Below are 113,898 nucleotides of genomic sequence, written 5' to 3' on the forward strand. Positions count from 1 at the left end.
CTAGCTGCGTGTTCCCGGAGGCTGGCATGCAAAGGGGATATGCTACAATCCGCGTGCGAGTGCATCGCATGACAAGCGCGGGACTCAGGCACGGGCGACCGATCAGAGCGATCAGTGATCGCACACCAGAAAGCCGTCTGACTGGGGAAGGACTGGTCCCTTGGTCGGCTTGGATTGACCGGCGGCGGCTTGTCGATGGCGTGCTTCGCCGCCCGAACATTATTGGGCAACCAGTTCTGTGAACCTCAAGATTGGAATGGAGACGCGGCGGGTGCGCGCGACGATGCGCAGCAGCGCATATGGGGCGATTGCACACCAGCGCCATCCCCATGTTGGCTTTAGGCCGCGTCACGAAGATCGACCGGCTTCGGCGAGCGCCGCCCACCAGCCATGGAACACATAGAGGTCGGTTCCGGCTGGGGCGGAATGACACTCTAGGCGTTTGCTCCCGAAGGCCAAAGATATTCGCCGGTCAGCAGGATGTGCGCCCAGCCCAGAGCAGAGATGTGGGCTAGAAGTTCGGGTGGCACATCGAGGCCTTCGTTTCGCCGTTCGGCGACGGCGTGGCCGAGGTGGACGGTATTCCAGAGATGATGATCGCCGTCAGCAGATTCAGCCCTGCGATCCGGTAATGCTGCCCCTCGGTGGTTCGATCACGGATTTCACCTTGACGGCCGATGCGCAGGGCACTCTTGAGGGCATGGTGGGCTTTGCCCTTGTTGAGGCCAATCTGGGCGCGGCGCTGCATAACGGTATCGAGGATCCACTCGATGATTATGTGGAATAGAATTGGTCAACCTGCTTGCGGCGGCTTTGAGGCAATTTCACGCGGCGTGGATCCCGCAGGCGTGTCGATAGTCCGCAATGCGTCAAACCTTGCCTCTCCGAGGCGGGTGCATTTGGTATGAAGCCACTCGATATGCAAAGGGAACTGGTTCAAGATGTGGGGAACACTTGTAGCTGTCTCCCGCTACCAACCCCCGACGAGCAGAGAGTGTTTCCCATTTTCAGGTCGCAGCCGCAGATTACAGCCCGAGCCGAACGCAGGCCTTCACTGCACCAGGAGAGTCCGCCTACGTGTAAGGCATGTTGCATTCATGGCCTTACAGAAAGGCGAAGCCGTGAGGCGATACTCGCCCACGCCTCGACCAGTCACGGCACAGCGGATTGAACGAGCGCTCGACCGCGTCGCGGAGATCATCGTGGCACGAGGCGACCATGGTGAGGCATGGCTCCCGCTCTACGAGCACTTGGAACGCGCTCTGCAAGATCACCGAGCGAAGGAAGAACGCCTCGTCGCAGTGCGTCAGCGCGTCATACGATCCCAGGATCGAACGGCAACACGATCTTCATAAGTTCCTCTTGCCACATCTTCATGTCGCCGCCCTCGCCGTATTTCGGACGGTCTATCGTGTGGCCCATCAGCATGCGCCGAAGCTCCTCGTCCAGCCTACCGTTCTTCATGCGGTCTTCGAATGAATGGCGCAGTGAATAGACGGTGTGATTGTCAGTCGGGAACAAATTGTAGCTCTTGAAGTGCTTGTTGAGCAGGGCTGACAGCGACGCCTCGCGATCCTTGTACCGTGGGAAGCCCTTGGGATGCTTTTTGAACACCTCAAGCGCCACGCCGACCAGCGGCACCTTGCGCACCGACGAGGCGGTCTTGATCTCTCGTGGATCGTCGGGATCGTCGCGCGGCTCGACTGAAATGTGCGGCACCTCGTGGTCAACATGAATGACACCGGCATGCAGGTTCGCCAGTTCGCTCGGCCGGGCTCCTGTCTCAGCGAAGGCAAGCACGATTCCCCGCGCCTCATCATTGAGTGCCGCAAGCGCGCCAGGCGCAAATATCTTGTCGCGAATCCAATCGGTCGGGAATGGCGGTCGACTGCGTTTCGACTTGTCGGCGAATGACAGATCGGCGAACGGGTTCTTCTGTTCGGGGAAACCGAGATGGCGAAAGTAGTCGGCGTAGAGGGTTCGAAGGTTGCCCATGTTTCGGTTGCCTGTCGACGCTGAACGGTCCGGTCGCCCTTTGTCAGGCGCTACACGGTCTAGCCAATATTTATGCACCGCTCGCGCGTCGTCGCGCGTGATCTCGCTCATTGGCTTGTCGGCGACCAGGCCGATGAAGACATCGACGCTCATTTCGCGCTTTGCCTTCCAGCGCTTCTTCTGGTCAGGGCTTTTTGTGCGGATTTCGTCGCGGGCAATCTCGTTGAAGTATAGCTTCAGCGCTTCCGATATCTTGTCGTCGGGGCGGGCGACCGCGCCGCCGACCGCATCGACAGATGGTGATTTGGCAGGCTCGCCTATTGTGCTCTCTACCCGCTGCAGGATCGTATCGAGGGGCTCGGCGACCAGGATCTCGGCGAGCGGTCGATAGACGAATCCCAGAGACTCTGCGCGCTTGATGGCTTGGCGGTATCGGATACGCGCCGCCTGTGGATTTTCGCCCAGCATCAACGACGCCCACAAGGCATTGTCAGCAGCCTCGTGGAGATCTCTGGCGGTGCGCGCCTTTATACGGTCAGTAGTGTCGAGGGAGCGGCGAACGAACACGCCACGCTCGTCGAGATCCCTGACCTCTCTGGGCACCCTGCGGTAGTAGTGGAAATGATCCCCCCTCAGTTGCAGGAAGCGGTCAGGATCATGCTCTTCGCGTCGTCTTCCCATACCTCTGATACACCATTTGTATCACAATAAGTAACACAATAGGTAACACAAAGTACGAGACAGTCGCAAGGTTCATCGTTTGCGGACGAAAATTCTATAATAAATCCAATGCTTTATGGGAAAAGCCTATGGTACCGTTGGCTGGGATCGAACCAGCGACCTCCGGATCCACAATCCGGCGCTCTAACCATCTGAGCTACAACGGCACATTCGCCTGAGCCAGATCGTGGTGAAAAAGTCATTCTCCGAGATCCGCTCTGTCGTTCGGCGATGCGTCCAATACGGTCTATCAGAGTCTAATTCAAGGCCTTTGATAAGGCAAAGCCCGGTTCCTCGAACGGGCACCGCTTTTCAGCGGGCAAAAGAAAAGGCCGGCGGGAGGAGGTGCCGGCCTTTTCCTGTTACGAGCCAGCGGGAGGAGGTGCTGGCTGGTCACCCCGGCGAGCAGAGGGAGGAGGTTCCACTCGCCGGGTATTCACTGAACAACTCTATCGCACATCTATTTGTCTGACGAAATGCGACGTTTTGATGCATCGTAGAGTTGTGCGCAATTATTAGGCGGCCTTGATGTCCTTCAGGGCCTTCTCGAAAGCGGTCTTGACCGGCTTGGAGACGTCTTCGGCAGCCTTGGAAGCAACGGCCTGGAAGTCTTTGGCCTGCTCGACGGTGGTCTCGACGCGCTTGCGAAGGAAGGCGGTCTGCAGCTCGACGACTTCCGACAGCGACTTGGCGCCGATCAAGGCTTCGAGGTGCGAGAAGCCGGCTTCGGCATTGGCGCGCAGAGCAGCGATCGTCTTGAGCGACAGGTCGCTGGAAACGGCCTTGGCGGTCTCGAAGGTCGATTCCAGAACTTTCTGGGTCTCTTCGGCGCCGGTCTTCAGCTTGGTGTAGGCTTCCTTCGACTGCTCAACGCCCTTTTCGGCGAAAGCGCGGATCTGGTCGGTCGCCTTGGAGGCGTCGAAGCTCGGGAATTCAACGTTTTCGATGGTCTCAGCGGTCTTGGCCTTGGTCATTATCCATCCTTTCGGGGTAGCGGCTTTGACAAAAAGCCGTCTCGTTCATGTATGATGGCAATATAGCGGTTTTTTTGTGCGATGCAACATCTTTGTTGCAGTGCACCATAAATTTCTTCCCATACGTTACCCCCAGGCATTACCCAAGGGCCGTTAACCAAGAGGCCAGAGATTCCATCTGCTTTCCGCCATGGCTTGTGGACCTTCGCCGCGCGGGCTTTTATTAATAAAGCGTTAACTGCAAATTGCCCGCCTTGTAGGTTCGCCAAGAGGTTTTACCGAAAGGGTCCGCCAAGCGCATGCCTTCCGAGAACTACTCTTTCCTCGATGTCGCCGTGCTCGACGCGGTCCGCCAGCGCTTTGCCGCCGGCGACGCGATCGCAATCCTGTCGGCTGACCTCGAACAGGTGATCTGGGCCAACGGACCGGGCGCGGCGGTGTTCGGCTATCCTGATATCGAAACCATCATCGGCGCTTCGGCGCAGCTGCCCCTGATCGCCAGGCGGCAGATCATGGCGACCGCCGGCTTCCCGAAGATCGGCAGCGACCGCGCCATCACGGTGCGGCTGGCAACCGGCATGACCAGCCGCGCCGCCGGCTTCCTGGCCAGCGCGGTGACGATGCCGGACGGCGAAAGCGCTATCATGCTGGCGGTGCCGGCGGCGCAGACCGGCTCGCGCAATGCCGCCGAGATTGCGGCCCGCGCCATCAGCGGCTTTACCGAAGACGGCCATTTCATCGCCTTCGTCGACGCCGCCGGCACGGTCGAGGCGGCTTCGGATGGTTTTGCCGCGCTCGCCATCCGGCCCGAGACGCTGGCTGCCCTTGTCGCCGACGTGGCGAGCCAGGACGACCGCATCGTCAAGCGGCTGGTCCCCGGCGGCACCAATTCCTATCCGGCCGGCTTCGCCCGCCTGACCGATACCAGGCATTTGTTGGTGGTCATCGACGAGGATCAGCTCGGTGAGGAAAATCCCGTCGGTGAACTGGATGCCGAGCCTGTTGCAGCGCGGCAGGACGCGGGCCCGACGCAAGCCGCCCCAGCGGACGCAGTCACGGCGGATGCGGTAGCTGACCAACCCACAGCAAGCGGGAATCAGGTCGCATCAGTCACAGCCGCGCCGGACGTGGTGGAGACAGTTCCGGCTGCGACCGAACATGATGCTTCGACGTCAACCGGTACAAAGGCAGACGATCGCGAGCAGACGACCGGCCGCGAGAAGGCGGCCAATGACAGCGCGCCAGCGCAACATGATCATTGGTACTTCCATGCCCGCGAAGAGCCGCAGGCAAGCGAGCCGGACAGCCCTGGACAAGCCGGGGCGGAATCGGTGGTCCCGGCCGAGAATGCGCAGACAGACAGCGCTGCTGCCGCCTCGTCCGCCCTGCCCGCTAACGCGGCCCCAACGACCGAGCCTCCTGCCGCCCGCGAGATCGACCGTTCGGCGCCGCCGCTGCGTTTCGTATGGCGCACCGACGCTGACGGCAAATTCAGCGCGCTGTCGCCAGAATTCGCCGACATTGTCGGCAAGCCCGCCGCCGATGTGATCGGCCGCCGCTTCAAGGACGTTGCAACGACGTTCGGCCTCGATGCCTCGGGCGAGATCGCCAGCCTGCTCGAACGGCGCGACACCTGGTCGGGCCGCTCGGTGCTGTGGCCGGTTGCCGGCACCGACCTGAAGATCCCGGTCGATCTGGCCGCACTCCCCGTCTACGGCCGCAGCCGTGCCTTCGAAGGGTTTCGCGGTTTCGGCGTCGCCCGCGCCAGCGATGCCGTGGTCGACCCGGAAGCGCTCGGCATGGCGTTGGTACCCAATGGCGCGCCACCGGCAGCAGCCGGGCCAGCCCCGGAAGAGACCGTGGCGGAAGCTCCCAAGGCGGCCGATCCGTTCGAGGGCGAAGTGCCCGCACTGACCATCGTGCCGAAGCAGGAACGGCGTTTTGCCGACAAGGTCATCCGGCTGGCTGAGCATCGGCAGCCCGCCAATGATAAGGGGCTGTCGACGCTGGAGCGCAGCGCTTTCCGCGAGATCGGCGAGCGGCTGAAGAAGGACAATCCCCCGCCGGAACAGCCGGAGACCACCAAGCAGGCCGAACCTGCCAAGCCAGGTCAGGTCGCGCCGAACCAGGCCGGGCCGGACCACGCCATGGCAGATCAGCCCAAGCCGGATCATGTCGAGGTGGACCAGGCTGAAACGGCCGCGCCAGCCCAGCAACCCGCCGAGGCCTCCAGCCCGGACGAAGCCGCCCCGGCCGCCGCGGCTGAACCATCGGCAACCGCAACCGAAAGCGAAACGGCTGAGGCCGAGCCGCCGGAAAGCGATGCCGAGGACCAAAAGGATCTGGCGCGGCTCGACGGCGCGCGGCTGGGCGACGTCATTGCGGGCAGCGAAGCACGCAAGCCGAAGGCGCCGATAGTCTCGCGCTCGCTGCTCGACTATGCCGATCCCGAACCAGGCTCCGTCACCGGAGAAAGTCCCGAAGCGACGTCTTCCAACGGTGAACCGGCGCCGGTTTCCGAACCGGATGGGACGAAAGCTCAGGAGATCGTCCAAGCCGTAGAGCCACAGCCGGCTGTTGCCGAGACGCCGGCCGATGCCGGTGAAGACGACAGCATGACGTCGGCCGATTTCCGCGATGCCGAGGACAATGAGGATTGGGCCTCGGCCGACGAGACGACCGGTTCGGCTGCGGAGGACGGGGGCAAGGCCGGCGATGCGGGCCCAGCGCCGGCAGAACCGCCGCGCCTGAAGGTGCCACCGCTGAAACTTGAGGGGTTCGTGCCTTCAGCATTTTCGGCCGGAGACGAACACAAAGCGCCGGACACGTCGATCCTCGGCAAGCTGCCGGTGCCGTTGCTTATCCATTCGGGCGACGAGCTTCACTACGCCAATGAGGAATTCCTCGGCCTGACCGGTTATGACACGCTTGAGGACTTGAGCGACGCCGGCGGCCTCGGCGCCCTGTTTGCCGACCCTTACTCCGAGGCGGCCGATGAAAGCGACCACGCGCTGCGGCTGAAGACGCGCGAGGGCCAGGAATTTCCGATCGAGGCCATTTTGCGTTCGGTGCCGTGGCGGGCCGGCAAGGCGCTGATGCTGGTGGTGCGGCGCACCGGCGAGGACGAGGCGCCGATGGTCGCGCCTATGGCAGGCGAGGAACACACGCAGCCCGACGTTTCCGAGCTCAAATCGCGCATCGCCGAAATGCGCACCATCATCGACACCGCGACCGATGGCGTGGTGCTGATCGGCCGCGACGGCGACATCCGCTCGATCAGCCGGCCGGCCGAGGCGCTGTTCGGCTTCGACAGCGACGAGGTGACCGGCAAGCCGTTCGCCTCGCTGTTTGCCATCGAAAGCCAGCGCGCGGCGCGCGACTATCTCAACGGCCTGTCCGAACCCGGCGTGGCGAGCGTGATGAATGACGGCCGTGAGGTGATCGGGCGGGAGGCACAAGGGCGCTTCATCCCGCTGTTCATGACCATTGGCCGGCTGCCCAACGACAGCGGCTTCTGCGCCGTGGTGCGCGACATCACGCAGTGGAAGCGGGCCGAGGAGGATCTGACCCAGGCGCGAGCCGTGGCCGAGCGTGCCTCCTCGCAGAAGACAGATTTCCTCGCCCGCATCAGCCACGAGATCCGCACCCCGCTCAACGCCATTATCGGTTTTTCCGAGCTGATGGTGGACGAGAAGTTCGGCCCGGTCGCCAATGACCGCTACCGCGACTACCTGCGCGACATCAACCGCTCGGGCAACCACGTGCTCGATCTCGTCAACGATTTGCTCGACATCTCGAAGATCGAGGCCGGCCAGCAAGAGATGGACTACGAGGCGGTGTCGCTCAACGATACGCTGGCCGAGACGGTGGCGATGATGCAGCCGCAGGCCAATCGCGAACGTGTCATCATCCGCTCCAGCTTCGCTTCGCGTCTGCCGGAAGTGGTCGCCGACCTCAGAAGCGTGCGCCAGATCGCGCTCAACATCCTGTCCAACGCCATCCGCTATACGCAGGCCGGCGGCCAGGTGATCGTGTCGACCGCCTATGAAACCTCCGGCGATGTCGTCATGCGGGTGCGCGACACCGGCATCGGCATGAGCCATGCCGAGATCGAGCAGGCGCTGAAGCCGTTCAAGCAGATCAACGCGCTGAAGCGCGGACGCGGTGACGGCACAGGTCTCGGCTTGCCGCTGACCAAGGCGATGGTGGAGGCCAACCGCGCACGCTTCACCATCACCTCGACGCCGGGCGAAGGCACACTGGTCGAGGTGGCCTTCCCGTCGACGCGGGTGCTGGCCGAATAGGGTCGCTCCATCCTGAATCGGGACAAAGAAAAGGCGTCCAACAGGACGCCTTAAAGGGATTTTGCTGTCACAACGGGGGCTTGAGCGAATCTGGTCCTCAGGGGACGAGGAACGGGATTTCTCCCTCAAGTTACGTGCGACTATCGACGCCGGGCCTTAACAACTCCTTACCGGCCGCCCAAAAAATTTACGAATGTGTACCACTCGTGAAATCTAGGTAAATTCGACCGACATATCTCGTTAACCATAGCGGCAGCGGTCACTCCGCCAGCTGCGGTAAATCCTTGAACAACTCCAGCGCTTCCGGATTGGCCAGCGCTTCCTTGTTCTTGATGGCGCGACCGTGCACGACGTCGCGGACCGCAAGCTCGGTGATCTTGCCGGATTTGGTGCGCGGAATGTCGGTGACGGCAACGATTTTTGCCGGCACGTGACGCGGGCTAGCGCCGGTGCGGATTTTGGCCCGGATACGCTTTTCCAGGTCCTCGTCCAGCGTCACGCCGGCGGCCAGCCGCACGAACAGCACGACGCGTACGTCATTGTCGAAATCCTGGCCGATGCACAGCGCTTCCAGGATTTCCGGCATCTGCTCGACCTGGTTGTATATCTCCGCCGTGCCGATGCGCACGCCGCCCGGATTGAGCGTCGCGTCGGAGCGACCATGGATGATCATGCCGCCATGCGCCGTCCATTCGGCGAAGTCGCCATGGCACCAGACATTGTCGAAGCGCTCGAAATAGGCCGCCTGGTATTTCTTGCCCTCGGGATCGTTCCAGAAGCCGATCGGCATCGACGGAAACGCCTTGGTGCAGACCAGTTCGCCCTTCTCACCGCGGATCGGCCTGCCGTCATCATCCCAGACATCGACGGCAAGGCCGAGGCCGGGCCCTTGGATCTCGCCGGTCCAGACAGCTTGCGTCGGCACGCCGAGCACGAAGCAGGAGACGATGTCGGTGCCGCCCGAGACCGAGACCAGATGGACGTCGCTCTTGATGCCCTCATAGACAAAGCGGAAATCCTCAGGCGATAGCGGCGAGCCGGTGGAGGAAATCGCCCGTACGCTCGACAGATCGTGGCTGCGGATCGGCTTCAGCCCGGCCTTGCGCACTGAATCGATGAATTTTGCCGAGGTGCCGAGGAAAGTCATCTTCTCGGCATCGGCCAAGGTGAAGAGCACATTGCCGTCGGGGTAAAAGGGCGAGCCGTCATAAAGCAGCAGCGTCGTTCCCGAAGCCAGGCCCGACACCAGCCAGTTCCACATCATCCAGCCGCAGGTGGTGAAGTAGAAGAAGCGGTCGCCTTCGAGCAATCCGGCATGCAGCCGGTGTTCCTTGACATGCTGGATCAGCGTTCCGCCGGCCGAATGGACGATGCATTTGGGGATGCCGGTGGTGCCTGACGAAAACAGGATATACAGGGGATGAGAGAACGGCAGCCGCTCGAAGGTGACAGGCTTGGCAACGAAAGGTGACAGCGCCTCTTCGAGCGCAACGGCCTTGTCGATGATCCCTGCGATGTCGCGCGACGTGCCGAGATAATCGACGATCAGCACCTTGCTGACGGTTTCGAGTTTCCCGGCAACGGCAGCAATCTTGTCGGCGACCTCGATTGCCTTGCCATTGTACCAGTAGCCGTCCGGCGCGATGAAGATGACCGGTTCGATCTGGCCGAAACGGTCAAGCACGCCCTGTTCGCCAAAATCAGGAGAGCAGGACGACCAGACTGCGCCGATCGAGGCAGCCGCCAGCATGGCGGCAACGGTCTCCGGCATATTGGGCATCATCGCCGCGATGCGGTCGCCTTTCTTCACCTTGAGCGACAGGAAAAGCTGCTGCAAGCGCGAGGTCAGCTGGTGCAGTTCGTTCCACGACAGCCGCCGCTCGATCTTGTCCTCGCCGCGAAAGACGATGGCGTCACCTGAACTGGTCTTTTTCAGCAGATTCTCGGCGAAATTCAGCGTCGCATCGGGGAAGAAGGTGGCGCCGGGCATCTTGTCGCCGTCGGCCAGCAGCCGTTCTCCCTTGTCGCCAACGATGCCACAGAAATCCCAGACGAGGCTCCAGAAACCTTCGCGATCCTCGACCGACCAGCGGTGCAATTCGGCGTAGGAGGCGAAGGATGTGCCGGCTTTGGCTGACGCCGCCTTCATGAAGGCGGTCAGCGGTGCTGCATCAATCTGGTCTTGCGTCGGGGTCCAGAGCGGTGCTTCGGCAGCCATGATCGATCCTCCTTGAAGCCCGTCGCGTCGCAAGACTGATATGCTTTAGCCCCAGCTTTACAGGCGCCGCTGTCCCAAAAACGCCGCGCCTCGTAGCAGCTGAAGCTGCATCGCTTATGCCTATCGCCCTGCGGCAGAGCAAGATTTTGTTCAGCTAAACTCGGTCAGATGTGCGCAATTGCCATCGCCGAGCCATAAAGACTTGAAATGCGTCAGCGCTGGGTTACACCCGTCGGACGATTTTTGGCGGAATGAAAGCATACGGGGCGATATGCCATCACCTTTGATCCGGCGCGGAATATGGGCGATCGGCGTTGCCGTGCTCGTCGTCGCGCTGGTCGTCGCCGCTCTGCCGCTGATTGCCTCGACCCGGATCGTGCGCGACCGCATCGCCTGGGAGATGAGCGCGTGGAGCGGTTTCAGGGTCACCATTGACGGTTCGCCGCGCATCGAGGTGTGGCCGAAGTTCCGCGCCATTTTGAGCGACGTCACGCTGTCTCAGTGGACAGAGACCGACGCGCCGCCAGTGATCGAAGCCGAACGGGTCGAGGTCGAGCTTTCAGCCATGCCGGCGCTGCAGGGCGATGTGGTGTTTTCGACGGCGCGGCTAGTGCGGCCGACGATCCGGGTTCAGCGCACGGCAAACGGCATGTTTCTGCCCGCCGTACCGACGGGAGGGCGCATCACGCGCTCCATCGACACGGCGCGCGGCGTAGTCGGTGCGGACCCGTCCAAGCCCGATCTGACCAAGCTGCCGACCGATCCGTTCGGTACGGTGGAGTTCAGGGACGGCCGCATGGTCGCCTCCATCGGCGGCAAGGACGTCGAATTGCTGACAAGCCTGTCCGGCCAGGCGAACTGGGCGGCGATGAACAGCAACGCGACCTTATCGGCGACAGGCATCTGGCGCGGCGAGAGTGTCACCGTCGATGCGTCTTCCGCCAAGCCGCTGGTTTTGTTTGCCGGCGGTGCTGCGCCAATCACCTTTTCGTTCAAGGCTGCGCCGGCCAGCTTCTCGTTCGACGGCACGGCCGGCATGTCGCAAAACGCCTATTTCGACGGCCAGGCGAAATTCGCCGCGCCCTCGCTCAGGCGCGTGCTGGAGTGGTTGCAGGCTGGAATTGCCCCTGGTACCGCGATCGGTTCCGTCTCGATTTCGAGCAAGATCACGGCGACCTCCGGCCGCGTGAAATTCGAAAACACCGCGGTTGCGCTCGACAACAACCCGGGAATGGGTGCGCTGGACTTCTCGTTCGGCGACGCCCTGCCGGTGATGTCGGGCACGCTCGCCTTCGACACGCTCGATCTCAGGTCGCTGTTCTCGGCCTTCACGCCGCTGGCGCCGACCGGCGAAACGGGGCCCGGCGAGATCGACACCAGCTTTGCCGACCGCGTAAATCTCGATCTGAGGCTATCGGCGGCGCATGCCTCGGCCGGCGCGATCCAGCTCGCTGACGTCGCCGCCACCGCGCAGGTCAAGAACGGTCTTGCCGTCTTCGATATCTCCGATGCGTCGGCCTTTGGTGGCAACATCCAGGGCAGCCTGCGTTTCGACCGCAAGCCAGAGGGTTCGCAGGTCGAGATGCGGCTGCTCGCCTCCGATATAGACGGCGGCGCTTTTGGCAGCGCGGCCGGAATGACACGGCTGGTGCCGGCCAGCACCGGCACGGTCTCGGTCATTCTCAAAGGGCCTGGCAAATCCTGGGACTCGATCTTCGAGAACGCCGACGGCTCGGTCTCGGCTACGTTCGGGCCGGGCGCGCTGAGCGGGCTCAATTTGCCGGCGTTTCTGAAGCACACCGAACAGGGCGGCTTCTTCGCGCTCGACGATGTCTCGGACGGGAAGCTGCCTATCGACGGCGCCGAGCTCAAGGCCACCATCTCGAAGGGCGTGGCGCGGCTGGACAAGGCCGAGGCAAATTCGGCGAAATACAAGATCTGGCTGTCCGGCATCGCGTCCTATGGCGGACGCGGGCTGGCTCTGTCGGGCGGCGTTACCCAGGCCGATCCGGCGGCAGCACCCGCCAATGGCCAGCAGGGGCCCAACCAGTCGTCCTTCTTCGTCGGCGGCACCTGGAGCACGCCGTTCATCTCGCCGATCAGCCGCGGCATTTCAGGCGAATAGACAGCCCCTCCCCTGGGCTGCCGTGCTCTGTTTGTTTGACGCAACTCCGAACGGAATTGCTCTGGATCAACCGCGCTGCGCGGCCTGCTCGTCGAGCTGACGCTGCACCTCGCGCCGCTTGTTGGCGACCGAGGCGATGATGACGCCTACCGCCACGACGGCGATCAGGATGGTGCAGGCGGCATTGATTTCCGGCGTCACGCCGAGACGAACCTGGCTGTAGATCTTCATCGGCAGCGTGGTGGCGCCGGGGCCAGAGGTGAAACTGGCGATGACCAGATCGTCGAGCGACAGCGTAAAGGCCAGCATCCAGCCGGACACGATGGCCGGCATGATGACCGGCAGCGTGATCTGGAAGAAGGTCTTCACCGGCGTTGCGCCGAGATCCATCGCGGCTTCTTCCAGCGACCGGTCGAAAGAGACCAGGCGCGACTGCACGACGACGGCAACGAAGCACATGGTCAGCGTGATGTGGGCAAGCGTCACGGTGAGGAAGCCGCGGTCGAGACCGACGGCAACGAAGAGCAAAAGCAGCGACAGGCCGGTGATGACTTCCGGCATGACCAGCGGCGCAAACACCATGCCGGAAAACAGGATGCGACCGCGGAAGCGGGTGTAGCGGGTCAAGGTGAGGGCCGCCAGCGTGCCGAGCACGGTCGCTACCGTCGCCGAAATGACACCGACACGCGCGGTCACCCAGGTGGCGTCCATCAGGCCCTGATTGTGGAACAGCGAGACATACCATTTGGTCGAGAAGCCACCCCAGACGGTGACCAGCTTGGATTCATTGAACGAGAAGACGACGAGCAACACGATCGGCAGATAGAGGAAGGCAAAGCCCAGCACGACCGAGGTGACGTTGAAGCGGCTCCAGGTGGCGTTCATTTGTCCTGCTCCTGGGCGCGTGCCTGGGCCTGCTGGAAGAGCATGATCGGCACGATCAAGAGCAGCAGCAGGATAACGGCGACGGCTGACGACACTGGCCAGTCACGGTTGGCGAAAAACTCGTTCCACAAGGTCTTGCCGATCATCAGCGTCTGCGAGCCGCCGAGCAGGTCGGGAATGACGAACTCGCCGACCGCCGGGATGAACACCAGCAGGCAGCCGGCAATGACGCCTGGCAGCGACAGCGGGAAGGTGATCTTCCAGAAGGCGGCGGTCGGTGGGCAGCCAAGATCCTTGGCCGCCTCGATCAGCGAATAATCCATCTTTTCCAGCGACGAATAGAGCGGCAGCACCATGAATGGCAGGTAGGAATAGACGATGCCGATGAAGATCGCCGTGTAGGTGTTGAGGATAATCAGCGGCTGATTGATGATGTGCAGCGACAGCAGCAGCTGATTGAGCAGCCCCTCGGGCTTGAGGATGCCGATCCAGGCATAGACGCGGATCAGGAACGAGGTCCAGAACGGCAGGATCACCAGCATCAGCAAGGTCGGGCGGATCGTCGCCGGCGCGCGCGCCATGCCGTAGGCGATGGGGAAGCCGACGATCAAGGTCAGGACCGTCGAGATCGCCGCGATAATGACGCTGGTCACGTAGGCTTTGAAGTAAAGCGCGTCCTGCGTCAGCCAGACATAATTGTCGAAGCTGAGTTCGTGGAAGCCGGCGAAGAAACCGGAAATGCCGTCCGTGAAGTCGAGCACCGGCGTGTAGGGCGGCATGGCGATCTCCGACTGCGACAGCGAAATCTTGAAGACGATGATGAACGGGATGAGGAAGAAGAACAGCAGCCAGAGATAGGGAACGATGATGACGAGCCGGCTGAGGAAGCCGGCGCCGAGCCGCGTCAGCAATGGTTTGGCCGCTGTCGATGGGCCGGCGTCGGTGATGGCGATGTTGGACATAGCCGCCACCTACCGCGTCAGGACAACGCCGGCGTCGGGCCGGAAGGAGACCCAGGCGCGGTCGTTCCAGGTCAGCGGATCCTCGGTGACGCGCGCCGCATTGAGTGCGCTTGCCCTGATGATCTGCCCGTCATCCAGCCTGACGTGGTAGACGGTCATGTCGCCGAGATAGGCGACGTCGTAGACTTCGCCCTCCAGCGCATTGACGGCGTCCGCCGGCTTCTTCGACGTTACCTTGATCTTCTCCGGCCTGATGGCGAAGACGATGTCGGAACCGGCCTTTGAATCGGTGCTGTTTTCGACGACGATCTGGGCGCCTGTCGCGCCGGTGATACGCGTGGTGTTTGCCGCCCGCTCGGCGACCTTGCCTTCGAACATGTTCACATTGCCAACAAAGTGCGCGACGAAGCGCGAGCTAGGCGCCTCATAGACTTCGGCGGGCGTGGCGACCTGCATCACCTCGCCCTTTTCAAGGATGGCGATGCGGTCGGCCATGGTCATGGCCTCCTCCTGGTCGTGGGTAACGACGACAAAGGTGAGCCCCAGCGTCTGCTGCATATCCATCAGCTCGAACTGCGTTTCCTCGCGCAGCTTCTTGTCGAGCGCGCCGAGCGGCTCGTCGAGCAGCAACACTTTCGGCCGCTTGGCAACCGAGCGGGCGAGCGCGACGCGCTGGCGCTGGCCGCCGGACAATTGGTGCGGCTTGCGCTTGGCGAACTGCTCGAGCTTGACTAGCTTCAGCATCTCGGCGACGCGCTTTTCGATATCCGGCGCCGGCATGCCTTCCTGCTTGAGGCCGAAGGCAATGTTCTTCTCCACCGTCATATGCGGGAACAGCGCATAGGATTGGAACATCATGTTGACGGGGCGCCGATAGGGCGGGATGCCGCGCAGGTCCTGGCCGTCGAGAAGGATGCGGCCGGCGGTTGGCTCCTCGAAGCCGGCAAGCATCCGCAGCAGCGTCGACTTTCCGCAGCCCGACGCGCCGAGCAGGGCGAAGAACTCGCGCTCGAAGATGGTCAGCGACAGATTGTTGACGGCGGTGAAGTCACCGAACTTCTTGGTGACGTTGTCGAATTGAATATATGGCTTGGCCTTCGGGTCGTTCCATGGCGCGAAATCCCTGCGGATGCTGCCAAGCGATTTCATGTCCCACTCCGTCCTGTTTTTTGCTTCTTGCCCCAGAGAAGAATGGCCCCGGCAGGTGACTGCCGGGGCCATGTCGCATTGCTTACTGGCCGGTGACGATCTTGGTCCAGCTGCGCGTGATCAGACGCTGCGTCTTGGGATCGTAGGGCTGGACCGTATAGAGTTTTTTCAAGGTTTCGGCGTCCGGATAGACCGCCGGATCCTCCAGCAGCGCCTTGTCGACGAACTGCTGCGAAGCCTTGTTGCCGTTGGCGTAGAGCACATAGTTCGACGATTTGGCGATCACTTCCGGCTTCATCATGTAGTTGAGGAATTCGAGCGCTTCGGCGACATGCGGCGCATCGGCGGGGATCGCCATCTGATCGAACCACATCTGGGCGCCTTCCTTGGGCACCGAATAGCCGATCTCGACGCCCTGCTTGGCCTCGACGGCGCGGTTGCGCGCCTGGAAGACGTCACCCGACCAGCCGACCGCCAGGCAGATATCGCCATTGGCGAGCGCGTTGATGTATTCGGACGAATGGAATTTGCGGATATATGGCCGCACCTTCAGCAAGGTTTCCTCGGCCTTGGCGATGTCGTCGGGCGAGGTGCTGTTGGGGTCGAGGCCGAGATATTTCAGTGCCGCCGGGATGATGTCGGCCGGCGAGTCCAGCACATAGACGCCGCAGTCCTTCAGCTTGGCCAGGCTGTCGGGATTGAAGAACACGTCCCAGCTGTCGATCTTGTCGGTGCCGAGTGCCGCCTGCACTTTCTTGAGATTGTAGCCGATGCCGACCGTGCCCCACATGTAGTTGACCGAATATTCATTGCCCGGATCGTATTTGGCGGTCCGCTCAGAAACCGTGTCCCACATGTTGGAAATGTTCGGAAGCTTCGACTTGTCGAGCTTCTGGAACACGCCGGCCTGGATCTGGCGCGCGAGGAAGTTGCCGCTGGGCACGACGACGTCATAGCCGCTGCCGCCAGCAAGCAGCTTGGTCTCGAGGATCTCGTTGGAATCGAAGGTGTCGTAGACGACCTTGATGCCGGTTTCCTTGGTGAAGTCGTCGATGATCGAGCTGTCGATGTAATCCGACCAGTTGAAGACATTGACGACGCGGTCCTCGGCATGGCCACCGACGGTGAAAAGCGTCAGAAATGCCGAGGTTGCCGAAAGCCAGAGCGCTTTGCGGATCATGCTGTTCTCCTTTGATGAGTGTTCCTTCGCCAATTCGTCGCAGGCTCAGCGCGATTGGGCATTTGCTTCAGAGTATTGAGCTTTCCGGACAGCCACAAGCGCGAACTGCCGACGCCATTCGGGCGGTTCGACAAGCGGCAGATGATGGCTCTGTGTTCCCGCCTGGCGGGCGCGCCGACACCGTCAGAGGCTGTCGCCGTGGCGCGGGCAGAGATACGACGATGTGATCCGGTCTTGGTCCGACCGGCGGGGACACTTGGCAAGATACGCCTGTCTTGTTGTTGCCGTGCCCCCAGCCTGCCCGCCCGGTAGCAAGGTTGTCAATGGCCCGCGCGGGGGAAGCCCGTTCAATATGGCCTGGCCGCGTCAATTAGGGGACGGCAGTCCGGTGACGCCGGGCCGCGCCGGCCTGGCCTGGCGCTTGAATTCGAGCCCGATATGGACGAGCAGTGCGGCAACCACCACGGCGCCGCCGATGATGGTGCGCACCGAGGGCACTTCGCCATGGACGAGCCAGACCCAGATCGGGCCAAGGATCGGCTCGAACGTGCCGAGCAATGCCGCGATCGCCGCAGGGACCAGCCGAGCGCCGGTGGCGAAGAAGGCAAGGCCAAGGCCGAGATTGATGACGCCGAAGGCAAACAGGAAAGCCATGTCGTGGCTGGACACGGCGAACTGCGTGGCCTGCGACGCCGCGAACGCTGCCGCCAGCATCGTGCCGAGGCAGGTCGCCGGCGTCATCCGCACGTGGGCGAAGCGCCGGGTGATGACGGTGGCGATGGAGAACATGACGGCGATCAACAGTGCCAAGCCGTCGCCGATCGGCGATACGGCGCCGTCGAGCGATTCCGACACCATGATGGCGACGCCGGCGATGACGGCGGCGATCGCCACCCAGGTCGCGACGGCGACGCGTTCGCGAAACAGCACCCAGGCAAGCAAGGCTGCCAGCAGCGGCACGCCGGCCTGCATCAACAGGATGTTGGCGACAGTGGTGTAGGCCAATGCGACGACGAAGCACGTCGACGCGGTGGCAAAACAGGCCGCCACGGCGAGGCCGGGCAGGCCCATGTCGCGAAACAATCTGAGCATGCCGCGCCAGCCGTCGCGCCAGGCCATGAAGCAAATCAGGAACGCGGCTGCCCACACCGAGCGCCAGAACACCACCGTCCAGCTGTCAGCGGTGTCGATGAAACGGGCGATGGTGCCGCCAAAGCTCCACATCAGCGCCGACAGGAAGACCAGCAGGAAGCCGACGCGCTCGTCGCGTGGCGAAGCGATCTGCGAAATGGTTGTCGGAGAAGATGCGGTATCGGTCATGGGGTGCGACTGTCGGCTATCTCGGGACGGCATGATGCACAATGGACGACAGAAACGTGCCGCATTCGCATAGCGCAAAGGCAAAGGCCGGAAGGTGATCCAGCCCGGCTTTCCCGTTGGCGCACCACCTGCCGGTCGGCGGCAATGCCACCAAACGGGGGCCTATGACGTGGTCTTGTTGCCGCGGATGAAGCGCCAGAGACCGGCAAGCGGAACCAGCAGCAGAATGCCGAATTTCTTCAAAGCGATAAGCGCCACCGCAATGAGGCCCGCCTTTGCCGCCAGCTTTCCGGCAATCAGGCCGCCAATGCCGACAGCGGCGACCGTGTCGGTGCCGGGCAGGAAGTCGGTGTATTTCTTGCCGGTGTTGAAGTCCGCCAGGCCCAGCACTTCATCCAGGCTCTGCTTGATCTCCGGCAATTGTTCCACCGTGGCGATGTAGCTCATCACAAAGACGCCTTCCCGGCCAAGGAAACGCACGTCGTAGTTGAGCGTATGGACGGCATCCTCGCCGAATTGCAGCTCCTTTGCCCAGTGCAGCCGCTTGTGGACGAAATCATAGACAGGGGGCGAAGCCCAGCCGACCAGCTTGATCGGCTGATAGCCGTCCTTCACCCGCTGATCGTTGGCCGACAATGTGTCCGCCTGCATGCTGCTCAGCAGTTCGGTGTAGTCGATGGATGCGGCATCGGCGTCATCGACATAGCCGATCTTTTCATAGCGCAGCTCGATGCCCCAACCGTTGCCGGCGATGGGTTCATAATTGACCGGAAAGATCATGCCGAGGGCTTCGTTCGCGGTATCAGGCGGATTGCCCCAAGCCTCGGTCAGGACAGACGTGGCGTCCTTCTTGTCCAAAAAATAGAACTTGTCCTTGAGATCGAGATGGATGCCTTCGGGAAGGTCGACCACGCCGGTCTTCGGCTCGATCTTGTCCAGGAATGCCTTCCCGTCGTCACTATACTGTTGATAGTTCTTGAAGAATTCCGAGGATTTTTCCGCCCCGGCCGGCCCTGCCGAAAGGGCAAGCGCCACGCCAAGCCACAAAGCTTTCCTGTCCATATGCCATCCCCCCTTGGCTGCCGTGCAGCTCACATTTCGATACCGCAGCGCCGATGCTTAATCAATATTTCGATCGCCTTGGTTCGGACAGGGGCTATATTGCTCATCGCTAATGTGCGAACGCCGCTTCAAGGGCCGGCGAACCTCAACAAGCATCACTGAAAGTCGAAAGCGCTCAAGCCGGTCACCATCTCGTCGAGGCCGAGCGGGCGGGTCACCGGCGGCTCGGCGCGGGCAAGGCACCCGACGCGTTCGCAGAGCCGGCAAGCGGGACCGATCGCCGTGGCGGCACCCTGTCCGGTCTTTGCCGACGCCGGTAGCCCCGCGCCATAGACGATCTCGTCGCGAAAGCCGATGTCGCAGCCCAACAGCAGCGCGGTACGGCGCGGGCGCTCCGAGAACGAGCCCTGCGGCCCCTCGAGTGTGCGGGCGATGCAGAGGAACTCGGCGCCGTCAGGCATTTCTACCGCCTCGACCAGGATCTGGCCAGGCAGTGCGAAGGCAGCATGGACCGGCAGCTTCGGACAGCCGCCGCCAAAGCGGCTCTGCGGAAAGCCCTGGCCGCCTGCCTTGCGGAAGCGGTTGCCGGCATTGTCGACCTCGAGCATGAAGAACGGCACGCCGGACACGCCGGGACGCTGCAGCATGGTCAGCCGGTTTGCCGCCTGTTCGAAGGAGACGCCGAAACGCGAGCGCAACACGTCAATGTCGTAGCGGGCCCGAACGGCAGCGGCATGGAAGGCCTGGTAGGGCATCATCAGGGCATGGGCGGCGTAGCGGCCAAGCTCGAAGCGGGCGAGCCGGCGGGCTTCGTCCGTACCGAGCTTCAGCGCCTGGATTTCGCCGGCGACCGCGACCGTCATGCGGATCAGGCAGGCTTCCATGGCGACCTCACGCAACTGGTCGAATGGCGACAGCCGCTCCGACAGAAAAAGACGCTGCGAATGACGGTCATAGCGACGCCGCCAGTTCGGCATGGTGGCGACCGGCAGCACCTTGACGACGATACCGTATTCACGCTTCAGCCAGGCTTTCAGCGCACCGAACAGATCGTCGCCCGGGTCAAGCACCGAGGTGAAGGCCTCGGCCTCTTCCTCGAGTGCTGCAAAATGGTTCGGCCGGCGTTCGAAAATTTCGTGCACCTCGTCGATCGGCAGCCGCGCGCCGGAAAGTGCGGTGGCCCGGCCCTCGCGCGCCAGCAGCTCGTTGAGGTCGGACAGCCGCTCGGCCTGTTCGCGATAGGCGCGAAACAGTTTAATCATCGCCGCCGACGCGTTTGGGGCGGCTTCCGCAAGCTCAATCAGCTCCTGGTCGCCCGGCAATTCGCCTGAAAGCAGCGGGTCGCCGAACACCTCCTTCAAAGCCGAGATCGATCCCCTCGCCTCGCCCTGCAGCTCATGCGGGTCGACCTTGTAGACCGACGCCAGTTTCAGGATCAGCTGCACCGTCAAAGGCCGCTGGTTGCGCTCGATAAGGTTGAGATAGGAGGGCGAGATGCCGAGGCCTTCCGCCATCGCCGTCTGGGTTAGTCCCTTGGCGATACGGATACGGCGGATGCGCGGCCCGGCGAAAATTTTCTGATCGGCCATCGGGGACCATCCTTGACAGGATTTTACATGACCTGCGCGCGACGAGGGGCGCACCGGCCTTTTACAATCTTGACAACTTTACAGGGCCAGCCAGTCAAACACAACACAGATTTTCTTTAATTTTCGACCCATAATGGTGGTTTTCCTCGCACTCTTCGCGGCGCAATGTAAATAATGTCACACACAGGCGACGCAAAAACCTAATGGCACGGCGTTGCAAGACCATGACATTAATTAATCTGGAGTGACCAATGACCGATTTTTACAATCTCGTTCCCTCGGCCCCTGAAGGCCGCTTCGACGGCATCGAACGGCCCTATTCGCCGGACGACGTGAAGCGGCTGCGCGGCTCGGTCCAGATCCGCCAGAGCCTTGCCGAAATGGGCGCCAACCGGCTGTGGAAGCTCATCCATGATGAAGACTTCGTCAACGCGCTCGGCGCCATGTCGGGCAACCAGGCGATGCAGCAGGTGCGCGCCGGGTTGAAGGCGATCTACCTCTCGGGCTGGCAGGTCGCCGCCGACGCCAACACCGCATCGGCCATGTATCCGGACCAGTCGCTCTATCCCGCCAATGCGGCGCCGGAACTGGTCAAGCGCATCAACCGCACGCTGCAGCGCGCCGACCAGATCGAGACTTCGGAAGGCAACGGCCTGTCGGTCGACACCTGGTTCGCGCCGATCGTCGCCGATGCCGAAGCCGGCTTCGGCGGACCGCTCAACGCCTTTGAGATCATGAAGGCGTTCATCGAGGCGGGCGCCGCCGGCGTCCACTATGAGGATCAGCTGGCCTCGGAAAAGAAGTGCGGCCATCTCGGCGGCAAGGTGCTGATCCCGACCGCTGCGCATATCCGCAACCTCAACGCAGCGCGCCTTGCAGCCGACGTGATGGGCACGCCGACGCTGGTCGTGGCGCGCACCGACGCGGAAGCGGCGAAGCTTTTGACCTCGGACATTGACGAGCGCGACCAGCCCTTTGTCGACTATGACGCCGGCCGCACGGTCGAGGGCTTCTACCAGGTGAGGAACGGCATCGAGCCCTGCATCGCGCGCGCCGTTGCCTATGCGCCGCATGCCGACCTGATCTGGTGCGAAACCTCCAAGCCCGATCTGGCGCAGGCCAAGAAGTTCGCCGAGGGCGTTCGCAGGCATCACCCGGGCAAGCTGCTCGCCTATAATTGCTCGCCGTCGTTCAATTGGAAGAAAAACCTCGACGACGCGACGATCGCCAAGTTCCAGCGCGAACTCGGCGCCATGGGCTACAAGTTCCAGTTCATCACGCTGGCCGGTTTCCACCAGCTCAATTTCGGCATGTTCGAGCTGGCGCGCGGCTACAAGGCACGGCAGATGGCGGCCTATTCCGAGCTGCAGGAAGCCGAGTTCGCGGCCGAAGCGCACGGCTACACCGCGACCAAGCACCAGCGCGAGGTCGGCACCGGCTATTTTGACGCCGTCTCGATGGCAATCAGCGGCGGCCAGTCTTCGACAACCGCCATGCATGAATCGACCGAGCACGCCCAGTTCAAGCCGGCGGCGGAATAACCGGACCAGCATTACCGACAGAGGAAACGCCCAGAACGGGCAAGGGATATAGGAGAAGAAAAATGGCATCGATAAGCCGCGTCAAGGAACGTGCAGAAGAGCAGTCCACCACGATGAGCGTCGACCAGCAGGCGACCATCCGGATGCTGGCCAACGACCTGCACCGGCTCAATCAATCGGTGATGAAGGCAGTCGAGGCGGGCGTCTCGGTGGAACTGGTGCGCTCGGCCCGGCACCATGGCGGCGACGGCAATTGGGGCGACCTGCTGATCCCGGTCATCGTCACGCAGCAGAGTCACGGTTGATCTTCCCTTACGGAAGCTTTGTGCTTGCGGAATCTTCTGACACGGCCGTGCACTGGCTGGTTTCAACGTCACCCGCGCGTTTTCAGCGCGGGTGACTTTCGCTTTTGCGCATGCATTTAACTACAGTTTAAAAACAGACCTTGGCATCGAGTTTAATATTTCTGGCTATATTTCCCAAGTCCGCCATTTCAGCTTGACATGGCGCGCGATCTCGCGCCATTTGACTCTTGTATTTCAACCCTGCATTGAAGCAGCGCCGAGTGCCCGCCCCGCCCATGTGTCCTGTGAATCGCGAGACCGACACCGCCAGACATCTGAATTCGAAAAGCGAGGATGCGAATTCCGAAATGCTCACGGATTTCTCCCAGGTGCTGGTGGTCGGAAAATCGCCGATCAACCGGGTGGTGGTGTCGAAGATCGTGGAGAAGTCGGGGCTGAAGCCTATCTCTGAGCCGCCTGAGATGGCGACCAAGACGTTGCGAACGGTCATTCCGGGCGCCATCGTTCTCGACGGCGGCGCCGACAACAAGGACTGCGACGCGCTGATGTCGGCCATCGACGCCTTGCGGCGAGCGTCGCGGCGGTCGCTGCCCTCGGTGATCCTGCTTTCGACCAGAACCGGCACGCCCGAAAGCCTCGGCCTGTCCAGCGTCATCGATGTGGTGGTGACCAAGCCGATTACCACCGAAAGGCTGCAACCGGTGATCGACCGGCTGATCGGTTTCGGGCGCGGCTGATCGCAGTCCGCCACCGCGGCGTTCCGGTCAACCTTTCCTGTCGATGCTTTCGATCAAAGCCGGCAGTTCACCAAGATCGGCAATCGAGCGGAAGCGGGGAGCTTCGACCGGCGGCTCGACGTGCTCCAGCACCCAGGTCAGTTCGTGCGGCACGTGGACGCCCCAGCTGCCGGCCTCGATGGCCGGCACAACGTCGGACTTGAGCGAATTGCCGACCATCATGCTGTTCTGCGGGCTGCCGCCATGGCGACTGAATATCCGGGCATAGGTGGCGGAGCTCTTGTCGCTGACGATCTCGACGGCATCGAACAGGTCGCCAAGGCCGGAGGCCGCCAGCTTGCGCTCCTGGTCGAACAGATCGCCCTTGGTGATCAGCACCAGATGATAGGCGCCGGCGAGCCTTTCCACGGTCTCGCGCGCATGCGGCAGCGCCTCGACAGGGTGGCCGAGCATGTCGCGGCCGGCGGCAAGGATTTCGGCGATGGTCGAGGCCGGCACACGGCCCTCGGTCACCTCGACAGCCGTCTCGATCATCGACAAGGTGAATCCCTTGATGCCGAAGCCGTAGATGGCAAGGTTGCGTTTCTCAGCTTCGAGCAGACGCGCCGAGATGTGCTCGGCCTCGCCATGGTCGGCGAGCAAGGCCGCAAAGCGCTTTTCAGTCAGGCGGAAGAACTGCTCGTTCTGCCACAGCGTGTCGTCGGCATCGAAGCCGATGGTTGTCAAATGTTTGAGAGGTTGCATGGTCGACTGCCCGTTTGGGTGAATGTCGTGATGTAGACGTTGTCGCCGGGCACTGCTAGCTAAGGCAAGAGTCATGGGTGGGGCAATATGACGGAGCCGAGCGTCTGGAAGGATAGGCTGGAGCGGATTCTGGCGTCATTACAAGGTCATAATCCAACCGAACTCATCAATGCCATTCGAGATCTCGGTATCGCCATGGGGCACGACGCGGGCGAGGAACTGCTTGACGCCCACCCGGAACTGTTCTCGCACCGGCCGGCGCTTACCGCCGCATTCGGCAAGATGGTGCAGGCGCAGGACACCGCCGAGATCAGGCAGATGCTGGATCAGGATCTGGATGGTCCGGCATCGTTCGGACGGATCGCGGCGGGGAAAACAAGCATAGGCGTGCTGTCGTCAAAGGATGCCTATAACCGCCTCGACGAGGTCTTCGATCATGTCGATTTCGATAATTGCCGCCGCGCCGTCATGGTCGGCTGCGGCGGGCGGCCATTCACCATGTTCCGTATTCACGACCAGACAACGGTCCCTGAGATCATCGGCCTCGACATAGTTCCCGAAGCCGTCGAAACGGCAAACAGGCTCGCGGCCAAGCTCGGCTATGCGCGCATGCGGGCCGAGCTTTGCAACGGGTCTGAGTACGACTACGGCGAAGCGCAGGTGGTCTATGTCGCGAGCATGGTTTCGCCCAAGGCAGCCGTCGTGTCCCGCATCGCCGATACCGCGCCCGACAATGTGCAGATCGTTTTGTGGGAACCTGTTTCGCTAGGCAGGCTTTGGGCTGAAAATGCGGAACGCACACTTGACCCGCGGCTTGAGGTCATCGGCCGCACGAGCATTTCGCGAAACATGACCAGAGATGTGTTCGTAACCCGACGAGGCGGTTCATCATCGACCCGGCAGATGGGCTGATCGTGTCGGCTCTGGGAACGAGCGATCGAGTGATCCTCGCCCTGGCGCGGGCATGGTGCCTGGTGCGCCACCCCATCATTTGCAAACGCACATTCGACCATAGCGGGGTGCTGCCAGATCCGGCGAGACCCGCTTCCTATGCGGACAAGTTCCTGTGGCGAAAGCTTTTCGATCACAATCCGTTTTTCACGACGGCTTGCGACAAGCTCGCCTCGAAAACCTACGCTTTGTCCACCTGTCCAGAACTCAAGACTGCCGAAGTCCTGTGGTCCGGGGACGACGCAACAAAGATTCCGGCGGAGTTGCTCGCCGGCAATGTCGTGGTGAAGGCCAATCATGGCTGCCGCTGGAACATGATGATTCACAACGGTCGGGTGGACAAAGCCACGCTGCGCCGGCGTACAGCTCGCTGGATGCGCCGTCGCTATGGCAGCAAATTCGGCGAATGGGGCTACAGGGACGCCATCAGGCGCATCCTTGTGGAGGAGATGCTGCTCGAGAACGGTGAGCCGATCCGCCTGGAGTACAAGTTCCACGTCTCCAACGGGACGACAGCCTATGTCTACGCGGCACGTCGCGACGAGCTCGGCAACGAACAAAAATGCCATTTCGACCGTGAGGGCAACTACGCGCCACCGCCGCCTGGAAGCGGTCCGCAATGGGTGAAGATTGATCTGCCACCATCTTTCCCGCGCATGCTTGAAATCGCGGAGAAACTGACAACGCCGTTCGATCACATGCGTTGCGATTTCTACGAGCTTGACGGCGCCATCTACTTTTCCGAATTCTCGGTCTACCCGCTGTCGGGCAAAGGCATCATCAACACCCGGCTCAGAGACCTGTGCGCAGACAGTTGGGATTTGCGCAAATCCTGGTTTCTGACTGCGCCGCAGACGGGATGGCGCAAGATCTATGCCGGCGCTTTGCATCGATGGCTGGATACGAACGCGCTGCCCGGCAAACCCTTTTAGCCGAAGTCTGTCCCGTTGCTGGCACAACCTATCGGGCGGGCTCCCCTTCCCTTCCATCGCCGGCCACGGCTATACTCCGAAATCCGCAACCCAAACTGGTGAATGATGCCGCCTGCGAAAAAGGAAGTCCGTCCGTCGAACCGCGGAGGACGCGTCCGCACGCCTGCCTTCGTGAAAAATCAACGCGGCGTGAAGAACTGGAAGGAAGTCAGCGCCTGGCTGGAATGGCGCGGCATCGAAGACATAGAATGCATCACACCCGACCAGGCGGGTGTTGCCCGCGGCAAGATGATGCCGTCGAAGAAATTCACCTCCAATACCTCGCTGGCGCTGCCTTCGGCCGTGTTCATGACGACGATTTCGGGAGGCTATCCCGAGGATGGCAACGGTTTCCACTATCCGGAGGACGATGGCGACCTGAAGCTGATGCCGGATCTGTCGACCCTGACCGTGGTGCCATGGGAAGAGGACCCGACGGCAGCCGTCATCTGCGATCTCGTCCACCAGGATGGCCGCTCGGTGGAGTTTACGCCGCGCAATGTGCTGAAGCGCGTGCTGGCTGCCTATGATAAGCGTGGGCTGAAGCCTGTGGTGGCGCCCGAGATCGAATTCTACCTGGTGCGCAAGAACCCCGATCCTGACTACCCGCTGACGCCACCGGTTGGGCGTTCGGGGCGGGCGATCGGCGGCGGCGCCGGCTATTCGATCGCCGGCGTCAACGAGTTCGACGAACTGATCGACGACATCTACCATTTCTCCGAAAGCCAGGGCCTGGAGATCGACACGCTGATCCACGAGGAGGGCGCCGGCCAGCTCGAGATCAATTTGCGCCACGGCGATCCGATCGAGCTTGCCGACCAGGTGTTCATGTTCAAGCGCACCATCCGCGAGGCAGCGCTCAAGCACGAAATCTATGCCACCTTCATGGCCAAGCCGATCCAGGGCCAGCCTGGCTCGGCCATGCACATCCACCAGTCGATCATCGACAAGAAGACCGGACAGAACATCTTTTCGGCCGAAGACGGGTCGGAAACCGACGACTTCTTCCACTTCATCGGCGGCATGCAGAAGCATGTGCCGAATGCGCTGGTGATGTTTGCGCCCTACGTCAATTCCTACCGCCGGCTGACGCAATCGGCCTCGGCTCCGGTCAACAACAAATGGGGCTATGACAACCGCACCACGGCGTTCCGCGTGCCGCGCTCGGACCCGGCGGCGCGGCGTGTCGAAAACCGCATCCCGTCTTCCGACGCCAATCCCTATCTGGCGCTGGCGGCGTCGCTTGCCTGCGGGCTGATCGGCATGACCAGCAAGGTCAAAGCCGAGCCTCCGGTGCTGACCACCGCCAACGCAGACGAGATCGACCTGCCGCGGGGTCTGCTCGAGGCCGTCGACCTGTTCGAAGGAGACGAGGAACTCTGCGCCCTGCTGGGCAAGTCCTTCGCCGCCACCTATGCGGCGATCAAGCGGGCGGAGTTCGAGACCTTCATGGAAGTGATCAGCCCATGGGAGCGGGAGTACCTGCTGCTCAATGTGTGAGTGGCGACTTCGTCGCGAGAATGGTCAATAGTGAATAGTGAATGGTGAGTAGTTTCATACTGGATGGATAACGAGCGGGATCGTGCGTGTTCGCACGGCCATTCACCATTCACTATTCACCATTCACTGGCATCCCCATGCTTTACCAATCCCCAATCTCCCCCGGCCGCTCCTGGTACGAAGACACAGCGGGGCCACGCCCTGAATACCCGGCCCTCGACGGTGATCGGTCTTGCGACGTTGTCATCGTCGGCGGCGGCTTCACCGGTCTTTCAGCGGCGGCGCATCTGGCCAAGGCCGGCGTAGACGTCGTTCTGATCGAGGCACACCGCTTCGGCGACGGCGCTTCCGGGCGCAATGGCGGCCAGCTCGGCACCGGCCAGCGCGCCTGGGCCGAGGAGATGGAGGCCGAATACGGCTTCTCCCGCGCCAAGGCGTTGTTCGATCTCGCCGAAGAAGCCAAGGCGCATCTGCTGGAATTCGCGGCCGTCAACCAGATCGATATTGACTACATGCCGGGCCAGCTGTCGGTGGCGCACAAGCCGCGCTATGTCGACGACTACAAGGAGCACGCCGAGATCATGGCGGGCCGCTTCAACTATCCGCACATCGCCTTCATGGATGCCAGGGAAACGGCCGAGCGGCTGGGTTCCACGCGCTACTTCGGCGGCACTCGCGACACCGGCACCGGGCACATACACCCGATGAAACTGGTGATCGGCACGGCAAAGGTGGCTGCCGCGGCCGGCGCCCAACTGTTCGAACAGACGCCGTCGACCGGCATCACGTCCATTGGCAGCAAGGTCAGGGTCACGACGCCGATAGGTACCATCACCGCGCAGAAATGCCTGATCGGCGTCAACGCCTATGGCGGCACCCTCGAGCCGGTGAGTGCCGCGCACATCATGCCGATAGGGTCGTTCATTGGTGCCACCGTTCCACTCGGGGCGGCCTCGAAAGTGCTGCCGGGCGGCGAGGCGGTCGACGATTCGCGTTTCGTCGTGCGCTATTTTCGCAAATCCAGGGATGGAAGGCTGCTGTTCGGCGGGCGCGAGATCTATGGCGTCAACGACCCGAAGGACATCCACATTCATATCCGCCGGCAGATCTCCGAACTTTATCCCGACTTGAAGGATGTCGAAATCACGCATGGCTGGGGCGGCTATGTCGGCATCACCGTGCCGCGCAAACCATTCGTGCGAGAGGTAATGCCCAATGTGATCTCGGCCGGCGGCTATTCCGGTCACGGCGTCATGCTGTCGAACTTCTTCGGCAAACTCTATGCCGAAACCGTCGCCGGCAACCGCGATCGGCTCAAGCTGATCGAGGATTTGAACATCCCGGCCTTCCCCGGCGGCCGACGCTTTCGCACGCCGCTGCTGTTCCTGGCGCTCAACTGGTTTGCGCTGCGCGATCGAATCTAGGGTAACAAGCGATTCCGTCTGTAATATTCGTTGCTTGAGCGACACATTGCAGAATCCTCAACAAGGGTGCAGAATCCACGGTTGGGGCGCACTGATGCCACAATCGCGGGTAAAAGGTGCCGGTTCTGGGTGATTGAACGGGGACTTTTGCGGGCCTGCCCGCTTGTTTTTGGGACCGATGCCGATCGAATGCCGGCCATCCGGCGCTGATCGAAAGAACATCGGCCGCATGTTGGAGGTGGCAAACGTGAACGAGCCCTTCAGTTTCGGTGCGCCGGAACGACGGCGCTTTGCCATGCAGTTCGGTTATGACATGCGGCCCTCCTTCTGGCAGGGGGTGCGCACGAATTCGCATCTGGTGATCGCCGCGGTCGGTACCGCAGCGCTGCTTGGCGTGGCGGGTATCGCGCTTTGGCTGGCGTTGCCGGCCAACGATCGGCAGGCGAGCGCCAGCACACAGCCTCTTTCGCAGCAGAGCGTTCCAACCGTCCCGGTCAAGACAACCAAGATCGCCCCGGTCACCCCTGCGGCCACAGTTGCCGCGGCAGCGGCGCCGCAGGCCGCACGCAAGGGCGATGCGGTTTCGCCGACGGTGGCTGCTGCGGCGGCCGCTATACCGGCGCTGGCGGCCAACGATCCGCGCTGGACTGCGCCGCAATCGAACAGCGACGCTGAAGCCACGCCGTCAGATCAGGCCGCGACCGAGCAGGCAGCCGCCAAACCATCAGACGCGGCAGCTTATGAGGAACCGTCGGCGCAGAGCGATGCCACGACGCAGCTGTCCAAGGTCGCTGCACCGGACGCCGCTGCGAAGGACGGTCACACCGACGGCGCGGAAACCGCCGCCATCCCGACGCCGAAACCACAACTGGCGGATGCGCAATCTTCCACGGCAGCGGATGATGATGCCCAGGCTACGGACAAACCGCAGAAGGTGGCTGCCGCCGATGCCACCGGACGCATACTCAGGACAGTGACAATGCGCACCGGTCCGAAGAAGAATGCCGCTGCCATGGGAACCGTGCCCGCCAAGTCATCGGTGCAGGTGGTGAGCTGCAAGAAATGGTGCCAGATCGTCTACAACGGCAAGCGCGGCTGGATTTACAAGAGCTACATCAAGACCGGGGCCTGAAGGCACGGTTGCGGCTCACCGGCCGATGAGCCGCAACAAACGCCGTCGCCGTCTGGCATGCTTTGCCTGCCTGACATGGTCGCGATGCTCCTCGAACGGCACTTCGAACAGGCCGCACTGCCTGCATCCCTCGTTCTTGCCGCAGTCCGGTATCCAGCATTTAACATCGTGGGTCCAAGCCAGCGCGATACGCTCCAGGTGAAGCTTGGGCGAACTTTTCAAAAGTATCAGTTCCCCCGGCACAGCCGTCTGCCTGACGTGGTCCGAGACTTCTTTCGGCGTACGCAGTTCGGCAAACCGGCCGCTGTCACGATCGTTCTCACTGGCTCTCGAGCGATGGGCATTGTCCCCGGTGTAGATCACCTGATCGGCGATTTCCCGCGCCATTTTGTAGGCACTGGCGTATTTTCGGGTCGAGCCCGCGTAGTCTGAGATCTGACCGAGGACGATACGTTTGCGCGCTACCTTGGCCCTGGCCATCATGTCGATGGCAAGATTGACCGAGTGCCAAGGCGACTTTGCGCTGTCGACGATGAATTGCGGGCCATCTTCGGCAACCACGACATCGCAGCGATTCGCCAACGGGTGGAACGTCGCTACCCTTGCCGCCACCTTCTCCGGCGGAACGCCGAGTTCGAGGGCCGTGACGACGGCGGCAGTTGCCGGCAACCAGAAATGGTCGCCCGGGAATAGCGTTTCGAGATCCAGAACGCCGCCACCCCAGCGGAGCGAGAATCGCAGCAGTTCCGGATAGGCAGCATGGATGTTCGTGACGCGATAGTCCGCGGCTTCCGATGTGCCGAATGTGACGACGCGGCCCGCGCCGGACGCCATTGCGAGCACATGCGGATCGTCGGCGTTGAGAATGGCAAGCCCACTCGGCTCCAGCGCCTCGATCAGCGCCCGCTTTTCGCTGGCAACGTTCTCCAGGGTGCGGAAACTCGCAACATGCTCGAGCCGGACCATCGTAACGACAGCCACATGGGGGCGCAGCAATTCGGCCATCGGCCGGATCGAACCGACATTGAAGGCGCCAGCTTCAAAGACAACATAGTCGACATCGCCTGCTCGATTCAGTCGCTTATAGAGCGTGTTGACCAGCGCCTTCATCGTGTTGAACAGAACCTGCGCATGGACCGTGCCATGGCTGGCCAGGATGTGTCCCAGCAGGCTCGCCGATGTCGACTTGCCGGAACTGCCGGTGATGCCGATGAAAGTGGCCTTGCTTCTGGCGCGCCCGCGCTTGGCCAAGTACATCCTGAGGCGCCGCCCCAGATCTTCGCCGATTTTGCGCAGTTTCGCGTCCATTGCGCTGCCAAATCCCGAGCCAAGGCGCTTTATGCCTTCCCGCGGATGGTCAAGTCAAACCGCAGCCATGCAGGCCGGGAACGGGACCCTCAGATACAGCGGCCGCCGTCGACCTCCAAAGCCACGCCGGTGATGAAGGCGGCTTCGTCCGAAGCAAGCCAGAGCGCGGCATTGGCGATATCAAGCGGCGTCGACAGGCGGCCGAGCGGGATCGAGGCGCGGAACTTCTCGCGGACTTCGGGCGTGTCGGCGCCCATGAATTTCTCCAGCATGGCGGTCTCGCCGGCGACTGGGCAGAGGCAGTTGACGCGGATGTTCTTGGGCGCGAGTTCGACCGCCATCGACTTGGTCGCGGTGATTGCCCAGCCTTTCGATGCATTGTACCAGGTAAGGCCCGGCCGCGGCCGCAGACCCGCGGTCGAAGCCGTGGTCAGGATGACGCCGCCGCCCTGCCGCTCCATGATCGGCACCACAGCAAGTGCGGCATGGTAGATCGCCTTCATGTTGACTGATGTGATCAGGTCGAAGGTCGCCTCGTCGACCTCGAGCATGTCACCGTTGCGATGGGTGTAGCCGGCATTGTTGACCATGATGTCGATGCGGCCGAAGGCGCTTTTTGCGGCATAGACCATCTCGTCGAATTCGGAACGCTGCGACACGTCGGTCTGGGTCCAGATCGCGGCCTCCCCGATCTCGGCAGCCACACGCTCCGCGCCCTTGGCGTTGAGGTCGGCGACGACCACCTTTGCACCCTCTTCGGCAAAGCGCCTGGCCATGCCTTCGCCGAAACCCGCTGCCGCACCGGTGATGACGGCGACCTTGTTTTCCAGACGCATGCTCTTCCCGCTCCTTGAGACCATCCCGCAACGTGTACAGGGCGGCGGCCAACGCCACGCCCCATGCCGCGACGGATTTCTCCCTTAGCTTTCGTCACATTCACGTTCTATGCTGCAGCTGCGAAAGCCTCCGGGAGCCGTTGCCTATCGACAAGCCTCCGGCCGGCGCCAGTGTCAAGGCACATTTGGACCGACTCAATATCCAGTGATTGGTCCGTGATGTGACACCATGGCACTGGATAATTTAAATCGATTAGATTATACCCAGCCGCGTCACAGTGTGCGGCGTCAAAGCGGACAGACCATGACCAGCCAGATCATCCCCGTCGATCCTTTCGACTTCATCATTTTCGGCGGCACCGGCGATCTGTCGGAACGCAAGCTGCTGCCATCGCTCTACCATCGGCAGCGCGACCATCAGTTTTCCGAACCGACCCGGATCATCGGCACCTCGCGTTCGAAGATGACCGATGCGGAGTTCCAGGCTTTCGCCAAACAGGCGATTTCCGACCACGTCAAGCCCGACGATATCGACGCCAAGGAATTGAAGACCTTCCTTGCCCGGCTGTCCTACGTGTCCGCCGACGCGACCACGGGCGCCGGCTTCGACAAGCTGAAAAAGGCGATCGGCGACAGCGACCGCATCCGCGCTTTCTATCTGGCGGTGGCGCCGGCGCTGTTCGGCGACATCTCGCACCAGCTGAAAGCGCACAATCTGATCACGCCGAATTCACGCATCGTGCTGGAGAAGCCGATTGGCCGCGACCTCGATTCGGCGCGCAAGCTCAACGATCTGGTCGGCGACGACTTCCACGAAAGTCAGATCTTCCGCATCGACCACTATCTGGGCAAGGAGACGGTACAGAACCTGATGGCGCTGCGCTTTGCCAATGCGCTCTACGAGCCGTTGTGGAACTCGGCCCATATCGACCATGTGCAGATCACGGTGGCCGAGACTGTCGGCCTGGAAGACCGCGTCACCTATTACGACAAGGCTGGCGCGCTGCGCGACATGGTGCAGAACCACATACTGCAGCTTTTGTGCCTCGTCGCGATGGAGGCTCCATCGTCGATGGATGCGGACGCAGTGCGCGACGAAAAGCTGAAGGTGTTGCGCGCGCTGAAGCGTATCAACGGCAATGAGGCGCCCAAGCATACGGTGCGCGGCCAGTATCGCGCCGGCGCCTCGTCCGGCGGCGCCGTCAAAGGGTATGTCGAGGAGCTCGGCAAGGACAGCAACACCGAGACCTTCGTCGCCATCAAGGCCGAGATCGGCAACTGGCGCTGGGCCGGCGTGCCGTTTTACCTCCGAACTGGCAAGCGCCTGGCGACTCGGGTCTCTGAAATCGTCATCGAGTTCAAGCCGATCCCGCATTCGATCTTCGGCGACAGCGCAGGGCCGATCTTCGCCAACCAGCTGGTCATCCGGCTGCAGCCCGACGAAGGCGTCAAGCAGTTCATCATGATCAAGGATCCGGGTCCGGGCGGCATGCGGCTGCGCCAGATTCCTCTCGACATGAGCTTCGCAACTTCCTTCGACGGTCGCGCGCCCGATGCGTATGAGCGGCTGATCATGGATGTCGTGCGCGGCAACCAGACGCTGTTCATGCGCCGCGACGAAGTCGAGGCGGCATGGAAGTGGATCGACCCGATCCAGAACGCCTGGGAAAGCGCCAGGCAAGAGGCGCAAGGTTATACGGCCGGCACATGGGGCCCCTCGGCCTCGATTGCGCTGATCGAACGCGACGGGCGGACATGGCACGAGAGCAATTGAGCGAGCCCACCTACAACTGGAACGGCTTTGCCGGACGCCAGGATCTGGCGGCAGCCCTTGCTAGCAATGTCGCGGCGCGCCTGACCAGGGCTATCGACGAGCGCGGCACGGCCCTCATCGCCGTTTCCGGCGGCACCACGCCGGCGAAGTTCTTTGCAGCACTTTCGGCCATTCCGATCGCCTGGAACAAGGTCACGGTGACACTGGTCGACGAACGGTTCGTGCCGGCCTCCTCGCCGCGCTCGAATGCCGGGCTGGTTGCCGCCAACCTGCTCCAGAACGCGGCCGCCGCCGCGCACTTCGTGCCGATGTATCATGAGGCCGCGAGCATCGAGACCGCCGCGGCGTCCGACGACACGGCACTCCAGGCACTGGCCTGGCCGCTCGACGTCGTGGTGCTCGGCATGGGCGGCGACGGCCACACCGCTTCGTTCTTTCCCGATGCCGACAATCTCCCCACCTTGCTCGATCCCGCCTCGCCGAGGATCGTGCTGCCGGTGCATGCACCAAGCGGCGGCGAGCCGCGGCTGACCCTATCGATGGCGCGCATCATCGCCGCCGGCTTCATCGCGCTGCATATCGAAGGCGAGGACAAGCGCACCGCCTTCGAGAATGCGATGGGACCGGGTGCGAAGAAGCCCATTCGCAAAGTGCTCGAAGCAGCACCCAAACCAGTAGAGGTGTTCTGGGCACCCTGATTTTAACGAAAGCAGTCCCGGCAAACAGTGGGAGGACGTTCTCCGGGGCTTGAAAGGACCGACCATGACAGCCAGACGCGACATTGAAGCCATCACGGAACGCATCCGCCAGCGCTCGAAAGCCGGCCGCGAGCGCTATCTCGGCCGTATCGCCGAAGCCTCGAACCGCACCGCCAACCGTTCGGTGTTGTCCTGCGGTAACCTCGCGCATGGCTTTGCCGTCTGCAGCCCGTCTGAAAAGCTGGCGCTTGGCGCCGACAAGGTGCCGAACCTCGGCATCATCACCTCCTACAATGACATGCTGTCGGCGCATCAGCCCTTCGAGACGTTCCCGGCGATGATCAAGGATGCCGCGCGGGAAGTTGGTGGCATCGCGCAAGTGGCCGGCGGCGTGCCGGCCATGTGCGACGGCGTGACCCAGGGACAGCCCGGCATGGAGCTGTCGCTGTTTTCGCGCGACGTGATTGCCATGGCCGCGGCAGTCGGCCTGTCGCACAACATGTTCGACGCCGCCGTCTATCTTGGCGTCTGCGACAAGATCGTGCCGGGGTTGGTGATCGCGGCCCTCACCTTCGGCCATCTGCCGGCCGTCTTCGTGCCGGCTGGGCCGATGACGACGGGCCTGCCAAACGACGAGAAGGCCAAGGTTCGCCAACTCTATGCCGAAGGCAAAGCCGGTCGGGCCGAACTGCTCGAGGCCGAGTCCAAATCCTACCATGGGCCGGGCACCTGCACCTTCTACGGCACAGCCAATTCCAACCAGATGCTGATGGAGATCATGGGCCTGCACACGCCGGGCGCCTCGTTCGTCAATCCGGGCACGCCGCTGCGCGACGCGCTGACGCGTGAGGCGACGAAACGGGCGCTGGCGATCACCGCACTCGGCAACGCCTACACGCCGGTCGGCCGGATGATCGACGAACGTTCGTTCGTCAACGGAGTCGTCGGCCTGCACGCCACCGGCGGCTCGACCAACCACACCATCCATCTCATCGCCATGGCTGCGGCGGCCGGCATCATGCTGACCTGGCAGGACATTTCCGACCTGTCGGAAGCCGTGCCGCTGCTTGCCCGTGTCTATCCGAACGGGCTCGCCGACGTGAACCATTTCCATGCCGCCGGCGGGCTCGGCTTCCTGATCCGCGAACTGCTCGATGAAGGCGTCCTGCATGAGGACGTACAGACGGTGTGGGGCGACGGTCTCCGGCCCTACGCGGTCGAGGCTAAACTCGGCGAAGACGGCAGCGTGGTGCGCGAAGCCTCGCCGCTGCAGAGCGGCGACGAGAAGGTGTTGGCGCCGTTCGCCAAGGCCTTCCAGCCGACCGGCGGCCTGAAGGTGCTTGCCGGCAATCTCGGCCACGCCGTCATCAAGACCTCGGCGGTGAAGCCGGAACGGCGCGTCATCGAGGCGCCAGCCAAGGTGTTCGACAGCCAGCAAGGCCTGAACGAAGCCTTCAAAGCCGGCACGCTCACCGGTGACTTCATCGCTGTCATCCGTTTCCAGGGCCCGAAGGCCAACGGCATGCCGGAACTGCACAAGCTCACCACCGTGCTCGGCATCCTCCAGGACCGCGGCCAGCGCGTCGCGCTGGTCACCGACGGGCGCATGTCGGGCGCTTCCGGCAAGGTGCCGGCGGCGATCCATGTGACACCGGAAGCGGTCGAGGAAGGACCTATCGCCAGGATCCACGACGGCGATATCATCCGCCTCGACGCCGACGCCGGCACGCTGGAAGTGCTGGTGCCAGGCGCCGAGCTTGCACTGCGCCGCACGGCCGACATAGACCTCATCGGCAACGAGTTCGGCTTCGGCCGCGAGCTGTTCGCCGGTTTCCGCCAGTTGGTCGGGCGTGCGGACCATGGCGCCAGCGCTTTCGGTACCGCCTGAGCCATCATTTCGACGAGATATAAAAAGGGCGGCTCAAGGCTGCCCTTTTTCGTTTGCGATGAAACGCCAATTACGGCTGCACCGTAATCTCGCTCCGTTCGCCGGCCTTGACCGTGACCGGCATTTCCTTGTCATGACCTTCATCGGACATGTGGCGAACGACGACATAGTCGCCGGCCGGAATGGTCTGCTGCCAGGTGTCGCCATAGCTCAGGCCAAGCGCCTTGCGATTGCCCTGGATGTCCTTCTTCGACGACAGCACCTCGATCGAATAGGCGCCCGGCGCCGACATGGCCAGCACGCCGGCATCGAGCGTCACCTTGACATCCTTGACGTCGCCAGCCTTGACGCTGAACGGCTGCTCGACGGTCGCGAGGTCGAGCGCGGTGACCGCGACATAGTCATCCGGCGGTAGCCAGAACTTGCTGTCCGGGCCATAGGAATGGGCGACATCTTCGCGCGAGCCGTTGATCTTTTTCTTGGCCTTGACGATCTGGATGCTGATGCCCGACGAGTCGGCCTTGTCGCCGCCTGCGGTGTAGTAGGCGTTGACGACGGCATGACCGACGCCGACGACGATGTCCTTTTCGACCGTCTGACCTGCGGCGAGCTGGATGGTCTCGGTCACCGAGCCGCTGCCGATCGCCACCGTGACCTTCTGTTCGCCGGCCGGCACGATGATCTTGGTGTCGCCATAATGGGTCGTGCTGCCGCCCGGGAAGGCAAAGTCGACATGGGCCTCGTCGCTGATATCGGCACCCTGGTAAGCCCTGGGATGGATGAGCATGGTGCCGGCGTTCAAGGTGAAGAGCGGCTTGTAGACCTGGCCGGCCTCGATCTTGACCTTCTGTTCCACCTGGGCTTCGTCGGCGCGCGCGACGACGATATAGTCGCCCGGCTCGAGATTGGCCTCGTAGCTGTTGTACTGTGTGGTGACGGACTCGCCGCGCGTGCCATCGGGCTTGGCCTTGTAGACCTCCCAGGCATTGCCATCGGTGATCGGATCGCCGCCTTCGGCCATGACTACGCTCGGGATGAAATTGAATTCGGGCTTTGCCGGTTCGGGCGCTGGGGCAGGCGCCGGTGCGGGTTCCGGCGCGGGTGCCGGGGCCGGCGCGGCGACGGTTTCGACCAACGCTTCCTGCAGCGCCTTCTCGTCCGAAGCCTGGATATATTTGCCGCCGGTGTTGTCGGCGAGGCAGGCGATCTGCTTGCCCTCGTCGGCGGTCAGGCCGAAGCCGACGACGTCGGCGGTGAAGTCGACGCCTGACGCTTCCAGTTCCTTGCCCAGCGCGCAAGGGTCGCCGCCGCAGGTCTCAAGCCCGTCGGTGATGAGGACTACGGTCGCCTTGTCCTCGGTGTATTTCAAGGCTTCGGCCGCCTGCTTGACGGCAGCTGTCAGCGGCGTCTTGCCGAGGAATTTCATGCTGTCGGCGGCGGCCGAAATGGCGCTTGCCGAGCCGGCCTGCGGCGGCACGATCAGCTCGATGTCCTCGCAGCTGCCTTTCTCGCGGTGGCCATAGGCCATGAAGCCGATCTCGTCGTCGGCGGGGACCGACTGCAGCACGGTCCTGAGCGACTCGCGCGCGATTTCGAGCTTCGGCTTGCCGTCGATCTGGGCCCACATCGAGCCTGAGGCGTCAAGAATGATGATGACCTTGTTCGCGGCAAAGCCGAGCGAAGTCATCGACAAAAGGAGCAGCGCCGCAGCGACGCTCCGCAAAAGTCCCGCCATTGGAAATCTCCTTGAGGCCGCCCTCTGATCCGCGCCGGACGCTATTTGACAGCGCGTTCGGACACAAGCCTAGAGCGGTCACGAACGGTTGCAGTGTAACAGGATCGGCGCTGGCCAAGGCCGGTTCCGAAGCTGGCTAAGCACCGCATCAATAGGTGGTGCGCCGCTCCTCCGAGGGCGGACGGCCGAACTGCAGCCGGTAGCTCTGCGCGAAATAGGAGTGCGAGGTGAAGCCGGTGGCAATGGCCACATCGAGGATCGGCATGTTGGTCTGGCGCAGCAATTCGCGCGCCCGCTCGAGCCTGAGCCGCATGTAGTAGCGGCCGGGCGTGACGCTCAAATGGCGCAGGAACAGGCGCTCGACCTGGCGCACCGAAAGGCCCGCCGATTTGGCGAGCTGCACCGCCGACAGGGGCTCGTCGAGATGGTCGGCCATTAGCTCGACGATGCGTCTAAGCTTCTCCGACTTGCCGGTGAGGTCGCGCTCCGGCCCGACGCGCTGGCGATCGCCGGCGGAGCGGATGCGTTCATGCTGGAACTGGTTGGCGACGCCGTTGGCGAGATTCGAGCCGAAATCGCCGCGCACGATCTCCAGCATCAGGTCGATAGAGGTGGTGCCGCCGGCACAGGTGTAGCGCTTGCGGTCGATCTCGAAGACGTTGCCGGTGCAGTTGATGTCGGGGAAGCGCTCGACGAAGCCGGCGCGGTTTTCCCAATGGATGGTGCAACGATAGCCTTCGAGCTGGCCCGCTTCGGCCAGCAGATAGGAGCCTACCGACAGCGCGCCGAGCGCATTGCCGCGCCGGCCCCAGCTGCGCAGCGCCGCCAGCACCTTGCTCTTGCCGGGGAATTCAGTGGTCAGTCCGACCGACACGAACAGGATGTCGACCGGCGGCAGGTCGGCGACGGCATAGTCGATCTTGAGCGGCAGGCCGTTGGAGGCCATGACGGAGTCGCCGTCGGCCGAAACCGTCGTCCAGCCATAGAAATCACGGCCGAGCAGGCGGTTGGCCGAGCGGAAAGTGTCGATCGCCGCTGCCAGCGAAAACATCGAAAACTTGTCGACCAGCAGGAACGCGAATTGCCGGCCGCCCTGAACGGGATCATCCATGACCGGCCGTTCAGAGGGAATACTGGGGTTCGGCAAAGAAGCTGCTTTCTGGGTCAGAAGGAAGGCCGCTTCAAGCCGGCCGCAAGGTAGGCTGAGGCTAACGTATTGGCCATCAGCATGGCAATGGTCATCGGGCCGACACCGCCCGGCACAGGGGTGATGGCGCCGGCGGCCTGCGACGCCTCGGCATAGGCGACGTCGCCGACGAGGCGGCTCTTGCCCTCGCCCTTCTCGGGTGCGGCGATGCGGTTGATCCCGACATCGATTACGGTGGCACCCGGCTTGACCCAGTCGCCTTTGACCATTTCGGGCCGGCCGACGGCAGCCACCAGAATATCGGCGGTGCGGGCCAGCGCCGGCAGGTCCTTGGTGCGGCTATGGGCAATGGTGACGGTGCAGTTGGCGGCAAGCAGCAAATTGGCCATCGGCTTGCCGACAATGTTGGAGCGGCCGACGACGACCGCATTGAGGCCGGAAAGATCCTTGCCGCGCACGCGTTCGATCAGCAGCATGGAACCCGCCGGCGTGCAGGGTACGAAGGCGGTTTCGAGTTCGCCGGTGCCGAGCTTGCCGACATTGATGAAGTGGAAGCCGTCGACATCCTTTTGCGGCGCGATGGCCTGGATGATCTTGCCGGCATCGATATGGGCGGGAAGCGGCAGCTGAACCAGGATGCCGTTGACGGCATGATCGGCATTGAGTTCGCCGATGATCTTGAGCAGCGCCTCCTCGGACGTGTCGGCCGGCAGCGTGTGCTGCAGCGAATGAAAGCCGCATTCCTTGGCGGTGCGCGACTTGGAGGCGACATAGACCTGGCTTGCCGGGTCCTCGCCGACGATAACCACCGCCAGGCCGGGCTTGACGTTGCCCTTGGCGATCAGGTCCGCGGTCAAGGCCTTGACCTTCTGAACCACATCTCCGGCGACGCTCTTTCCGTCAATCACTTCGGCCATGAACCATCCTCGACATCATTCGAGCCAAGGCGCGGCGCGCCCTGAACGTTGTTTCGTGCATGTCGTTGTTTCAAACGTCGCGCCCATTCGGGTCAAGCCCGACGGCAGCGCTTTTGGAGCGCCATGCTGCGCGGCATTTTCACGAAATTTGGTCCAAGCAATCCCGTCAAAGCGCCGTCAGATGCCGTAAACTCGAAACCGGCAGCTTTTATTCCGTGCTGACGGGCTCAGAAATAGCGGCGGCGCGAACGGTTTTCGGTGAGTTCGCGCACCGCCTCACGAAATTCGCGCAGACCGGCGCGGATATCGTCGATTTGCGCCTGCTGGTCGTCCGACGTCGCCTCGGCCGGCTGCGGAGAAGACCACCTCTCGGGCGCTGCCGGCATCGGCTGCTGCGAATAGAGGTAGTCGGCCGGTCGACCGGGCTGCGTGTAGCCGGCACGCTGCCCATAGGGATAGGCGTCCGGAACCTCTTGCCGGAAGTCCGGCTGAAGATCGCCGGCAGGCTCCTGCACCGGCCTTGCATATTCGGCGGCCGGTTGGGCGCGGTACGTCTGGACGGGCTGTTCTCCTGACGTCCCACTGCCTGGTGTGGCTTTGCGCATCGCCGAGAACAGGCCGCCGAACAGACCTGGGCCGCGGGCGGGAGTGGCCTCGACCGGCAACACCGGAGGTGCTGCAGGCGGCGGAGACACAGGCCGCGGCGCGCGATAGACCTTGTCTTCGACGGGAGGCCGGCGTTCGTCCATCCTGCCACGCGAACGCGAGCCAGCGGCATCGCGCAGGCTTGCAAAGGCGCCGCGCATCGCACCGAGACCGACGCCGGAAGCAAGGCCGAGCAGCAGGCCGGCCAGCGCAATTACGGCCCGCGACGGTCCGTTGGGTTCGAGTGGCGGTTGCGCGGGGGTCATCAGATTGATGTTGGTGGTGTTGATGTTTTGCTGTTCGCCGGTCTCCTTGGCGCGCAGAAGGTATTGTTCATAGACGTTGCGCTTGGCGGTGGCATCGCGCTCCAGTTCGCGCAGGCTGACCAGGTCGCTGTTGACGTCGCCGCTCTGGACCTTTGCCTGCGCCAGGCGGGAAGCGAGATCCTGCTCGAGTTGAACCGAGCGCTTCAAGTCGACCTGTAGCGACGACGCGATGCGGCGCAGTTCGCCTGCGATGCGCTCGCGTGATCCGACGAGCTGGGCGTTGAGCGCCTGGTATTCGGGATGACGCGGCCCCAGCCGCACGGCGGCGCGGTCGGCCTCCTGCTTCAACGCTGCATATTGCGCGCGCAGTTCGCTCATCGTGTTGGAATTGATTTCTTCCGGCAAAGTGCCGTTGATGACCGAATTGACGTCCAGCGAACGCGCCGACGCCGCCCGGGCGTTGAGTTCCAGCGTGCGGGCACGGGCGACGGAGAGCTGCTCGTTGAGCTTCAGCATCTGGTCGTCGCTGATCAGATGGCCCTGCGCGTCGACGAGATCATGCGTGGCCCTGAAATCCTCGACCTTGCGCTCGGCCGTCTCGACATCCTTGCGCAGGTCATCGAGCTTGGCCGTCAGCTGGTCCGTCGCGCGTCCGGCCATCCCGAACTGGTATTGGGCCGCCTCCTGCTGGAAGACGTCCCTCGTCGTGTTGGCGATCTCCGCCGACTTGTCGGCACTTTGGGTGGTGGCGCTGATGGAAACGACAAAGCTCTTGCCGCTGCGCTCGACCGACAGGCTCTTGGCCAGATTGCCGACCGCCAGTGCCTGGCGGCGCACGTCACCGGCACCGCCAGGTCCATCCTGGCGCGACACGATCGAGCGGATCAGCGACATGACGCCGAGGCCGCCGGAGCCCTGTCCGTTGAACTCTGGATCGTCGACAAGATTTAGATCGGCGACGACCTTGTCGAGGACTTTGCCTGATGTCACCATCTTGATACGGGTTTCGACGACGGCCAGCGCCGCGTCGGGCTGCCCGACCGGTTGGGTGAGATCGTTGTCGGACAGCTTCAGGTCGCCTGGCTCGATGACTATTTGCGTTGTGGCTTCGTATTTCTTCGGCGTCGAAACGGCAACAGCAACGCCAAGCACCGTTCCCAGTAACGTCGTCGAGACGATCAGCAGCTTGGATCGGGTGATGCCGCGGACGACCTGTAGCGGATCGATCAGCGGCTTCCATTCCTGATCGTCGCCATCCCGCCGCTGCTCGTCGGCATAACGGGTCTCGTAGGCGGCGCGAGAGCCATCGAAACCCCGGGCAGGCTCCTGACGCCGAACAGGCTCCTCGGCCGCATCGGCTCTCGGATAGCGGACAGCTTCGTCTGCTAGAGACCATGTGCTGGCCGCCGAAACGGATTCGCCGGCGGCCTGGAACTGCGGCGGCCCGGGCGGTGACGCTGGCGCGGGATTCGACTGCGCCTCGCGTTGCGAGCGAGCGATCCGGTGACGCGTTGCGGCGTCCTCGCGCCATGACGGATCGGCCCGGTCGCCGATGGAGACCGGCGACGCATCCGCCGCCTCGTCGCCGCGCACAGCTCTGCCGAGCGCCAGGAGGGAGCGCTCACGCCTCCAGTCTTCACGGTTTTCCCTGTCGACCATTGTCTCGAAACTTTACCCTTGGCGGCTTGGGAGCGGCGGTCGGCCAATCGTTAAGCCACGCTAAACAGGCATGGGAAACAAAAGGTTAATTTCCTTGATCCGAAGCCGAAGTTTCTGGCTTCTGCCGCACATTGTCGAGGGCGTAAAAGGGTGGCCAGAACGGCACGTTAAACTTTCCGGCCTATGGCTTTCCGCGACATGATGCAGGCTAGCGACACACCGCAAAGGCGGACACTCGCCCGGATCGGTACCTTCGTGGCCGAACGACGGGGGCTGGTCCGCGACTATCTCTCGGCGATCAGCGGCGCAGGCGGGCGGCTGGTGTTCTCGCTCGCCTATTTCATCGCACTCGCCAACACGCTTTCGATCGCCGAATTCGGCATGTTCGCCACCGCCTCGGCGGCCGGCGTCATGCTGTCGCGGATCCTCGCCTTCGGCTTCATCTCGGCGCTCTACCGCACTGCCGCGATCCGTCCCAACCTTATCGGCACCTTCACCGCCGGCTTCCTGCTGCTTGGCGCCTTGTCCTTGCCGTTGCTGGCGGCGGCCTCCTACGGCGTCTACCTGATCTTCTTCGCCAGCACCGTGCCGCTGGCCGTCTTTGCCGCAATCGTCTTTGCCGAAGCACTTTTGTGGCGGCCGGTCGAGGTGGTGCTGATCGTCAACAACGGGCTGGGCAAATTCGGTCGCGCCGCCGTGCTGTCGATCGTGACCACGGCGTTCCGCGCGCTCGGCGCGGTGCTGTTCATGCTGTCGGGGCAGCACAGCGTCTGGATCTGGTCGTTGTTCTACATCGGCGCCAACGCCGCCTCGCTGCTGCTTGCCTTCGGCTTCTACTATCCACGCCAGCGGCTCAGGCTGCGCACCGAGCTCTATCTCAGGCGGCTTGCCGATTCGATCTATGTCGCCGGCGCCGAAGTGCTGTTCTACCTGCAGTCGGAATTCGACAAGCTGCTCGTGCTGGCGATCGGTGGGCCGCATCTGGCCGGCATCTATGCCATCATCATGCGGCTGGTCGACCTGACGGCAATCCCGATCCGCACCTTCTCGATGATGCTGGTGCAGCGGATGATGCGAGCGCCGGAATTGTTGGCGCGGCTGCGGGTCAAAGGCGGCATTGAAGCCGGCGTGTTCCTGGTGTCGACTTTGGCGCTGGCGGCACTCGGCATCGTGCTGCATTTCTTCCCCGATGCGCTGGGCCGGAACGTCGCCGAAGCAGCACCGCTGGTGGCTTTGGCAATCGGCGTGCCGGGATTGCGCAACCTGGTCGAATACCAGGCCGAGCTTCTGTTCGCGCGCGGCCAGACCGCGATCCGGGCGCTCAATCTCGGCCTGCTGGCCGGGCTGAAGGCGATGCTGTTGACCTATGTGCTGACCACGATCGCCGACACGCCCATATTGGTGCTGTCGCTCAATGTCGTCTTCCTGCTGCTCTATCTTGCCTCAGCGCTGCTGACCTACTCGGCTCTGCGCAAGCCGGCGAAGGCTATCTAATCCAGCTCGATCAGACGGCGGATGCGGCCGATATCGGTGCCGATGAAGGATTGCATGCCGATCGCCACCTGCCCCGGCACCATGGTGGCGACGAAGCCTCGGAATTCGTCATCCGACAGTGCCGCGCCCGTCCAGTGCACGCGGCAGAATTCTTCCGAGCCGTGGAAATGGCCGGCGCCTCGCAGCACATCGTCGACATAGCGGCCATAGATCATGCATTCGGAGAATCGGCGCACAGACCCAACGACCCCGACCCAGTTGCGGCCGTGGACCTTCTCGATCTCGGCGCACATCGCCATCACCGTCTGCCGACGCCAGGCGATCAGCGTCGAAATATAGTCGTGGTTCGAAACCTCAGATGCATTGATGCCAAGCGCTGCAGCCGCATTGCGCGACCAGATGCGATGCTCGTCGTGACCCTCGCTCGACAGCACGCCGTCGCGCCGGAACAGCCGCACCTTGCCGTCGCGCCAGAAGGCGCTCAGATCGAACGGTTTGACGAACGCGACGTCGGAATCGCAGAAGACCAGCACGTCTTCCCCCGCATGCGCAGCGATGGCGATACGACGCAGCTGCTGCACATGCCAGCCGCGCAGCGGCTGGGTCTTGAAACTGAGCCAGATGCGGCGGCGAAACAGGCTCGTCGGATCGTCGAAGACGCGCAGCCAGCGCGGCAGCAGGTCGCGTTCGTCCACGACAGTGCGGCGGCAGCTTTCCAATTGGCGAAACAGCGCCACGTCGCGATGCTCAACCAGTATGTAGTGATGCGCCACGCCGGAGACATGACGATCAAGGGTTTCGCACAACAGGCGGCAGCGCTGGAAATCCGGCGCATAGCTGGCGGTCACCACCGCCGCTGCCGGCGTCTGCGGCAGGACATCCAGGTCGACGGCAGGGCTCGGCACAAAGCGGCTGTTCACCGCGGCTCTCCGGCAGGCTTCGTCCGGTGCGAGAATTTTTGCCTGACGACACGCCACAGGAACACCGGATTGCCGACGACGTAACGGCGCCACAGACGGCTCGGCTCGATGCACAGGCGAAACAGCCATTCGAGCCTCAGCTGGCGCATCCAGAGCGGCGCCCGCGGCACCGAGCCGGAGAGGAAATCAAGCAGCGCACCGACGGCAATCGGCAGCGTGCAGTGGCGGGCATCGATATGGCGGGCAATCCATAATTCCTGGCGCGGCACACCCATGGCGACAAGCAGCATGTCGGGCCGCAACGCCTCGATGCGATCGACGATTGCCTGCTCTTCGGCGGGCGAGAAATAGCCGTCATGGATGACGACGAATTTGTGCTGCACGGCCAGCGCAGCCAGCTTGACCGACGCAGCCTCGGCGTTGGTGCGGGTGGCGCCGAGCAGCCCGACGGTCAGCGGCCTTGCCGATGCCTGCAGAAAGGCCGGAATGAAATCGGTGCCGTTGAGATTGTCCGGGAATGGCGCGCCGTAGAGCAGCTTTGCCGCCAGATCGACGCCGACACCGTCGGGCAGGATGAGGAAGTCATCGAGCGCTTCGGCAAAGACCGGATCGGTATAGGCGATGTTAGCATTGTGAGCGTTGAGAAAACTGACCTTGGTGAAGCGCCGCTCGGCAATCAGCCTAGCCAGCAGCGCGATTGCGTCATCCCAGCGGATGGCGAGGACCGAAATGCCGAGGATCGTCTTCAGCGTCTCGAGCCCCAGGGCGGCGCGGGCGGTGTGCATGTTCATGCAAACACCTCCTGCCCGACCGGCCCGAGCCTTTCCAAGCCTAGCCTGATGGCGGCATCGAGCGCGTTCATTTGACTGCGATGGAAGGCGCTGCCGTCTACATCCCTGACATCAGCCGCCGCCGCTTCCAGCGCGCGGGCGAAGGCAGCCGGATCGTCTGACACCACGCAATTGGCCGGGCGATGGTCGATGCCGCGCAGCGAGCGGCTGGTGGCGACCGACGGCAGGCCAAGCTCGAAGGTTTCGATGGTCTTGAGCTGCACGCCGCTGCCGGCCGTGCTGATCAGCGGAATGACGGCGGCGCTGCGCACGAAAGCCTGCGCGTCGGGCACCCGGCCGACGAATTCGACACCGGGATGTGCAGAGCTGATATCCGACGGCATGTTGCCGGCGATCCTGATGCGAAAACCCCGACTGAGATGCGGCACGACTTGTTCCAGGAACCAGTCGAGGCCGATGCGGTTCGGCTGCCAGGTCCAGGTGCCGATCAGCGCCGCGTCGCAATCGATGCGGCGCGGCTTTACCGGCTTCGGCGCGGTGGCAGTGGTCACCAGCGGCAGCACCGCCGAGCGGTCGTCGGAGGCAACGCCGAGTGCAGCGCGGTCTTCCTCGGCCAGCGTGAAGACGAAGCGGGCCTGTCGGCAGAGCCTCTCCTCCATGATCTCGAGGAGCCTCGCCTCGCGGGCAAACAGCAGGCGCTGAAAATGACTGTTTGCCGCGGCCGCATTCTCCCTGGCCGAAGCATGTTCGACATTGTGGGCGACGAAGATCGATGGGCGGTCGGCGAACAGTTTTTCAAAGGCGCCAGCGAACTGCACGGAATTCAGGACATAGCTGTCGAAAGGGCCGGCGCGTTCGATGGCGGCACGGACTTCAATGTCGGAGACCGCGCGCAGCTTCACGGAAGCGAAGGTGAGCCCTGACAGCATCGCCTTGCCGAGCCAGGCGAGCTTCCGCATCGCCGAGGCGCTTTCCGTGCGCACGTCGACGGCGCCGAGCACGATGGTGTTTTCGGGGTCGCTTGGCGCCTTGCCCGGCCAGATGAAGCCAATGACAGTGACGCGCACGCCGGCGCGCCGCAAGGCGGCGATAATCGCAGCGTTGGCGATCTCGTAGCCCGAAGCGAGTGCGCCGTCGGGCACGATCGATGTGGCGAACAGCAGATGCATCTCACCTATCCAGGCGTCAGCCACTAGCAAAGCTGGGTGAACCCTTGATTAAGTCACGCAACGCAACGGATGAAAGGCACCGATCGGCAGGCTCGCTGCGAAAGGTGATTAACGAAACCTTATCATCGCGGTGCTATCGGAAGCCAGATTTAATGCATACGGCTGGAGCGGATGATCCCTTTGCCATCGGATGGTTCGGTATCGATCGCGGGACGCTCTCCGAAGCTCGCCGCCGAGACCATCGAGGCCGTCGTCACGCTGCCGACCTTCAAGCGACCGCAACTGCTCATGGAAACGCTGGCGTCGCTGAAGGCGCAGCAAACCACCCGGCGTTTCGCCGTCATCGTCATCGAGAACGAAGCCGAGGCGCGCGAAGGTGCCAAGGCGGCGCTGCCCGTGTTTGAGCGCGGTGATATGCCGGGCATGGTCATCATCGCGCATGAGCGCGGCAATTGCAGCGCCTATAATGCCGGCTGGCAGACGGCTATCCTGCATTTTCCGGATTTCCGCCACCTGCTGGTCATCGACGATGACGAGATCGCCGACGCCGACTGGCTGGAGCGCATGTGCACGGCGTCGGAGACGCTTGGCGCCGACATTGTCGGCGGCCCGCAAGTGCCGGTGTTTGCCGACCCGGCTCACGCCAAATGGGCCGAGCATCCGGTGTTTGCGCCGCCCTACCGCGAGACCGGGCGCGTGGCCGCACTCTATTCCTCGGGCAACCTTCTGGTCGGGCGCAGTGTGCTCACTGCGATGGGGCCGCCCTTCCTCGACCTGCGGTTCAATTTCATGGGCGGCGGGGATTCCGACTTCCTCAGCCGGTCGAGGCAGAAAGGTTTTGTGCTTGGCTGGTGCGCCGAGGCCAAGGTGCGCGAAGGCGTTCCGGCCAGGCGCATCGAGGCCGACTGGATCCGTGCCCGCAGCTTGCGCAACGGCGTGATCTCGACCCTGGTCGAGAAGAAGAAACGCGCCGGCACACCGTTGGCCGGCTTCAAGGTGTTTGCTAAAAGTCTGGCGCTGCTTGCCGCCTCGCCGCTGCGCGGCGCAGTCAGGCTGGCGCGGACAGGTTCCCTGTCGACGGCGCTTTATCCCGTCTATGTCGCGCTCGGCCGCGTGCTTGCCGAATTCGGATACGCCAATGAGCAATACAGGCAGCCTGAGAAGAACTGACGAGCTGCTGCCGGGCGGCATCGTCACCCGCGACGGCGTGGCGACGGCGATTGCCGCGCTATTGTTTGCCGTCATCATCGTGTCGTTCCGGCCGTTTCAGCCGGCGGGTGCTGAACTGACCGGCGATGGCGGCGACATCGTCAACCAGCTCGGCTTCAGTTCGCTCGGCGCCATTTCGATCGTCTCGCTGCTGACGTTCGCCGACCCCAAGGTGGTGCGCTCGCTGCTCAGCCCGTCCTGGATCCTGATGCTCGGCTTTTTCATGCTTTCGGTCATCAACGCGACCGACCCGTCTTCGGCGATGCGCGCGGCCTTCTTCACGCTGCTCGGCATTTTGACGATAGCGACGATCCTGGTGTTGCCGCGCGACGCCGACAGTTTTTCGAAAGTCATTATCTTCACCGCCATCGTCGTCATCGGCCTGTCCTATATCGGCCTCATCGTCTTTCCGCATGAGGCGCTGCACACGGCCGACTCGCAGGAGCCTGAACATGCCGGCCTGTGGCGCGGCGTCTTCGCCCACAAGAACATCGCCGGGCCGATCATGGCCTGCTTCAGCTTCGCCGGCCTCTATCTCTTTCGGCGCGGTCAGCGGTTCTGGGGCGTGGCGATCTTCGGCGCGGCAATGGTCTTCATGCTGCACACCGGTTCCAAGACCACCGCAGGCCTAGTGCCGTTCTCGATCCTGATCGTGGTGCTGCCGGGGCTGATCGGCATGCGGTTCGGCACGCCGATCCTGTTTGCGCTGGCGATCATTGCCACGGCGGTCGGCACGCTGGGCATCGTCTTCATCCCGCCGGTCAAGGAGCTGGCGGCGACCTATTTCCCTGACCTCACCTATACAGGCCGCACCACGCTGTGGGAGTTCTCGGGCGAGATGCTGGCGAAAAAGCCGTGGACCGGCTACGGCTATGAGAGCTTCTGGGGAACGCCGCTGCTGCTCAGCCAGGACCAGCCTTTCGACCGGCCCTGGGACATCCGGACAATCGTGCACGGCCATGACGGCTATCTCGACATTGCGGTGCTGATGGGCATCCCGGCGCTCTGCGTTGCCGTCTACACCTTCCTGATCGCACCGCTGCGCGATTACATGCGGATCCCGCCGCGCAAGGAGAACATCTATCTCGGTGACTTCTTCATGATGGTGGTGCTATTCACGGCGCTGAACGCTTTCCTCGAAAGCTTCTTCTTCCATCGCGGCGACCCGGTCTGGCTGTTCTTCGTGCTCGGCGTGCTTGGCCTGCGGCAAGTGTCGCTGCGGCCGATCGCGGTGCGCCGACGCTCCTGATCCCTTGGCCTGATCCCCTTGGCCTGATCTCCTTGGCCTGATCCCCTCGGCCTGATCCCTCGGCTGATCGGGCTGGCCTGATCCGTGCGCCCTCGAGGGGCTTTCCCGTCCGTCTGCGAGCGTCTAAGGAGAACCTTCTCGGAGGGTTCTCAATGACGATCAGGCTTGTTCTCGCCGGCTGCGGCAATATGGGGTACGCCATGCTTGCCGGCTGGCTGAAATCCGGCAAGCTTGCGCCGCAAGCCGTGTTCGTGGTCGAGCCCAATGCGGACCTGCGCAAACGCGCCGAGCACCTCGGTTGCAGTGCCGCCGCGGACGCGAACGGCATCCCCGCCGGCGCTGAGCCCGACCTCGTCGTCATCGCCGTGAAGCCGCAAGTCATCCGCGACGTCACCGCTGCCTACAAGCGTTTCGCCGATGGCAGGACCACCTTCGTCAGCATCGCTGCAGGTACGCCGGTCGCTACGTTCGAGCATATCCTCGGCCATCTCGCACCCATCATCCGCTGCATGCCGAACACGCCGGCGGCGATCGGCAAGGGCATGATGGTGGTCTATTCCAATCCACTGGTTACCGATGATGTCAGGCGTTTCGTTGCCGAGCTGCTGTCGGCGAGCGGTGTGGTGACGACGATCAACGATGAAGGCCTGATGGATGCGGTGACCGCGGTTTCGGGGTCCGGTCCGGCCTACATCTTCCACTTCATCGAGGCGCTGACGGTTGCCGCCGAGAAGGCCGGGCTGCCGGCAGAGACCGCCAGGCTGCTGGCCATGCAGACCGTCTATGGCGCCGCAGCACTCGCCGCCGAAAGCGGCGAGGACCCCGGCGTGCTGCGCCAGCAGGTTACCAGCCCCAACGGCACGACAGCCGCGGCACTTGCCGTGCTGATGGGCGAAGAGCGGCTGACGAAGCTGCTGACCGAGGCGGTGGAAGCCGCGCGGATAAGGTCGATTGAGCTGGGGAAATAACACCTGCGGGGCGTCAGGGCTGTGTGCAGCCCTGACCCGAGCCGGGCCGCATCAGCCCCACTTCATTTCACCCTTGGCGACCTTTGCGCCCAGCTCCAGCGACGAGACGTCGAGCAGATCGGGATAGCGCCGCTTCATCGCCGCAATCAGCTCGACGCTGGATTTCGCCTTGTCGGCTTCCTCATTGAAAGCTTCGAGATAGGCGCGGGTGAATTCCACCGCCGCCAAGCCGTCCGGCGCACCGGCGACCTGATGCGACGGCACCACGATCTTGGGTTTGCGCGCAGCGATTTCATCGAGCGCGGCAATCCATTTTTTGCGGTCGCCAATTGTTGGCTCGTCGGCAACCCAGACATGCACGCCCGACGAGATGAGTACGCCACCGAACACGGCTTCAAGGCTGGGCACCCAGAGATAGCGCCGGTCTTTCAGATCGGTAACGGTGACGATCTCGACCGCATTTCCTTCGATTTCAAGCGCGGTGACATCGGAAACGTCGGGAATGACGACATCCGCCAAGACATTTGGTCCATTGTCCTTGAGCTGCGGCCCCCAGACATCGAGCTTGCCCTGCACATTGGCCTTGATTGCCGCCACCGTCGCACCGGCCGCGATGACTTTGGCGCCCGGGAAGGCATCCGCGATGGGACGCAGACCGAAATAATAGTCAGGGTCGCTGCAACTGACATAGATCGTGGTCAGGGTCTTGCCCGTCGCCTTGATCGCATCCGCGACCGCCCGGCCATCGGACAGCGTAAATCCGCCGTCAAGCAGGATGGCTTCCTTCTCCCCGGTCAGCAGCACCGGCGTGCGGCGAAAACCGTTCTCGTCAGCCTGAAGGTAAGTCCATTTCAGCTTGGCGGCAGCCCTGGCTGCGGACGCCAGAGGCTGCAGCAGGGCAATCACGCCTGTTGTCAAAAGGGTTTTCATGGTTTCGCGTCTTGTCCAAACGGTCTGCAAGATTTCAATCCTCAAATCGGGTTCAAGTGATTGCGGGAGATTGGCACCGCCTCACCGTTTGAAAAACACTGATCAAAAATACAGACTGTCTGAATGGATCAGACAATACGGCCGACGATCTGCGTCAGGACGAGCAGTGGAGACCCGAGGATGACGAGGCGATGGGTTGCCGCTGGGCTGGCGCCCGTTAGACGCTCACCCCCCGTACAGCATCTCATCCTGCAACTTGCGCAGGGCGAACAGCTTGGTCGTCCGGTCGGGCGCGGCATTGTCGGCGGTCAGCAGCTCGCCTTTCCTGACCGGCTTCAGCACTTTGCCGCCTTCGAGCAGGCCGACCGGTACGGCGCGACTGCCGCGCGCATCTTCGACGGTCATGGTCCAGGAACGGTAGCAGGTTTCGCCGATGGCATCGAAGGTCTCGCCGGCGGCGAGACCGCGCTTGGCGACCGCGCAGACTTCGGCGACGGGCTTCGGCAGCGGCACCATGTCGGGCCGGCCGTAGAGCATGATGCGGGCCGCGGTCAGCGGCACTTCCAGCGACGTCAGATGATAGGGCCGGAAGAAGCTGTAATAGGGACCGTGACCGATATGCAGATCGTCCATGCGCTCGACGATGCGTGGATGCGTCGCCTCGACGATAACGAAGACGCCGGGCGCCACGCCCTTTCCGATCGTGTAGTCGACGACGCCCTTCTTCGACAGGATGCCACCATCGGCGCGTGGGATGAGCACTTTTGCCAGCTGGTCGCGGTCGGCCTTGGGACCGTGCATGCCGGGCACATCGGGCACCAGGCCGGTGGCGTTGGCGATGGCGCACATCTCGACCATGGTTTTCGAACCGTCGACGAACTCGACCAGCATGCGCGGGTTCATGTTGCGGCGGATCGCTTCCTCGCGATAGTCGTCCGGCACCGCGTCGTGGTTGAGCGGGTTGTTCTTGCCCTTGCCGGCGGAGACGATGGTGTAGCCGAGCGCCGAAGCGAACTCGATTAGTTCCATGCAGCTCGACGGTTCGTCGCCGGCGCCGACCGAATAGACGACGCCGAGCCGGTCCGCCTGCTGCTTGAGATAGCAGCCAATGGTGACGTCGGCCTCGACATTCATCATCACCAGATGCTTGCCGTGTTCCATCGCCTTCAGGTCGAAATCGGCGGCGACCCCGGGTTTTCCGGTGGCGTCGATGACAACGTCGATCAGCGGATTGGTGACCAGCATCTCGTTTGAGGTGATGGCGATTTTTCCGGCCTCGATCGCCGCGGTGACCTTCGACGCGGCGTCGGCCTCGACCGCCATCGCCTCATCGCCATAGGCGATGCGGATAGCGTCGCGGGCTGTATGCGGACGGCGGGTGGAAATCGCCGAGACCGAGATGCCCGGCATCAGCATGCCTTGCGTGACCAGATCGGTGCCCATTTCGCCGGAGCCTATGACGCCGATGCGCACCGGGCGGCCTTCGGCGGCGCGCCTTGCGAGATCGCGGGCCAGTCCGGTCAGGGCGACATTGGTCATGCAGATATCCGTGGTTTCTTGATTTGCAGGCGGGAATAGCAGGGAACTGCCCTGCTTTGCCAACGAAACCGGAGGACAGCGGCAATTTCTCCGACAATAAGGTCTGCCGAGCGTGCTCCCCTCGTCGCAGACGCCGGATGAGCAGGTACCGCGTCAAACCACTCTGACGTAGCTGGTCATGCCGGTTTTCTGATGCTCGATGATGTGGCAATGCAGCAGCCAGTCCCCGGGATTGTCCGCGACGAAGCCGAGTTGCACCTTCTCGTTGGGCTGGATGAGATAGGTGTCGGAGATGACAGGCTGAACCTGGCGCGTCGAGGACGACAGCACCTTGAAGCTCATGCCATGCAGATGGATCGGATGCGATTGCGGCGTCAGATTCTCCATATCGACGACATAACTTTTGCCGAGTTTCAGTTCGGCCAGCGGTGCGGTCGGGTCAGGCGTGTCGCCCGGCCACGGCACCTTGTTGATGGCCCAGAAGGAGTAGCCAAGCGTGCCGCATATGCTGTCGCTCGGCACATTTTCCGCCGTGGCGCTGAGCGAGAGGGCAATATGCTGGGCACTGGAGAGATCTACCTCCGCGACTGGATTAGTCTCCAGGGGCGCCAGGTCGCGCACATCACGTTTGAGAGAACTTCCTGTCGCCCGCAAGGTGGCCAGGGTTTTCGGCTTGGTGCCCCTGACATCGCCCAGGCTGACGATCGCGCCCTCCTGGTCGGGCATGCGGATGGCGAGTTCCATGCGCTGCCCCGGTCCAAGCAGCAAGGCATCGGGCGCAAAACGCTGCGGCACCGGATTGCCGTCGAGCGCGATGACCGCCGATACCGCGCCCTCGACCCGAAAGGCGTAGATGCGGGTGACATCGGTGATCGCGACCCGCAGCCGAACCAGCCCGCCGGCCGGCGCGTCGAATTGCGGCTGGTCGAGCCAGTTGGCCGTGCGCACCGTGCCATAGGTGCCGGTCTTTGCGGCATAGCGCGGCCGAAACTGCTGGATGAACTGGGCATCGTCGCCGAGACGCCAGTCACGCAGATTGACCACCGCTTCGGCGTCGAATGCCGGATCGCCGGGGTTTTCGACCACGATCACGCCGGTCAGGCCATGGCCCATCTGCTCCAGCGTGTTGCAATGCGGGTGATACCAGAAAGTGCCGGCGTCGGGCGGGGTGAAGGCGTAGTCGAAATGATCGCCGGTATAGACGTAAGACTGAACCAGGAAGGGGACGCCGTCCATCTTGTTTGGGACGCGGATGCCGTGCCAGTGGATCGTCGTCGGATCGTCGATGCCGTTGACAAGGCGTGCCGCGAAAGGTTCGCCCTTTTTCATCCGCAGCACCGGCGGCATTCCAGCTTCGCCATACGTCAGCACATCGCGAGTCTGGCCGACATCCATGAGCTTAGCCTGGATCTTTGCCGTCTTGAGCACCACAGGTTCCGGGCTGGCCGCGGCCCAGCCGCCGAGCCTGGCCATGGCTGCGAGCCCAACGCCGCTCGCCCCGGCAACCGCGGCCGTTTTCAAAAGCCCGCGGCGGGTGAGTACGGTCATAAGGCGCTCCGACTGAAACACTGCGCATGACCTAGACTGGGACGGCGACCGGCGCAAATGCGGATTTTGGCATATCGCATCTCGGTCATACCATGGCGAGCGATGACATTTGCTTGCGCACCATTGTGAACGCCGGCGTGGCGGCCCCTTTATCCGCACCCGATGCGCGGCTCGGGTCTCAATGCAATTCGGCCAGCAACGCCTGCGCTTCGGCGAGGTTCTTTTCGGAGCCGGCGGCGAGATCGTCCATCTTGTGCTCGCGGAAGATGACGAGCGCGTCCTGACAAGCAGCTATCGCTTCCTGCGCCATTACCTTGTCCTTGTGGACGGCGCCGAGATCGACCAGCACGTCGCATAGGTCCTGTGTAAAGGCGACAGCCGGCACAGCCTTGATCTTCTTTTGCACCACGATCGCCTCGCGCAGGATCATCGAGCGATGAGACGTCGGCATCGATGGGGACCAGATAATTCTCGCCGCCTCGCACCGACCTCATCTGGACCGACGGCACGCGGCCCTCGCTGGCCGAGCCGGATTTCCAGGCGCATGTGCTGGGGCCACATCCCGCTGAGCCGCATCGGCGACCCGATCGACGTTGCCGGAACCGTGGTGTTCCTGGCCTCGCCGGCGGCATCGCTGATCACCGGCGCCAACATCCTGGTCGATGGTGGCTGGTCGGTGGCCTGAACCGCCGGCGCTTTACCGCTAAGCGGCTCACCGTTTCTGCGAAAAGATGAGCCGCTTTGTCTTTTTGTTTTGACGCAATTCCGGACGGAAAACCGCTCACTCTTTTCCTGGAATTGCTTATCTGATCACGATCGTCGCGTTCGGGATCTTGACGCCGTTGCTGCCCGGGAAGGACGCGCCAAGAAACGCCTTCATGTCATCGATGATGGCGATGACGCGCTGGCGGCTGTCGACAAAATTGATGTCGTCGGTGGCGGCTGCAAGCTTGGTCGCCGAGTTGATGCAGCCGATCGAAGACAGGAAGCCTCGGCCCGGATGCATCAGGATCCCGACCCGTTTGCCGGTCGGCAGCAACAAAAGGCCGGGGCGCTTGAGCGCCGCCGGGTTGACGTTCGACGTGTAGCCGATCGTCACATATTTGGCGCCGGCCTGGGTGAACACATTATAGGTGCCGACCTCGACACAGCGATTGTTACCGGCAGTGCTGTTGTCGCCTGGACCTTTCGTTTCGGCAGTCACTCCGGAAAGACCGGCGACTTTGACACCGTCATGAAAGACTTCATATTTGCCCACTGTTCTGCGCTTCACGCCTCTGGTCTGCTCACCAGTACGCGTAATCCTTAATTCCCAATTCTTGGCCATTTCACCCTCCCCGCCTGTTAAAAATCGTTGCTCAAGACATCAATAAATTCGAGCGCGTCGGCAATGATGTGTTGCCGATCGCGATTGCTACACAGAAATGTTGCTTTCGGACTGTGAGTTTGTTCACTCCAAGCAAGAACTTTTCGGCCGCACACCGGCTGGAGCGAAGACATGGCGGCCCGGAGTGACTTTGCGATCGTCGAATACCGGGCCACGAATTCGGATGCGGCACGTCCTGCATGCCGCCGTGCAGGGCTGGAGTCTGTTGTCAGACGGCCTTTATGAAACGAAGCCACCCGGCAGTCTTGTGGCCTGACAGGCGTCACGGTCGAATGGCTTTGCCCGACGCTGTCCGGGCCTTTAGTGTTATCCCCGCACGAAGCGAAGCGCTGTATGTCACGGGTATGATGTGGATCGCATCCATTTGACCGAAGGTGCGGCCGGCGCCGACGCCAGGCCGTGGAACAGCATCGCCGACAGCCTTGCCGGCGACTGGACGGTCCGCCGCACGATCATCGATTTCCTTGCCGGTGCGACATACAATTTCACCGGCAACGCTGCCGTCACTGCCGATGCATTCACCGAGCGCGGCGTCATGCAAATCGGCGCTCATGCGATGCCGGCGAGCAGGGCCTACCGGCTTGAGTTGCGCGACCATTCGATCCGGATTCTTCGTGCCGACGGCAGCGAATTCATCCTCCTCGAGCCGAAGGCTGCGCAAAGCGTCCAGCATCATTGCGGCGCCGATGTCTATGCCGGGCGCTTCTTGTTTCGCGGCCCGGACGAATGGGCCGAGGCGTGGCGGGTCAAAGGCCCGCGCAAGAATTATGCTAGCTTCAGCCGGTTCCATCGCCTTGATGCCGGGAATGTTGGGCGCGCGAAACCTCTTCCAGGTAATTGATAAAGACCCGGACTTTCGCGGGCAGGAATTTCCGGCGGAGATAAATCGCGGCGAGGCTGAAGCCGGTCATGCTCCATCCTTCCAAGATTGGTACCAGTCGGCCGGTGGCAATATCATCATCGACAATGAATGACAGGCCGAGCACGATGGCCAGGCCTTGAACGGCAAGCTCGCGCAGGACATCGCCGTTGTTGGCGCGAACGATTGGATTGATGCGCACCGATGTTGCTTGGCCTTGCCGGTCGACCAGATTCCAGCTCTCACCTGTCGATAGAAACCCCGGCTCGCCGGGGTTTCGCTTAATGGAAAACAGACGGGCCTGCCGCCGTTCGGCTCAGCGGTCGGCTTCAATCGTCTGCGCAAGGCAGCACAGCGGCGGTCAGACCATCTTTGCCATTATCTTGGCCATATCCGCCGCGTCGAACGCTCTCAATGTCTGAGTCCTGATGTTGCCTAGCGATGCGATCGATAAGGCTAGTGCGGTCGCAGCAATGTCGTCGTCGGCTTCGGCAATCGCCACAACATCATGCTGACCAAGCGTCCACAACAGGGTGTGAACCTTGATGCCGTTCTTGCTGGCCATCGCCTTGAAGGCCTCAGCACGTTTCTGAGTATCCTTTATGCTCTTGATACCTTGATCTGTGAAATTCGAGAGCAATACGTAATAAGCCATTTGTTCCTCCCATGATGGGAGCGGGCGGGCACTCACGGCGCGTCCGCCGTCTCCCGGAACTACGATATCACGAGTCAGGTGCGCGAACCACTTGGGGCAAGCAAGGCCATGCCTTGCAAATCAAGGGCTTCAATGATTTCAGGGAGATAGACTGGTGCTGCGAGAGAGGATTGAACTCTAACTTATATCAATAAAATCAATGATTTACGACAATATTTGTTACGTTGTGACGGTCGATCAAAGGGACTGAAACCTCTGGTGTGCGCGCCTTAGGGCGTTCGGCCTGGACCTACCCGGCCATTCTCCTTCTCTCCTCAAGGCACCACGCGTTGTGGCGTCGAACGCTTGGATCCCTGCGCCACCAATTGGAAGGACCGACAGGCGTTTACGACGAACCATACGCGCCGTGATGATAGATCAGTGCTGGGCCGGGTTCTCCGCTCACCACATGCTGGACGCTGCCGAGGACCAGCGCGTGGCTGTGGCGAATAATCGTATCCTCGACCGTGCAGTCGACGGCTGCAAGCGCCCCGTCGAGTGCCAGTGCGCCGCTTGCAAGGCTGGACCAGCGCGCTCCCTCGTAACGCGCCGGACCCTTGAGGCCACCGCGCCCTGCGAAGCGGTCGGCAATCGCGATCTGGTCGGCGCGCAGCACATTCACGCAGAAGTGCCGGTGCCGGCTGATGGCTGCCCAAGTCGACGAACTCAAATTGATGCTGACGACCATCACCTCCGGTTCGACCGACAAGGAGTGGGCGGTGGTAACGGTAGCGCCCGTCCGCTCGTCGCCAATACCTGCGGTGACCACGGACACGGCTCCGGCCAGGTGTCGCATGGCGAATTTCAAGGGAATCCGAGTTTCATCCAGGAGAATGCGTTCGGTGAGTGTCATCTGGATAGCCTCATCTTGTTCGCGGCTTCACGACGCCTTGCGACGCGAAGCCGTCTGGTATCCCAACCATTGGTGAATTTCGGCAGCGATGCCCTCGGCATGCGCGGTGACTTCAGGAATGCCCATCAGTTCGCCGACGCTACCGCGTGCCAACGGTCCGCTGACGAAAATATTGTCGGCCGGGCGGCCCGACGCGCCGACCGCGCGGCCGTGGCTGTCGGTGTCGAGACCAAGGCCGGTCGGGTCAAGACGGACCAGGCCCAGATGTCCAAGGGTGGCAATCGCCGTGTTGGCGCGAAGAATATCGGCGTGCGCCGGACCGGTCGTCACGATCACGCTGTCGAACGCTTCGACGATGAGGTCGTGTCGGCGCCTTGGCCGCTGTGTGACGCGGATACGCCCGTCGGCCCCTTCGGCCGCGACAATCGATGCGGCGCGATAGGCGAGCGTGCCCTCGGCAAGGCGGCGATCCAGCACGGCCGCTACCTGTGGCGCGATGCGGAAGCGATGCACGTCCCAGAGCGCGCGAAGATGGCGCACCACGCGGCGCTGCTCGGCGAGCGGCAAGGCCTGCCAGATGAACTGCCCCTGACGCCGGACAGCGTCGAGGACGGGATACCAGTCTTCGCCCTGTCGCGTCGCAGCCGCGATCGTAGCTCGGATGCGCCGGAGCAGCTCTGTCGCGCTGCGCGAAGGCAGGCTGGTGAAGTCGCCGATCGGGTCGCCCTGCATCGCGGCTTGCACACGCGAGCGATAGCCATGGCGCGACAGTGCGACGATGCGGCCTCGATGATCTCCGCGATCGAGCGTGGCGATGACGTCTGCCGAGGTCAGCCCGGTGCCGACGATGAGAACATGGTCATCGCGACCAATCGCCTGCAGCCGTTCGAGATCGTAGGGATTGCCCACCAGCCCGGCGGCGGCCACGCTGTGCAGCGGCGCCGGCAACGCCGGCAATGGATGCGTCGCCGCGATCACCACTGCATCGGCGGCAAGCGTCGCGCCATCGGACAGGACGAGCCGGTAGCCCTCGCTACTGCGCTCGACCGAAGCAACTTCGGCCCTGACATGGCGGATCGCTTTGCCCTGCAGGAAGGGCTGCAGGTGGGATTCGACATAGCGGCCGAAGACCCGACGCTGCGGGTAGACCGCGCCGCTGGCGGCGATGGCCTGCATATCGTCCAGAATGGCCTCGGTCCGCTCCAGCCAGTCGGAAAAATGGCCGTCCTCCCCTGAGATCAGAGTCATTCTGGATGCCCGCACGTTGATGCGGTGCGAGGGATCGGCCGTGGAATAGGCAAGACCATAGCCGAGCCCGTCACGCGGTTCGACGACAACGATATCGGCCGCGCCGGCCGGCAACAGCCGCGCCAGGTGAAAGGCGGTTGCGGCGCCGGAAAAGCCGCCGCCGATGATGGCGACCGCCGGTCTCCTTGCCATGTGGGAAGCCCTCAAGATTGGCTCGCGCGGAGCGGCGATGGTCGATGATCGCCGGCTACGGTCTCGCCGAACGGCCCCATGTTCACGGTCGTCGGCCGAGTCGAGATTTCGTGATCGAGCGGCAGCAGCGGCAGCACCAGTTCACCGAAGCGATAGGCTTCCTCCAGATGCGGATAGCCGGACAGGATGAACGTATCGATGCCGATGCGCCGGTATTCGTCGATCCGCTCCGCCACCGTCGCCGCGTCGCCGACCAATGCGGTGCCGGCGCCACCGCGCACCAGGCCAACGCCGGCCCACAGGTTCGGGCTGATTTCGAGCTTGTCGCGGCTGCCCCCATGCAATCGGCTCATGCGCGACTGGCCGACCGAATCCATGCGCGCGAAAACCTTTTGCGCCTCGGCGATCGTCTTGTCGTCCAAGCGGCTGATCAGGCGGTCTGCGTCCGCCCAGGCCTCGTCATTGGTTTCGCGGACGATGACGTGAAGCCTGATGCCGAAGCTCACGTCGCGTCCGGCTTTCTCGGCAAGGTCGCGCACATGGTCAACCTTGGCAGCGACGTCCGCCGGCGGCTCGCCCCAGGTCAGGTATTTGTCGATCTGCTCGGCAGCGACTGCGTTGGCTGCTTCCGACGAGCCGCCGAAATAGAGCGGCGGATGTGGCGTCTGCACCGGCGGAAACAGCAGTCGTCCGTCCTCGATCCGGAAATGCTTGCCCTCGAAGGCGACGGTTTCGCCGCTGAGCACCGCCTTGTAGATGTCGAGGAATTCCCGCGTTACCTCATAGCGCTCGTCATGGCTGAGGAAGATGCCGTCGCCCTTGTTCTCCACCGGATCGCCGCCAGTGACCACGTTGATCAGCAAGCGCCCACCTGAAATGCGGTCGAGCGTCGAGGTCATGCGTGCCGCGAGCGTCGGCGATTGCAGTCCCGGCCGCACCGCGACGAGGAAGCGTAGCCGCTGTGTCAGCGGCGCCAGCGCCGACGCCACCACCCAGCTGTCCTCACAACTGCGTCCGGTCGGCAGCAACGCGCCATAATAACCGATGGCGTCAGCGGCTTTGGCGACCTGGGTGAGATAGGGCAGATCGACCGCCCTGCCGCCCTCGGAGGTGCCGAGATAGCGGCTGTCGCCATGCGTCGGGAGAAACCACAGGACCTTGATCCTGTCGGGAATGGCAGTGCTCATGAATAGTCCTTTGTGACTTTACGGCGTTCTTGCTCAGCTCCAGGCGTGGAGCGGAGGGTTGACGTCGTTCAGGTAATAGTTGCCGAGGATCGCGTATTTCCAGCGCACCGGATCGTGCAGCGTGTGGGTGCGGGCATTGCGCCAATGGCGATCGAGATTGTGCTCGGCCAGTGTCGATCGCGTGCCGGCGAGTTCGAACAGTTTGTTGGTGGCGTTGATGGCGATCTCGGTGGTGAGGATTTTGGATTCGGCAACCGCGATCTGCGCTTCCGCGACGGTCTTCTCGTTCGGATCGGCCACGGCACGATCGACCGCGAGGCCGGCCTTTTCCAGAACCGCCTCGGCCGCATTGGCCCGCAGGCGAAGATCGCCGATAGCCTGGATCGTATAGGGATCCTGCCAGGCATGATCGACACCGCTGTCGATCCATGCGCGCGATTTGGTGCGCACGAAGCTGACCGTCTCGTCGATCGCCGCCTTGGCGATGCCGAGATCGACCGCGGCCTGGATGATCTGGAAGATCGGTCCGTCCGCTGTCGGCTTGTCGTAACCCTTGTAGCCGGGAACCAGATGCGTCTTCGGCACCTTCACATTGTCGAGCAGGACAGTGCCGGACAACGTCGTCTTCTGGCCGAAGCTCGACCAGTCGTCGATGACGGTCAATCCGGGGGCGCCGCGATCAGCGATGGCATACCAGGCGCGGCCCTCGTCATCGAGCGCCACGATCGGCACCAGATGGGCAAGCAGCGCGCCGCTTGAATAGAATTTCTGGCCGTTGACGACGACATGGTCACCGGCATCGACGAACTTGGTCTCGAAGTCGGCGGCACGCTTGGAGCCGAACTCGGAAAACGCGTTGCCGAAGCGGGTGCCGGATAGCGCCTCGGCAAAGAGCAGCTTCTTCTGGGCCTCGTCCGAGACGGTGCGGATAGCGGCAACGACACCGAGATGGTTCTGCGGAATCTGACCGAGCGAGGGATCGGCCGCCGAGATGATGGTGATTACCTTCGACAGCGTCACATAGGAGACCTCCGGGCCGCCATAGGCCTTCGGCACATTGATCGACCACAGGCCGCTCTGCGAAAACGCATCGAGCTCTTCCTTCGGCCAGATGCGCTCGCGGTCCCGCTTCGAGGCTTCCCTGGCAAACTCAACGGCCAGTTTTTCGGCAACGGCGATCGCCTCGGCATCGGTCTTGATGACATGCGCCTTGGCCGACGGGCGCTCGACCGGAGGCACGGCGACGCGCGCGTCGGACGGCTGCTTGGATTGGATGGTCATGCTGCGGTCTCCTGAGGAAAATGTTGCGATGGAAGCGGCGCGCCGCCGAGATAGTAGGTCTTGATGTCGTCGCGCTGGCGCAGGTCGGCAGCCGACCCTTCCAGCACGCTTTTTCCGTTTTCGAGCACGGTGGCGCGGTCGGCATATTTCAGCGCCACTGCCGAATTCTGCTCGGCGACAAGGATCGAAAGACCTTCGTCCCGATTGAGCCGCTTCAAAGCGCTAAAAATCTCGTCGACGATCAGCGGCGCCAGCCCCATCGAAGGCTCGTCGAGCACGAAGAGTTTCGGCCGTGACATCAGCCCGCGACCGATGGCCGTCATCTGCTGCTCGCCGCCGGACGTGAGGCCGGACCGCGTGCGCCGTTTCTCGAGAAGCCTCGGAAACAGAGTGTAGACACGCTCAAGGTCGGTCTTTACGCCAGCGCGCGAGGACGAACGCCCCAGCGCCCCGGTCAGAAGGTTCTCCTCGACCGTTAGCGACCGGAAACAGTGCCTGCCCTCGAGCACCTGGACCAGGCCCTTGCGGACGAGGTGCGAGGGGCTTGCCCTGGAAACATCCTCGCCATCGAAAATGATCCGGCCCGCCGTGACAGAGCCGCGCTCTGCCGGCAGAAGATTGGATGCGGCGCGCAACAGCGTCGTCTTGCCGGCGCCATTGGAGCCGAGCAGCGCGACGATCTCGCCTCTGCTGACCGTCAGGTCGACGCCGTGCAGGGCGGCGATGGCGCCGTTGTAGACGGCCTCCACGCGGCTGACTGACAGGATCGGATTTTCCGGGCTGGACATCGATAACTCCGCGGGGAAGATGGATGGCACGGCCGGCCCGAGAGCCGGCCGTGAGGTCGTCAAACTCAGTTGCTGACCACCGCATCGGCGTCTTCGGCCGTGCGGATCTTAAGACCCTTTTCCTTGGCATAGGCCTCGGACGACTTCTCGATGATAGGGCGCAGCAGCTTCCAGTCGGGCGCGATCCAGTCGGAGACGACGTTCCACTTCTTGCCGTCCCACTGCTGGAAGGTCACGTAGCCGTCACCCTCGTGATTGTCCCAGGAGACGTTGATGGAGTGGAACAGGTCCTTGGCGCCGAGTGCCTCGACGCGCGCCGGGTCGAGCTTGAGATGTTCGAAGCCCCAGCGAACCTCATCGCCGGTCAGCGTGCGATTGCCGAATTTGGCCTGCGCGATGCGGATGGCTTCGACATTGAGGATGCCGTTGACGATGCCGAGATTGTGGTAGACCGAGCCAATGCGGCTCTTGTCCTCGAGATTACCCTTGCCGGCGTCGTAGACCGTCTTGACGATCTCCTTGACGACCGGATAATCGGCGCCCGACGCTTGGGTGGTGATCGCTGTATAGCCCTTGGCGGCGTCACCGGCGGGGATGACGTCCTCTTCGGAGTTGGACCAGACATTGCCGACGATGTGATCGGCCGGGAAGCCGGTCTTCTGGGCGGTCTTCAGAGCGACCGGGTTCATCACGCCCCAGCCGCGCAGCACGACATAGTCGGGATGCTCGCGACGGATCGTCAGCCACTGCGCCTGCTGTTCGTTGCCCGGATGCGGAACCTCGATCTGCGACAGTTCGAAGCCATATTTCTGGGAAAGCAGCTCATAGATCGGGATCGTCTCCTTGCCGTAGGGCGAGCCGTGATAGAGCACCACGATCTTCTTGCCCTTGAGCTTGTCCAGGCCGCCTTCCTTGGAGGCGATATAGTTCACGATGCCCGAGGTTTCGCTGTAGGGATTGAGCAGCAGCGGGAAGACGTAAGGAAACACGCGCCCGTCGGTGGTGTCGGTGCGGCCGTGGTTGATGGTGATCAGCGGCACCTTGTCGTCGGTGATGCGGTCGATCATGGCGTAGGCGATGCCGACCGACAGCGGGTTCCAGGCGGCGATGCCCTGATTGCTCTTCAATCGTTCGTAGACCTCGACGCCCTTCTCGACCTCATACTGGGTCTCGCCCTCGCTCCAGGTCAGCTTGACGCCATTGACGCCGCCGTCGCGGATGTTGATCAGGTTGAGATAGTCGATGAAGCCGCCGAAGAAGCCGGTGCCGCCGGCGGCGTAGGGGCCGACGCGGTAGCTCTGCAGCGGGAAATACTGTTCGTCGGCGTGCACAGCTGTCGTGCCGAGCACGAAAGCGGTGGCGATCGCCGCTTTCTTGAGGTGACTGAAGAAGGTCATGAGTTTCGTCTCCTGAGGTTGTGGGTCCGTGAGAGAATGTCGAGCGGCGCTCAGCTGGACCTTGAGCCGATCCGTCGTTTCAGGCGGTCAAAGAGGGCCGACAGCCCGTTCGGTTCCGCGATGAGGAAGATGATGATGAGGGCGCCAAGCACGATGCGCTGGCTCATGTCGAGCACACCCGAATCGAATAAGCCGCCGAATACGAAGGCGCCGAACCGGGACAGAAAGAGCGGGAAGACGACGATGAACGCCGCCCCCAGAAAGGCGCCGCGTATCGATGCCAGCCCACCGATGATGATGATAAACAGGATCTGGAACGAGCGGTCGAGATTAAAGCCGGCTGGCTCGACGGTGCGCAGATAGGTGAAAGCCCACAGCACGCCGGCGACGCCGATGATGAAGGACGAAATGGCGAACGCCAGCAGCTTGGTCCGCAGCACCGGAACGCCGATCACGCGCGCGGCGGTTTCGTTGTCGCGCACCGCGATGAAATTGCGGCCGGTGGCGCTGTTGACCAGCCGCCAGACCAGCGCCGTTAGCACGATGACAGTGGTGACCGAGAGCAGGTAGCGTCCGGTGGCGCTGTCGAGCGAAAACCAGGCAACGGCAAGATGCGGCGCGGAAATCACCCCTGACGGATTGTCGTTGGAGAACCAGCCGAACTTGGTCAGCGCCCACTGCACGAAAAACTGGGCGGCGAGCGTCGAGACGGCGAGATAGAAGCCGCGCAGGCGCAGGCTCGGCAATCCGAAGATTACGCCGATGCCGGCTGCTGAAATCCCGGCCAGGATCATGGTCGCGACCAGCGGCAGTCCGTCGACCCTCAGGTTAAAATTGTATGCGGCGAACGCCCCGACCGCCATAAAGGCGGAAGAGCCCAACGAAAGCTGGCCGCAATAGCCGGTCAAAAGGTTGAGGCCGACCGCCGCCAGGCTGAGCGCCAGGAACGGCAGCAGGATTGCCTCTACCAGATAGCTCGACGCATAGGCCGGGATCAGCCCGTAGGCGACGACGATCAGCACGGCCGGCAAAGCGAATTTCCGGGCGATTTTCAGCCAGTCGATTGGAAGTCTTGCGGCATCGAACGCTTGCACGGCCATCGGTCAGACCCTTTCGACAGTCTTCTGGCCGAACAGGCCAGATGGACGCACTAACAGAACGACCAGCGCCAGCGCATAGGCGAACCAGCCTTCAATGCCGCCGCCGACGAAGGGCCCGAGATAGACCTCGGCGAGTTTTTCACTTGCGCCGATGATGAGGCCGCCAATGATGGCGCCAAGGATGGAATCGAAGCCGCCAAGCACGAGCACCGGCAGTGCCTTCAGCACGATCAGCGACAGCGAGAATTGAACGCCGAGGCGTGCACCCCACAAAAGTCCCGCGACGAGCGCCACGAAGCCGGCGGCCGTCCACACCGTTCCCCAAATTCGGGGGAGGCGCAGCCCGACGGCAAGTGCCGCGAACTGGTCGTCGGCGACGGCGCGAAACGCCAGCCCGACGCGGGTCCAGTAGAAGAATGCGCTCAAGCCCGCCACCATCGCCGCGGCAATGCCAGCTGCGAGAAGATCGAACGACGAGATCAGAATACCGCCGACTTCAAAGGGCGTGTCGTCGATGCCTAGATCGAGCCCATGGACCTGCGTGCCCCAGATCAGCTGGGCTGCACCCTCGATGATGTAGGACAAGCCAAGCGTGGCCATGAAGAGGGTCATCGGCGAGCGGTTGACCAGCGGTCTGAGCACGGTTCGCTCGATGGTGAAACCAAGGGCAACCATGACCGCGAAGGTTATCAGCAGTGCAAGCGCAAACGGGATGCCGCGTTCGACCAGGCTGACAAAGGTCAGTGCTGCAAAAAGCACCATCGACCCTTGCGCGAAGTTCAGCACGCCCGACGTCTTGTAGATCAGCACGAAGCCGATGGCGACGAGCGAATACATGACGCCAGAGAGCAAGCCGCCGACCAGCACCTCGATGACGAAGAGAAAATCGTAGTAGCTCATCAGATACCCTCGCCATCTTCGCCTTCGGCGATGCCGAGATAGGCCCGGATCACTTCTGGATCGGCGCGCACTTCGGCCGGCGTGCCGTCGGCGATCTTGCGGCCGTAGTCGAGCACGGCGACGCGGTCGGACAGGCCCATGACGACGCCGATGTCGTGCTCGATCAGGATGATGGTGACGTCGTGCCGGTCGCGCGCAGCGCGCACGAAACCGGCCATCTCGGCTTTCTCGGTCGCCGTCATGCCGGCCATAGGTTCGTCGAGCAACAGGATCTTCGGCTCCGCAACCAGCGCGCGGGCCAGTTCGACCCGCTTCTGTAGCCCGTAGGGCAGCGTCGCGACCAGGCGATCGGCGACGGGCTCCAGATGCAGGAAGGCGATTGTCTGGTCGACCTTTTCGGAGATTCCCGCATCTTCGCGCCGGGCGCGCGGCAGGCCCGCAATATGGTCGACGAAACTGGCGCGCCTGGTGTGGACCCGGCCCGACGCAATGTTGTCGCGCACTGAAAGCCCGGGAAACAGTGCCAGGTTCTGGAAGGTCCGCGCGACGCCCAGCCGTGCCAGACGGCTCGCCGGCACACGGGAGAATGACTGGCCGGCGATCGCGATCTTGCCTTGGTCGGCGTGATAGAGGCCGCTGATGATGTTGATCAGCGAGGATTTGCCGGCGCCGTTGGGGCCGATCACGGCGCGAATTTCGCGGCTCTTTACCTCGAGGTCGACATCGCTCAGGGCCGTGACGCCGCCGAAGGATATGCCGATCCCGCTCAGAGCCAGGATCGCATCGGCCTTTGCCGGCAGTCGCGCCTGGCCCGTGTCCGCAACAGGACCAGCGCCAGCAAGAATGCCGGAGATTTCGGGCGCACGCTCGTATGCGGCGGCCCCCAGCGAAGCACCAATCATGACACGTTCCTGATTTTTGAAGTAGCGCGCGGCCCTCAGGCCGCGCGGTTCTATTCCGCGGCGACAAGCTCCCTGTCGCGCGCCGCTTCCAGTTCGCGCACCAGCGGGATGACATGCTTGCCAAAGAACTCGACCTCTTCCTGGAAGTGCAGGAAGCCGAGCAGGATCAGACTGGCTCCGGCATCCTTCAGCTTGAGGATGCGTTCGGCGATCTGTTCCGGCGTGCCGATGAGGTTGCTGCGGAAGCCGTCATTGTATTGCACGAGATCCTCAAGGGATGACTTCGCCCAGTTGCCTTCGCCTTCGGGCGACGCCTTGCCGGCATTCTTGACCTGGTCGGCGAAACCCTGGACCGCCTCGGGGTTGGCCTTGGCGACGATCTCGTCCAGCACAGCGCGCGCTTCCGCCTCAGTTTCGCGAGCAATGGCAAAGGCGTTGACGCCAATCTTGACCTTGTGGCCGTTGGCCTTCGCCTTGGCCTGGATATCGTCGACCTGCTTCCTGATTTCTTCCGGCGTGTTGCCGTTGGTGAAATACCAGTCGGAGACACGCGAAGCCATGTCGCGCGCGGCCCGCGATGAGCCGCCCTGGAAGATTTCGGGCTGGGGATCAATCGGCTTCGGCTTCATCGAATAGTTTGTGAAGCGATAGAAATCGCCCTTTAGCGTGAAATTGTCCTCGGTCCAGATGCCGCGCAAGGCACGGATGAATTCCTCCGAGCGACGATAGCGCTCGTCATGGTCGAGCCAGAGTTCGCCGATGGCTGCGAACTCGCCGCGGAACCAGCCACTGACGACGTTGACGGCAACGCGGCCATTGGTCAGGTGATTGATGGTGGCGATCTGCTTGGCTGCCAGCGCAGGATTCCACGGACCAGGCAGAATGGCGGCAATGACCTTGAGCGTCGTGGTGGCGGCAAGCAGCGCGTGGCTGAACGACACGGATTCATGCTGGTTGTCGGCACCGTAGCCGGCGGTGAAGCGGATCTGGCTCAGCGCATAGTCGAAGCCGTTGGCCTCGGCGATCTGGGCAAGCTTGCGGTTGTAGTCGATGTCCCAACCGGTCCGCTGCTCGATGTTGGAGATGACCAGTCCCCCGGAGACGTTCGGGACCCAATAGGCGAATTTGATGGCGTCGGAATGCGAGGTCATGGTTGTTGTCCCCTTCTTGATTGGCTCAGCCGACGCGTGCTGCGACGGCGGTGTTTGCGTGACTGGAATTGACCAAGGAGACCGCTTCGGTAGCGGCCCGTGAAATGCGCTCAGTAATGGCCGCGCCGACGATTTCGGCTCCGATGAAATCGTCGGGCGCGCCGTAAACGCCTGTTGGGACGGTGACGGCGCCGAAAAAGCCGAACAACGGGCGGAGCTGATGTTCGAGAACCAGGCCGTGGTAGGGGCTACCGCCGGTCGCCGCGAGCAGCACAGTCTTGCCGGCCAGCGCGCGATAATCGACGAGGTCGAACAGGTGCTTGAGCGCGCCGGTGTAGGACGCCCTATAGACGGGCGTTCCGACCACCAGCAGGTCGGCCTTCTCCACGCGCTGGATGATTGCTTCACCGGTCGCGCCGAGCGCGCCGCGGGAAAGCCCGGCGAAAAGCGAAGGCGCTGCCTCGGTGATTTCGATCAGCCCGGTGTCGGATGGGACACGCGATGCGATCGCCTTGACCAGCGCATTCACCACCGCCGTGGTGCGGGATGGCGTGCTAACGCCGCCTGATATTCCTAAAACTGATAGCCGTACCAACTCGTCTATCTCCCAGGCCCTGCATGCGCATCGGGTCATTTCCAAACCGGAGGAGACGATATTCGACAAAATCTATAGAGATAAGAAACTAGGTTTCGATTTTGGGCCCTTCAGGAGAAAAATCGGGTTCGGCTAATGTTCGGTAGCAACGTCCATCTGGTGACGGCCGAGACTGATCAAAAACGCTCGCAGTCATCCATCGACATTTTCAAACGCCGCAGTGCCTGAGCAATATGGTTCGTTCCCAAGACCAGTGAGACGATGCCTACGGTGTTGAACACGACGACCCACCATTTGCCACCACTCCAGCAGGTTCTGCTTGGTAAGCCTACGGGCGTCGTCGTGGCCGACGAACTTGCGCAAGTTGGCGAAAACGAGAGTCCAGCGCTTACGCGGCTCTTTGCCTTTCCTGCAGAGCGCTCATCAAGGTAGTCGACAAGCAGGCCCTTCAGGGACACGAGCATCCTCAACGGGCTGGGCAGTCGTTAGCAGCGGATGCGAGGGGCTACCTGTGAAGTTGCCCTCGTTTCGCTCGCCACGCCTCGACAACGCCTCATGGCTCGACGAGCCGAGCAAAATACCGGCCGTCCCGGTTTAGGAGATTTCGAACGCGGCCAGCCAGCCCTGCATGTCAAGGGCTTCAGTGATTTCAATGGGATAGGATGGTGCTGCGAGAGAGGATTGAACTCTCGACCTCTCCCTTACCAAGGGAGTGCTCTACCACTGAGCTACCGCAGCCGCTGATGGCGGGGCTTCTGCCATATCGAACCGTCAAGCGCAAGGCATCTGTGAAAGGCTTTGCCAGACAAGTTTCGCTGACAAGCCGACGCCACAATGCTAGCTATCCCTGAACGGCGAGCCGGCTGGTGGCCGGATGGGACGGGACAATGAACGACACGACAATTCCAGCAAAAAAGGCCGATCAAGCAAAAAAGGGCGGGACCAACCGCAAGGACCGGCTGGCAGAGCAGTTGCGCGCCAATCTCATGAAGCGCAAGTCGCAGGCGCGTTCGCGGCGCACCGGCGACGCTGACAAGCAGCGCACCGGCGACGCTGACAGGCAGCGCACCGGCGATGCCGACAAGCGGCCGGAAGGGCTGCCGGCTGCTGAAAAAATGCACAAGGACTGACCGATATCGGCCACACTGGGCCGCCACCTTGGCCAAAGGGGCAGGAAATCCTATTTCTTGAACCAAGCCGGCCAATGGTCTAGACGGGCCGATACTCAAACTGACGAAAACCGGCCTTTCGGGCCGAGGGGACATTCTCTCATGGATCGCATCAGAATTGTCGGCGGCAACAAGCTCGCCGGAAGCATTCCGATTTCGGGCGCGAAAAACGCAGCCCTGCCGCTGATGATCGCGTCGCTGCTCACCGACGACACGCTGACACTGGAAAACGTGCCGCATCTGGCCGATGTCGAGCAGCTGATCCGCATCCTCGGCAACCACGGCGTCGACTATTCGGTTAACGGCCGCCGCGAAAAGCAGAATGAGGGCTATTCGCGCACCATCAATTTCTCGGCCCGCAACATCGTCGACACGACCGCGCCTTACGAACTGGTGTCGAAGATGCGGGCATCGTTCTGGGTGATCGGCCCGCTGCTGGCCCGCATGGGCGAGGCCAAAGTGTCACTTCCCGGCGGTTGCGCCATCGGCACGCGCCCGGTCGATCTGTTCCTCGAAGGCCTGCAGGCGCTGGGCGCCGACATCGATGTAGACACCGGCTATGTCCTGGCCAAGACCAGGAACGGCCGCCTTGTCGGCAACCGCTATGTCTTCCCGAAAGTCTCCGTCGGCGCCACCCATGTCCTGATGATGGCGGCGGCGCTCGCCAAGGGCGAGACGGTGCTGGAAAACGCCGCCTGCGAGCCCGAGATCGTCAACCTCGCTGAATGCCTCAACGCCATGGGCGCCAAGATCTCCGGCGCCGGCACGCCGACGATCACCATCGATGGCGTCGAATCGCTGTCGGGCGCGCGCGTGCGCGTCATCCCCGACCGCATCGAGACCGGCACCTATGCCATGGCGGTTGCCATGACCGGCGGCGATGTGGTGCTGGAAGGCGCCCGCCCCGAACTGCTGCAGACCGCGCTCGACGTCATTGCGCAAACCGGCGCCGAGATCACGCCGACCAATTCGGGCGTCCGCGTCAGGCGCAACGGCGCCGGCATTGCGCCGGTCGACGTGACGACAGCGCCCTTTCCGGCCTTCCCGACCGATCTGCAGGCGCAGTTCATGGGCCTGATGACCATGGCCAAGGGCAAGTCGCGCATCACCGAGACCATTTTCGAAAACCGCTTCATGCACGTCCAGGAACTGGCCCGTCTCGGCGCCCACATCACGCTTTCCGGCCAGACGGCGATCGTCGACGGCGTCGCCAAGCTGAAGGGCGCGCCGGTGATGGCGACCGATTTGCGCGCCTCGGTGTCGCTGGTCATCGCCGGCCTTGCGGCCGAAGGCGAGACGACGGTCAACCGGGTCTACCATCTCGACCGCGGTTTTGAGCGGCTGGAAGAAAAGCTGTCCAACTGCGGCGCGGTGATCGAGCGGATTTCGGCGTAACGACCACAGGGGCAGGCGCTTCAGACTAAACAGGGTCTTCCTGTTTTGGAATGACCAATTGTCGAAGCCCGTGCTGTCGTCATTCCCAATCGATACCCCAAAACCCGAGGCGCTGGCCTCGGGTTGAGTTTGTGTCGCGGTTGCACGGACCGGAAAGACCGCCTAACAGAGGCTGAAACCAACTTTCAGGTGTGCATTCGGCATGGCGGCCCTCAAACTCATTGCGCTCGACGATCAGGATCTGAGCATCGTCTCGGCCCATGTCCAGGACGCCGTGATGAAGGTTTCGGACCTCGAATACCTGCCGTCGGCCAAGCGTTTCCTGCTGACCATGAACCGCTTCGTCTGGGAGGCGAAGGCAGGGCTGTTCAGCCAGCACAATGAGCGGCGCCAGGCGGTTCTGCATTTCGACCGCGTGCTCGGCGCCAAGACCACCGGCATTGCCCGCGACCGCCCGGCCGAGGTGCTGTCGCTCTTGGCAATCAGCTTTGTCGAGATCAGCAAGCCGGCCGGCATCGTCGAGCTAATCTTTTCCGGCGGCGGCGCCATCATGCTCGATGTCGAGTGCATCGAGGCGCGGCTTGCCGACATAGGCGGCGCCTGGGAAGCCACCTCGCGTCCGGTGCACAGGGGCTAGAGCATGATCCCAAAAAGTGGGTACCGGTTTTTGGAAGAGATCATGCTCCAACAAAGGGGTAGATCATGGTGAGATTTCAACCCAATCTCATCATGATCTAGACGCAGCCGATGGCCATCACGCTCCGCCAGTCCGACGCCGGTTTCGAGCAGCGTTTCGCCGCCTTCCTGACCACCAAGCGGGAGGTGTCGGAGGACGTCGACACTGCGGTGCGCGGCATTATCGCGCGGGTGCGTGCCGAGGGCGACGCGGCGCTGATCGACTATAGCTTGAAGTTCGACAAGGCCGATTTGAGCCAGTTCGGCATCGCCGTCTCCAAGGACGACATCGCTCAGGCCTACAAAGCGGCCGATCCGCAGACGGTCGAGGCGCTGAAATTCGCCCATGACCGCATCCGATCCCATCACGAACGGCAAATGCCCAAGGATGATCGCTATACCGATGCCGCCGGCGTCGAGCTGGGTTCGCGCTGGACGGCGATCGAGGCGGTCGGGCTCTATGTGCCCGGCGGCACGGCAAGCTATCCAAGCTCGGTGCTGATGAATGCGGTGCCGGCCAAGGTGGCCGGCGTCGAGCGCATCGTCATCGTCGTGCCGGCGCCGGGCGGGGTCATCAATCCGCTTGTGCTGGTGGCGGCCGACATGGCTGGCGTGTCGGAAATCTACCGCGTCGGCGGCGCGCAGGCGATTGCCGCCCTTGCCTATGGCACCGAGACGATTCGGCCAGTCGCCAAGATCGTCGGGCCTGGCAATGCCTATGTTGCCGCCGCCAAGCGCCAGGTGTTCGGCACCGTCGGCATCGACATGATCGCAGGCCCGTCGGAAGTGCTGGTGGTGGCCGACGGCGCCAACGATCCCGATTGGATCGCTGCCGATTTGCTCGCCCAAGCCGAGCACGACGTGTCGGCGCAGTCGATCCTGATCACCGACGATGCCGCCTTCGGCGAAGCCGTCGAACAGGCGGTCGAGCGCCAGTTACAGAGCCTGCCCCGTGCTGAAACGGCGGCCGCCAGCTGGCGCGATTTCGGTGCGGTGATCCTGGTGGAGACCATCGAGGCATCCCTGCCGCTGGTCGACCGTATCGCCGCCGAACATGTCGAGCTTGCCATCGACGATGCCGAGGGTTTCCTGGCCAGGATGCGCAATGCCGGTGCGGTGTTTCTTGGACGCCATACGCCCGAAGTCATCGGTGACTATGTCGGCGGCTCCAACCACGTGCTGCCGACGGCGCGCTCGGCGCGCTTCTCGTCGGGACTGTCGGTGCTCGATTTCGTCAAGCGCACCTCGATCCTGAAGCTCGGGCCGGAGCAGCTCAGGGCACTTGCGCCGGCGGCGATCGCGCTGGCCAAGGCGGAAGGGCTCGACGCGCATGGCCGCTCCGTCGCCATTCGGCTGAACATGTAGGCGGCCATGGCGGACGGCGATCAAACTCGCGCAAGGCTGATCGATGTCGAGCTCGACGAGTCGATCGGCCGTTCGACGCCCGATGTCGAACATGAGCGCGCGGTGGCGATCTTCGACCTGATCGAGGAAAACAGCTTTCAGCCGGTCAATGATGACGGCGCCGGGCCTTACCGCTTGAAGCTGTCGCTGGCCGAATCCCGGCTGGTGTTCGCGGTCGCCCGCGAGGACGGTGCTGCCGTCGTTACCCACATCCTGTCGCTGACGCCGCTCAGGCGCATCGTCAAGGACTACTATTTGATCTGCGAAAGCTATTACGACGCCATCCGCTCGTCGACGCCGAGCCATATCGAGGCGATCGACATGGGCCGGCGCGGCCTGCACAATGAGGGCTCGCAGACGCTGATGGACCGGCTTGCCGGCAAGATCGACATCGACTTCGACACGGCGCGGCGGCTGTTCACGCTGGTCTGCGTGCTGCACTGGCGGGGTTAGCCCTGGCCGTGGCGCCCCGCTCTATCCTGTTTTTGTGCGGCATGAACGCCGTGCGCTCGCCGATGGCCGAGCAGCTGGCGCGGCGCATGCTGCCACCGGCCACTTTTGTCGCGTCGGCCGGCGTGCACCGGGGCGAGCGCGACCCGTTTGTCGATGCGGTGCTCGCCGAAGAGGGGCTGATGCTGGGCGAGAGTCAACCACGCTCAATGGACGATCTCGAGGACGACTATTTCGACCTGATCGTCACGCTGGCGCCGGAAGCCCATCACGCCGCGCTCGAACTCACCCGCTCGCTTGCCGTCGATGTCGAATACTGGCCGATGCCCGACCCGACCGATGCCGGCGGCAGGCGAGAGCAGATCATGGCCGCCTATCGCGACGTGCGCGAACGGCTGAAAGCGCGGATAAGCCGACGATTTTTGCTTCCAGAAGCAAAAAACGCGGCGGATTGATGCATGTCGCTCAAAAGTGGTCCCGGTTTTGAGACAACGACATGCATAAAACAAAAGCTTGGGTCGCGTCGCTTATGACGCGATCTAAGCGTGTTCACAAGCGGACGATTATCATATAGGTTCCGCCGAAATTCCAGCCTGGGCGCTCCAGGACGCCGGAACTGCAATCCAAGCAAAGGTATCGAATGCCGAAGGAAGAAGTCCTCGAGTTTCCGGGTATCGTGACGGAATTGTTGCCCAACGCGATGTTCAGGGTGAAGCTCGAAAACGAACACGAGATCATCGCCCATACGGCCGGCCGCATGCGCAAGAACCGCATCCGCGTGCTGACCGGCGACAAGGTCCTGGTCGAGATGACGCCCTATGACCTGACCAAGGGCCGCATCACCTACCGTTTCAAGTAACAGCCTGCCGGAAAACCCTGGATCCGGATGATTTCAGGTCTGTCGGCCTGAAATCTGAATCCGGCTCCAAATCAAAGAGTGGAGCATGATGTCGTCCGAAAACCGCTTCACACTTTTCGGCATCATGCTCCGATGAGCAGTTTGCAGAAGCTGGTGCTTGCCTCGGGTTCACCGCGCCGGATCGAGCTGTTGCAGCAGGCCGGCATCGAGCCGGACCGCGTGCTGCCGGCCGATGTCGACGAAGCGCCGCTGCGCGCCGAACATCCGCGCTCGCTGGCCAAACGGCTGTCGAAGGAAAAGGCCGAGAAGGCGCTGGCCTCGCTGAAAAGCGAGGAAGACTATGCGCCAGGCTTCGTGCTGGCTGCCGATACGGTGGTCGCGGTCGGCCGCCGCATCCTGCCCAAAGCCGAGACGCTCGATGACGCCGCCAATTGCCTTGGGCTCTTGTCCGGCCGCTCGCACCGGGTCTATTCCGGCATCTGCCTGATTACGCCGGGCGGAAAACTGCGCCAAAGGCTGGTCGAGAGCCGGGTTCGCTTCAAGCGGCTGCCGCGCGAGGAGATCGATGCCTATGTCGCGTCGGGCGAATGGCGCGGCAAGGCTGGCGGCTACGCCGTGCAGGGCCTGGCCGGCTCCTTCGTCGTCAAGCTGGTCGGCTCCTACACCAACATCGTCGGCCTGCCGCTCTACGAGACGGTGGCGCTGCTTTCCGGAGAAGGCTTCAAGGTCCACACCAGCTGGCACACGGCGCGGCCATGAGCCTGGACGACAAAGTCACGCCGCTGCGCCCGAAGCGCCCCTGCCCCGAGTGCGGCAAGCCATCGGCGCGCGAGACCTACCCCTTCTGCTCGACGCGCTGCAAGGACATCGACCTCAACCGCTGGCTGAAAGGCGCCTACGTCATCACCGCGCGCGATGACGAGGACGAGAGCGACGAGCCGAAGTAAGGTTTGGGCGGCAGTGTTGGCGGCCAAATCCCTTCGCCCCGTTCACGGAGGTGAGGCGAAGTCCGCGCAGCGGACAAAAAAGCCAATTGCTTGGCTTTTCGAACGACGAACGCCCGAAGCGACGGCGAAGGGCACGTGCCGGCAGGCGGATGATGGGCGGCGCCGACCTTCGCAATTGTTGCTTTGCCAGCATCGGTATTTGTCTGCGACAATTGCCCTGGAAAATCGGCGCTTAGGCGCTGGACAGGCCGGATTCCCGTGCTATAACCCACGCGCTTTCAAGGGGCGCCAGCGGGCGCTTTCCTGAAATCCGGTCAGCGATATCTCGTTTGCCGGCGAGGCCCAGATAGCTCAGTTGGTAGAGCAGCGGACTGAAAATCCGCGTGTCGGTGGTTCGAATCCGCCTCTGGGCACCATCCCCTTCTCTGAAGAAATCAATGCCTGGCCTCGTGCCGGCGGCTGCAGACGGATTCTGGACCTCGGGCCGCGGAGTGTGCTGGTGCGCCTGCACAACTGAATTATGATTTTTCGGGGCGCACAGTTTCCACACCCAGCGAGCCTGCCGGAAGCGGCTGCAACAATTCGGCTTCGGACTTCGTCAAATTGAGCCAGACGGACCAATTCTCAGGCTGAAGGACCACCACCTGCCGATTGTGATAGGGCGCGATATCCGGTCCAGGATCGGTCGTCAGCATGGTGAAGCTGGGCGGCTTGTTGCCTACGGCTTCACGCCAGAGCCCTGCGATGGCCATGAACGGAGAGCCGTTGAGGGTGAAGCGATGCTTCGCCTTCGGATATTTGGTGCCGGTGAACTCGAAGAAGGCGGATGCCGGAACGAGGCAGCGTTTGCTGCTCCCGAATTGCCGGCCTTCGGAGCGGAAGTTGAATACGGGTCCGCCTTTTGGTCCGGCCGGTGGAAATCCGAACGTCATCGAAGCCAGTTCAACAACGCCGGTGTCGCCGGCGGCACGCATGATCGGAGCCGGGTCATTGATGTGGATGTCGTCCGCCTGCGGCAGGTCAAGTTCGGTTTGGTGGGCCGGAATCTCGAGTGCCAACGACTCCAGCATCCGGCAATATTCAGCCCAGAGAATATGCTGCTCATAATCGTTGCACATGGAAGGCTCCGAACCGGGCTGTCAGTCTAAGGCAAACGAACAGGCGATGATAAAGTGGTGGGCGCTCAATCCTGACGGTCGCGCTCGACCAGGATATCGGCCTCGATTGCCGCATTGACGAAGGCGGCCCGGGCATAGTGCGCCTCTTTCAGGCCTTCGAGAACGCCAAGGCAGGCTTTGCGGGCGGCAACGTGGTACCGGCCCGTCTTCGCGGGCCAGCGGTTGATGAGGATGTCAGCGGCCTGCGCGACACGCTCCACCTTGTAGATCGTGTTTCTGGACCTGCCGAGCGCCACGCGAACCGGCTCATCGAAATGCTGGTCCTGCATGTTTTTCCCTCCCAATGCGACCGCGAGTCAATTCGGCAGAGCCCGTTCGGTTCCACCGCGCCCCGTAGGTCGAAATCACTTTGCGCGCATCGGCCGTTTGGCGGATTTGATTTGCTTGGTGATCGCCTCTTCCTAGTGCAAACTGCCTGCCGGGGCTGCAGGAGGAGAAATGAGAGCACGCGCAGCTACGATCGGCGATCTCGAAGGTGTTTTCCGGGATTTGTCCAGGCGGATGTCGGACGAATATGTGGCCGCTGGCAAGGACAGCAAGGTCGCCTACGACAATCTGATGATGAATTTGAAGGAAGGCCGCGCTCACGCGCTGGTCGAGGGCGACAAGACGGTGGCGATCATCGCCTGGCATGAGAACAGCGACGCCGCCGACACGCTGTTTGCCGCGCAGGAGGGTTTTTTCAGCGCCGCGACGGTCCGCTTCTGCCGGCGCCACATCCGCCATATCCAGGCGCTCGCCGGCAACCTTCCCATCCACTCACGCAGTTGGCTGCAGCGGGCTGACGTCGCCAAATGGTTCCGCGTCATCGGTTATGTCGAGCGCGGCCAGGAAAACGGCGCCACTGTTTTCGAATTGCCGCCGGCCCGGGCGGCGCAATCGGCGCGTGCCGCATAGGCTACGCGCCAAAGGGGATGCAATCGTAGAAAAACCCACCGCCGGGAAGGCGATGGGCTCAGATATCGGGCTGATCGAGCGCCTCGAAAATTACCCGTTCCAGCGAACCCAAATCCTCTTCGATCTCGCTGACCTCAAGGCCCAAATGCCGGGCATCCAGAGCTGCCAGCGTGGTCAGGGTTCGAGCCGTTGCCTTGTCGGCAGGCAATTCGCCCGGCAGGTGCTCGTGTATCCAGCCTTGCAGAAAATCAACGCCGCGCTCGCTCATCGGCTTATCTCTCCGTTGTCTTGTGACTATTCACCCAGAATGAGCCCGGAAGCGACGATCTGAGCCGTTGCGCGAGTAAGCCTGCCTCGCTTCACCAGCGTCGGTTTTTCGTAGATCTTCTTCATGGCGCGCCTTTCGCGACAGATCGCACGTCAGCAACAACGTCTTTTGCCCTGTCGCGTTCCATGGCGGGCGCTGGGCCTGATGCCCCTGAGCTGGAGAACTCGGCCTCTGTCGAGAACAGGTTGCGAAAACATTGCACGGCGTGGCAACTGTCGGTGCCTATCATCGGGACAAGCAAAGCAGGATCATGGCACGGCCGCCGAACATCGCCCGACAAGGCGCCGCCAGGGCAGGCGTCAGCCTCAACCGGGCGCTTTCCAAACTCGGCCTGTGTTCGCGCAAGCAGGCCGAGCAGCTGATCGCCGAGGGGCGGGTGCGGGTTGGCGGCAAGGTGGTGCGCGATGCCTCCCTGCGGATCGATCTCGGCCGCGACCACATCACCGTCGACGGCGAGCGCGTCGCTGCCGAAGTCAAGGTCTATCTGATGGTCAACAAGCCGCGCGGGCTGGTCACCACCCGCGACGATCCCGAGGGGCGCGGCACCGTCTATGACTGCCTCACCGGGCTCGACCTGCCTTTCGTGTCGCCGGTGGGGCGCCTCGACAAGGCCAGCGAAGGGCTGTTGCTGATGACCAACGACACGCGTTGGGCGAATGGCCTGCTCGATCCGGCGTCGCATGTCGCCAAGACCTATCACGTGCAGGTCGGCGCCGTGCCCGACGAGGCGATGCTGGCGCGGTTTCGCGAAGGTGTGACGGCCGACGAGGAGCTGTTGACGGCGCGCTCGATCGACATCTTGCGCAGCGGTGGCAAGACGGCGTGGCTGGAGATCGTGCTCGACGAAGGCCGCAACCGCCAGATCCGCCGCCTGCTCGGCGCCTTCGATATCGAGGTGCTGAGGCTGGTCAGAGTGGCGATCGGCGGCCTGCAGCTCGGCGAACTCGCCAAGGGTAAGGCGCGGCATTTGACATCAGCGGAACTGGCGCTGCTCGCGTCCTGAGTGGCACGGACCGCAGTGATTGCCGCTCCTGCGAAGCCTATTTCTGGTTCCATTTGCGAAGGACCGGCTCGGTCAAATCATGCTCGTAGCCGAGGATGCTGATGCTGGCGGTGTCGAGCACGAAGTGCGCGCCGCCTTCGGGCGGCAGGCCGAGCCAGCGCGCCGCCAGCACGCGCAGGAAATGCGAACTCGAAAACACCAGCACGTTGCCCTCGATGGCGCGCAGCCCGGCGATAATCGTATCGGCCCTGGCGCTGACATCCGCCGCAGTCTCGCCGCCGGGACAACCATCGCGAAACAATTGCCAGCCGGGGCGCTCAGCCAGAATCTCTTTGGTCTTCACCCCCTCATAGGCGCCATAGTCCCATTCCTGCAGGTCCGGCTTCTTCACCGCATGGGCGCCGAACCCGGCCAGCTTGCAGGTGTTGAAGGCGCGCTGCGACGGGCTCGACCAGACCGCCTTGAAGGACTGGCCCTTAAGCCGGTCCGCCACGCCGCGTGCCGCCGCCTCGCCGGCCGTCGTCAGCGGTATGTCGGTGCGGCCGGTGTGCTTTCCCGACGCGCTCCATTCGGTCTCGCCGTGGCGGACTAGGTAGATTTCGGGATACGCACTGCTCATCGGCGGGCCTCAAGGCTGAATGATCGCACCGGAGGAGCCGGGCCGCGCCACCCTAAGCAGGGCGACGGTAAATGAACAGGCCGCGGCAACCGCCGCGACCTGCACAGGCTCGGGAGGATGCCTGATATATGTCAGGCCGCCTGAAGATCGCCCGACAGCGCCAGGTCGGCCTCCTCGGACAACGTGCCGGCCATGGCGGCGGTGAACTTCGTCTGGTCGAGTTCACCTTCCCAGCGTGCCACGACAATGGTCGCCACCGCATTGCCGACGAAGTTGGTCAGCGCGCGGCATTCCGACATGAAACGGTCGACGCCGAGGATCAGCGCCATGCCTGCGACCGGCACCGTAGGCACCACAGAGAGCGTCGCCGCCAGCGTGATGAAGCCGGCTCCGGTGATGCCGGCGGCACCCTTGGAGCTAAGCATGGCGACGGCCAGCAGCAGGATCTGATCGCCATAGGTGAGCGGCGTGTCGGTCGCCTGAGCGATGAACAGGGCAGCCAGCGTCATGTAGATGTTGGTGCCATCGAGGTTGAAGGAATAGCCGGTCGGGATGACCAGGCCGACCACCGAACGGTTGCAGCCGGCGCGCTCCATCTTGGCCATCAGGCCAGGAAGAGCGGCTTCCGAAGACGAGGTGCCGAGCACCAGTAGCAGCTCTTCCTTGATGTAGCGGATCAGCGCCAGGATCGAGAAGCCGTTGTACCATGCAACAGTGCCAAGCACGACCAGCACGAAGAGCAGCGACGTCAGGTAGAAGGTGCCGATCAGGAAGGCGAGATTGGCGATCGCGCCGATGCCGTATTTGCCGACGGTGAAGGCCATGGCGCCGAACGCGCCGATGGGGGCGGCCTTCATCAGGATGGCGACGAGGCGGAAGATCGGCGACGTCAGCGCCTGCAGGAAGTCGACGACCGGACGGCCACGGTCACCGACCAGCGCGAGCGAGATGCCGAACAGCACCGAGAAGAACAGCACCTGCAGGATGTCACCCTGGGCAAACGCGCCGGTGATGGTGTCGGGAATGATGTTGAGGAGGAAGCCGACAATGGTCGTGTCATGCGCCTTCTCGGTGAAGGTCGCGACTTTCGAGGGATCGAGCGTCGCCGCATTGATGTGCATGCCGGCGCCCGGCTGGACGACATTGGAGACGACCAGGCCGACGATCAGCGCCAGCGTCGAGAAGACGAGAAAATAGATCATCGCCTTGCCGGCGACGCGGCCGACCTTTTTCAGATCCGAAACGCCGGCAATGCCGGTCGTCACCGTCAGGAAGATGACCGGCGCGATCACCATCTTGACCAGCTTGATGAAGGCATCGCCGAGCGGCTTCAGCGAAGCACCAAGTTCGGGATAGAAATGACCGAGCAGGACGCCGGCGGCGATCGCCGTCAGGACCTGGACATAAAGATGCCGATAAAAGGGTACCTTGCCGCGCGGTTCGGCGGCAGCGAATGCTGGCTGCATGACGTCCTCCATGACGCCCCAATCGAAAGCTCGACCTCCCGGGGCAAGTTGTTTTGACCTCCAGCAGCCTCGCGACTGCTGAATGGATGATTGCAACTGCCATGCCAAACTGCGTGGCGAGGTCGTACACTTTGATTTTATTGACTATTTTTGAGAACCGACGCCGTATGGTCTGAAGGGAAGTGCGGACATCCGCATAAGCGAATTGTACTTTGTGCGAAATCATGCACAAATGGGCGATGCTGCAACGCCCTGCCGCGGTTCTGTCGCCGACGCCCGAGCAACTCGGCAAACGCGCGCGCCGTGCCTGGCTGCTGCTTGCGGCGATCGCGCTGGTGATCGTGGCAACGGCGCTCACCGGCGCCGGCCTTTATGCGCGCCGCGCCGAGGTCGCAACGCTGGCCGCGCAAGGCCGCACCGATGCCAATCTCAAGGTCGCGCTGCTACGCGCGGTGCTGGAAAGCCCGCGGGCGCTGCCGCTGCTTTTGTCCGAGGACCAGCAGGTTCATGACGCCCTGCAGAACAAAGGCGCAGTCGCGATCGACGTGCTCAACCGCAAACTCGAAGGGCTGGTCTCAGGCACCAAGGCTTCTGTGCTTTACGTCACCGGCGTCGACGGGTTCGCGATCGCTTCCAGCAACTGGCGCGAGGCGACCAGCTTCGTCGGCAACGACTATGGTTTCCGCGCCTATTTCTCCGGCGCCATGCAATCCGGGACCGCCGAATATTTCGCACTAGGTAATACCAGCAAGCGCCCAGGCCTTTACATTTCGCGGCGCGTCGGCAATGCGGCAGCACCGCTCGGCGTCGTCGTCGTCAAGATGGAATTCGACCAGCTCGAAGCCGACTGGCATGAAGCCAACCGCCCGACCTATGTCAGCGACGACCACGGCGTGGTGCTGATCACCAGCGTGCCGTCGTGGCGCTTCATGACCACGGCGCCGCTTGCCGGCCCGCTGGCCGCGGCCATCCGCGACAGCCAGCAATTCGGCAACGCGCCACTGATCCCGTTGCCGATCACCCGTCCCGAGGCATTGAGCCCTGACGTGTCGATGGTGCATGCGATAACGCCGGGCGGCGGCGATGCCGAATATCTCAGGCTTTCGACACTGGTCCAATCGACGCCATGGCGTCTCGACTATCTCGTTCCAGCCGAAGCGCCGATCGCGGCTGCGGTGCGTGAAATGCGGTTGCTGGCGCTGGGCGTCGTGGTGCCGCTGCTGGCGCTGGCCGGCTATCTCCTTTGGCGCCGGCAATCGGCGCAGATGCGCATTGCCGCCGAACAGGCGGCGCGCATCGAGCTGGAACGCCGGGTCGTCGAGCGGACGCATGATTTGAGCCTGGCGCGCGACCGGCTGCAGGCCGAGATCACCGATCACCGCAGCACCGAGGCCAAGCTGCAGGTCATGCAGCAGGAGCTGGTGCAGGCCAACCGTCTTGCCACCCTCGGCCAGGTTGCAGCTGGGGTCGCGCATGAGATCAACCAGCCGGTGGCGACGATCCGTGCCTATGCCGACAATGCGCGTGTGTTCCTGGAGCGCAAGCAAACCGCCTCGGCAGAAGAGAATCTTGGCGCGATTGCCGCGCTGACGGAGCGTATCGGCGGCATTACCGAGGAATTGAAGGTCTTTGCCCGCAAGGGTCGCACAGCAGCCGAACCGGTCGAATTGCGCGGTGTCATCGAAGGCGCCGTGGTGCTACTTCGAAGCCGATTTGCTGGCCGGCTGGACGCGCTTGATATCACGCTTCCGCCGCAGACGCTCAAGGTGATGGGCAACAGGCTGCGGCTGGAGCAGGTGCTGATCAACCTGTTCCAGAATGCGCTGGAGGCGCTGGACGGCCGTGACGGTGCCAAAGTTCAGGTGTCGGCGCAGGAAACGGCCGACGGCGTGGCGCTCGCCGTCGCCGACAACGGACCGGGCATTTCGCCCGCCATCCTCAAGTCGCTGTTCACGCCGTTCAACACGTCGAAGGAAAAGGGCCTCGGGCTCGGGCTCGTCATCTCGCAGGACATCGTCGCCGATTATGGCGGACGCATCGAGGTGGCGAGCGGCAGAGACGGCACGCGCTTCACCGTTCACCTCGCCAGGGCAGCATGATGGACACCGCACCGGTCATCCTGATCGATGACGACAGCGAATTGCTGCGAGCTACGCGGCAGACGCTGGAGCTTGCCGGCTTTTCGGTGTCTGCCTTTGCGGCGGCCGCCGAGGCGCTGGCCGGGCTCGACGCCAATTTTCCAGGCGTGGTGGTGTCCGATATAAGAATGCCCGGCATCGACGGCTTGCAGCTGTTCGACCGCGTCCTGCAGCTCGACCGCGACATTCCGGTCATCCTGGTCACCGGGCATGGCGACATCGCGGTTGCGGTCAAGGCGATCAAGGATGGCGCCTACGACTTCATCACCAAGCCTTTCGCCGCCGACCGGTTGGCGCAAAGTGTAGCGCGGGCGGCCGAAAAGCGCCGGCTGGTGATGGAGAACCGGGCCTTGCGCGAGGGCGCCGAGCAGGCGCAGGACGGGCTGCCGCTGATCGGCCAGACGCCGGCCATGGAGCGGCTGCGCCGCACGCTCAGGCAAATCGCCGACACCGATGTCGATGTGCTGGTGACCGGTGAGACCGGCTCCGGCAAGGAGGTGGTGGCCAGCCTGCTGCATCGCTGGAGCCGGCGCGCCAAGGGCAATTTCGTGGCGCTGAATTGCGGCACGCTGCCGGACACGGTGATCGAAAGCGAATTGTTCGGCCATGAGGCCGGCGCCTTCACCGGCGCACAAAAGAAGCGGATTGGCCGCATCGAGCATTCGAGCGGCGGCACGCTGTTCCTCGATGAGATTGAAAGCATGCCCGCTTCAACCCAGGTACAGATGCTCAGGGTGCTGGAAATGCGCGAGGTGACGCCGCTCGGCACCAATGAGATCCGGCCGGTCGACCTGCGCGTCGTCGCCGCCGCCAAGGTCGATCTCGGCGATCCCGGCCAGCGCGGCGCCTTCCGCGAGGACCTCTACTACCGGCTCAACGTGGTGACGATCTCGATCCCGCCGCTGCGCGAACGTCGCGACGACATCGCCCTGCTGTTCTTCTACTTCGCTGAGCGAGCCGCCGCCCGCTTCCGCCGTCAAATGCCTGCCGTGCCTGCCTCGGTGCATCGCTATCTCAGCCAGCATGACTGGCCGGGCAATGTGCGCGAACTGGCGCATTTCGCCGAACGTTTCGTGCTCGGACTGGAGGAGGTGGGCCACGCGCCGCCTTCCACCTCGGCGGAAACGGATGATCCCAGCTCACTGCCGGAACGGCTTGAGCGCTATGAAGCCGATGTCATCCGCGAGACACTTGGCCGCAATGACGGCGATGTCCGGCGCACCATCGAGGCGCTCGGTATTCCGCGCAAAACCTTCTATGACAAGCTGCAGCGGCATGGCATCGTGCGCAGCGATTTTTCCAGGTAAATCAGGCATGTGGGTTCGAAAAGACGCTAAATTTGGAGCCGGCCCGAAAAAACCGTGGCAAGTCGGCATCAGAAGGTGTTGAACACCGCATCGGCCGCCTTCGGCAAGGCACGATCCGGTTGCGCTCGGCAGATGTTGATGATTTGTTGCCGGTCAGCGGAGAATGAGTGATGCGAGAACCTGTCGGTCAAGATGAGTATGGGTCGACCAATTCCTTCGATCCGGACGATCTGCCGAATTTGAACGCGATCGGCCCGGCCATGGGTAGTGGCAACGACTTCGAGAGATACGCCGTCGCCGTGATCATCGTCTTCGGCGCGCTGATCATTGGCGGGCTGATGGCCGCTTCCATGGCTTTCGGTCATCGCAACGGCTTCCTGTTCGCGCTCGGCGGCGCGACCGCCGCTTGGATATCGGGCAATGCGCTGCTGCTCGACCGGCCGCGCATCTACGCGCTGTTCGTTGGCATCGCGGCACTGATGCTGGTGGGATCGACCATCACACTCGTCCTTTGATCGATCTTGGTTCGACCATGATCTAGAGCAATTCCAGGAAAAGTGTGTAACGGTTTTCCCGGGAAAAGCGCCGAACGCTTTCCCTTGAGGAATTGCGTAAAAACAAAGAGTTAGAGCGGGTCCGCGATTCCTTGAAACGCTGAACCGCTCTAGTATCCCAGAGCCTCGCCGGATGCGGCGCGGCTGTCGATGGCGCCGTTGTAGCGGGCGCCGCCGCCCTTCTCGATTTCTGCAAGGCTCTTGCCGCCGACGAGAATGCCGGCCGCCTGCCCCCAGGTCGAAACAGCGGGATCGAGGTGGTAGCCCATGCCGGCCAGCAGTTTTTCGGTGTCGGGCGACAGGCCGAACGGTTCGACATAGACCGTATCGGGCAGCCACTGATGGTGGATGCGCGGTGCGTCGATCGCCTCCTGGATGTTCATGCCGTGGTCGATGACGTTGACGATCGCTTCCAGCGTGATGGTGATGATGCGCGAACCGCCGGGGCTGCCGATGACCATGAACGGCTTGCCGTCCTTGGCGACGATGGTCGGACTCATCGACGAGAGCGGCGTCTTCTTCGGCTGGATCGCATTCGCCTCGCCCTGGACTAGGCCGTACAGGTTGGGCACGCCGGGCTTCTGGGTGAAATCGTCCATCTCGTTGTTGAGCAGGATGCCGGTGCCATCGGCGACGACGCCGGCGCCGAACGAGCCGTTCAGCGTATAGGTGACGGCGACCGCGTTGCCGTCATTGTCGATGATCGAGTAATGCGTCGTCTCTTTCGACTCGCCAAAGCCCTTCGGCATCAGGTTCTGTGAGACGCCCGCCCGGAACGGATCGATCTTGTCGCGGATGTCCTTGGCGTACCCCTTGTCGAGCAGTTTCGAGACGGGATTGTCGACGAAATCGGGATCCCCAAGCGCCGAGTTGCGGTCGACATAGGCGTGCCGCATTGCCTCGACCATGACATGCACCGTTTCGGCCGAACCGGCACCGAGATAGGACAGCGGATAGAGTTCAAGCACATTGAGGATTTCGCAGATGATGACGCCGCCCGAGCTTGGCGGCGGCGAGGACGTGATCTCGTAGCCGCGATAGGTGCAGGTTACCGGCTTGAGTTCGCGCACCGCATATTGTTCGAAATCGGCCTTGGCGAGAATGCCGCCCTTGGCGCCACTTGCCTTGACGATGGCATCGGCGATGGCGCCTTTGTAGAAGGCATCCGCGCCCTTTTCGGAAATGGCGGCGAGCGAGGCTGCAAGGTCGGGCTGGAGGAGACGCTCGCCGGCGCCATAGGGCTTGCCGTCGGGCTTCAGGAAGATGGCGGTCGCGGCAGGGTCCTTCGCCAGCCTATCGGCATTGCTTGCGAATGTGGCAGCGTCGCCCTGGTTGAGGACGAAGCCATCCTTGGCATAGGCAATCGCCGGCGCCATCAAATCCTGGCGTGGCAGCGTGCCGTATTTTTCGCGCGCCATCTCGAAACCTGCCACGGAACCCGGCACACCGACCGCGAGATAGCCATCGAGGCTGGCGCCCTTCACCGGCTTGCCGTCCTTGTCGAGATACATGGTCTTGGTAGCCGCCAGCGGCGCGCGCTCGCGGAAATCGAGGAAGGTCGATTTGCCGTCCTTGAAGCGGATGGTCATGAACCCCCCGCCGCCGATATTGCCGGCATTAGGGTAGAGGACCGCGAGCGCATAGCCCACGGCGACCGCCGCATCGACAGCGTTGCCGCCCTTCTTCAGCACCTCGACGCCGGCTTCCGACGCGAAATGCTGGGCGGTGACCACCATTCCGTGCTCACCCTTGGACGGTTGCGGGGAAGCAGCGAAGACGGCTGCGGATGGCGTCAGCGCTATTGCGAGCGAAAGGGTAACACCAATCAGCGTCCGGCGGGTCAAGGGCATGGCGGTGCTCCTGGCGTTGGTGCGCCTAGGAAAGACCCTCAAAGCCGCCAAGTCCACCGTCAATGGCGCTGGACCAGATCAATTAGGATGTCTGCCTGTCAGACGATACCGCCGCTGCCGCCAGCAACGACAGGGCGCTCGGCCGCGACCTTGGCGCGGTAGCCCGCCGCGCGGTATGCGGTGACGGGATCGATGGCGCCGCCGGTTTTCAGCCTTGCCATGGCCAGGATCGGCTCGACATCGGTGCGGTAGGCGGCTTTCAGGGTCTGCGTCGCCATCAGCGCATCATTCAAGTCCTGGAAACCTTCCAGGGCCTTGCGGTCGACCAGCAGCGCCTGCGCATAGGCGCGCTGCACCTCGACCGCCGACAGCATCAGGCTCTCGATCGGGTCGGTGACGTTGTGGCTCTGGTCGAGCATGTGGGCGGGATCGAAACCCTCGGCGCCGGACAGTTCTGCATCGACCAGTTCGTTGAAGACCAGGAAAAGCCGGTAGGGATCGATCGAGCCGGCATCGAGATCGTCGTCGCCATATTTGGAATCGTTGAAGTGGAAGCCGCCGAGTTTCTTGAACTGGATCAGCCGCGACACGATCATCTCGATGTTGACGTTGGGCGCATGGTGACCGAGGTCGACCAGGCAGAACGCCTTGTCGCCCAGCTGCTTGGCGATCATGTAGTTGGTGCCCCAGTCCTGCACGACCGTGGAATAAAAGGCCGGCTCGTACATCTTGTGCTCGGTGAACAGCTTCCAGTCGGCAGGCAGCCCGGCATAGACCTCTTTCATCGCGTCGAGATAGCGCTCGAAGGCCTTTGCGAAATTGACCTGGCCGGGAAAGTTCGAGCCGTCGCCGATCCACACCGTCAGGGCCTTGGAGCCCAGCGTCTTGCCGATCTCGATGCATTCGAGATTGTGCTCGACCGCTTGGCGGCGCGTGCCGGCGTCGGCATGCGACAGCGAGCCGAATTTGTAGGACAGCGCCTGGTCTTTCGCATCCGAAAAGGTGTTGGAGTTCATGGCGTCGAAGCCGAGGCCGAAGCGCGAGGCCGCCTGCTTCAGCCGGTTCGGATCGGCCTTGTCCCATGGAATGTGCAAGGAGACGGTCGGCGTCGCCTGCGTCAGCTGGCTGATGACGGCGCAATCCTCGATCTTGTCGAAGATATCGCGCGGCTCGCCGGGGCCAGGAAAGCGAGCAAAGCGCGTGCCGCCGGTGCCGACGCCCCAGGAGGGGATGGCCAAGGCGAATTTCTCGACCTTGTCGCGGATGGTGTCGATGGCGATGCCACGGCGGTCCAGACGCTCGCCGAGCGAGGCATAGTCGCGCGCGAGGTCGGGCTTGCGCGCGGCGTTACTCTTTTCGACGATGTCGGCGGATATGATCAATTCGGACACTGCTGTTCCTCCCGGTACTCGCACGGCTGGCGCCGCCCCTCATCCGCCCTTCGGGCACCTTCTCCCCGTAGAACGGGGAGAAGGAAAGCTTAGCGCGTAAAGCTCTGCGCGTTGCCGGCGTCGACATTGATGATGTTGCCGGTGGACTTGGCCGACATGTCGGAGGCCAGGAAATAGATCGCCTCGGCGATATCCTCGGGGAAGACGGAGCGCTTCAGCATCGAGCGCGAGCGGTAGTGTTCCTCGAGATCGTCGGTCGACATCTTGTAGGCGGCGGCGCGCTGTTCCTTCCACTCGCCGGTCCAGATTTTCGAGCCGCGCAGTACCGCGTCCGGATTGACGACGTTGACCCTGATCTGCGCCTCCGCGCCTTCCAGCGCCAAGCATCGCGCGAGATGGATCTCGGCCGCCTTGGCGGTGCAATAGGCGGCGGCGTTGGGTGAAGCGGCAAGGCCGTTCTTGGAGGCGACGAAGACGACGTTGCCGCCGATCTTCTGGGCGCGGAACAGCCGGAAGGCTTCCCGCGAGACCAGGAAATAGCCGGTCGACAGTATGTCCATGTTCTTGTTCCACAGCGCCAGCGTGGTCTCTTCGATTGGCGCCGAGGAGGCGAGACCTGCGTTGGAGACGAGAATATCAATGCCGCCGAATTCGACCGCCGTTTCGGCAAAGCCGGAGACGACCTGCTCCTCAGCGGTGACGTTGATCAGAACCGGCCGGACGAAGTCCTTGCCATAGGCTTTCGCGAGTTCCTCATTGGCGCTGGCAAGTGCGTTCTCATCGATGTCGGCCAGCACCACGCAGGCGCCTTCGCGCAGCAGCCGGTTGGCGGTGGCGCGACCGATGCCGCCGGCGCCGCCGGTGACCAGCGCGATCTGGCCGGCGAGCGATTTCGGCTTCGGCATGCGCTGCAGCTTCAAATCCTCGAGCAGCCAGTATTCGATGTCGAAGGCTTCCTGTGCAGGGAGGCCAACATAGGACGAGACGGTCGAAGCGCCGCGCATGACATTGATGGCGTTGACGTAGAATTCGCCTGAGATGCGCGCCGTCGCCTTGTCGCCGGCAAAGGTGAACATGCCCACGCCGGGCATCAAATATACGACAGCGTTGGGATCGCGGATGGCGGGCGAGTCAGGGTGCTTGCAGCTGTCGTAATAGGCCTGGTAGCCGACACGGTATTCGGCAATGTCATCGGCAAGGCGGGCGATGACCGCATCGACATCGGGTTTCGCGGGATCGAACTCGATCACCAGCGGCCGGATTTTTGTGCGCAGGAAATGGTCGGGGCATGAGGTGCCGAGTGCCGCCAGCGGACGCAAATCCCTGGAGTTGACAAATTCGAGCACGGCGGGCTGGTCGTCGAAATGGCCGAGCTTGTGGCTCTTTTCCGAAATCAGGCCGCGAATCCTCGGCATCAGTTTTGCCGCGACGGCGCGGCGCTCAGTGGCATCGAGCGATTTGACGACTTCGCCACCGAAGATGGCCAGGCCCTCGGAACGGCGCTCGAACCACTCGATCGCCTGATTGATGACAGAGATCGTTGTCTCGTAGCATTCCTTAGGGGCATCACCCCAGGTGAACAGCCCGTGGCTCTCGAGAATGACGCCCTTGGCCTCGGGATGTTCGACGCAGAATTTCTCCAGCCACAGGCCAAGTTCGAAGCCAGGCCGCTTCCATGGCAGCCAGCCAATGGCGTCGCCGAAGATCTCCTTGGTCAGCGCTTTGGAGTCCTTCGCGGCAGCGACGGCGATGATGGCATCGGGATGCATGTGGTCAACGAACGGCTTCGGCACATAGGCATGCAGCGGCGTGTCGATCGAGGCCGCGCGCGGATTGAGGTTGAAGGTGCAGTGGGGGAGATAGCCCACCATCTCGTCCTCATGCGCGACACCGCGATAGAGGCCCTTCAGCGCGCGGAGCTTGTCCATGTAGAGGGTGGCGAAACCGTCAAGCTTGATCGAGGCGCTGTCGCCGCCCGAGCCCTTGACCCAGAGCACTTCGACGTCATCGCCAGTGAGCGGGTCTTTCTCCCAGATTTTCGATGAAGTGTTGCCGCCGCCATAATTGGTGACACGCTTGTCGGAGCCGAGCGTGTTCGAGCGATAAACCAGAAGCTCAGGCTCGCTCAGTCCCTTGGCCTTGGCGTCGTCCCACAGATTGGCAAGGCGCGAGCCGGAGCGCTTGTCGAGCATGATTATCCTCCCTGGGACGCAAAAAAGGCGCAGTCCGTTTTGCCGGAAATGTCTACGGAAGCACGCTGCTTGTCAATCACAAACGATCAATATCGATCATATTGCACTGCACAATGAAATTATATGATCGGAAATGATTGACACTGGTTGTTTTCTAGTGCCTCATGACCATGCAGGGAGGAACCATGCACGAAAAAGAGCGCCACAGGATCATTCTGTCCGCCGTCCAGGAAAAGCCTGTGGTGACGGTGCAGGAGATGGTCGACCTGACGGACTCCTCCGAGGCGACGATCCGGCGCGATATCGCGGCTCTTCACGTGCAAAAGCGCCTGCGCCGGGTGCGCGGCGGCGCCGAGGCGATCTCGCCGCCGCAATTCATCGGCCTGGCCGGCCGGCCTTTCTCGGTCAACGAAACGCTTAATGCTTCGCAGAAGCGGGCGATTGGGCGCGAAGCGGTCGAGCTCTGCACGGACGGCGAACCGATCATCATCAATGGCGGCACCACGACTTTCCAGATGGTGCATTTCCTGACCGGCCGCCGCATGCCGATCTTCACCAATTCGTTTCCGATCGCCGAGCATCTGCTGAAGCACTCGAAGAACACAGTGATGCTGTCGGGCGGCACGATCTACCGCGAGCAGAACATCGTCCTGTCGCCCTTCGACAATGACGTGACGCGCAATTTCTATGCGCGCCGCATGTTCATGGGTGCGCAGGGGCTCGGCCCGCTCGGCCTGATGGAAGGCGATCCGCTGCTGATCCAGGCGGAGCAGAAACTGATCGACCAGGCCGACGAACTGGTGGTGCTGGTCGACTCCTCGAAGTTCCGCCAGCGCTCGAGCCTGATCCTGTGCGGGCTCAAGCGCATCGCCACCGTCATCACCGATGACGGTATCGAGGATCGGGAAGCCAACATGCTGGAGGCCGCGGGGGTGACACTGATCGTCGCCCGCAAGTCGGCAAAGGAAGAATCTTCGCTGCAGGCCTGAGGCCGACCTCACGCCCGCAGCGACGATGGAATGCAACGCTCAAGGGAGGAATATCAGATGAGCTTTTTGAAGAAATTGATGGTGACGGCCGCGTTCTCGGCCGCCATGTTCGTGAATGCCGCCTATGCCGAGAACGTCAAGATCGCGCTGGTGGTGAAGTCGCTCGGCAACGGCTTCTTTGATGCCGCCAACAAGGGCGCCGAAGAGGCGGCAAAGGAACTTGGCGATGTCGACATCATCTACACCGGCCCGACCAAGGCGACCGCCGAAGCGCAGATCGAAGTGGTCAATTCGCTGATCGCGCAGAAGGTCAACGCCATCGCTATTTCGGCCAATGACGCCGACGCGCTGGTGCCGGTGCTGAAGAAGGCCATGGAGCGCGGCATCACCGTCATCTCGTGGGATTCCGGCGTCGCCAAGGAAGGCCGCCAGCTGCATCTCAACCCGTCCGACACCGGCCTGATCGGCGAGACCATCATCAAGCTGGCCGCCGACTATCTGCCGGAAGGCGGCGAAGTCGCCATCCTGTCGGCTTCGTCCACCGCGACCAACCAGAACGCCTGGATCGACGCGGCCAAAAAAATCCTGCCGGAGAAGTTCCCCAAGATCAAACTCGTCGCCACCGTCTATGGCGATGACGATTCGGCCAAGAGCACAGATGAAGCCAAGGGCCTGTTGAAGTCCTATCCGAACCTCAAGGCGATCATCGCGCCGACCACCGTCGGCGTCGTTGCCGCCGCCCAGGTCGTTACCGACGCGAATCTGATCGGCAAGGTCAATGTCACGGGTCTCGCGCTGCCGTCCGAGTTTAAGAAATTCATCGACAACGGTTCCAGCCAGGCGGTCGCGCTGTGGAACCCGATCGACCTCGGCTACTCCGCCGTCTACCTCGCCCATGATCTGGCGGTGAAGAAGGAAGAGGCGAAGCCGGGCGCCACGCTGTCAATCGGCCGTGTCGGCAAGGTCACGCTCGACGATACGAACTCGGCTGCGATGGCTCCGCCGTTCCAGTTCGACAAGACCAACATCGAAAAGTTCTCCAAGATCTATTGATCCTGGCGTTCTTCGACCTGGCGCGGCGGGACCAAAATCCCGCCGCGACTTTAAACCGACCTTGTTTCAGGGCTTGATACAGATATGGACACGACAGCCCAGCACGGCACGGTGAAGGAGGAGCCCGCGGCTCCTGCCCCGCGCCTGACGCTGTCCGGCGTCTCCAAGAGCTTCCCCGGCGTACGCGCGCTGCACAATGTCAGCCTGTCGCTCTACCCCGGCCAGGTAACGGCGCTGATCGGCGAGAACGGTGCCGGCAAGTCGACGCTGGTCAAGATCATGACCGGCATCTACCAGCCCGACGCCGGCACGATCAGCATTGACGGCCAGGCCATCACACTGCCCAGCGCGCATGCCGCCTTCGGCCATGGCGTCACCGCCATCCATCAGGAAACCGTGCTGTTCGACGATTTGACGGTCGCCGAAAACATCTTTCTCGGTCATGCGCCGCGCACACGCTTCGGCACCATCGACTGGCGCATGATGCGCAAGAATGCGCACGAAGTGCTCGACACCATGCATGCCGGCCATATCGACGCCGATACGCGACTGAAGGACCTCGGCATCGCCAACAAGCACCTGGTCGCGGTGGCCCGCGCCATGTCGATCGATGCGCAGATCGTCATCATGGACGAGCCGACCGCAGCCCTTTCGATGAAGGAAATCGAGGAGCTGTTTTTGCTCATCGAATTCCTCAAGGAGGAAGGCAAGGCGATCCTGTTCATCAGCCACAAGTTCGACGAGATCTACCGGATCGCCGACCGCTACACTGTGTTTCGCGACGGCGAGATGGTCGGCGAAGGGCTGATCAAGGATGCGGGCCAGAGCCAGATCGTGCGCATGATGGTCGGCCGCTCCGTCGACCACATCTTTCCGCAGCGCAAGGCGGAGATCGGCGGGCCGGTGCTGTCGGTCTCGGGCCTGTCGCATCCGACCGAATTCAACGATATCGGCTTCGAGCTGCATAAGGGCGAGATTCTCGGCTTCTACGGCCTTGTCGGCGCCGGGCGCAGCGAGGTGATGCAGGCGATTTCAGGCATCACCCGCATATCGGGCGGAACGATCACGCTGGAAGGCAAGGCGATCGCGCCGAAATCGGCGGCGGATTCGATCGAGGCCGGCATCGTCTACGTGCCGGAAGAGCGCGGCAAGCAGGGCGTGGTGATCGGCCTGCCGATCTTCCAGAATGTCTCGCTGCCTTCGCTCAAGCGTACGTCGAAATCCGGCCTGCTGCGGCTGGCGGAGGAGTTTTCGCTCGCCCGCTCCTACACCGAGCGTCTGGACCTCAGGGCGTCCTCGCTCAGCCAGGATGTCGGAACGCTGTCAGGCGGCAACCAGCAGAAGATCGTCATCGCCAAATGGCTGGCGACCGCGCCCAAGGTGATCATCCTGGACGAGCCGACCAAGGGCATCGACATCGGCTCCAAGGCCGCCGTGCACGGCTTCATGGCCGAGCTGGTGGCGCAAGGCCTGTCGGTGATCATGGTTTCGTCCGAACTGCCCGAAATCCTCGGCATGTCCGATCGCGTCGTCGTCATGCGCGAAGGCCTTGTCGCGGCGGTCTACGACAATAGGGGCCTTGATGCCGAGACGCTGGTCCGGACGGCAGCGGGGATCGCGGCATGAAGGCGTTTCTGAAGTACCGCGAGATCTGGCTGGCTGCGGCCATCGTCGTGTTGATCGGGCTGATCTCGACGCGCTTCCCGGGCTTTGCCGATCCCGGCAATCTCGGCCAGGTGTTCAACGACACGTCGATCCTGATGATCCTGGCGCTGGGACAGATGGTGGTCATCCTAACGCGCTCGATCGACCTGTCGATGGCCTCCAATCTCTGCTTCACCGGCATGGTGGTGGCGATGCTGAATGCGGCGCATCCGGCGATCCCGATCCCGCTGCTGATCGTCATTGCACTCGCCGTCGGGCTGGTGCTCGGCGCCATCAACGGCCTGCTGGTCTGGCGGCTGAACATCCCTTCGATCGTGGTGACACTGGGCACGCTCACCATCTATCGCGGCGCCACCTTCGTCCTGTCCGGTGGCGCCTGGGTCAATGCCGACAAGATGAGCCCGGAGTTCATCGGCTTCCAGCGTGCAGCTTTCCTTGGTATCCCGGTTCTGACCTGGATCGCCATCCTGGTCATCGCGCTGTTCTTTATCCTGATGACGCGCACCGCGCTCGGCCGCTCGATCTACGCCATCGGCGTCAATCCAACGGCGTCGGTCTATGCCGGCATCGATGTCGGCCGCACGAAATTCATCGTCTTCTGCATTTCCGGCATCATCGGTGGCCTCGCCGGCTACCTCTGGATCTCGCGCTATGTCATCGCCTCGGTCGAGGTCGCCAATGGCTATGAGCTCAACATCATCGCCGCCTGTGTCATCGGCGGCATTTCGATCGCCGGCGGCATCGGCTCGGTCGGCGGCGCGGTGCTCGGCGCGCTGTTCCTCGGCATCATTTCCAACGCGCTGCCGGTGATCAACATCTCGCCCTTCTGGCAGATGGCGATTTCGGGCAGCGCCATCATCCTGGCCGTCGTGCTCAATGCGCGCGGCGAACGCCAGCAAGGCCGCATCATCCTGCGGAAAGCGGAGGCGGCATGAGCGACGTCCCTGCTCCACGCCACATTCCCGACCGGCTCGACAAGCCGTTCTCCTCGGCGATCTTTTCGTGGGAGGCGTTGCTGGTCGTGGTGGCGGTCGCGATCTTTGCCATCAACAGTTTGGCCTCACCCTATTTCCTCGACGCCTATTCGCTGTCGGACCTGACCTTCAATTTCACCGAAAAAGGTCTGATCGCCTTCGCCATGGCGCTGCTGATCATTTCGGGCGAGATCGACCTGTCGGTTGCGGCAATCATCGCACTCGCCTCGACGCTGATGGGCATGGCCGTGCAGGCCGGCGCCGGCACGCCGGCGCTGGTGGCGATCGGCATCGTCGTGGGCTTGGGCTGCGGCGCCTTCAACGGGCTCCTGGTGACAAGGCTCGGTCTGCCCTCCATCGTTGTCACCATCGGCACGATGAGCCTGTTTCGCGGCATCGCCTTCATCATCCTCGGCGACCAGGCCTACAAGGGTTATCCCGAAAGCTTCGCCTTCTTCGGCCAGGGTTACGTCTGGTGGGTGGTGTCGTTCGAGCTGGTGCTGTTCCTCGTCGCGGCCGGCGTCTACTGGTTCCTGCTGCATCGCACGAGCTTCGGCCGGCGCGTCTTTGCCATCGGCAACAATCCGGTCGCGGCGCAATTTTCCGGCGTGCGCGTCGGCCGCATCAAATTCATCCTGTTCTGTCTGACCGGGCTGATGGCGGGCATTGCCTCGGTGCTGATCACCTCGCGGCTCGGTTCGACCCGGCCGTCCATCGCGCAGGGCTATGAGCTCGAAGTCATCACAATGGTGGTGCTCGGCGGCGTCAGCATTCTGGGCGGCTCCGGCAGCATTTTAGGGGTCATGCTCGCCGCCTTCATCATGGGGCTGGTGACCTTCGGCCTCGGCCTGCTCAACGTGCCTGGCATCGTCATGTCGATCTTCATCGGCCTGTTGCTGATCGTCGTCATTGCACTGCCGATCGTCTGGCGGCGGCTGCGTGGTAACAGCTGATGCCTGAGAAATACGCCTTCAAGATGAAGCTCAAACCCGGCATGAAGGCCGAGTACCAGAAGCGCCACGACGAGATCTGGCCGGCACTGGTGGCGCTGCTGAAACAGGCCGGCGTTTCCGACTATTCGATCCATCTCGACGATGAGACCAATATCCTATTCGGCGTGCTGTGGCGGCGCGACGATCATGGCATGGCCGACCTGCCGAAACATCCAGTGATGCAGGGCTGGTGGGCGCACATGGCCGACATCATGGAAACGAAGCCCGACAATGAGCCGGTGGCCGTGCAGCTGGAAACAGTGTTCCATATGGCATGAGTGGGCTGCGCCATATCGCCGTCATCGACATCGGCAAGACCAACGCCAAGGTGGCGCTGGTCGACCTCGTCACGCTGAGCGAGGTGGCGCTGCGCCGCATGGCCAATGCACCGGTGCGGCAGGCGCCCTACCCGCATCACGATGTCGAGGCGCTGTGGACTTTCATCCTGAACAGCCTTGCCAGCCTCAACCGCGAACAGCGCATCGACGCTGTTTCGATCACCACCCATGGCGCAACAGGTGTGTTGGTCGACGCTTCTGGTGAACTGGTGCTGCCGGTGCTCGACTATGAATTCGACGGACCCGACAGGCTGGCGGCGGACTATGATGCGATCCGTCCGCCCTTCACCGAAACCGGCACGCCGCGCCTGCCGCTCGGCCTCAATCTCGGCGCGCAGTTCTTCTGGCAGCAAAAGTGTTTTCCAGCCGAATTCGCCAAGGCCGCCGGGATGCTGATGTATCCACAATACTGGGCGCTGCGCCTGACCGGCGTCGCCGCCAATGAGGTGACCTCGCTCGGCTGCCACACCGATCTGTGGGACCCGTGGACAGCCGATTTTTCGTCGATGGTCGACAGCCTGAAATGGCGCAGCCTGATGGCACCGGTGCGGTCTGCCAGGGACCGGCTCGGTCCGATCCTGCCGGCGCTTGCCGCGCGAACCGGGCTTGGTCCGCAGACGCCTGTGTTCTGCGGCCTGCACGATTCCAACGCCTCGCTGCTGCCGCATCTCCTGTCCGACGCGCCGCCCTTCTCGGTCGTCTCGACCGGCACCTGGGTGGTGTCGATGGTGGTCGGGGGCACGGAGATCGCGCTCGACGCAGCGCGCGACACGCTGGTCAATGTCAGCGCGCTCGGCGATCCCGTACCCTCCGCGCGCTTTATGGGTGGCCGCGAATTCTCGCTGCTGACGGGCGACAAGCCGCTGGACTGCAGCGGCAGCGACGTGCTGGCGGTGCTGACCAAGAAGATGCTGCTTTTGCCTTCGACCCAGCAGGGATCGGGACCCTTCCCGCACCATGAAGCGGCATGGCTCGACGCTGAAGGGATGGGCAAGGGAGAGCGCTTCGCCGCCATCTCGTTCTATCTGGCGCTGATGACGGCGACGTGTCTCGATCTGATCGGCGCCGACGGCCCGACCACTGTGGAAGGACCCTTCGCCCGCAACCGCCTCTTCGTCGGCATGCTGGCGGCTGCTACGGCACGTACCGTCATCGTCTCTGAGGCCGCCACCGGCACCAGCATCGGCGCGGCGCTGCTGGCGTCTGATGAGAGGCCGGTGCACGGCAAGGGCGAGAGGATAGAACCACAAACCGACCCGATCTGGGCCGGCTATGTCAGTGCGTGGCGTAGGGCGGTCGAAGCGCGGAGCTGATCACAGGATCCGCTTGCCGAAGGCCGACATGACAAAGCTGACGGCATCCGTGGCGATCCTGGGTTCCAGATCGGCGGTCAGTCCTGAGACATCCATCGACAACAGCCCGCCGGACAGCGCTATCGCCTCCATCGCCTGATGCGTTTCGCGCACCGTCAGTCCGCCGGAGCCGGCCGCCCAGCCGGCGAATTCGGTGGCCGTCGGCGAATAGCTGACGTGAAAGCCTTGCGTGCCTGACGAAGCGATGCGGATCGCCTCATGCATCAGGTCGCGCATGCCCATGGCGTCGATGTCGGTCATGGTGAAGGCGGAGACACGCGAATCCTTCAGCACCCGCGCTTCGGCAGGATCGGCATGGCGCAGGCCGATGATGACGACATTTTCCGGCGACAGCTGCGGCTGCAGCGCGCCGGCCTTGTGGTCGAGACCGAGTATGCGCGCCAGTACCGAGCCTTCCGGCAATTCGCGCCCGTCTTCGTCCTCGGGCATCAAAGCGGCGATGGAATCGATCCAGATCAGGCCGAAGGAATGCGTCGCGCGTGCCGTTGCGGTCAGCGCCTTGTGGGCGACGCGGCGGTCGGCGCCGGCAGCGAGCCGGATCAGGCCTGATGGCGGCCGCTCGATATCGGCGAGTTCGACAACATCGAAATTCATCGCTTCCAGCCGCGCGCCGGTTCCCTCGCGGGCGAGAATGCCGGCGGCGGCCGGTTCGGCCGAAATGGACACCATGTTGCGGCCGGAAAAGTCGGCGACGTCGTGCATCGGGGCCTTTTCGACATATTCCGAAGTCATCGCCAAAAGCATGGCGCCGTAGTTCATGCGGAAGGCGACGCGGTCGCCGACGGCGGGCCGTGGATCGGCATCCTGCACGTCGAGCAGCAGATGATCGCTGGAGGCGCCGAGAACCCTTATCCCCTTGGCGATCGGCGTCAGCCCTTCGACCAGCACGTCCTCGCGGCCGATATTGGCGATGGCACGCAGCCGGTCGCCTTCATCCGGGAAAACAGGCTGGTTGCCGAAAGCGTCGTAACCGGATTCACCAATGGGCCGCGACGGCTTGAGCTTGACCTCGATGATATCGCTGGTCAGGCGGCAGGCATCGGGTTCGAGTTCCGGCCACGGCACGTCGCGGAAGGTCTCGATGCCGCCCTGCAGTATCGCCTCGCCGACCCTGAGATTGTTGATGCCGGGGGGCAGCTTGCCTTCGAGCAGCAGCGTCAGCGACGACGAGGCGCCGCCGGAAATGAAGTCGAGGCTTTTGCCGGACAGGCGCTCGGTCTTGTAGGCATGGGCGACGAGCTGACCGAGATTTTCCGGCGTCGGCATGATGGCGCCGAAACAGCCGAGATTCGTGCCGATGCCGGCGATGCGCACACCTCTAAATTCCAGGATCTGCTCGACGGTCGGGATCAGATCGCTTGGCCAGATACCTTCCCTGAGATCGCCGAGATCGATCATCAGCATGATGTCGTGGACGCGGCCCATGCGCTCGGCGATCCGCGATATCTCACGGATCGTGGTCAGCTCCGACTGCAGGCTGATGTCGACGGTGCGCACCACTTCCTCGACGCGCGCCATGGGCGGGCTGCGCAAAAGCATGATCGGCGCGCTGATGCCGCTGTCGCGCAGCCGGCGGATGTTTTCGAAACGCGATTCGGCGATGCCTGCAACACCGCCGCGCAGCATGGCGCGCGCCACTTGCGGCATGCCGCATGTGCCCTTGGTGACGCCGAACACCTTGATGCCCGACAACGCACAGCGTTCGACGATGGTGCGCGCATTGCGCTCGATGCGGCCAAGATCGATGGCGACTTGCGGTCCCGACATACCTAGCCTCCGTAGACCAGACCTTCCGGGTCGATCTCCGGCTTGCGGCCGGCAACGAGGTCGGCCAGGAAATTGCCGGAGCCGCAAGCCATGGTCCAGCCGACATGACCATGGCCGGTGTTGAGATAGAGATTGTCGTAGCGCGCCTGGCCGATGACCGGTACCGAGTTCGGCATCATCGGTCGCAAGCCTGCCCAGAGTTCAGCCTTCTTCTCGTCGAAGGCGCCGGGGAACAGGTCCTTGCCGGCTCTGAACATGGCGTCGAAGTCGCTCGGCTTGTGGGAGCGGTCGAAGCCGGTGAATTCGGCGGTCGAGGCCAACCGCAAACGGTTGCCGAGCCTCGAATAGGCGATCAGCTGGTCCTCGTCAGCGCCGCCCATGGTCGGGCCTTTGCTCGCGTCCTCCAGCGGGATGGTCGCTGTATAGCCTTTAACCGGATAGACCGGCAGATCGATACCGTAGCGGCGGCCGAGCAGGCCGCTTTCCGGCCCCATCGAGATCACCACGGCATCACCAGTCACCGGACCGGCCGAGGTCATCACAGCGCGCACTCGGTTGCCTTCGATGTCGAGGCCTTCGACCGTTGCGCCGTAGAGAAACTTGACGCCGAGCTTCTCGGCGGCATAGGCGGCGAGCTTTTCGACGAACTGCCGGGAATCGCCGGTCTGGTCGATCGGCGAATAGACGCCGCCGGCGATCTTCTCCTTCACCCCGGCGAGGCCCGGCTCCAGTTCGATCAGCCGGTCGCGGCCGACGATCTCGATCGGTAGGCCGTGTTCGGCGAGATAGCGATAGTTGTCCGTGCCGGTGTCGAGACTGTGCTGCGAGCGGAAGAAATAGAGGATGCCCTTCTTGCGCTCGTCATAGTGGATGCCTGTGTCGGCCGAGATGGCATTGATGCAGTCGCGCGAATAGAGCGCCAGGCGCAATTTGACCCGGCTGTTGGCGCGCAGGCGGGCCACCGTGCACTGGCGCAGGAAGCGCAGGCTCCAGGCGAGGAAATAGGGGTCGAAGCGCAGCCTGACCTTGATGCCGAGATCATGGTTCCAAAGTGCGCGCAGGAAAGTCTTCAGCGCCGCCGGCGAAGCCCAGGCGGTGGCGTCGCCCGGCGATACCAGGCCGGCATTGGACTGGCTGGTGCCGCGTGCCGGCGCCGGATGGCGCTCGACCACGGTGACCTCGTGGCCATCGGCGGCCAGATAATAGGCGGCGGCCGTCCCGACAACGCCGGCCCCGAGCACCGTTATCCTCATGCCACCCCCCAAAGCTATATGCGGCGCAGCGCCTCCACGCCGCATCAGCGAATGCCTTCAATAGCGCTTCGCCGCTCGCCTTGCGAGCCCTTGGGGACGCTAGGCTCAGCCCCGGGCGGAGTTCTTGCTGGTCAGAATGCCCTCCCAGGCGAGTGCGTCGGCGACGATCTGGTCGAGATCGTCGCGCTGCGGGGTCCAGCCGAGTTCGGCGCGCGCAAGGTCGGAATTGGCGACGATGGCGGCGGCGTCGCCGAGACGGCGGTCGCCCATCTTGACCTCAAAATCCCGGCCGAAGGCGCGGCGCACGCTGTCGATGACTTCGAGCACGGAATAACCGTGGCTGTAGCCGCAATTGGCGACGAGGCTGGTGCCGCCGGCACGCAGCCGCTCCAGCGCAAGGCGATGCGCCGCGGCCAGGTCGCTGACATGGATGTAGTCGCGCATGCAGGTGCCGTCCGGCGTCGGATAGTCGGTGCCGAACACCTGCATGAAGGGGCGCTTGCCGAGCGCGGTCTCGCAGGCGACCTTGATCAGATGGGTGGCGCCCGGCGTCGACTGGCCGGTGCGGCCCCTGGGATCGGCGCCGGCGACGTTGAAATAGCGCAGCGCCGTGTAGCGCAAGGGATGTGCCAGCGCCGCATCGCGCAGCATCCATTCGCTCATCAGCTTGGACAGGCCGTAGGGCGATTCAGGCGCCAGGCGGGCATCCTCGCGCACCGGCTCCAGCCCGGCGCCGCCATAGACGGCGGCGGTGGACGAGAAGATGAAATTGGGCACGCCCTCTCGTATGGCGGTCTCGATCAGCGTGCGGGTCTTCGAGGTGTTGTTCTCGTAATAGGCGAGCGGATCGGTAACCGATTCGGGAACCACGATCGAACCGGCGAAATGGATGATCGCGTCGATATGATTGTCCCTGATGATCTGGCCGACCAATTCCTTGTCGGCAACATCGCCGACGACCAGCTTCGCTTCCGGCGCCACCGCCCATTCGAAGCCGGTGGAAAGCCGGTCGAGAACGACGACGCTCTCGCCGGCATCCAGCAGTTCCCAGACCATGTGGCTGCCGATATAGCCGGCGCCGCCTGTCACCAAAACCGTCATTCCGTATCCTCGCTATTCAAGATTTATCGGAAACTGTCTCAAATGCCGCTTTACTGGAAAGACCGCCGCGGGGCTATACAAGGCCAGTGTGTTAAGTCCGTAACAGTCTCAGCGGCCCATGGCATCGTAGTGAAACAAAGTTGATGCACATCAAGGGAATAAGCCACGATCCGGTATCGTTAGGAACAGGCGCGGGGCGTGGCATTTTGACCAAACAGGGCCCGGTGGACGACGAATGGGCCAATGATTATGATCCCGCACAAAACTGGGAAGGCGACATGAACTATCAGCGGTTCTTCGAGGAAGCGATCGACCAGCTCCATGCCGAGCGGCGCTACCGCGTTTTCGCCGATCTCGAGCGCATTGTCGGCAAGTTTCCGCGCGCCATCTGGCGTTCCAACGGCCGCGCCGAGGAAATCACCGTCTGGTGTTCCAACGACTATCTCGGCATGGGCCAGAACCCGGATGTCATCGCCGCGTTGCAGAACGCGGCCGGCAAGATGGGCTCGGGCGCCGGCGGCACCCGCAACATTTCGGGCACCTCGAACCCGCTGGTCGAGCTCGAAGTGGAACTGGCCGATCTGCACGACAAGGAAGCGGCCCTGGTCTTCACCTCCGGCTTCGTCTCCAACGAAGCCTCGATCTCGACCATTGCGCGGCTTTTGCCCAACTGCCTGATCATCTCGGACGAGTTGAACCACGCTTCGATGATCGAGGGCGTGCGGCGCTCGGGCGCCGAAAAGAAGATCTTCCGCCACAATGACGTCGCGCATCTCGAAAGCCTTTTGCAGGCGGCGGGTCGCGAACGCGCCAAGCTGATCGTCTTCGAGAGCGTCTATTCGATGGACGGCGACATTGCGCCGATCAGAGAGATCGTCGAACTGGCAGAACGCTACAATGCCATGACCTATGTCGACGAGGTCCACGCCGTCGGCATGTACGGACCGCGCGGCGGCGGCATCACCGAGCGCGAAGGCCTGGCCGACCGCATCGACATCATCGAAGGCACGCTCGCCAAGGCGTTCGGCACGCTCGGCGGCTATATCGCCGGCAACAGCGCCATCATCGATGCCGTTCGCTCCTACGCGCCGGGCTTCATCTTCACCACGGCGCTGCCGCCGGCCATTGCCGCCGCCGCCACCACCTCCATTCGGCATCTGAAGCGTTCGCAGGCCGAACGCGATGCGCAGCAGCGCCAGGCGTCGCGGACCAAGGAGGTCCTCAGCGCCGCCGGCCTGCCGGTGATGGAGTCGCCGACGCATATCGTGCCGGTGCTGGTCGGTGACCCCGAACTCTGCAAGATGGCCAGCGACCGCCTGCTCGGCGTGCACGGCATCTACATCCAGCCGATCAACTACCCGACCGTGCCGCGCGGCACCGAGCGGCTGCGCATTACGCCGACGCCGTTCCATACCGATGCGCTAATTGCGGGACTGCAGGACGCGCTGGTCGAGACATGGGATGCGCTCGGCATCCCCTACGGCTCCGCCGGACGGCCCACTGTCGCCAAGAGCGACCGGATTGTGCCCCTGCTGGTGCCGAAGTCCGGCGGCTGAAGCCGTTTGAAAGTCGCTCCGACGGCCAACTGACGCAGGTTTCTTCGCTTCCAGTGCTCACGGACCCAAATGTCCGCTGCGCTCCGGGTCTCGAAACCCACGTCAGCTGACTCGTCGGAACGACAATCCGGCTTCAGACGGCTCAGAAGCTTTTCATCCACCTCGCCAACCGATGCGCTGCTTCCTCGAGTTGATCGAGGCGGCGGTGGAAACACAGCCGCAAAAACGCTTCACCGCCGGGGCCGAAGGCGGTGCCGGGGGCCAGGCCGACATTGGCCTTGTCGACGATGTCGAAGGCGGCCCGGCGCGGATCGGTGATGCCGTCGACCGTGAAAAACAGGTAGAACGCGCCTTGCGGCACGGTGAAGCGCGCCTTGCCGGTGGCGCCGATTATGTCGCAGACCAGGTCGCGTGCCGCGTGCGCGCGCTCCACCTGCTCGACAATGAAGGCATCGCCGTGGTCGAGGGCAGCGATGGCGCCGCGCTGCATGAACTGGGCGACACCCGAGGTCGAATACTGGATCAGGTTCTCGAACACCTGCTGCAGGTCGGGATGGGTTTTGATCCAGCCGATGCGCCAGCCGGTCATCGCCCAGTTCTTGGAAAAGGAGTTGACGAACAGGATGCGGTCTTCCTCGGTCGAAATGTCGAGGAAGGACGGCGCGCGGCCATGGCCGTAGTGGAACAGCGAATAGATTTCGTCGGCGATGATCCACAGGCCTCTTTCACGGGCGAGACCGAGGATCGCCTGCAGCGTTTCCTTGTCGGCGGTCCAGCCGGTCGGGTTGGAGGGCGTGTTGACGAACAGCGCCTTGGTGCGGGGCGTGACCGCGGCTGCAATCTTGTCGACATCGCAGGACCAGCCATTGCCGGACTGGTCGAGCGTGACCGCCACAGGAGTAGCACCGGAGACACCGGCGGCGGCGGCGAAATTCGGCCAGGCCGGGGAGAGATAGACGACCTCGTCGCCACTGCCAGCGACGGCGGCAAGCGCCAGTTGGATGGCGTGCATGCCGGAACCGGTGGCGATGAATTCTTCCTCGGCGAAATTCTTGCCGAAATGCCTGAGATAGTAGCGGGAAAGCGCTTGCCGCAGCTCCGGAATGCCCTTCTGCCAGGTGTAGAAGGTCTCGCCATTGGCGAGCCCCTTGGCGGCGGCTTCGGAGATGAAGGCAGGCGTCGGCAAATCGCCTTCACCGGCCCAGAGCGGGATCATCCCCTCGCGCGTGCGCCCGTAATTGACCACGGCGACAATGCCGCTTTCAGGGGCGGCAACGGCTTCGGCGCGCAAGCTATCGATCAAGGTCATGGACAGGTCCGTTTTGATGTCAGGTGAGTGCTTTTAACAGAAGCGAAAACAGAAAACCCCGGCCGCGGACGACCGGGGTTTTGGTCCAAGGATCCTGGCCGGGGAGCTATTTCCTGGCGAGGAGATCGCGAATTTCGGTAAGCAATGCGACGTCAGCCGGCGGCGGAGCCGCTGGTGCAGCGGGCTTCTCGCGCTCAAGCCGCTTGCGCAGATTGTTCACGGCCTTGACCATCAGGAAGATGATGAATGCGAGGATGATGAAGTTCAACGCCACGGTAATGAAGCTGCCATAGGCAAAAACAGCGCCCTGTTTCTTGGCTTCGGCCAGCGAGGTAGCGTTGACGGCCGAGGAGAGGCCGAAGAAATAGTTGTTGAAGTCCAGTCCGCCTAAGATGGCCCCGACGATCGGCATGATGATGTCGTTGACAAGAGAATCGACGATCTTGCCGAAGGCAGCGCCGATGATGACACCGACGGCCAAGTCCATCACATTGCCCTTGGAAATGAATTCCTGGAACTCTTTCAGCATTCGACCCTCCTTGTCATGGCAGGCCGCGCTGCCGCCGTCCTTCGGCGCCGGCCCGCGCATACCGTAACAAAAACCTGAGGTTGCAACAGAAGCAAAAGCGGGAAAACACCGCATTCTCTTTACCTTAGGTCACGGGCTCGACAGGCGGCGCGTCGTCGCCATGCGCCGAAAGCCGCGATGGACTCGACCCCAAAGCTGTGATTGCGTCTGGCCAGGCCGCATGAATACTGGCTGGAGGAGGACTTTCGGGCCGTGCAGGGCTGGTTCATTGTCATCATTGCCGTCGCCTATGTGACGCTGCTGTTCGTCATTGCCAGCCTCGGCGACCGGCGCTCGGCGGCCTCCGGGCCCGGTCGTGCCCGACCCTTCATCTATGCGCTCAGCCTCGCCATCTACTGCACATCCTGGACCTTCTTCGGCTCGGTCGGCCTGTCGTCGGAGCGCGGACTCGAATTCCTCGGCATCTATACTGGCCCGGTGCTGGTGTTCGTGTTCGGCTTTCCGCTGCTCAACCGCATCGTGCGGCTGGCCAAGAGCGAGAAGATCACCTCGATCGCCGACTTCCTCGGCGCCCGGTACGGCAAGAGTTTTGCCGTCTCGGCGATCGCCACGCTGATCGCCACCATTGGCGCGGTGCCCTATATCGCGCTGCAGCTGAAGGCGATTTCCGGTTCAGTCGGCCTGATGGTCGAGCACTATACGGGATCGCCGCCCTCCTTCGATCCGTTCGTCAGCGACATCTCGCTCGTCGTGGCCATGCTCTTGGCGCTGTTTGCAGTGCTGTTCGGCACCCGCCACGCCGATGCCACCGAGCACCAGGACGGACTGGTGCTGGCGGTGGCTGTCGAAACCGTGGTCAAGCTCGCCGCCTTCCTGGCGATCGGCCTAATGGTGACCTTCCTGATCTTCGGCGGCCCCGGCGATATGATCGACAAACTGGCCGAGAACAACCAGGTGCGGCAGGCGATGGGGTACAACACCTCGCTCGCCACCTGGCTCGTGCTGACCTGTCTGAGCGGCTTTGCCATCATCATGCTGCCGCGCCAGTTCTACGTCACCATCGTCGAGAACCGCGGCGAGGCCGAGTTGCGCACCGCGACCTGGGTGTTTCCGCTCTATCTCGTGGCGATCAACCTGTTCGTGCTGCCGATTGCCTTCGCCGGCCTGTCGCTGGTCGGCGGCAGGACCAGCAGCGACCTCTACGTGCTGTCACTGCCACTGTTCAGCGGCCATGACGTGCTTGCCATGGCGGCCTTCATCGGCGGCCTGTCGGCGGCGACCGCCATGGTGATCGTCGAAAGCGTGGCGCTGTCGATCATGATCTCCAACGATCTCATCATCCCGCTGTTCGTGCGCCGGCTGCTCAAGACAACGACCTCGGAGAATGAGGACTGGTCGACGCTGATCCTCAATGTACGGCGCGGTGCGATCTTCATCCTTTTGTTCATCGCCTTCCTCTACTATCGCGAGAGCACCAACTCTGCGCGGCTTTCCTCCATCGGCCTGATGTCGTTTGCGGCCATCGCCCAGTTTGCACCGGCGCTGATCGGCGGGCTGATCTGGCGCGGCGCCAATGGCCGGGGCGCGGCCCTGGGTATGGTTGCCGGCATCCTCGTCTGGGGCTACACGCTGCTTTTGCCTTCGCTCTCGGCAGCCGACGCCGACATTGTCGTGCATGGCCTGTTCGGTTTCGAAGCGCTGCGGCCGCGGGCCTTGTTCGGCACCGTCGCCGAGCCGCTGAATCACGGCGTGCTCTGGAGCCTGTCCGTCAATACGCTGTTCTTCGTCCTTGGCTCGCTGTCGCGCGCGTCGGTGCCGCTGGAACGCATCCAGGCGTCCATCTTTGTGCCGCGCGAGGCCAGTCCGATGCCAAGCCTGCGCCGCTTCCGCACCGCCATCACCGTCAACGTGCTGAAGGACACCATTTCGCGCTATCTCGGCGTCGAGCGCACCGAGCGCTCCTTCCAGTCCTTCGAGAAAAGCACCGGCGTCTCGCTCTACGGCAATGAGCAGGCCAGCATGGACGTCATCCGCTTTTCCGAGCAGCTGCTGGCGAGCGCGGTCGGCTCGTCGTCGGCGCGGCTGATCCTGTCGCTTTTGTTTCGCCGCAACGACCGCGAATCCAAGGATGCGTTCCGCCTGCTCGACGACGCCACCGAGGCGTTGCAGCACAATCGCGACTTGCTTCAGATCGCGCTCGACCAGATGGAACAGGGCATTACCGTGTTCGACCGGGATTTCCGTCTGATCTGCTGGAACAGACAATATCGCGCGCTGTTCGACCTGCCCGACGAGATGGGCCAAGTCGGTGTCTCGCTCGACCGCATCCTGCGGCATCTCGCCGAGCGCGGCGACATTCCGGCCGACCAGCGTGTGGCGATGCTCAACCGTCTGACCAGCTTCGTCAGCCCGTGGCAGATGGAGTTGAAGACCAGCGGCCGCATCCTCGAATTGCGTTCCAATCCGATGCCGGATGGTGGCATCGTCGCCACCTATGCCGACATTTCGGGGCGCGTCGAGCAGGACCTGGCGCTGAAGCGGGCCAATGAATCACTGGAGCAGCGGGTCAAGACGCGCACCGTCGAACTGACGCGCGTCAATGAGGAACTGGCGCAGGCGCAGATGCTGGCCGAGGAGGCCAATCTCGGCAAGACGCGCTTCCTCGCCGCCGCCGGCCACGACATCCTGCAGCCCTTGAATGCCGCCCGGCTCTACTGCTCGTCGTTGATCGAAAAGGCCGGAAAGGGCCCGGCTGGCAAGGCCGCCGTCAACATCGAATCCTCGCTGGAATCGGTCGAGACGATCCTGGGCGCCGTGCTCGACATTTCTCGCCTCGACGCTGGCGCCATGAAGCCGGATGACAGCGCCTTCCGGCTGGACGGGCTGCTGCGCCAGATCGGCAATGATTTTCAGCCACTCGCCGCCGAAAAGAAACTCGACCTGACGATCATGGCCTCGTCGCTCAGCGTGATGACGGACCGCAATCTGTTACGCCGGCTGATCCAGAACCTGGTCTCCAACGCCATCAAATACACGCGCCATGGCCGCATCCTGGTCGGCGTGCGGCGGCGCGGCGAGCTCGCCGAGATCCAGGTGATCGACACCGGCATCGGCATTGCCGGCGACAAGCTGAACACGGTGTTCCGCGAATTCACCCGGCTCGATGAAGGCGTGCGCGAGGCCGAAGGCCTCGGCCTCGGCCTCTCCATCGTCGACCGCATCGCCCGTGTGCTCAGGCTCGAGATCCAGATCTTTTCCCACCCCGGCAAGGGCACGCGCTTTTCCGTCATCCTGCCGATTGCTGCCGTTGAGGCGCCGCGGCGCGAGGTTGAGCCCAAGGCGCCTGCCCGCACCGCGAATTCGCTTGCTGGGCTGCGCGTCATGTGCATCGACAATGACGCCCGCATTCTCGACGGCATGCGGCTTTTGCTCGAAGGCTGGGGCTGCAGCGTCGGCACGTTCTCCGGATCGGAGGATTTCACCAGGGTCGACATCCATCGTCCCGACATCGTGCTTGCCGACTATCATCTCGACGGCAGGAGCGGCCTCGACGTGATTGTGCGGCTGCGTGACATCCACGGCCGGGACCTGCCGGCCGTGCTGGTCACCGCCGACCGCTCCACGGAGGTTCGTGCCGCTGCCGCCGCCCTCGATGTGCCGGTGATCAACAAGCCGCTGAAGCCGGCCGTGCTGCGCTCGATGCTATCAAGGGTCAGGCCGCTGGCTTCGGCGGCGGAATAGCCACGCCGGCCCGTCTCAGCGGTGTCCAAGGCTTACGAGGTAGGCGCAGAACATGTCGGCCATGGCATCGGCATAGGCTTCGATCTCGGCGTCGGCGCGGGGGCTTCCTGAAAAGTCCTTTCCCACGGAGCTCAGCGTCGCGCCGATCACGCCACCGGCCAGCGTACGGACGGCTTCCGGGGCCTCAGGCAAGGCTTCATCCAGAAAGTTCTGAACGGTGCGCACGCCAGCGTCCCTTGCCTCGTGCGCCTCGGGGGCGTCGCGATAAAGCGGAGCGGCGTCATTGAGCGCCCCGCGCACGGCAGCCTCATCGCACTCCGAGTGGATGAAGGCATGGACAAGCCTGCGCAACCGCTCCAGCGGTGGCCGCTGTTTGTCCTCGAGTATGGTGCGCAGCAGGCCGCCCGTCTGCTGCCACTCATCGCTTTGCAACCGGAACAGCAGGGCGGCCTTGTTGGGGAAATACTGGTAGAGCGAGCCGACGCTAACGCCGGCCCTTTCGGCCACGCGCGTGGTGGTGAAACGCTGCGCGCCTTCGCTCGCCAGAACCTGAACAGCAGCTTCCAAAATCGCCGCAATGAGCTCGACCGCGCGAGCCTGCTTGGGCTGCTTTCGCAAGGAAATAGAATGGCTTGGACGTTCCGTCATGGTCCTGTCCGGCAATGCGAATTGGAAACCTGAAGGATTATTCGTATTTTCAGCACGACACAAGAACGCAATGTTTTTCCGACTGGAGACTTCGATGACCACCCTCACCCCGCTCGCGCCCTTGCTCGCCCGCCTGTTCAAGGAGGCGGAAGCAGCGTCGAGCCCCGCAGCGGCCGGCTTCTCGCCCGACGAGAGGGAACGCCTGCTGCACAGCAAGACCGAATATGTCGATTTCTACGGAAGGCTGAAGGACCTGTGGCTCGCGGTTTCGCCGGAGACCGGCACGCTGCTCTACATGCTGGCGCGCAGCAGCGGCGCCCGCGTCATCATCGAATTCGGCACCTCGTTCGGCATCTCGACGCTCTATCTTGCCGCGGCACTCAGGGACAATGGCGGCGGCCGTCTGATCACCACCGAGTTCGAACCATCCAAGGTGATGCGGGCCAAGGCCAATCTGACCGAGGGCGGCCTCATCGATCTGGTGGAAGTCCGCCAGGGCGATGCGCTGCAAACGCTGAGCGCCGATCTTCCCGAAACGATCGATCTTTTGCTGCTCGATGGCGCCAAGGCGATCTACCCTGAGATATTGAGCCTGGTCGAAAGCCGGCTCAGGCCCGGCGCGCTGGTGATCGCCGACAACGCCGATTTCAACCCCGAATACCTCGAGCGCGTACGCGCGCCTGCATCAGGCTACATGTCGACGCCGTTCGGCGACGACGTCGAACTGTCGGTGAAGTTGCGCTAAGGCCGCCGGCGGACTGCTTGGCCGGGACAGAACAGAGCTGAGCGCCTTCGGCGCTCAACCCACCGGCTGCAGCGGGTCGTTGCCGATCTTGGACAGCTGGATCACCGCCTGGGTGCGGCTGTCGACGCCGAGTTTTTGCAGGATGGCCGAGACATGCGCCTTGATCGTCGCTTCGGAGACGCTGAGCTCATAGGCGATCTGCTTGTTGAGCAGCCCTTCGGCCAGCATGCCGAGCACACGCGTCTGCTGCGGCGTCAGCGCCTGTAGCCGCTTGATCAGATCTGAAATCTCGGGGTCGCGCTCGACACCGAGATCGATGCCGACGGGCGCGGCGATATCGCCGGCCAGCACCGTCTGCACGGCGCTGCGAATCTCCTCCATGCTGGCCGATTTGGAGATGAAGCCGGACGCGCCGAGATCGAGCGCACGCCTTATCGTCACCGGGTCGTCATGCGCCGAAACCACCACCAGCGGCACCGCGGGATGTATGCCGCGCAGCGAGATCAGGCCGGACAGGCCGCTGGCGCCCGGCATCGATAAATCGAGCAGCACCAGGTCGACATCCTCATGCGCGACGACCAGTGCCTTGGCGCTCTCGAAATCGCCGGCCTCGTGGATGGCGGCAACATCGCCAACGCCGGCAAGCGCCTCTTTCAACGCGCCGCGGAAAAGCGGATGGTCGTCGGCGATGACGAAGGTGTAGCCCGACGGCAAATATTCCTCCCAAATCCCGTTATCATTGTCTGCTTTTGCGGGACCGGACGATTATGCGGCGAAGTGTTGCATTTTCAAGCGGCAATGGCCGGCCGCTGAATTTTCCCCAGCCACGACGCCAGCTCAGGTCTTTTGCCCGTCAAGCTTGGCGCCGTCGCCATTGTCCATCTCCTTGACGATGCCCATGAAGCCACGCATGAAGCGCTCCATGTAGTTCATTGTCTTGTCGAAATCCTCCTCGCTCGGCAGTTTCGATTCGAGGCGGGCGGACAGCGAATTCTCCAGCTTGGTGACGCGTTCGTCCATGGCCTTCATCGAGGCCTGCAAACGGTCAACTTCGTCCTGGAAAGCTGCACGCTCGTCGGCCGCCATCTTGCAGACGAGCTGGCCGGAACGTTCCTCGCAGATCGACATGGCGCCGGTCTGTGTGTCCATGCGGACGTAGCCGTTGGCCGATTTTTCCAGCCGGTAGCGATCGGTCTCCTCGGACCAGGCCGATGCCGCGACCAGCGAGACCAGCGCGGCGGGGATCAGTATTTGCTGCAGACGCATGTTCCATCCTCCATGAGCCAGTGTGCGAGAGCCTATCACAGCTTTGCGCCGCAAATGCGGAAGAGTTGCCCTTCCCCGCATGAGCCATCCGGATTATAGCGCAGCTATGTCTCAGATTATCTACAAGATCGCGCCCGAAGCCCTTTGGCGCGAGGCCGAGAAAAACGGCCATTTCACCGGTGCGCCGATCGATATCGCCGATGGCTTCATCCATTTCTCCACCGGACCCCAGGCCAGGGAAACGGCGGCAAAGCATTTCGCCGGCCAGACGAATCTGGTGCTGGTCGCCATCGATGGGGCCCGGCTGGGCGAAGCGCTGAAATACGAGGTCTCGCGCGGCGGCGCGCTGTTCCCCCATCTCTATGGTGTGCTCGAAACGAACGCCGTGCTGTGGGTGCGGCCATTGCCGCTCGGCCCTGGTGGCGCGCACCAGTTTCCGGCGCTGGAGGGTGAATGAGCGTGCTCGACCGCATCGGCCAGAAACTGCTGTTCACCTTCGATCCCGAAACGGCGCACGGCATGTCGATCGCGGCGCTGCGATGCGGTCTGCCGGTCGGCGCGCGGCCGGTGCGCGACGACCGGCTGAAGGTCAGCCTATGTGGTCTCGATTTTCTGAACCCGCTCGGCATGGCCGCCGGCTATGACAAGAACGCCGAAGTGCCGGATGCACTGCTTGGTCTCGGCTTCGGCTTTGCCGAGGCCGGCACGGTGACGCCGCTGCCGCAGTCGGGCAATCCGAAGCCGCGCATCTTCCGGCTGACGGAGGACGATGCGGTGATCAACCGGCTGGGCTTCAACAATGAGGGCCACGAGGCGGCCGAGAAGCGCCTTGCCGCGCGTAAGGGACGCGGCGGTATTGTCGGCGTCAACATCGGCGCCAACAAGGACAGCGCCGATCGTGTCGGTGACTATGAGCTGGGCGTCTCCCGCTTTGCGAAATACGCCAGCTATCTCACCGTCAACATCTCGTCGCCCAACACGCCCGGCCTGCGCAACATGCAGGCGCGCGAACAACTCGGCGATCTGTTGTCTCGGGTCATGTCGGCGCGTGCAGCAGCTTCGGCGCAGCCGCCCGTCTTCCTCAAGATCGCGCCGGATCTGGTCGAGGCAGAGCTGGAAGACATCGCCGCCGAGGTAAGCGAAAAGCAGATCGATGGCGTCATCGTTTCCAACACGACGCTCGCGCGGGCCGGATTGCACAGCACGGCCGTAGCGGGCGAAACCGGTGGTCTCTCGGGAAAACCGCTGTTCGAGCGTTCGACCATCGTGCTGGCCAAGATGCGCAAGTTGCTCGGGCCGGAGCGGGCCATCATCGGCGTCGGCGGCGTCGATTCGGCCGAGACTGCGCTGGAAAAAATCCGCGCGGGCGCCGATCTCGTCCAGCTCTACACCGGCATGATCTATGCCGGCCCCGCTCTGCCCGGCCGCATCCTTGCCGGCATGGTGCGCTTTGCGGAACGGGAAAGGCTGAAGTCCTTGCGCGATTTGCGCGACAGTCGACTCAAAAACTGGGCGGCCAAACGGCTTTGATTTTTCCGCCCCGACTATCCGCCGCGCGCGTAGTTTCAGTCCGTCTCGCGCCATAGTTAGAACACACAAGACCTGTCGGCTTCTTCGATTGACAAGCGAGGCAGCAATGCAATTGACAGCGATTTTCATTCTTGCGTCAATGGTTGGCCCCTTCGGCGATGGTCAACTGGAGCCCTATGTGCGGCAACTTTGCCATGAGGCAGCTAGGAAAGCCTTGCCCGAGAACGCGTCGTCG

100 protein-coding genes, 3 tRNA genes and 2 pseudogenes (1 of these 105 only partly in view) are annotated in these 113,898 nt (G+C 62.9%); 47 read left to right on the forward strand and 58 right to left on the reverse strand.

Annotated features, from left to right (window positions below; genetic code table 11):
- Positions 1-434: 434 nt before the first annotated feature.
- The 4 genes and pseudogenes from ACWTU9_RS00005 to ACWTU9_RS00020 all read right to left on the reverse strand — a co-directional run.
- Positions 435-775, reverse strand: a pseudogene (locus tag ACWTU9_RS00005) (Tn3 family transposase); the annotation flags it as partial.
- A 539-nt stretch (positions 776-1,314) separates the two neighbouring features.
- Positions 1,315-2,676, reverse strand: a complete 1,362-nt coding sequence (locus ACWTU9_RS00010) for an integrase (RefSeq protein ID WP_455856560.1) — start codon at positions 2,674-2,676, stop codon at positions 1,315-1,317.
- Positions 2,677-2,805: 129 nt separating this feature from the next.
- Positions 2,806-2,882 (reverse strand) — tRNA-His (locus tag ACWTU9_RS00015).
- A 348-nt stretch (positions 2,883-3,230) separates the two neighbouring features.
- Positions 3,231-3,689, reverse strand: coding sequence for a phasin (locus ACWTU9_RS00020; protein WP_454577444.1), 459 nt, complete (start codon positions 3,687-3,689; stop codon positions 3,231-3,233).
- Positions 3,690-3,988: 299 nt separating this feature from the next.
- On the opposite strand from ACWTU9_RS00020, the gene ACWTU9_RS00025 reads away from it, so the two are divergent.
- On the forward strand, positions 3,989-7,993 hold the full coding sequence (locus ACWTU9_RS00025; RefSeq protein WP_455856561.1) for a PAS domain S-box protein: 4,005 nt from the start codon (positions 3,989-3,991) through the stop codon (positions 7,991-7,993).
- A 259-nt stretch (positions 7,994-8,252) separates the two neighbouring features.
- On the opposite strand, the gene ACWTU9_RS00030 is transcribed toward ACWTU9_RS00025, so the two are convergent.
- Positions 8,253-10,211: an acetoacetate--CoA ligase gene (locus tag ACWTU9_RS00030; RefSeq protein ID WP_455856562.1), complete on the reverse strand. Its 1,959-nt coding sequence runs from the start codon at positions 10,209-10,211 to the stop codon at positions 8,253-8,255.
- 271 nt (positions 10,212-10,482) lie between these two features.
- Between ACWTU9_RS00030 and ACWTU9_RS00035 the strand changes: the two genes are divergently transcribed.
- Positions 10,483-12,336 carry an AsmA family protein gene (locus tag ACWTU9_RS00035; protein ID WP_455856563.1) on the forward strand — a complete coding sequence of 618 codons (1,854 nt, stop codon included), beginning with the start codon at positions 10,483-10,485 and terminating at the stop codon, positions 12,334-12,336.
- Between the two features lie 66 nt (positions 12,337-12,402).
- Here ACWTU9_RS00035 and ACWTU9_RS00040 read toward each other — a convergent pair whose 3' ends face one another.
- The 7 genes from ACWTU9_RS00040 to ACWTU9_RS00070 all read right to left on the reverse strand — a co-directional run bounded on the left by ACWTU9_RS00040 (position 12,403) and on the right by ACWTU9_RS00070 (position 20,483).
- On the reverse strand, positions 12,403-13,221 hold the full coding sequence (locus tag ACWTU9_RS00040; RefSeq protein ID WP_181058541.1) for an ABC transporter permease: 819 nt from the start codon (positions 13,219-13,221) through the stop codon (positions 12,403-12,405).
- The gene (locus tag ACWTU9_RS00045; protein WP_455856564.1) at positions 13,218-14,183 is read right to left on the reverse strand and encodes an ABC transporter permease subunit; all 966 of its coding nucleotides are present in this window, start codon (positions 14,181-14,183) and stop codon (positions 13,218-13,220) included. The genes ACWTU9_RS00040 and ACWTU9_RS00045 overlap by 4 nt, the downstream gene beginning before the upstream one ends.
- 9 nt (positions 14,184-14,192) lie before the next feature.
- Entirely contained in the window at positions 14,193-15,332 is a 1,140-nt protein-coding gene (locus ACWTU9_RS00050) for an ABC transporter ATP-binding protein (protein ID WP_455856565.1), read from the reverse strand.
- An 82-nt stretch (positions 15,333-15,414) separates the two neighbouring features.
- The gene (locus ACWTU9_RS00055) at positions 15,415-16,512 is read right to left on the reverse strand and encodes a polyamine ABC transporter substrate-binding protein (protein ID WP_454589877.1); all 1,098 of its coding nucleotides are present in this window, start codon (positions 16,510-16,512) and stop codon (positions 15,415-15,417) included.
- Between the two features lie 366 nt (positions 16,513-16,878).
- Positions 16,879-17,832 carry a DMT family transporter gene (locus ACWTU9_RS00060; RefSeq protein WP_454589878.1) on the reverse strand — a complete coding sequence of 318 codons (954 nt, stop codon included), beginning with the start codon at positions 17,830-17,832 and terminating at the stop codon, positions 16,879-16,881.
- Between the two features lie 162 nt (positions 17,833-17,994).
- Positions 17,995-18,894 carry a DUF2167 domain-containing protein gene (locus ACWTU9_RS00065; protein WP_454589879.1) on the reverse strand — a complete coding sequence of 300 codons (900 nt, stop codon included), beginning with the start codon at positions 18,892-18,894 and terminating at the stop codon, positions 17,995-17,997.
- Between the two features lie 155 nt (positions 18,895-19,049).
- Positions 19,050-20,483: a helix-turn-helix domain-containing protein gene (locus ACWTU9_RS00070; protein ID WP_454589880.1), complete on the reverse strand. Its 1,434-nt coding sequence runs from the start codon at positions 20,481-20,483 to the stop codon at positions 19,050-19,052.
- Positions 20,484-20,734: 251 nt separating this feature from the next.
- Between ACWTU9_RS00070 and aceA the strand changes: the two genes are divergently transcribed.
- The 3 genes from aceA to ACWTU9_RS00085 all read left to right on the forward strand — a co-directional run bounded on the left by aceA (position 20,735) and on the right by ACWTU9_RS00085 (position 23,066).
- The gene (gene aceA / locus ACWTU9_RS00075) at positions 20,735-22,024 is read left to right on the forward strand and encodes an isocitrate lyase (protein WP_455856566.1); all 1,290 of its coding nucleotides are present in this window, start codon (positions 20,735-20,737) and stop codon (positions 22,022-22,024) included.
- 62 nt (positions 22,025-22,086) lie between these two features.
- A complete protein-coding gene (locus tag ACWTU9_RS00080) occupies positions 22,087-22,329 on the forward strand; it encodes an SMc00767 family acetate metabolism repressor (protein ID WP_006202762.1) in 243 nt (80 codons plus the stop codon).
- Between the two features lie 347 nt (positions 22,330-22,676).
- Complete coding sequence (locus tag ACWTU9_RS00085) at positions 22,677-23,066, forward strand: response regulator (protein ID WP_455856567.1); 390 nt, start codon at positions 22,677-22,679, stop codon at positions 23,064-23,066.
- Positions 23,067-23,093: 27 nt separating this feature from the next.
- Here ACWTU9_RS00085 and ACWTU9_RS00090 read toward each other — a convergent pair whose 3' ends face one another.
- A complete protein-coding gene (locus ACWTU9_RS00090) occupies positions 23,094-23,810 on the reverse strand; it encodes an HAD family hydrolase (RefSeq protein WP_454577431.1) in 717 nt (238 codons plus the stop codon).
- An 87-nt stretch (positions 23,811-23,897) separates the two neighbouring features.
- Here ACWTU9_RS00090 and ACWTU9_RS00095 point away from each other — a divergent pair, with 87 nt between their 5' ends.
- The 5 genes from ACWTU9_RS00095 to ACWTU9_RS00115 all read left to right on the forward strand — a co-directional run bounded on the left by ACWTU9_RS00095 (position 23,898) and on the right by ACWTU9_RS00115 (position 29,788).
- Positions 23,898-24,722, forward strand: coding sequence for a hypothetical protein (locus ACWTU9_RS00095; protein WP_455856568.1), 825 nt, complete (start codon positions 23,898-23,900; stop codon positions 24,720-24,722).
- Between the two features lie 29 nt (positions 24,723-24,751).
- On the forward strand, positions 24,752-25,693 hold the full coding sequence (locus tag ACWTU9_RS00100; RefSeq protein ID WP_455856569.1) for an ATP-grasp fold amidoligase family protein: 942 nt from the start codon (positions 24,752-24,754) through the stop codon (positions 25,691-25,693).
- Positions 25,694-25,795: 102 nt separating this feature from the next.
- Positions 25,796-27,232, forward strand: coding sequence for a glutamine synthetase family protein (locus tag ACWTU9_RS00105; RefSeq protein WP_455856570.1), 1,437 nt, complete (start codon positions 25,796-25,798; stop codon positions 27,230-27,232).
- A 137-nt stretch (positions 27,233-27,369) separates the two neighbouring features.
- The gene (locus tag ACWTU9_RS00110) at positions 27,370-28,656 is read left to right on the forward strand and encodes an NAD(P)/FAD-dependent oxidoreductase (RefSeq protein WP_455856571.1); all 1,287 of its coding nucleotides are present in this window, start codon (positions 27,370-27,372) and stop codon (positions 28,654-28,656) included.
- A gap of 247 nt (positions 28,657-28,903) precedes the next feature.
- Entirely contained in the window at positions 28,904-29,788 is an 885-nt protein-coding gene (locus ACWTU9_RS00115) for an SH3 domain-containing protein (RefSeq protein ID WP_455856572.1), read from the forward strand.
- A 15-nt stretch (positions 29,789-29,803) separates the two neighbouring features.
- Here ACWTU9_RS00115 and ACWTU9_RS00120 read toward each other — a convergent pair whose 3' ends face one another.
- Both ACWTU9_RS00120 and ACWTU9_RS00125 read right to left on the reverse strand, forming a co-directional pair.
- Positions 29,804-31,096 carry a Mur ligase family protein gene (locus ACWTU9_RS00120; RefSeq protein WP_455856573.1) on the reverse strand — a complete coding sequence of 431 codons (1,293 nt, stop codon included), beginning with the start codon at positions 31,094-31,096 and terminating at the stop codon, positions 29,804-29,806.
- 89 nt (positions 31,097-31,185) lie between these two features.
- Positions 31,186-31,932, reverse strand: a complete 747-nt coding sequence (locus ACWTU9_RS00125) for an SDR family oxidoreductase (RefSeq protein ID WP_455856574.1) — start codon at positions 31,930-31,932, stop codon at positions 31,186-31,188.
- 304 nt (positions 31,933-32,236) lie between these two features.
- Here ACWTU9_RS00125 and zwf point away from each other — a divergent pair, with 304 nt between their 5' ends.
- The 3 genes from zwf to edd all read left to right on the forward strand — a co-directional run bounded on the left by zwf (position 32,237) and on the right by edd (position 36,292).
- Positions 32,237-33,706, forward strand: coding sequence for a glucose-6-phosphate dehydrogenase (gene zwf, locus ACWTU9_RS00130; protein ID WP_454589892.1), 1,470 nt, complete (start codon positions 32,237-32,239; stop codon positions 33,704-33,706).
- A complete protein-coding gene (gene pgl / locus ACWTU9_RS00135; RefSeq protein ID WP_455856575.1) occupies positions 33,688-34,404 on the forward strand; it encodes a 6-phosphogluconolactonase in 717 nt (238 codons plus the stop codon). The genes zwf and pgl overlap by 19 nt, the downstream gene beginning before the upstream one ends.
- 64 nt (positions 34,405-34,468) lie before the next feature.
- Positions 34,469-36,292, forward strand: a complete 1,824-nt coding sequence (edd, locus tag ACWTU9_RS00140) for a phosphogluconate dehydratase (protein WP_455856576.1) — start codon at positions 34,469-34,471, stop codon at positions 36,290-36,292.
- A gap of 70 nt (positions 36,293-36,362) precedes the next feature.
- Here edd and ACWTU9_RS00145 read toward each other — a convergent pair whose 3' ends face one another.
- The 4 genes from ACWTU9_RS00145 to ACWTU9_RS00160 all read right to left on the reverse strand — a co-directional run bounded on the left by ACWTU9_RS00145 (position 36,363) and on the right by ACWTU9_RS00160 (position 42,661).
- The gene (locus tag ACWTU9_RS00145; RefSeq protein WP_455856577.1) at positions 36,363-38,027 is read right to left on the reverse strand and encodes a vWA domain-containing protein; all 1,665 of its coding nucleotides are present in this window, start codon (positions 38,025-38,027) and stop codon (positions 36,363-36,365) included.
- Positions 38,028-38,175: 148 nt separating this feature from the next.
- Positions 38,176-39,138: a GlxA family transcriptional regulator gene (locus ACWTU9_RS00150; protein WP_181058559.1), complete on the reverse strand. Its 963-nt coding sequence runs from the start codon at positions 39,136-39,138 to the stop codon at positions 38,176-38,178.
- Between the two features lie 53 nt (positions 39,139-39,191).
- Positions 39,192-40,091 carry a bifunctional methylenetetrahydrofolate dehydrogenase/methenyltetrahydrofolate cyclohydrolase FolD gene (gene folD, locus ACWTU9_RS00155; RefSeq protein WP_455856578.1) on the reverse strand — a complete coding sequence of 300 codons (900 nt, stop codon included), beginning with the start codon at positions 40,089-40,091 and terminating at the stop codon, positions 39,192-39,194.
- Between the two features lie 227 nt (positions 40,092-40,318).
- Entirely contained in the window at positions 40,319-42,661 is a 2,343-nt protein-coding gene (locus ACWTU9_RS00160; RefSeq protein WP_455856579.1) for a Wzz/FepE/Etk N-terminal domain-containing protein, read from the reverse strand.
- 198 nt (positions 42,662-42,859) lie between these two features.
- On the opposite strand from ACWTU9_RS00160, the gene ACWTU9_RS00165 reads away from it, so the two are divergent.
- Positions 42,860-44,155 carry a lipopolysaccharide biosynthesis protein gene (locus ACWTU9_RS00165; RefSeq protein ID WP_455856580.1) on the forward strand — a complete coding sequence of 432 codons (1,296 nt, stop codon included), beginning with the start codon at positions 42,860-42,862 and terminating at the stop codon, positions 44,153-44,155.
- Here ACWTU9_RS00165 and ACWTU9_RS00170 read toward each other — a convergent pair.
- Genes ACWTU9_RS00170 through ACWTU9_RS00180 form a run of 3 tightly spaced genes read right to left on the reverse strand, consistent with a single transcriptional unit; the run spans position 44,152 to position 47,035 of the window.
- A complete protein-coding gene (locus ACWTU9_RS00170; protein ID WP_455856581.1) occupies positions 44,152-45,075 on the reverse strand; it encodes a DUF6492 family protein in 924 nt (307 codons plus the stop codon). The genes ACWTU9_RS00165 and ACWTU9_RS00170 overlap by 4 nt on opposite strands.
- Positions 45,072-45,866 carry a WecB/TagA/CpsF family glycosyltransferase gene (locus ACWTU9_RS00175; RefSeq protein WP_455856582.1) on the reverse strand — a complete coding sequence of 265 codons (795 nt, stop codon included), beginning with the start codon at positions 45,864-45,866 and terminating at the stop codon, positions 45,072-45,074. The genes ACWTU9_RS00170 and ACWTU9_RS00175 overlap by 4 nt, the downstream gene beginning before the upstream one ends.
- Entirely contained in the window at positions 45,863-47,035 is a 1,173-nt protein-coding gene (locus ACWTU9_RS00180) for a glycosyltransferase (RefSeq protein WP_455856583.1), read from the reverse strand. The genes ACWTU9_RS00175 and ACWTU9_RS00180 overlap by 4 nt, the downstream gene beginning before the upstream one ends.
- A 171-nt stretch (positions 47,036-47,206) precedes the next feature.
- On the opposite strand from ACWTU9_RS00180, the gene ACWTU9_RS00185 reads away from it, so the two are divergent.
- From ACWTU9_RS00185 to proC, 3 genes are all read left to right on the forward strand, one after another.
- Positions 47,207-48,205: a glycosyltransferase family 2 protein gene (locus tag ACWTU9_RS00185; protein WP_455856584.1), complete on the forward strand. Its 999-nt coding sequence runs from the start codon at positions 47,207-47,209 to the stop codon at positions 48,203-48,205.
- The gene (locus ACWTU9_RS00190; RefSeq protein WP_455856585.1) at positions 48,174-49,493 is read left to right on the forward strand and encodes an O-antigen ligase family protein; all 1,320 of its coding nucleotides are present in this window, start codon (positions 48,174-48,176) and stop codon (positions 49,491-49,493) included. Before ACWTU9_RS00185 ends, ACWTU9_RS00190 begins: the two co-directional genes overlap by 32 nt.
- A 152-nt stretch (positions 49,494-49,645) precedes the next feature.
- Positions 49,646-50,461, forward strand: a complete 816-nt coding sequence (gene proC / locus ACWTU9_RS00195) for a pyrroline-5-carboxylate reductase (RefSeq protein ID WP_455856586.1) — start codon at positions 49,646-49,648, stop codon at positions 50,459-50,461.
- A 51-nt stretch (positions 50,462-50,512) separates the two neighbouring features.
- On the opposite strand, the gene ACWTU9_RS00200 is transcribed toward proC, so the two are convergent.
- From ACWTU9_RS00200 to ACWTU9_RS00215, 4 genes are all read right to left on the reverse strand, one after another.
- Entirely contained in the window at positions 50,513-51,391 is an 879-nt protein-coding gene (locus ACWTU9_RS00200) for an MBL fold metallo-hydrolase (RefSeq protein ID WP_455856587.1), read from the reverse strand.
- Positions 51,392-51,616: 225 nt separating this feature from the next.
- Positions 51,617-52,930 (reverse strand): NAD(P)H-dependent oxidoreductase, encoded by a 1,314-nt coding sequence (locus ACWTU9_RS00205; RefSeq protein ID WP_455856588.1) that lies wholly within the window; start codon positions 52,928-52,930, stop codon positions 51,617-51,619.
- A gap of 153 nt (positions 52,931-53,083) precedes the next feature.
- On the reverse strand, positions 53,084-54,478 hold the full coding sequence (locus ACWTU9_RS00210; protein WP_455856589.1) for a multicopper oxidase family protein: 1,395 nt from the start codon (positions 54,476-54,478) through the stop codon (positions 53,084-53,086).
- Between the two features lie 178 nt (positions 54,479-54,656).
- Positions 54,657-54,929 carry a hypothetical protein gene (locus ACWTU9_RS00215; protein ID WP_455856590.1) on the reverse strand — a complete coding sequence of 91 codons (273 nt, stop codon included), beginning with the start codon at positions 54,927-54,929 and terminating at the stop codon, positions 54,657-54,659.
- Positions 54,930-54,970: 41 nt separating this feature from the next.
- On the opposite strand from ACWTU9_RS00215, the pseudogene ACWTU9_RS00220 reads away from it, so the two are divergent.
- Positions 54,971-55,163, forward strand: a pseudogene (locus tag ACWTU9_RS00220) (SDR family oxidoreductase); the annotation flags it as partial.
- 117 nt (positions 55,164-55,280) lie between these two features.
- Here the strand turns inward: ACWTU9_RS00220 and ACWTU9_RS00225 are convergent.
- Positions 55,281-55,751: a hypothetical protein gene (locus ACWTU9_RS00225; protein ID WP_455856591.1), complete on the reverse strand. Its 471-nt coding sequence runs from the start codon at positions 55,749-55,751 to the stop codon at positions 55,281-55,283.
- A gap of 478 nt (positions 55,752-56,229) precedes the next feature.
- Between ACWTU9_RS00225 and ACWTU9_RS00230 the strand changes: the two genes are divergently transcribed.
- Entirely contained in the window at positions 56,230-56,706 is a 477-nt protein-coding gene (locus ACWTU9_RS00230; protein ID WP_455856592.1) for a DUF6314 family protein, read from the forward strand.
- On the opposite strand, the gene ACWTU9_RS00235 is transcribed toward ACWTU9_RS00230, so the two are convergent.
- From ACWTU9_RS00235 to ACWTU9_RS00300, 14 genes are all read right to left on the reverse strand, one after another.
- On the reverse strand, positions 56,642-56,926 hold the full coding sequence (locus ACWTU9_RS00235; RefSeq protein WP_455856593.1) for a LysR substrate-binding domain-containing protein: 285 nt from the start codon (positions 56,924-56,926) through the stop codon (positions 56,642-56,644). The genes ACWTU9_RS00230 and ACWTU9_RS00235 overlap by 65 nt on opposite strands.
- Before the next feature lie 159 nt (positions 56,927-57,085).
- Positions 57,086-57,379, reverse strand: coding sequence for a GYD domain-containing protein (locus ACWTU9_RS00240; RefSeq protein WP_352558530.1), 294 nt, complete (start codon positions 57,377-57,379; stop codon positions 57,086-57,088).
- Between the two features lie 385 nt (positions 57,380-57,764).
- Positions 57,765-58,271 (reverse strand): flavin reductase family protein, encoded by a 507-nt coding sequence (locus tag ACWTU9_RS00245; RefSeq protein ID WP_455856594.1) that lies wholly within the window; start codon positions 58,269-58,271, stop codon positions 57,765-57,767.
- Positions 58,272-58,298: 27 nt separating this feature from the next.
- Positions 58,299-59,711: an FAD/NAD(P)-binding protein gene (locus ACWTU9_RS00250; RefSeq protein ID WP_455856595.1), complete on the reverse strand. Its 1,413-nt coding sequence runs from the start codon at positions 59,709-59,711 to the stop codon at positions 58,299-58,301.
- Between the two features lie 11 nt (positions 59,712-59,722).
- Positions 59,723-60,898, reverse strand: coding sequence for an FMNH2-dependent alkanesulfonate monooxygenase (gene ssuD, locus ACWTU9_RS00255; RefSeq protein ID WP_455856596.1), 1,176 nt, complete (start codon positions 60,896-60,898; stop codon positions 59,723-59,725).
- Positions 60,899-60,931: 33 nt separating this feature from the next.
- Complete coding sequence (locus tag ACWTU9_RS00260) at positions 60,932-62,179, reverse strand: SfnB family sulfur acquisition oxidoreductase (RefSeq protein ID WP_455856597.1); 1,248 nt, start codon at positions 62,177-62,179, stop codon at positions 60,932-60,934.
- A complete protein-coding gene (locus ACWTU9_RS00265; RefSeq protein WP_455856598.1) occupies positions 62,176-62,967 on the reverse strand; it encodes an ABC transporter ATP-binding protein in 792 nt (263 codons plus the stop codon). Before ACWTU9_RS00265 ends, ACWTU9_RS00260 begins: the two co-directional genes overlap by 4 nt.
- 65 nt (positions 62,968-63,032) lie before the next feature.
- Positions 63,033-64,364, reverse strand: coding sequence for an ABC transporter substrate-binding protein (locus ACWTU9_RS00270; RefSeq protein ID WP_455856599.1), 1,332 nt, complete (start codon positions 64,362-64,364; stop codon positions 63,033-63,035).
- Between the two features lie 50 nt (positions 64,365-64,414).
- Complete coding sequence (locus tag ACWTU9_RS00275) at positions 64,415-65,464, reverse strand: branched-chain amino acid ABC transporter permease (protein WP_455856600.1); 1,050 nt, start codon at positions 65,462-65,464, stop codon at positions 64,415-64,417.
- Positions 65,465-65,467: 3 nt separating this feature from the next.
- Positions 65,468-66,364: a branched-chain amino acid ABC transporter permease gene (locus ACWTU9_RS00280; RefSeq protein ID WP_455856601.1), complete on the reverse strand. Its 897-nt coding sequence runs from the start codon at positions 66,362-66,364 to the stop codon at positions 65,468-65,470.
- Positions 66,364-67,266: an ABC transporter ATP-binding protein gene (locus tag ACWTU9_RS00285; RefSeq protein ID WP_455856602.1), complete on the reverse strand. Its 903-nt coding sequence runs from the start codon at positions 67,264-67,266 to the stop codon at positions 66,364-66,366. The genes ACWTU9_RS00280 and ACWTU9_RS00285 overlap by 1 nt, the downstream gene beginning before the upstream one ends.
- A 50-nt stretch (positions 67,267-67,316) precedes the next feature.
- A complete protein-coding gene (gene sfnG / locus ACWTU9_RS00290) occupies positions 67,317-68,417 on the reverse strand; it encodes a dimethylsulfone monooxygenase SfnG (RefSeq protein WP_455856603.1) in 1,101 nt (366 codons plus the stop codon).
- Between the two features lie 25 nt (positions 68,418-68,442).
- Positions 68,443-69,012, reverse strand: a complete 570-nt coding sequence (gene msuE, locus ACWTU9_RS00295) for an FMN reductase (protein WP_455856604.1) — start codon at positions 69,010-69,012, stop codon at positions 68,443-68,445.
- Positions 69,013-69,675: 663 nt separating this feature from the next.
- Positions 69,676-69,750 (reverse strand) — tRNA-Thr (locus tag ACWTU9_RS00300).
- A 149-nt stretch (positions 69,751-69,899) separates the two neighbouring features.
- On the opposite strand from ACWTU9_RS00300, the gene ACWTU9_RS00305 reads away from it, so the two are divergent.
- The 10 genes from ACWTU9_RS00305 (at position 69,900) to ACWTU9_RS00350 (ending at position 76,327) form a co-directional block, all read left to right on the forward strand.
- Positions 69,900-70,142: a hypothetical protein gene (locus ACWTU9_RS00305; RefSeq protein WP_455856605.1), complete on the forward strand. Its 243-nt coding sequence runs from the start codon at positions 69,900-69,902 to the stop codon at positions 70,140-70,142.
- A gap of 141 nt (positions 70,143-70,283) precedes the next feature.
- Positions 70,284-71,576: a UDP-N-acetylglucosamine 1-carboxyvinyltransferase gene (murA, locus tag ACWTU9_RS00310; protein WP_454587973.1), complete on the forward strand. Its 1,293-nt coding sequence runs from the start codon at positions 70,284-70,286 to the stop codon at positions 71,574-71,576.
- A 202-nt stretch (positions 71,577-71,778) separates the two neighbouring features.
- Positions 71,779-72,213 (forward strand): DUF2948 family protein, encoded by a 435-nt coding sequence (locus ACWTU9_RS00315; RefSeq protein WP_455856606.1) that lies wholly within the window; start codon positions 71,779-71,781, stop codon positions 72,211-72,213.
- 110 nt (positions 72,214-72,323) lie between these two features.
- Positions 72,324-73,616 carry a histidinol dehydrogenase gene (gene hisD / locus ACWTU9_RS00320; protein WP_455856607.1) on the forward strand — a complete coding sequence of 431 codons (1,293 nt, stop codon included), beginning with the start codon at positions 72,324-72,326 and terminating at the stop codon, positions 73,614-73,616.
- Positions 73,617-73,622: 6 nt separating this feature from the next.
- Positions 73,623-74,108, forward strand: coding sequence for a UPF0262 family protein (locus ACWTU9_RS00325; protein ID WP_454578126.1), 486 nt, complete (start codon positions 73,623-73,625; stop codon positions 74,106-74,108).
- Entirely contained in the window at positions 74,096-74,560 is a 465-nt protein-coding gene (locus tag ACWTU9_RS00330; protein ID WP_454588172.1) for an arsenate-mycothiol transferase ArsC, read from the forward strand. The genes ACWTU9_RS00325 and ACWTU9_RS00330 overlap by 13 nt, the downstream gene beginning before the upstream one ends.
- Positions 74,561-74,745: 185 nt before the next feature.
- Positions 74,746-74,964 carry a translation initiation factor IF-1 gene (gene infA / locus ACWTU9_RS00335; protein ID WP_006329283.1) on the forward strand — a complete coding sequence of 73 codons (219 nt, stop codon included), beginning with the start codon at positions 74,746-74,748 and terminating at the stop codon, positions 74,962-74,964.
- Between the two features lie 132 nt (positions 74,965-75,096).
- Positions 75,097-75,723: a Maf-like protein gene (locus tag ACWTU9_RS00340; protein ID WP_454587976.1), complete on the forward strand. Its 627-nt coding sequence runs from the start codon at positions 75,097-75,099 to the stop codon at positions 75,721-75,723.
- A complete protein-coding gene (gene yacG, locus ACWTU9_RS00345; protein ID WP_142869784.1) occupies positions 75,720-75,911 on the forward strand; it encodes a DNA gyrase inhibitor YacG in 192 nt (63 codons plus the stop codon). Before ACWTU9_RS00340 ends, yacG begins: the two co-directional genes overlap by 4 nt.
- Before the next feature lie 340 nt (positions 75,912-76,251).
- Positions 76,252-76,327 (forward strand) — tRNA-Phe (locus tag ACWTU9_RS00350).
- 102 nt (positions 76,328-76,429) lie between these two features.
- Here the strand turns inward: ACWTU9_RS00350 and ACWTU9_RS00355 are convergent.
- Positions 76,430-77,029 (reverse strand): SOS response-associated peptidase, encoded by a 600-nt coding sequence (locus ACWTU9_RS00355; protein WP_454587977.1) that lies wholly within the window; start codon positions 77,027-77,029, stop codon positions 76,430-76,432.
- Between the two features lie 65 nt (positions 77,030-77,094).
- Complete coding sequence (locus ACWTU9_RS00360) at positions 77,095-77,358, reverse strand: DUF982 domain-containing protein (RefSeq protein WP_454587978.1); 264 nt, start codon at positions 77,356-77,358, stop codon at positions 77,095-77,097.
- Positions 77,359-77,527: 169 nt separating this feature from the next.
- On the opposite strand from ACWTU9_RS00360, the gene ACWTU9_RS00365 reads away from it, so the two are divergent.
- Positions 77,528-77,986 carry a hypothetical protein gene (locus tag ACWTU9_RS00365; RefSeq protein ID WP_455856608.1) on the forward strand — a complete coding sequence of 153 codons (459 nt, stop codon included), beginning with the start codon at positions 77,528-77,530 and terminating at the stop codon, positions 77,984-77,986.
- A gap of 58 nt (positions 77,987-78,044) precedes the next feature.
- On the opposite strand, the gene ACWTU9_RS00370 is transcribed toward ACWTU9_RS00365, so the two are convergent.
- Together ACWTU9_RS00370 and ACWTU9_RS00375 are read right to left on the reverse strand one after the other, a co-directional pair.
- Positions 78,045-78,254 (reverse strand): DUF768 domain-containing protein, encoded by a 210-nt coding sequence (locus tag ACWTU9_RS00370; RefSeq protein ID WP_455856609.1) that lies wholly within the window; start codon positions 78,252-78,254, stop codon positions 78,045-78,047.
- 26 nt (positions 78,255-78,280) lie between these two features.
- Positions 78,281-78,379, reverse strand: a complete 99-nt coding sequence (locus tag ACWTU9_RS00375) for a putative RiPP precursor (protein WP_455856610.1) — start codon at positions 78,377-78,379, stop codon at positions 78,281-78,283.
- 185 nt (positions 78,380-78,564) lie between these two features.
- Here ACWTU9_RS00375 and ACWTU9_RS00380 point away from each other — a divergent pair, with 185 nt between their 5' ends.
- Positions 78,565-79,317 carry a pseudouridine synthase gene (locus ACWTU9_RS00380; protein WP_455856611.1) on the forward strand — a complete coding sequence of 251 codons (753 nt, stop codon included), beginning with the start codon at positions 78,565-78,567 and terminating at the stop codon, positions 79,315-79,317.
- 37 nt (positions 79,318-79,354) lie between these two features.
- Here the strand turns inward: ACWTU9_RS00380 and ACWTU9_RS00385 are convergent, their stop codons facing one another.
- Together ACWTU9_RS00385 and ACWTU9_RS00390 are read right to left on the reverse strand one after the other, a co-directional pair.
- Positions 79,355-79,936: a histidine phosphatase family protein gene (locus ACWTU9_RS00385; protein ID WP_455856612.1), complete on the reverse strand. Its 582-nt coding sequence runs from the start codon at positions 79,934-79,936 to the stop codon at positions 79,355-79,357.
- A 131-nt stretch (positions 79,937-80,067) separates the two neighbouring features.
- On the reverse strand, positions 80,068-81,402 hold the full coding sequence (locus ACWTU9_RS00390) for a dicarboxylate/amino acid:cation symporter (RefSeq protein ID WP_455856613.1): 1,335 nt from the start codon (positions 81,400-81,402) through the stop codon (positions 80,068-80,070).
- Between the two features lie 224 nt (positions 81,403-81,626).
- Between ACWTU9_RS00390 and ACWTU9_RS00395 the strand changes: the two genes are divergently transcribed.
- The 3 genes from ACWTU9_RS00395 to ACWTU9_RS00405 all read left to right on the forward strand — a co-directional run bounded on the left by ACWTU9_RS00395 (position 81,627) and on the right by ACWTU9_RS00405 (position 85,362).
- A complete protein-coding gene (locus ACWTU9_RS00395) occupies positions 81,627-83,501 on the forward strand; it encodes a sensor histidine kinase (protein ID WP_455856614.1) in 1,875 nt (624 codons plus the stop codon).
- Positions 83,498-84,847 carry a sigma-54-dependent transcriptional regulator gene (locus tag ACWTU9_RS00400; protein WP_455856615.1) on the forward strand — a complete coding sequence of 450 codons (1,350 nt, stop codon included), beginning with the start codon at positions 83,498-83,500 and terminating at the stop codon, positions 84,845-84,847. Before ACWTU9_RS00395 ends, ACWTU9_RS00400 begins: the two co-directional genes overlap by 4 nt.
- 170 nt (positions 84,848-85,017) lie before the next feature.
- Positions 85,018-85,362, forward strand: a complete 345-nt coding sequence (locus tag ACWTU9_RS00405; protein ID WP_455856616.1) for a hypothetical protein — start codon at positions 85,018-85,020, stop codon at positions 85,360-85,362.
- A 149-nt stretch (positions 85,363-85,511) separates the two neighbouring features.
- Here the strand turns inward: ACWTU9_RS00405 and ggt are convergent, their stop codons facing one another.
- The 3 genes from ggt to ACWTU9_RS00420 form a co-directional block, all read right to left on the reverse strand.
- Positions 85,512-87,251, reverse strand: a complete 1,740-nt coding sequence (ggt, locus tag ACWTU9_RS00410) for a gamma-glutamyltransferase (RefSeq protein ID WP_455856617.1) — start codon at positions 87,249-87,251, stop codon at positions 85,512-85,514.
- Between the two features lie 98 nt (positions 87,252-87,349).
- Positions 87,350-88,642, reverse strand: coding sequence for an L-rhamnose catabolism isomerase (rhaI, locus tag ACWTU9_RS00415; RefSeq protein ID WP_455856618.1), 1,293 nt, complete (start codon positions 88,640-88,642; stop codon positions 87,350-87,352).
- 89 nt (positions 88,643-88,731) lie between these two features.
- Complete coding sequence (locus tag ACWTU9_RS00420; protein ID WP_455856619.1) at positions 88,732-90,834, reverse strand: bifunctional rhamnulose-1-phosphate aldolase/short-chain dehydrogenase; 2,103 nt, start codon at positions 90,832-90,834, stop codon at positions 88,732-88,734.
- 185 nt (positions 90,835-91,019) lie between these two features.
- Between ACWTU9_RS00420 and ACWTU9_RS00425 the strand changes: the two genes are divergently transcribed.
- The 7 genes from ACWTU9_RS00425 to ACWTU9_RS00455 all read left to right on the forward strand — a co-directional run bounded on the left by ACWTU9_RS00425 (position 91,020) and on the right by ACWTU9_RS00455 (position 98,158).
- Positions 91,020-91,823, forward strand: a complete 804-nt coding sequence (locus ACWTU9_RS00425; RefSeq protein WP_455856620.1) for a DeoR/GlpR family DNA-binding transcription regulator — start codon at positions 91,020-91,022, stop codon at positions 91,821-91,823.
- Between the two features lie 57 nt (positions 91,824-91,880).
- The gene (rhaS, locus tag ACWTU9_RS00430; RefSeq protein ID WP_454578380.1) at positions 91,881-92,876 is read left to right on the forward strand and encodes a rhamnose ABC transporter substrate-binding protein; all 996 of its coding nucleotides are present in this window, start codon (positions 91,881-91,883) and stop codon (positions 92,874-92,876) included.
- Between the two features lie 84 nt (positions 92,877-92,960).
- Entirely contained in the window at positions 92,961-94,502 is a 1,542-nt protein-coding gene (locus ACWTU9_RS00435; RefSeq protein ID WP_455856621.1) for a sugar ABC transporter ATP-binding protein, read from the forward strand.
- Positions 94,499-95,476 carry an ABC transporter permease gene (locus ACWTU9_RS00440; protein ID WP_455856622.1) on the forward strand — a complete coding sequence of 326 codons (978 nt, stop codon included), beginning with the start codon at positions 94,499-94,501 and terminating at the stop codon, positions 95,474-95,476. Before ACWTU9_RS00435 ends, ACWTU9_RS00440 begins: the two co-directional genes overlap by 4 nt.
- The gene (locus ACWTU9_RS00445) at positions 95,473-96,468 is read left to right on the forward strand and encodes an ABC transporter permease (RefSeq protein WP_455856623.1); all 996 of its coding nucleotides are present in this window, start codon (positions 95,473-95,475) and stop codon (positions 96,466-96,468) included. Before ACWTU9_RS00440 ends, ACWTU9_RS00445 begins: the two co-directional genes overlap by 4 nt.
- A complete protein-coding gene (gene rhaM / locus ACWTU9_RS00450) occupies positions 96,468-96,785 on the forward strand; it encodes an L-rhamnose mutarotase (RefSeq protein WP_455856624.1) in 318 nt (105 codons plus the stop codon). Before ACWTU9_RS00445 ends, rhaM begins: the two co-directional genes overlap by 1 nt.
- The gene (locus ACWTU9_RS00455; protein WP_455856625.1) at positions 96,782-98,158 is read left to right on the forward strand and encodes an FGGY-family carbohydrate kinase; all 1,377 of its coding nucleotides are present in this window, start codon (positions 96,782-96,784) and stop codon (positions 98,156-98,158) included. The genes rhaM and ACWTU9_RS00455 overlap by 4 nt, the downstream gene beginning before the upstream one ends.
- On the opposite strand, the gene ACWTU9_RS00460 is transcribed toward ACWTU9_RS00455, so the two are convergent.
- From ACWTU9_RS00460 to galE, 3 genes are all read right to left on the reverse strand, one after another.
- Positions 98,159-99,985, reverse strand: a complete 1,827-nt coding sequence (locus tag ACWTU9_RS00460; protein WP_455856626.1) for an alanine racemase — start codon at positions 99,983-99,985, stop codon at positions 98,159-98,161.
- A gap of 2 nt (positions 99,986-99,987) precedes the next feature.
- Complete coding sequence (locus tag ACWTU9_RS00465) at positions 99,988-101,238, reverse strand: D-amino acid dehydrogenase (protein WP_455856627.1); 1,251 nt, start codon at positions 101,236-101,238, stop codon at positions 99,988-99,990.
- 105 nt (positions 101,239-101,343) lie between these two features.
- Entirely contained in the window at positions 101,344-102,339 is a 996-nt protein-coding gene (galE, locus tag ACWTU9_RS00470; protein ID WP_455856628.1) for a UDP-glucose 4-epimerase GalE, read from the reverse strand.
- 278 nt (positions 102,340-102,617) lie between these two features.
- Between galE and hemA the strand changes: the two genes are divergently transcribed.
- Positions 102,618-103,895: a 5-aminolevulinate synthase gene (gene hemA, locus ACWTU9_RS00475; protein WP_455857112.1), complete on the forward strand. Its 1,278-nt coding sequence runs from the start codon at positions 102,618-102,620 to the stop codon at positions 103,893-103,895.
- 142 nt (positions 103,896-104,037) lie between these two features.
- Here hemA and ACWTU9_RS00480 read toward each other — a convergent pair whose 3' ends face one another.
- Together ACWTU9_RS00480 and mscL are read right to left on the reverse strand one after the other, a co-directional pair.
- Positions 104,038-105,204, reverse strand: coding sequence for a pyridoxal phosphate-dependent aminotransferase (locus tag ACWTU9_RS00480; protein ID WP_455856629.1), 1,167 nt, complete (start codon positions 105,202-105,204; stop codon positions 104,038-104,040).
- Positions 105,205-105,310: 106 nt separating this feature from the next.
- Positions 105,311-105,733 (reverse strand): large conductance mechanosensitive channel protein MscL, encoded by a 423-nt coding sequence (gene mscL, locus ACWTU9_RS00485; protein ID WP_454576503.1) that lies wholly within the window; start codon positions 105,731-105,733, stop codon positions 105,311-105,313.
- A gap of 252 nt (positions 105,734-105,985) precedes the next feature.
- On the opposite strand from mscL, the gene ACWTU9_RS00490 reads away from it, so the two are divergent.
- Positions 105,986-109,474, forward strand: coding sequence for a PAS domain-containing hybrid sensor histidine kinase/response regulator (locus tag ACWTU9_RS00490; RefSeq protein ID WP_455856630.1), 3,489 nt, complete (start codon positions 105,986-105,988; stop codon positions 109,472-109,474).
- Positions 109,475-109,489: 15 nt separating this feature from the next.
- Here the strand turns inward: ACWTU9_RS00490 and ACWTU9_RS00495 are convergent, their stop codons facing one another.
- A complete protein-coding gene (locus ACWTU9_RS00495) occupies positions 109,490-110,122 on the reverse strand; it encodes a TetR family transcriptional regulator (RefSeq protein ID WP_455856631.1) in 633 nt (210 codons plus the stop codon).
- A 94-nt stretch (positions 110,123-110,216) separates the two neighbouring features.
- Between ACWTU9_RS00495 and ACWTU9_RS00500 the strand changes: the two genes are divergently transcribed.
- On the forward strand, positions 110,217-110,867 hold the full coding sequence (locus ACWTU9_RS00500) for an O-methyltransferase (RefSeq protein ID WP_455856632.1): 651 nt from the start codon (positions 110,217-110,219) through the stop codon (positions 110,865-110,867).
- A gap of 54 nt (positions 110,868-110,921) precedes the next feature.
- On the opposite strand, the gene ACWTU9_RS00505 is transcribed toward ACWTU9_RS00500, so the two are convergent.
- Together ACWTU9_RS00505 and ACWTU9_RS00510 are read right to left on the reverse strand one after the other, a co-directional pair.
- Positions 110,922-111,581: a response regulator gene (locus ACWTU9_RS00505; RefSeq protein WP_455856633.1), complete on the reverse strand. Its 660-nt coding sequence runs from the start codon at positions 111,579-111,581 to the stop codon at positions 110,922-110,924.
- A 123-nt stretch (positions 111,582-111,704) separates the two neighbouring features.
- A complete protein-coding gene (locus tag ACWTU9_RS00510) occupies positions 111,705-112,133 on the reverse strand; it encodes a hypothetical protein (RefSeq protein ID WP_455856634.1) in 429 nt (142 codons plus the stop codon).
- Positions 112,134-112,239: 106 nt separating this feature from the next.
- Here ACWTU9_RS00510 and ACWTU9_RS00515 point away from each other — a divergent pair, with 106 nt between their 5' ends.
- The 3 genes from ACWTU9_RS00515 to ACWTU9_RS00525 all read left to right on the forward strand — a co-directional run.
- Positions 112,240-112,590, forward strand: a complete 351-nt coding sequence (locus ACWTU9_RS00515; RefSeq protein ID WP_455856635.1) for a DUF952 domain-containing protein — start codon at positions 112,240-112,242, stop codon at positions 112,588-112,590.
- Entirely contained in the window at positions 112,587-113,663 is a 1,077-nt protein-coding gene (locus ACWTU9_RS00520) for a quinone-dependent dihydroorotate dehydrogenase (RefSeq protein WP_455856636.1), read from the forward strand. Before ACWTU9_RS00515 ends, ACWTU9_RS00520 begins: the two co-directional genes overlap by 4 nt.
- A gap of 106 nt (positions 113,664-113,769) precedes the next feature.
- On the forward strand, positions 113,770-113,898 hold the 5' end (the start) of the coding sequence (locus ACWTU9_RS00525; RefSeq protein WP_455856637.1) for a hypothetical protein. It continues 186 nt past the right edge of the window; only the first 129 of its 315 coding nucleotides appear in the window; its start codon is at positions 113,770-113,772; its stop codon lies off the right edge, out of view.

Source organism: Mesorhizobium sp. 128a (assembly GCF_053848025.1).

Bases quoted from the DNA above. Each gene is read 5' to 3' on its own strand.
- ACWTU9_RS00010 (WP_455856560.1), bottom strand. From the start codon at position 2,676: ATGGGAAGACGACGCGAAGAGCATGATCCTGACCGCTTCCTGCAACTG.
- ACWTU9_RS00215 (WP_455856590.1), bottom strand. From the start codon at position 54,929: ATGCCGACGTCTCATCGCTCGATGATCCTGCGCGAGGCGATCGTGGTG.
- ACWTU9_RS00090 (WP_454577431.1), bottom strand. From the start codon at position 23,810: ATGCAACCTCTCAAACATTTGACAACCATCGGCTTCGATGCCGACGAC.
- ACWTU9_RS00305 (WP_455856605.1), top strand. From the start codon at position 69,900: ATGAACGACACGACAATTCCAGCAAAAAAGGCCGATCAAGCAAAAAAG.
- ACWTU9_RS00325 (WP_454578126.1), top strand. From the start codon at position 73,623: ATGGCGGACGGCGATCAAACTCGCGCAAGGCTGATCGATGTCGAGCTC.
- ACWTU9_RS00390 (WP_455856613.1), bottom strand. From the start codon at position 81,402: ATGCAGCCAGCATTCGCTGCCGCCGAACCGCGCGGCAAGGTACCCTTT.
- ACWTU9_RS00035 (WP_455856563.1), top strand. From the start codon at position 10,483: ATGCCATCACCTTTGATCCGGCGCGGAATATGGGCGATCGGCGTTGCC.
- ACWTU9_RS00250 (WP_455856595.1), bottom strand. From the start codon at position 59,711: ATGGCAAGGAGACCGGCGGTCGCCATCATCGGCGGCGGCTTTTCCGGC.
- ACWTU9_RS00315 (WP_455856606.1), top strand. From the start codon at position 71,779: ATGGCGGCCCTCAAACTCATTGCGCTCGACGATCAGGATCTGAGCATC.
- ACWTU9_RS00165 (WP_455856580.1), top strand. From the start codon at position 42,860: ATGATGCAGGCTAGCGACACACCGCAAAGGCGGACACTCGCCCGGATC.
- ACWTU9_RS00420 (WP_455856619.1), bottom strand. From the start codon at position 90,834: ATGCTCGACAAGCGCTCCGGCTCGCGCCTTGCCAATCTGTGGGACGAC.
- sfnG (WP_455856603.1), bottom strand. From the start codon at position 68,417: ATGACCTCGCATTCCGACGCCATCAAATTCGCCTATTGGGTCCCGAAC.
- ACWTU9_RS00150 (WP_181058559.1), bottom strand. From the start codon at position 39,138: ATGGATGATCCCGTTCAGGGCGGCCGGCAATTCGCGTTCCTGCTGGTC.
- ACWTU9_RS00205 (WP_455856588.1), bottom strand. From the start codon at position 52,930: ATGACCAATGTCGCCCTGACCGGACTGGCCCGCGATCTCGCAAGGCGC.
- ACWTU9_RS00190 (WP_455856585.1), top strand. From the start codon at position 48,174: ATGAGCAATACAGGCAGCCTGAGAAGAACTGACGAGCTGCTGCCGGGC.
- ACWTU9_RS00080 (WP_006202762.1), top strand. From the start codon at position 22,087: ATGGCATCGATAAGCCGCGTCAAGGAACGTGCAGAAGAGCAGTCCACC.
- ACWTU9_RS00265 (WP_455856598.1), bottom strand. From the start codon at position 62,967: ATGTCCAGCCCGGAAAATCCGATCCTGTCAGTCAGCCGCGTGGAGGCC.
- ACWTU9_RS00070 (WP_454589880.1), bottom strand. From the start codon at position 20,483: ATGGCCGATCAGAAAATTTTCGCCGGGCCGCGCATCCGCCGTATCCGT.
- ACWTU9_RS00240 (WP_352558530.1), bottom strand. From the start codon at position 57,379: ATGGCTTATTACGTATTGCTCTCGAATTTCACAGATCAAGGTATCAAG.
- ACWTU9_RS00120 (WP_455856573.1), bottom strand. From the start codon at position 31,096: ATGGACGCGAAACTGCGCAAAATCGGCGAAGATCTGGGGCGGCGCCTC.
- ACWTU9_RS00030 (WP_455856562.1), bottom strand. From the start codon at position 10,211: ATGGCTGCCGAAGCACCGCTCTGGACCCCGACGCAAGACCAGATTGAT.
- ssuD (WP_455856596.1), bottom strand. From the start codon at position 60,898: ATGAGCACTGCCATTCCCGACAGGATCAAGGTCCTGTGGTTTCTCCCG.
- ACWTU9_RS00520 (WP_455856636.1), top strand. From the start codon at position 112,587: ATGAGCGTGCTCGACCGCATCGGCCAGAAACTGCTGTTCACCTTCGAT.
- ACWTU9_RS00515 (WP_455856635.1), top strand. From the start codon at position 112,240: ATGTCTCAGATTATCTACAAGATCGCGCCCGAAGCCCTTTGGCGCGAG.
- aceA (WP_455856566.1), top strand. From the start codon at position 20,735: ATGACCGATTTTTACAATCTCGTTCCCTCGGCCCCTGAAGGCCGCTTC.
- ACWTU9_RS00105 (WP_455856570.1), top strand. From the start codon at position 25,796: ATGATGCCGCCTGCGAAAAAGGAAGTCCGTCCGTCGAACCGCGGAGGA.
- ACWTU9_RS00375 (WP_455856610.1), bottom strand. From the start codon at position 78,379: ATGAAGAAGATCTACGAAAAACCGACGCTGGTGAAGCGAGGCAGGCTT.
- ACWTU9_RS00045 (WP_455856564.1), bottom strand. From the start codon at position 14,183: ATGTCCAACATCGCCATCACCGACGCCGGCCCATCGACAGCGGCCAAA.
- ACWTU9_RS00365 (WP_455856608.1), top strand. From the start codon at position 77,528: ATGAGAGCACGCGCAGCTACGATCGGCGATCTCGAAGGTGTTTTCCGG.
- ACWTU9_RS00125 (WP_455856574.1), bottom strand. From the start codon at position 31,932: ATGCGTCTGGAAAACAAGGTCGCCGTCATCACCGGTGCGGCAGCGGGT.
- ACWTU9_RS00480 (WP_455856629.1), bottom strand. From the start codon at position 105,204: ATGACCTTGATCGATAGCTTGCGCGCCGAAGCCGTTGCCGCCCCTGAA.
- ACWTU9_RS00455 (WP_455856625.1), top strand. From the start codon at position 96,782: ATGAGTGGGCTGCGCCATATCGCCGTCATCGACATCGGCAAGACCAAC.
- ACWTU9_RS00025 (WP_455856561.1), top strand. From the start codon at position 3,989: ATGCCTTCCGAGAACTACTCTTTCCTCGATGTCGCCGTGCTCGACGCG.
- yacG (WP_142869784.1), top strand. From the start codon at position 75,720: ATGAGCCTGGACGACAAAGTCACGCCGCTGCGCCCGAAGCGCCCCTGC.
- zwf (WP_454589892.1), top strand. From the start codon at position 32,237: ATGACCAGCCAGATCATCCCCGTCGATCCTTTCGACTTCATCATTTTC.
- ggt (WP_455856617.1), bottom strand. From the start codon at position 87,251: ATGCCCTTGACCCGCCGGACGCTGATTGGTGTTACCCTTTCGCTCGCA.
- ACWTU9_RS00065 (WP_454589879.1), bottom strand. From the start codon at position 18,894: ATGGACAGGAAAGCTTTGTGGCTTGGCGTGGCGCTTGCCCTTTCGGCA.
- ACWTU9_RS00435 (WP_455856621.1), top strand. From the start codon at position 92,961: ATGGACACGACAGCCCAGCACGGCACGGTGAAGGAGGAGCCCGCGGCT.
- ACWTU9_RS00460 (WP_455856626.1), bottom strand. From the start codon at position 99,985: ATGTCGGGACCGCAAGTCGCCATCGATCTTGGCCGCATCGAGCGCAAT.
- ACWTU9_RS00040 (WP_181058541.1), bottom strand. From the start codon at position 13,221: ATGAACGCCACCTGGAGCCGCTTCAACGTCACCTCGGTCGTGCTGGGC.
- edd (WP_455856576.1), top strand. From the start codon at position 34,469: ATGACAGCCAGACGCGACATTGAAGCCATCACGGAACGCATCCGCCAG.
- ACWTU9_RS00050 (WP_455856565.1), bottom strand. From the start codon at position 15,332: ATGAAATCGCTTGGCAGCATCCGCAGGGATTTCGCGCCATGGAACGAC.
- ACWTU9_RS00495 (WP_455856631.1), bottom strand. From the start codon at position 110,122: ATGACGGAACGTCCAAGCCATTCTATTTCCTTGCGAAAGCAGCCCAAG.
- ACWTU9_RS00060 (WP_454589878.1), bottom strand. From the start codon at position 17,832: ATGACCGATACCGCATCTTCTCCGACAACCATTTCGCAGATCGCTTCG.
- ACWTU9_RS00180 (WP_455856583.1), bottom strand. From the start codon at position 47,035: ATGCATCTGCTGTTCGCCACATCGATCGTGCCCGACGGCGCACTCGCT.
- ACWTU9_RS00175 (WP_455856582.1), bottom strand. From the start codon at position 45,866: ATGAACATGCACACCGCCCGCGCCGCCCTGGGGCTCGAGACGCTGAAG.
- ACWTU9_RS00055 (WP_454589877.1), bottom strand. From the start codon at position 16,512: ATGATCCGCAAAGCGCTCTGGCTTTCGGCAACCTCGGCATTTCTGACG.
- ACWTU9_RS00425 (WP_455856620.1), top strand. From the start codon at position 91,020: ATGCACGAAAAAGAGCGCCACAGGATCATTCTGTCCGCCGTCCAGGAA.
- ACWTU9_RS00110 (WP_455856571.1), top strand. From the start codon at position 27,370: ATGCTTTACCAATCCCCAATCTCCCCCGGCCGCTCCTGGTACGAAGAC.
- ACWTU9_RS00285 (WP_455856602.1), bottom strand. From the start codon at position 67,266: ATGATTGGTGCTTCGCTGGGGGCCGCCGCATACGAGCGTGCGCCCGAA.
- ACWTU9_RS00280 (WP_455856601.1), bottom strand. From the start codon at position 66,364: ATGAGCTACTACGATTTTCTCTTCGTCATCGAGGTGCTGGTCGGCGGC.
- ACWTU9_RS00200 (WP_455856587.1), bottom strand. From the start codon at position 51,391: ATGAAAACCCTTTTGACAACAGGCGTGATTGCCCTGCTGCAGCCTCTG.
- ACWTU9_RS00020 (WP_454577444.1), bottom strand. From the start codon at position 3,689: ATGACCAAGGCCAAGACCGCTGAGACCATCGAAAACGTTGAATTCCCG.
- ACWTU9_RS00085 (WP_455856567.1), top strand. From the start codon at position 22,677: ATGCTCACGGATTTCTCCCAGGTGCTGGTGGTCGGAAAATCGCCGATC.
- rhaS (WP_454578380.1), top strand. From the start codon at position 91,881: ATGAGCTTTTTGAAGAAATTGATGGTGACGGCCGCGTTCTCGGCCGCC.
- folD (WP_455856578.1), bottom strand. From the start codon at position 40,091: ATGGCCGAAGTGATTGACGGAAAGAGCGTCGCCGGAGATGTGGTTCAG.
- ACWTU9_RS00355 (WP_454587977.1), bottom strand. From the start codon at position 77,029: ATGTGCAACGATTATGAGCAGCATATTCTCTGGGCTGAATATTGCCGG.
- ACWTU9_RS00185 (WP_455856584.1), top strand. From the start codon at position 47,207: ATGATCCCTTTGCCATCGGATGGTTCGGTATCGATCGCGGGACGCTCT.
- ACWTU9_RS00260 (WP_455856597.1), bottom strand. From the start codon at position 62,179: ATGACCATCCAATCCAAGCAGCCGTCCGACGCGCGCGTCGCCGTGCCT.
- ACWTU9_RS00405 (WP_455856616.1), top strand. From the start codon at position 85,018: ATGCGAGAACCTGTCGGTCAAGATGAGTATGGGTCGACCAATTCCTTC.
- rhaM (WP_455856624.1), top strand. From the start codon at position 96,468: ATGCCTGAGAAATACGCCTTCAAGATGAAGCTCAAACCCGGCATGAAG.
- infA (WP_006329283.1), top strand. From the start codon at position 74,746: ATGCCGAAGGAAGAAGTCCTCGAGTTTCCGGGTATCGTGACGGAATTG.
- ACWTU9_RS00160 (WP_455856579.1), bottom strand. From the start codon at position 42,661: ATGGTCGACAGGGAAAACCGTGAAGACTGGAGGCGTGAGCGCTCCCTC.
- hemA (WP_455857112.1), top strand. From the start codon at position 102,618: ATGAACTATCAGCGGTTCTTCGAGGAAGCGATCGACCAGCTCCATGCC.
- ACWTU9_RS00360 (WP_454587978.1), bottom strand. From the start codon at position 77,358: ATGCAGGACCAGCATTTCGATGAGCCGGTTCGCGTGGCGCTCGGCAGG.
- ACWTU9_RS00275 (WP_455856600.1), bottom strand. From the start codon at position 65,464: ATGGCCGTGCAAGCGTTCGATGCCGCAAGACTTCCAATCGACTGGCTG.
- ACWTU9_RS00340 (WP_454587976.1), top strand. From the start codon at position 75,097: ATGAGCAGTTTGCAGAAGCTGGTGCTTGCCTCGGGTTCACCGCGCCGG.
- ACWTU9_RS00370 (WP_455856609.1), bottom strand. From the start codon at position 78,254: ATGAGCGAGCGCGGCGTTGATTTTCTGCAAGGCTGGATACACGAGCAC.
- ACWTU9_RS00245 (WP_455856594.1), bottom strand. From the start codon at position 58,271: ATGACACTCACCGAACGCATTCTCCTGGATGAAACTCGGATTCCCTTG.
- ACWTU9_RS00500 (WP_455856632.1), top strand. From the start codon at position 110,217: ATGACCACCCTCACCCCGCTCGCGCCCTTGCTCGCCCGCCTGTTCAAG.
- murA (WP_454587973.1), top strand. From the start codon at position 70,284: ATGGATCGCATCAGAATTGTCGGCGGCAACAAGCTCGCCGGAAGCATT.
- ACWTU9_RS00210 (WP_455856589.1), bottom strand. From the start codon at position 54,478: ATGACCGTACTCACCCGCCGCGGGCTTTTGAAAACGGCCGCGGTTGCC.
- hisD (WP_455856607.1), top strand. From the start codon at position 72,324: ATGGCCATCACGCTCCGCCAGTCCGACGCCGGTTTCGAGCAGCGTTTC.
- ACWTU9_RS00465 (WP_455856627.1), bottom strand. From the start codon at position 101,238: ATGAGGATAACGGTGCTCGGGGCCGGCGTTGTCGGGACGGCCGCCGCC.
- pgl (WP_455856575.1), top strand. From the start codon at position 33,688: ATGGCACGAGAGCAATTGAGCGAGCCCACCTACAACTGGAACGGCTTT.
- ACWTU9_RS00385 (WP_455856612.1), bottom strand. From the start codon at position 79,936: ATGAGCAGTGCGTATCCCGAAATCTACCTAGTCCGCCACGGCGAGACC.
- ACWTU9_RS00395 (WP_455856614.1), top strand. From the start codon at position 81,627: ATGCACAAATGGGCGATGCTGCAACGCCCTGCCGCGGTTCTGTCGCCG.
- ACWTU9_RS00440 (WP_455856622.1), top strand. From the start codon at position 94,499: ATGAAGGCGTTTCTGAAGTACCGCGAGATCTGGCTGGCTGCGGCCATC.
- proC (WP_455856586.1), top strand. From the start codon at position 49,646: ATGACGATCAGGCTTGTTCTCGCCGGCTGCGGCAATATGGGGTACGCC.
- ACWTU9_RS00445 (WP_455856623.1), top strand. From the start codon at position 95,473: ATGAGCGACGTCCCTGCTCCACGCCACATTCCCGACCGGCTCGACAAG.
- ACWTU9_RS00380 (WP_455856611.1), top strand. From the start codon at position 78,565: ATGGCACGGCCGCCGAACATCGCCCGACAAGGCGCCGCCAGGGCAGGC.
- ACWTU9_RS00145 (WP_455856577.1), bottom strand. From the start codon at position 38,027: ATGGCGGGACTTTTGCGGAGCGTCGCTGCGGCGCTGCTCCTTTTGTCG.
- galE (WP_455856628.1), bottom strand. From the start codon at position 102,339: ATGACGGTTTTGGTGACAGGCGGCGCCGGCTATATCGGCAGCCACATG.
- ACWTU9_RS00400 (WP_455856615.1), top strand. From the start codon at position 83,498: ATGATGGACACCGCACCGGTCATCCTGATCGATGACGACAGCGAATTG.
- mscL (WP_454576503.1), bottom strand. From the start codon at position 105,733: ATGCTGAAAGAGTTCCAGGAATTCATTTCCAAGGGCAATGTGATGGAC.
- ACWTU9_RS00095 (WP_455856568.1), top strand. From the start codon at position 23,898: ATGACGGAGCCGAGCGTCTGGAAGGATAGGCTGGAGCGGATTCTGGCG.
- ACWTU9_RS00510 (WP_455856634.1), bottom strand. From the start codon at position 112,133: ATGCGTCTGCAGCAAATACTGATCCCCGCCGCGCTGGTCTCGCTGGTC.
- ACWTU9_RS00270 (WP_455856599.1), bottom strand. From the start codon at position 64,364: ATGACCTTCTTCAGTCACCTCAAGAAAGCGGCGATCGCCACCGCTTTC.